This window comes from Armatimonadota bacterium (genome assembly GCA_013314775.1).
In the GTDB taxonomy this organism is placed as follows: Bacteria; Armatimonadota; Zipacnadia; order Zipacnadales; family JABUFB01; genus JABUFB01.
In genome coordinates this window covers 403,699-519,041 of record JABUFB010000008.1, presented here as the reverse complement: position 1 = coordinate 519,041, position 115,343 = coordinate 403,699, and the positions used below count along the sequence as shown (strand labels likewise).

69 protein-coding genes (1 of these 69 running past the window's edge) are annotated in these 115,343 nt (G+C 63.1%); 39 read left to right on the top strand and 30 right to left on the bottom strand.

Annotated elements, in window-relative coordinates; genetic code table 11:
• Both HPY44_09375 and HPY44_09370 read left to right on the top strand, forming a co-directional pair.
• A protein-coding gene (locus HPY44_09375) for a beta-galactosidase (protein NSW56214.1) crosses the window boundary here: on the top strand, positions 1-1,374 show its 3' end. The gene continues 2,292 nt to the left of window position 1, outside the view; only the last 1,374 of its 3,666 coding nucleotides appear in the window; its start codon lies off the left edge, out of view; it ends in the stop codon at positions 1,372-1,374.
• Positions 1,375-1,399: 25 nt separating this feature from the next.
• On the top strand, positions 1,400-2,491 hold the full coding sequence (locus tag HPY44_09370) for a hypothetical protein (protein NSW56213.1): 1,092 nt from the start codon (positions 1,400-1,402) through the stop codon (positions 2,489-2,491).
• A gap of 19 nt (positions 2,492-2,510) precedes the next feature.
• Here HPY44_09370 and HPY44_09365 read toward each other — a convergent pair whose 3' ends face one another.
• The gene (locus HPY44_09365) at positions 2,511-3,704 is read right to left on the bottom strand and encodes an exo-alpha-sialidase (GenBank protein ID NSW56212.1); all 1,194 of its coding nucleotides are present in this window, start codon (positions 3,702-3,704) and stop codon (positions 2,511-2,513) included.
• A 385-nt stretch (positions 3,705-4,089) separates the two neighbouring features.
• Here HPY44_09365 and HPY44_09360 point away from each other — a divergent pair, with 385 nt between their 5' ends.
• Positions 4,090-5,325 (top strand): hypothetical protein, encoded by a 1,236-nt coding sequence (locus tag HPY44_09360; protein ID NSW56211.1) that lies wholly within the window; start codon positions 4,090-4,092, stop codon positions 5,323-5,325.
• A 72-nt stretch (positions 5,326-5,397) separates the two neighbouring features.
• Here the strand turns inward: HPY44_09360 and HPY44_09355 are convergent, their stop codons facing one another.
• Positions 5,398-6,444, bottom strand: a complete 1,047-nt coding sequence (locus tag HPY44_09355) for a lactonase family protein (protein ID NSW56210.1) — start codon at positions 6,442-6,444, stop codon at positions 5,398-5,400.
• Between the two features lie 133 nt (positions 6,445-6,577).
• Between HPY44_09355 and HPY44_09350 the strand changes: the two genes are divergently transcribed.
• Positions 6,578-8,821 (top strand): hypothetical protein, encoded by a 2,244-nt coding sequence (locus HPY44_09350; protein ID NSW56209.1) that lies wholly within the window; start codon positions 6,578-6,580, stop codon positions 8,819-8,821.
• A 14-nt stretch (positions 8,822-8,835) separates the two neighbouring features.
• Here HPY44_09350 and HPY44_09345 read toward each other — a convergent pair whose 3' ends face one another.
• Genes HPY44_09345 through HPY44_09335 form a run of 3 tightly spaced genes read right to left on the bottom strand, consistent with a single transcriptional unit; the run spans position 8,836 to position 15,043 of the window.
• A complete protein-coding gene (locus HPY44_09345; GenBank protein ID NSW56208.1) occupies positions 8,836-11,598 on the bottom strand; it encodes a hypothetical protein in 2,763 nt (920 codons plus the stop codon).
• Positions 11,599-11,624: 26 nt separating this feature from the next.
• The gene (locus HPY44_09340) at positions 11,625-12,743 is read right to left on the bottom strand and encodes a hypothetical protein (protein NSW56207.1); all 1,119 of its coding nucleotides are present in this window, start codon (positions 12,741-12,743) and stop codon (positions 11,625-11,627) included.
• Complete coding sequence (locus tag HPY44_09335) at positions 12,740-15,043, bottom strand: hypothetical protein (protein NSW56206.1); 2,304 nt, start codon at positions 15,041-15,043, stop codon at positions 12,740-12,742. The genes HPY44_09340 and HPY44_09335 overlap by 4 nt, the downstream gene beginning before the upstream one ends.
• A gap of 186 nt (positions 15,044-15,229) precedes the next feature.
• Between HPY44_09335 and HPY44_09330 the strand changes: the two genes are divergently transcribed.
• Positions 15,230-16,189 carry an SUMF1/EgtB/PvdO family nonheme iron enzyme gene (locus HPY44_09330; protein ID NSW56205.1) on the top strand — a complete coding sequence of 320 codons (960 nt, stop codon included), beginning with the start codon at positions 15,230-15,232 and terminating at the stop codon, positions 16,187-16,189.
• A gap of 7 nt (positions 16,190-16,196) precedes the next feature.
• Here HPY44_09330 and HPY44_09325 read toward each other — a convergent pair whose 3' ends face one another.
• Positions 16,197-17,360 carry a hypothetical protein gene (locus HPY44_09325; protein NSW56204.1) on the bottom strand — a complete coding sequence of 388 codons (1,164 nt, stop codon included), beginning with the start codon at positions 17,358-17,360 and terminating at the stop codon, positions 16,197-16,199.
• Positions 17,361-17,465: 105 nt separating this feature from the next.
• Positions 17,466-20,558: a heparinase II/III family protein gene (locus tag HPY44_09320; GenBank protein NSW56203.1), complete on the bottom strand. Its 3,093-nt coding sequence runs from the start codon at positions 20,556-20,558 to the stop codon at positions 17,466-17,468.
• Between the two features lie 173 nt (positions 20,559-20,731).
• On the opposite strand from HPY44_09320, the gene HPY44_09315 reads away from it, so the two are divergent.
• Entirely contained in the window at positions 20,732-22,636 is a 1,905-nt protein-coding gene (locus HPY44_09315; protein NSW56202.1) for a hypothetical protein, read from the top strand.
• Between the two features lie 97 nt (positions 22,637-22,733).
• Here HPY44_09315 and HPY44_09310 read toward each other — a convergent pair whose 3' ends face one another.
• From HPY44_09310 to HPY44_09300, 3 genes are all read right to left on the bottom strand, one after another.
• Positions 22,734-23,828: an META domain-containing protein gene (locus HPY44_09310; GenBank protein NSW56201.1), complete on the bottom strand. Its 1,095-nt coding sequence runs from the start codon at positions 23,826-23,828 to the stop codon at positions 22,734-22,736.
• 119 nt (positions 23,829-23,947) lie between these two features.
• Complete coding sequence (locus HPY44_09305; GenBank protein ID NSW56200.1) at positions 23,948-26,635, bottom strand: right-handed parallel beta-helix repeat-containing protein; 2,688 nt, start codon at positions 26,633-26,635, stop codon at positions 23,948-23,950.
• A 58-nt stretch (positions 26,636-26,693) separates the two neighbouring features.
• Positions 26,694-29,219 (bottom strand): right-handed parallel beta-helix repeat-containing protein, encoded by a 2,526-nt coding sequence (locus HPY44_09300; GenBank protein NSW56199.1) that lies wholly within the window; start codon positions 29,217-29,219, stop codon positions 26,694-26,696.
• A 135-nt stretch (positions 29,220-29,354) separates the two neighbouring features.
• Between HPY44_09300 and HPY44_09295 the strand changes: the two genes are divergently transcribed.
• Positions 29,355-29,684 (top strand): hypothetical protein, encoded by a 330-nt coding sequence (locus HPY44_09295; protein NSW56198.1) that lies wholly within the window; start codon positions 29,355-29,357, stop codon positions 29,682-29,684.
• A gap of 8 nt (positions 29,685-29,692) precedes the next feature.
• Here HPY44_09295 and HPY44_09290 read toward each other — a convergent pair whose 3' ends face one another.
• On the bottom strand, positions 29,693-30,562 hold the full coding sequence (locus HPY44_09290) for a creatininase family protein (protein NSW56197.1): 870 nt from the start codon (positions 30,560-30,562) through the stop codon (positions 29,693-29,695).
• Between HPY44_09290 and HPY44_09285 the strand changes: the two genes are divergently transcribed.
• The gene (locus HPY44_09285) at positions 30,561-34,940 is read left to right on the top strand and encodes a HEAT repeat domain-containing protein (protein ID NSW56196.1); all 4,380 of its coding nucleotides are present in this window, start codon (positions 30,561-30,563) and stop codon (positions 34,938-34,940) included. The two genes, HPY44_09290 and HPY44_09285, sit on opposite strands and share 2 nt — an antisense overlap.
• 24 nt (positions 34,941-34,964) lie before the next feature.
• Here the strand turns inward: HPY44_09285 and HPY44_09280 are convergent, their stop codons facing one another.
• Positions 34,965-36,722 carry a right-handed parallel beta-helix repeat-containing protein gene (locus tag HPY44_09280; protein NSW56195.1) on the bottom strand — a complete coding sequence of 586 codons (1,758 nt, stop codon included), beginning with the start codon at positions 36,720-36,722 and terminating at the stop codon, positions 34,965-34,967.
• A gap of 166 nt (positions 36,723-36,888) precedes the next feature.
• On the opposite strand from HPY44_09280, the gene HPY44_09275 reads away from it, so the two are divergent.
• From HPY44_09275 to sulP, 7 genes are all read left to right on the top strand, one after another.
• Positions 36,889-38,205 (top strand): hypothetical protein, encoded by a 1,317-nt coding sequence (locus tag HPY44_09275; protein NSW56194.1) that lies wholly within the window; start codon positions 36,889-36,891, stop codon positions 38,203-38,205.
• Between the two features lie 29 nt (positions 38,206-38,234).
• Positions 38,235-41,249: a LamG domain-containing protein gene (locus HPY44_09270; GenBank protein NSW56193.1), complete on the top strand. Its 3,015-nt coding sequence runs from the start codon at positions 38,235-38,237 to the stop codon at positions 41,247-41,249.
• Between the two features lie 44 nt (positions 41,250-41,293).
• Positions 41,294-44,305 (top strand): right-handed parallel beta-helix repeat-containing protein, encoded by a 3,012-nt coding sequence (locus HPY44_09265; protein NSW56192.1) that lies wholly within the window; start codon positions 41,294-41,296, stop codon positions 44,303-44,305.
• A 138-nt stretch (positions 44,306-44,443) separates the two neighbouring features.
• Positions 44,444-45,871, top strand: coding sequence for an MBL fold metallo-hydrolase (locus HPY44_09260; GenBank protein NSW56191.1), 1,428 nt, complete (start codon positions 44,444-44,446; stop codon positions 45,869-45,871).
• 93 nt (positions 45,872-45,964) lie between these two features.
• Complete coding sequence (locus HPY44_09255) at positions 45,965-46,471, top strand: YeeE/YedE family protein (GenBank protein NSW56190.1); 507 nt, start codon at positions 45,965-45,967, stop codon at positions 46,469-46,471.
• Between the two features lie 12 nt (positions 46,472-46,483).
• Positions 46,484-47,041 (top strand): YeeE/YedE family protein, encoded by a 558-nt coding sequence (locus HPY44_09250; GenBank protein ID NSW56189.1) that lies wholly within the window; start codon positions 46,484-46,486, stop codon positions 47,039-47,041.
• A 53-nt stretch (positions 47,042-47,094) separates the two neighbouring features.
• The gene (sulP, locus tag HPY44_09245; protein NSW56188.1) at positions 47,095-48,777 is read left to right on the top strand and encodes a sulfate permease; all 1,683 of its coding nucleotides are present in this window, start codon (positions 47,095-47,097) and stop codon (positions 48,775-48,777) included.
• A gap of 26 nt (positions 48,778-48,803) precedes the next feature.
• Here sulP and HPY44_09240 read toward each other — a convergent pair whose 3' ends face one another.
• Complete coding sequence (locus HPY44_09240) at positions 48,804-49,925, bottom strand: hypothetical protein (GenBank protein NSW56187.1); 1,122 nt, start codon at positions 49,923-49,925, stop codon at positions 48,804-48,806.
• A gap of 166 nt (positions 49,926-50,091) precedes the next feature.
• On the opposite strand from HPY44_09240, the gene HPY44_09235 reads away from it, so the two are divergent.
• On the top strand, positions 50,092-51,480 hold the full coding sequence (locus HPY44_09235) for a hypothetical protein (protein ID NSW56186.1): 1,389 nt from the start codon (positions 50,092-50,094) through the stop codon (positions 51,478-51,480).
• A 56-nt stretch (positions 51,481-51,536) separates the two neighbouring features.
• Positions 51,537-53,564 carry an alpha-galactosidase gene (locus HPY44_09230; GenBank protein NSW56185.1) on the top strand — a complete coding sequence of 676 codons (2,028 nt, stop codon included), beginning with the start codon at positions 51,537-51,539 and terminating at the stop codon, positions 53,562-53,564.
• A 90-nt stretch (positions 53,565-53,654) separates the two neighbouring features.
• On the opposite strand, the gene HPY44_09225 is transcribed toward HPY44_09230, so the two are convergent.
• Positions 53,655-56,573 carry a DUF4838 domain-containing protein gene (locus HPY44_09225; protein ID NSW56184.1) on the bottom strand — a complete coding sequence of 973 codons (2,919 nt, stop codon included), beginning with the start codon at positions 56,571-56,573 and terminating at the stop codon, positions 53,655-53,657.
• Positions 56,574-56,780: 207 nt separating this feature from the next.
• Here HPY44_09225 and HPY44_09220 point away from each other — a divergent pair, with 207 nt between their 5' ends.
• Both HPY44_09220 and HPY44_09215 read left to right on the top strand, forming a co-directional pair.
• Positions 56,781-59,324, top strand: coding sequence for a DUF4091 domain-containing protein (locus tag HPY44_09220; protein ID NSW56183.1), 2,544 nt, complete (start codon positions 56,781-56,783; stop codon positions 59,322-59,324).
• 51 nt (positions 59,325-59,375) lie between these two features.
• Positions 59,376-60,836, top strand: coding sequence for a hypothetical protein (locus tag HPY44_09215; GenBank protein ID NSW56182.1), 1,461 nt, complete (start codon positions 59,376-59,378; stop codon positions 60,834-60,836).
• 12 nt (positions 60,837-60,848) lie between these two features.
• Here the strand turns inward: HPY44_09215 and HPY44_09210 are convergent, their stop codons facing one another.
• The 3 genes from HPY44_09210 to HPY44_09200 are packed head-to-tail and all read right to left on the bottom strand — an operon-like array spanning position 60,849 to position 61,739.
• Positions 60,849-61,085, bottom strand: a complete 237-nt coding sequence (locus tag HPY44_09210) for a hypothetical protein (GenBank protein NSW56181.1) — start codon at positions 61,083-61,085, stop codon at positions 60,849-60,851.
• 30 nt (positions 61,086-61,115) lie between these two features.
• Positions 61,116-61,343 carry a hypothetical protein gene (locus HPY44_09205; GenBank protein NSW56180.1) on the bottom strand — a complete coding sequence of 76 codons (228 nt, stop codon included), beginning with the start codon at positions 61,341-61,343 and terminating at the stop codon, positions 61,116-61,118.
• Between the two features lie 27 nt (positions 61,344-61,370).
• Complete coding sequence (locus HPY44_09200) at positions 61,371-61,739, bottom strand: hypothetical protein (GenBank protein NSW56179.1); 369 nt, start codon at positions 61,737-61,739, stop codon at positions 61,371-61,373.
• 94 nt (positions 61,740-61,833) lie between these two features.
• Here HPY44_09200 and HPY44_09195 point away from each other — a divergent pair, with 94 nt between their 5' ends.
• Complete coding sequence (locus HPY44_09195) at positions 61,834-62,976, top strand: hypothetical protein (GenBank protein NSW56178.1); 1,143 nt, start codon at positions 61,834-61,836, stop codon at positions 62,974-62,976.
• An 83-nt stretch (positions 62,977-63,059) separates the two neighbouring features.
• On the opposite strand, the gene HPY44_09190 is transcribed toward HPY44_09195, so the two are convergent.
• Together HPY44_09190 and HPY44_09185 are read right to left on the bottom strand one after the other, a co-directional pair.
• Positions 63,060-64,037, bottom strand: a complete 978-nt coding sequence (locus HPY44_09190) for an exo-alpha-sialidase (protein ID NSW56177.1) — start codon at positions 64,035-64,037, stop codon at positions 63,060-63,062.
• Positions 64,038-64,161: 124 nt separating this feature from the next.
• Positions 64,162-64,365 (bottom strand): hypothetical protein, encoded by a 204-nt coding sequence (locus HPY44_09185; protein NSW56176.1) that lies wholly within the window; start codon positions 64,363-64,365, stop codon positions 64,162-64,164.
• Between the two features lie 298 nt (positions 64,366-64,663).
• Between HPY44_09185 and HPY44_09180 the strand changes: the two genes are divergently transcribed.
• Both HPY44_09180 and HPY44_09175 read left to right on the top strand, forming a co-directional pair.
• The gene (locus HPY44_09180; GenBank protein NSW56175.1) at positions 64,664-68,014 is read left to right on the top strand and encodes a hypothetical protein; all 3,351 of its coding nucleotides are present in this window, start codon (positions 64,664-64,666) and stop codon (positions 68,012-68,014) included.
• A complete protein-coding gene (locus HPY44_09175) occupies positions 68,011-69,267 on the top strand; it encodes a carbohydrate-binding protein (GenBank protein ID NSW56174.1) in 1,257 nt (418 codons plus the stop codon). The genes HPY44_09180 and HPY44_09175 overlap by 4 nt, the downstream gene beginning before the upstream one ends.
• Positions 69,268-69,273: 6 nt before the next feature.
• On the opposite strand, the gene HPY44_09170 is transcribed toward HPY44_09175, so the two are convergent.
• From HPY44_09170 to HPY44_09160, 3 genes are read right to left on the bottom strand one after another with little or no spacing between them, the layout of a single operon-like run.
• Positions 69,274-71,061, bottom strand: coding sequence for a right-handed parallel beta-helix repeat-containing protein (locus HPY44_09170; GenBank protein NSW56173.1), 1,788 nt, complete (start codon positions 71,059-71,061; stop codon positions 69,274-69,276).
• A 25-nt stretch (positions 71,062-71,086) separates the two neighbouring features.
• Complete coding sequence (locus HPY44_09165; GenBank protein ID NSW56172.1) at positions 71,087-71,305, bottom strand: hypothetical protein; 219 nt, start codon at positions 71,303-71,305, stop codon at positions 71,087-71,089.
• Positions 71,302-72,093, bottom strand: a complete 792-nt coding sequence (locus HPY44_09160; protein ID NSW56171.1) for a hypothetical protein — start codon at positions 72,091-72,093, stop codon at positions 71,302-71,304. Before HPY44_09160 ends, HPY44_09165 begins: the two co-directional genes overlap by 4 nt.
• A 351-nt stretch (positions 72,094-72,444) precedes the next feature.
• Between HPY44_09160 and HPY44_09155 the strand changes: the two genes are divergently transcribed.
• Positions 72,445-73,311 carry a bifunctional methionine sulfoxide reductase B/A protein gene (locus HPY44_09155; protein NSW56170.1) on the top strand — a complete coding sequence of 289 codons (867 nt, stop codon included), beginning with the start codon at positions 72,445-72,447 and terminating at the stop codon, positions 73,309-73,311.
• A 94-nt stretch (positions 73,312-73,405) separates the two neighbouring features.
• Here the strand turns inward: HPY44_09155 and HPY44_09150 are convergent, their stop codons facing one another.
• On the bottom strand, positions 73,406-74,779 hold the full coding sequence (locus HPY44_09150) for an aminotransferase class V-fold PLP-dependent enzyme (GenBank protein ID NSW56169.1): 1,374 nt from the start codon (positions 74,777-74,779) through the stop codon (positions 73,406-73,408).
• Positions 74,780-74,960: 181 nt separating this feature from the next.
• Between HPY44_09150 and HPY44_09145 the strand changes: the two genes are divergently transcribed.
• The 7 genes from HPY44_09145 to HPY44_09115 all read left to right on the top strand — a co-directional run bounded on the left by HPY44_09145 (position 74,961) and on the right by HPY44_09115 (position 88,939).
• Positions 74,961-79,310, top strand: a complete 4,350-nt coding sequence (locus HPY44_09145; GenBank protein ID NSW56168.1) for a hypothetical protein — start codon at positions 74,961-74,963, stop codon at positions 79,308-79,310.
• Positions 79,311-79,476: 166 nt separating this feature from the next.
• A complete protein-coding gene (locus tag HPY44_09140; GenBank protein ID NSW56167.1) occupies positions 79,477-80,955 on the top strand; it encodes a sulfatase in 1,479 nt (492 codons plus the stop codon).
• An 84-nt stretch (positions 80,956-81,039) separates the two neighbouring features.
• Complete coding sequence (locus tag HPY44_09135; protein NSW56166.1) at positions 81,040-82,551, top strand: DUF1961 family protein; 1,512 nt, start codon at positions 81,040-81,042, stop codon at positions 82,549-82,551.
• 32 nt (positions 82,552-82,583) lie between these two features.
• Entirely contained in the window at positions 82,584-83,804 is a 1,221-nt protein-coding gene (locus tag HPY44_09130; GenBank protein ID NSW56165.1) for a hypothetical protein, read from the top strand.
• A 60-nt stretch (positions 83,805-83,864) separates the two neighbouring features.
• Positions 83,865-84,623, top strand: a complete 759-nt coding sequence (locus HPY44_09125; GenBank protein NSW56164.1) for a polysaccharide deacetylase family protein — start codon at positions 83,865-83,867, stop codon at positions 84,621-84,623.
• Positions 84,624-85,013: 390 nt separating this feature from the next.
• The gene (locus HPY44_09120) at positions 85,014-88,541 is read left to right on the top strand and encodes a PD40 domain-containing protein (GenBank protein NSW56163.1); all 3,528 of its coding nucleotides are present in this window, start codon (positions 85,014-85,016) and stop codon (positions 88,539-88,541) included.
• A 35-nt stretch (positions 88,542-88,576) separates the two neighbouring features.
• On the top strand, positions 88,577-88,939 hold the full coding sequence (locus tag HPY44_09115) for a carboxypeptidase regulatory-like domain-containing protein (protein NSW56162.1): 363 nt from the start codon (positions 88,577-88,579) through the stop codon (positions 88,937-88,939).
• Between the two features lie 91 nt (positions 88,940-89,030).
• On the opposite strand, the gene HPY44_09110 is transcribed toward HPY44_09115, so the two are convergent.
• The 7 genes from HPY44_09110 to trpE all read right to left on the bottom strand — a co-directional run bounded on the left by HPY44_09110 (position 89,031) and on the right by trpE (position 98,168).
• Positions 89,031-90,353: a DegT/DnrJ/EryC1/StrS family aminotransferase gene (locus tag HPY44_09110; protein NSW56161.1), complete on the bottom strand. Its 1,323-nt coding sequence runs from the start codon at positions 90,351-90,353 to the stop codon at positions 89,031-89,033.
• Between the two features lie 128 nt (positions 90,354-90,481).
• On the bottom strand, positions 90,482-92,521 hold the full coding sequence (locus HPY44_09105; protein NSW56160.1) for a PAS domain S-box protein: 2,040 nt from the start codon (positions 92,519-92,521) through the stop codon (positions 90,482-90,484).
• A 328-nt stretch (positions 92,522-92,849) separates the two neighbouring features.
• Positions 92,850-93,668, bottom strand: a complete 819-nt coding sequence (locus HPY44_09100; protein ID NSW56159.1) for a tryptophan synthase subunit alpha — start codon at positions 93,666-93,668, stop codon at positions 92,850-92,852.
• Positions 93,668-94,861, bottom strand: a complete 1,194-nt coding sequence (trpB, locus tag HPY44_09095; protein NSW56158.1) for a tryptophan synthase subunit beta — start codon at positions 94,859-94,861, stop codon at positions 93,668-93,670. Before trpB ends, HPY44_09100 begins: the two co-directional genes overlap by 1 nt.
• A 53-nt stretch (positions 94,862-94,914) precedes the next feature.
• On the bottom strand, positions 94,915-95,940 hold the full coding sequence (trpD, locus tag HPY44_09090; protein NSW56157.1) for an anthranilate phosphoribosyltransferase: 1,026 nt from the start codon (positions 95,938-95,940) through the stop codon (positions 94,915-94,917).
• A 108-nt stretch (positions 95,941-96,048) separates the two neighbouring features.
• Entirely contained in the window at positions 96,049-96,627 is a 579-nt protein-coding gene (locus HPY44_09085) for an aminodeoxychorismate/anthranilate synthase component II (GenBank protein ID NSW56156.1), read from the bottom strand.
• 41 nt (positions 96,628-96,668) lie between these two features.
• The gene (gene trpE / locus HPY44_09080) at positions 96,669-98,168 is read right to left on the bottom strand and encodes an anthranilate synthase component I (protein NSW56155.1); all 1,500 of its coding nucleotides are present in this window, start codon (positions 98,166-98,168) and stop codon (positions 96,669-96,671) included.
• A 353-nt stretch (positions 98,169-98,521) separates the two neighbouring features.
• On the opposite strand from trpE, the gene HPY44_09075 reads away from it, so the two are divergent.
• From HPY44_09075 to HPY44_09035, 9 genes are all read left to right on the top strand, one after another.
• Positions 98,522-99,178: a phosphoribosylanthranilate isomerase gene (locus tag HPY44_09075; protein NSW56154.1), complete on the top strand. Its 657-nt coding sequence runs from the start codon at positions 98,522-98,524 to the stop codon at positions 99,176-99,178.
• Between the two features lie 79 nt (positions 99,179-99,257).
• The gene (locus HPY44_09070; protein NSW56153.1) at positions 99,258-100,256 is read left to right on the top strand and encodes a Gfo/Idh/MocA family oxidoreductase; all 999 of its coding nucleotides are present in this window, start codon (positions 99,258-99,260) and stop codon (positions 100,254-100,256) included.
• 65 nt (positions 100,257-100,321) lie between these two features.
• Positions 100,322-100,972 carry a hypothetical protein gene (locus HPY44_09065; protein ID NSW56152.1) on the top strand — a complete coding sequence of 217 codons (651 nt, stop codon included), beginning with the start codon at positions 100,322-100,324 and terminating at the stop codon, positions 100,970-100,972.
• Positions 100,973-101,181: 209 nt separating this feature from the next.
• Positions 101,182-104,595, top strand: a complete 3,414-nt coding sequence (locus HPY44_09060) for a PAS domain-containing protein (GenBank protein NSW56151.1) — start codon at positions 101,182-101,184, stop codon at positions 104,593-104,595.
• Between the two features lie 431 nt (positions 104,596-105,026).
• On the top strand, positions 105,027-106,307 hold the full coding sequence (locus tag HPY44_09055; protein ID NSW56150.1) for an adenylosuccinate synthase: 1,281 nt from the start codon (positions 105,027-105,029) through the stop codon (positions 106,305-106,307).
• A 147-nt stretch (positions 106,308-106,454) separates the two neighbouring features.
• Positions 106,455-109,958: a DUF4091 domain-containing protein gene (locus HPY44_09050; GenBank protein ID NSW56149.1), complete on the top strand. Its 3,504-nt coding sequence runs from the start codon at positions 106,455-106,457 to the stop codon at positions 109,956-109,958.
• Between the two features lie 131 nt (positions 109,959-110,089).
• Positions 110,090-112,849, top strand: a complete 2,760-nt coding sequence (locus HPY44_09045) for a tetratricopeptide repeat protein (protein ID NSW56148.1) — start codon at positions 110,090-110,092, stop codon at positions 112,847-112,849.
• A 145-nt stretch (positions 112,850-112,994) separates the two neighbouring features.
• The gene (amrS, locus tag HPY44_09040) at positions 112,995-114,158 is read left to right on the top strand and encodes an AmmeMemoRadiSam system radical SAM enzyme (protein ID NSW56147.1); all 1,164 of its coding nucleotides are present in this window, start codon (positions 112,995-112,997) and stop codon (positions 114,156-114,158) included.
• A 42-nt stretch (positions 114,159-114,200) separates the two neighbouring features.
• The gene (locus HPY44_09035; GenBank protein NSW56146.1) at positions 114,201-115,217 is read left to right on the top strand and encodes a DUF362 domain-containing protein; all 1,017 of its coding nucleotides are present in this window, start codon (positions 114,201-114,203) and stop codon (positions 115,215-115,217) included.
• Positions 115,218-115,343: the final 126 nt, after the last annotated feature.

Here is a 115,343-nt window from a genome sequence, read left to right as displayed (position 1 = left end):
ACCAACTGGCAACAAGACCCCTTCCGTCGGTATGCGTTCACGGAGTATCTGCGCGTGAAGTTCGGGTCCATCGGCGCCCTGAACGAAGCGTGGGGAAGCCACTGCGAGAGCTTCGATGCAGTGCCAGTTCTCGAGACGGGGAGCCTGCCTCGCGAGGAAGAGATGACGCCTCTGCGTTACGAGATGGCACGCTTCAACATGCGCCAGTTCTCTGAATACCACCGGTTCATGGCCGACGTTGTCCACGCGACCCGCCCCGGAACCTGGGCACATGCCAAGGTCATGTGTGTGCCAGTGGACCGCCAGCATCTCACATGGGGGTGCGACCCCGAGCAGTTCGCCTGGATGGGCGACCTGAATGGGAACGACTGCTCCTGTATGTTCGCCGGTTTCGGCGACCAATACGCCGGCCACTGGCTCGGCCAGAACGTGTATTACGACTTACAGCGGTCGATGCGGCAGGTTCCGGTGATCAATACAGAGGACCACATCATCCTGGATCGCGAGCAGCGGCTCATCCCCCCTGTGCATACAGATTTCGCGCTCTGGCAGGGGGCGATCCACGGACGCGGCGCCAGCATGATCTGGGTCTGGGAGCGTACATACGACCGGACCAGCGACTTCGAGGGGAGCATCCTGCATCGCCCGGAGAACGTGATGGCGGTGGGCAAGGTGGGACTGGACCTGCAGCGGCTTGCGCCCGAAGTGGTCAGGCTGCAGCGGGCAAAGGCGCCCATCGCAATCCTGTACAGCATGACCTCCCTGCTGTGGTCTGATGAGTCCCACGGCGCAATGCTGCGGGCGTATGAGGCCCTCAACGCGTGCGGTGTTCCGGTGCGGTTCGTGTCCGAAGGACAAGCCGTTCAGGGAAGACTCAAGAGCTTCCGGGCGGTGATTGCGCCGTCCGTGAAATACGCGCCGGATTCCGTCGCGCAAGCCGTGGCGGATTATTGCGCTTCCGGCGGTAAGCTGTGGGTGATTGGCGATGCGCCCGTCTGTGGACGGGGAGAGTACGGCCGCCCGCGCTCGTTGAGCTTGCCCGAGAGCGCACTGCAGCGCTTCCCCGGTGAGGCAAGCGCGCGAGACCTTTGGGCGATGTTCCTGGCCGAGATGGAGTCCGAGTGCATCAGCCGTCCGGTCACAGTCACGGGCTGCGACGGCCAGGCGCCGTGGGCCGTGGAATACCGGTCGGCGCGGGACAACGAAGGGGTGTTGGTCTCGATTGTGAACCTGTGGGGCAAGCCCAAAGCGGTGCGGCTCTCGGTGGGCAGCCGGGCAGTGAAAGAGATTCATGATCTGCGGAACGATAGAGTGCTTGAGGGTGATACCCTGGTTCTCGAGCCGCTGGATGCCATGCTATTGCGGGTGAAATGAACTCAGTACCCACCAGAGGTGACCGATGGCAGACACGATGAGCAGCCGCGAGCGCTGGCTCGGCGCGTTGGACTTCCAGCCCCTGGACCGCCTGCCTTTCTGGGCGAAACTCGAGGCCTCCTACGCCCGGTCGCAGCGTGCGGAACACTCCGGCAAGTCCCTGGCTCAACTGCATTCACTCGCGGGAAGTGAACCTCACGGCGGCGTGGGCCCGTGTATTCGGCGGGTGCGCACGACGACCAGCCGCGAGGTGGACGAGCAACCCGGGGAGCGCACCACCCGGTTCGTCGGCCCATCGGGGACGCTGACCATGGTGGAGCGGTTCGACGACCTGAGCCAGTCCTGGCACCCGGTGGAGTTCCCACTGCACACGCGGCAGGACGTGGAGATGCTCACCGAGTGGCATCTTGATGAGCGCATCGAACTGGATGAAACGGCGCTGGAGCAGGCACGCCGGCAAGCGCGCAATGCAGACACAGCCGTGGCAACCAGCATAGGCACATCACCGGTGATGGATTTCCTGCAACACCTGGCGGGGATCGACCATGGGCACTACCTGTGGGCTGACTACCCGCGCGAGGTAGAAGCCTTATTCGACGCGATGCACCGAAACCTTCTGCGAGCGGCGGAGATTATCTGCGAGACGACCCCGGCGGATATCATCTACATGGTGGAGAACACGTCTACCACGCTACACTCGCCCGACCAGTTCCGCGCGGATGTCTTGCCCCGGCTGCGCGAGTATGCGACCTGTGCTGTCGCCAATGGCAAGCGCATGGTGCTGCACATGTGCGGGTATCTGAAGGCGCTGCTTCCGGACCTGGACACCCTGCCGGTGGCAGCCTTCGAGGCCTTCACATCCCCGCCGGTGGGCAATACCACACTCCTGGATGGTCGCTCCGCGTGCCCGAACAAGTGCCTCATCGGGGGCACAAACGCCGCCCTGTGGCTGCGCCCGGCCAGGGAAATCATCGCCACGCTGGAGCGCGACTTGGACGCCTTGCCGCACCATCGCGGCCTGGTGGTGAGTTCTTCCGGGGTCATGCCGCCTGCGACCAGTCCGGACACGATTCGCACTGTGGTGGACTGGCTGCGGACATATCCGGCCAGGTGGTAGGCGCAGGCTTCCTGCTAGATCACCGAGCGTCCAGCACTGATAGCGGGATCACCGCGAGTTCGGCGCTGTTATTGTTCCAGTTAGCGCGGTCCTTCCCGCCACGTCCGCCGCTGTTAGAGTATCCCACATAGAGCTTCCCTTCGTACTCGACCGCGTACGGATAAGCGAGACCTGCACCGGGATGAGATTCGCCAGGGCCACCGGGGTGTACTGCGTCCCGGATGGTGAAGACCCGCGCAAAGGGCTGCTCCCCGGGGCGGCTGACTGCGATGGTCAGGGGTGCGCGCCGGCTGCCTGTATCCGCAGCCATTGTGCAAATCAGGTAACGCTGGCCTGTGGTCAAGGTCCCAGAATAGGGCTTCGATGGGGTCATGGGCATGTTCCCGGGGCGCGACTGGGTCCAGCTGCGCCCGCAGTCTTCGCTCACGGCCACCAGGGGCACGGCCTGAGCGCCGTAACGGGCGATGTTGACCACGCGCTTACCCTCCAGGATGACTGACGACTCGCCCCACATGCTCCCGGTGCCCGGCGCCGCCTGGATGGCCACCAGGTCCCAGCGGGTGAAGTCGTGACCGTGGCTGATTGCTACTGCTGCGGGGTTTCTGCCGCCCACAGAGATGCCGGACATTATCCAGTTCCCGTCAGGCATCTTCTGCGGCTCCTGCATGGGCCAGAAGCCGCCCTCGACCACGGTTCCTCTCGGCTGCCAGGTCCCGGTGGGCTCGTCCAGTAGATAAGCGCGGGTATGCACGCGTTCCATGGTGTTGTAATACGCGCCGTGGAAGGCCCAGAGCTCGCCGCCTGTCGAGAGGAACACGCCATGACTCACCGCGAGGTCACCCTCCCCGGGGTCGATGGTGAAGACCTCGCCCCAGGTCTTCCCACTGTCGTCGCTGATTCGCCCCCGCGCCTCCTCGGTGGCGGTGTTCTCGCCGACCCGATTGTGCCCGAATGACGCGTAGAGACGCCCCTTGTGCCAGACAAGGGCAACTCCATGCAGAAAGCGGTATCCGTCGGTCTCGAATTCCCACGGCTTGATGACCGAGAACTCCACACCGTCCAGCGTCGGGATTTCAGCTTTCGGAGGGAACGGGCCGCCTGCCCAGAGCGGGTACGCCTCCTCGGCATGAACCGACATGCACAGAAGAATCAACAGGAGCGCGATCACTGATATCGCCATTGGAGAGCTTCTCCCGGCCAGCGAAGCCGGCATTCGAGTGGTGAAGAATAATGCACATTCACCGGTGCGACGGTAAGTTCCTTCAGTCTGGCGAACAGGGCCAGAAGACGCATTCGTTACGACCTTGAGATGGGCGCGCCGGCGCGTGAATACTGTGAAGCGCGAGCAGAATAGGAAACGGTAAATGCCGCGGGCCCATGTCGCATTCACCCGGGGTGATCACGATCATGGTGGCGGGATGACGCTGCCGAGGCTCTTCGCAGAACTGGGTACGGCAGAATGGGCGTGCAGGACACGCCAAAGATTGAAGGTCGAGGACGTGCGTACAGAGAATAGCCGTGGATAATGCGGACTTCTCTAGTGCCTTCCCTTTTCGCCGTGAGTGACCCGTCACGAACCTTCTTGTGGGAGATCGCCAATGCCCAGTCCACATGACCTGACCATCTTGCGCGACCTTGCATGCCGGACTGCCGAGATCGCTGCGCTTCCTGTGCAAGAGGAAAAACGCAAACTCTGGCGCGCTCTCAATGCCCTGCGGCCTCAGCGGCCCATGGTGATGATCGACCAAGTCTGTTGGAATGAAATGAACATCGACGACGAGCTCACCCTGCGGTGCGAGGACCCCGAGTGCCGCGGCTACGAAAACTTCCTGCGGCGCACGCTCTTCCAGTGGAAGTACTTTCCCGTGGACATGGTCGTGGAACCGTTCATCCGCGTGCCAAAGGCGGTGCACAACACGGGGTTCGGCGTGGGAGTCGAGGAAGAGCGGGCAATCACCGACCCCACGAACTCGGTGGTTGGACACCGGTTCGTGAACCAGTTCAAGACGGAAGAGGACCTTGAGCAGATCAAAACGCCCCGAGTGAGCCATGACGCCGCCGAGACCGAGCGGCGGATGAGCGTGGCCCACGAGATCTTTGACGGCATCATGGAATTGCGAGCCGAGGGCGTCGACCCGTACCTGTCGCTCTGGGACCCGATCAGTACCTGGATGAGCGTCGAAGGGGCGCTCTGGGCGCTGGTCGATCAGCCGGAACTCATGCACAAGCTTGCGGGACGGGTGACCGAAGGCTACCTGACCATGCTGGACCAGCTCGAGGAGCAGGGCCTCCTGTGCGGGCCGCAGAGCCTGATCCACTGCACGGGGGCGTGGGTGGATGAGTTGCCCGCCCCCGGCTACAACCCGGATAAGCCGCGCACCAAAGACCTGTGGATGTTCGGACTGGCCCAGATGTTCTCAACCGTCTCTCCCGCGATGTTCCGGGAGTTCGAGGTGGATTACACGAGCCGCATCTGCGAGCGGTTCGGACTGGTCTATTACGGTTGCTGCGACCCGCTGGACCGTAAGATGGCCGAAGTGCGCATGATCCCCCATGTTCGCAAAGTCTCCATGAGCGCCTGGGTGGATCAGGAACGCGGGGCCAGCGAGATTGCGGGCGAGTACGTCTATTCGCGCAAGCCGAGTCCCGCGCTGCTTGCTACGGATACCTTCGACGCCGAAGCCGTGCGGGAAGACCTAGTGGCAACGCGAGAGGTCTGCAAGCGTTACGGCTGCCCGCTGGAGATTATTCTGAAGGACATCAGCACCGTGCGTTACGACCCCATGCGCCTGAAGAAGTGGGGCGAAGTGGCGATGGAAGTCGCGGAGGGTTGACCGTACCTGAATAGTAGCAAGTGGGAACGCCGCGCAGTGCAATGATCGCGGCGTTCTCTGCTTTGCGGCGGGTCATTTGCCAAACACCAGGCACACCGGCGCGGGGATTCCGAGATGCTCCCCAACCGGCTCCAGCGCCGCGCCATCTTCGCTTACCCGGAAGACCACGATGTTGTCCGTATCCTGGTTAGCCGCGAGCAGCCACTTTCCGTCCGCGGTGATCGTGAAGTTCCTCGGATTTCGGCCCCCAGTACTCACATGCCCCGTGGCTTCGAGCAGCCCGGTTCGCGTGTCAATCGCGAACACCGCGAGGCTGTCGTGGCCGCGGTTGGTCCCGTAGAGGAACCGCCCGTTCGGATGAACGTGAATGTCTGCGCAGTAGCTGGTTTCCGTGAAGTCCGGGGGCAGTGTGGAGAGCGTCTGCAGAGCGCTCAGTTCCCCCGCCATCGCATCCCACGCGCAGGCGACCACAGTGTTGTCCAGTTCATTGATGATGTATGCGTATTCGCCCGTCGGGTGGAAGGCGAAGTGCCGGGGGCCCGCTCCCGGCTTCACACCCAGCCCGGCCGGGTGGTGCGGCACGAGCTTGCCGAGCTCACGATCCAGGAGGTAGACAAGCATCCGGTCTATTCCGAGGTCGGCGGCGATGATGAACGTGCCGGACGGGTCGAAGGTGACGGAGTGTGCATGGGGCCCCTCCTGCCTGCCCGGGTTCGGACCCGAACCGGTGTGCTGCGCAACATCGGCGGCGGGAGCGAGTGTCCCGTCGGCCTGGATCGCATGCAGACACACGCTGCCGCTGACGTAGTTCGCACTGGCCACCCAATGTCCGGTGGGGTCCACCGCCACGTGGCAGGGGCCGACGCCGCGGGTGCTCTCGTGGTTGAGCAAAGTGCCTGGGCCCGGCTCCACGGGCAGCGCAATCGCAGCCACTGCGCCCTGCCCCTCGGCCTCGCTTACCGCATAGAGCCAGGGCTCCCGCGGGTGAAGGGCGAGAAAGGATGGGTTGCGTAAGTCCGCGATGTGCCTCTGGTTCGAGAGGGCCCCCGTCTCCGCGTCGAAATCCAGAGCATAGATGCCCTTGCTTCCCCGCACCGAATAGGTTCCCACGGTGAGCATTGTCACGCCTCCGTTACTCCGCGTTCAGATCTCGGGGAGGGTTTTCCGGACCCGGCCCGAATGCACCTTCCTGATGCACCCACGGAGATGGGTACCGTCCTAACCGTCCGCAAGGCAGCGATGGAGGACAACGATGGCTTCAAAACCGCCGCAACTTGTCGGATTCACCGGAGGAACCTCAGCCCGACTGCGAGTCGCGAATAGAGAGCAAGATGCCAGTGTGGGCGAGTGCGTCTCGGGCTGGGTATTGCGCGCGCTGTGGCAGTGCGGGGACACCGGCATGGCAGCCCTGGAAACCCCGGATGCCATCTGCATCGTGAGAGAGCATGGCATCGCGCCGGAAGCCCTGATCAGCCGGCCATTCGCCGACGCCGAGGGAGCGGCGATCTCGCACTTTGAGCCGGAATACTATCAGCGTCTCCTGGACAGTAAAGCAGACGAGCTTGCCCTGCAGGTCCAGGCCCAGGGGGAGGTGAGCTTTGCGGCGGTTGCGGACCTGCTTCCGCCGGTTCTGGATGACACGTTCCTCGGTGACGACCGAGCCTTCGAGAGACCCATCGTTCGCCCGGACGGGGCCATCGAGGGCCACTTTGAAGCGGCGTTTCCATTCGATCCCGCCAATCCGTCTTTCCACTACAGGCACGGGCTCCTCGGCGGGAGTATGAATGCAGTGTGCTACGCCTTTGCCGACGATCAGACCGGCCGGCGCGTGGAGATGATCGCCTTTGGGCTTGCCGATGATGCGTCGGGGAAGCTCGCGGTCTACCGCCGGGTGATTGAGAGCCTCGATGTTGGCGAGTGTCAGGTCTGTCACCGATCGTGCGACGGGTGCCAGGAGATCGGGGCGGACTTCTACGCTGCTCTCCTGACAGCGTGGCGGCGACACCAGGATTACCTCTGCCGTGGGGCGCAGTTCCGCGTTCCGGAAGCCGCGGTGGAGGAAGGTGTGCATGCGTCCCTTCGTCTGGCCGACCTGACTTTCCGGGGCATCCTGCCGCGTTACGGAGTGGGGCAGTACGACCAGCCGATGCACGACAGCTTCCCGCCTGCAACTATCTTTCTGGCCTGGGTGAACCTGGAGTGGGGCCGGCTCGAGCGTGCCCGCGACGTGCTCGCGCACTACCTGAGCCGCCGGGTGAATGATGATGGCAGCTTCGACTACTACGGACCGGCCGTGGCGGAGTACGGTCAGGTTCTCGCGCTGGCTGCCAGATACGCTCGACTGTCGCATGACCGCGTATGGTTTGAGGCCCATCTGCCCATTCTCCGGCGGATCATCAGCCGGCTTCGTGGCCTGCGTGAGGAATCCATGCGCCGCAACGCAAACGACCCCTTGCGCTGCGGGATGATCCCCGGCCTGCCCGAGGCGGACTACCACAACGTGGAGGGTGAGTGGAGCAAGGTCTACTACGCGGGGGATGTCTGGGTCTGCCGGGGCATCCGCGAGATGGGGTGCGCGATGGGCGACCTCGAGCCCAGCGGAAATCCCGAGGCGGATGCGCTGCTCGCGGAGGCCACCTGCTACGAGAGGGACATCCGTCGGGCCGTCGCAGCCGCCATGAAGCAGACGCCGGGCTTTGTCCCGCCGGGCGCCGACGTGGTGCGGGCCTTCGATCGCCTCACCGAGAGCAACCACGCATCCTACTGCAACTACCGCTATCTGCTGGAGATGGTCTCGGGAGGCATTCTGGAGAAAAGGGCCGTCCGCACTGTGGTGGAGTACCGTCGCAGCCATGGTGGCGAACTCCTGGGGACCACGCGGTTCGGGGAGAGCCTCGACGATTGGCCCGCCTGGCATTACTGTCGAGGCCTGCTGGACCTGGACGACGTCGATGGCTACCTGATGTCCTTCTATGGGCACTTGGCGCACCACCATTCTCGGGGCAACTGGGCCTCGTACGAGGGTATCCAGATCGACCCGAACCGCACGGTGCCTGCGGGCGCGGAACCTGGCGGCCGGGTGCACCGCGCTCATGCCCGGGGCCAGGAGCAGGTCGTCCCATGCCAGGCGATGGCGCCACTCATGCTAAAGTGCATGCTGGTGGACGAGGAATGGGATCGCGATGTACTGCACATTCTGCGTGCGTGCCCGGAGGCATGGCTGGCTGACAGGGAGGGTGTCGTGGCGCGCAATGTGCCCACGCGCTGGTGCCCGGTGAGCCTCAAGGCTCGGACGGACGCGAGCGGGTCGTTCACCGTCAGCATCAGCCTTGGGAGGACGGGCCGAGTGCCGGGACAGATGCGCGTGCGCCTGCCGCGTTCCCTGGGCAAAGGCCCGCAGATCACGGTGAACCATGACTGTTGGAAGCTCGAGGCCTCCGGCGTGATCGTGCTCCGGCATCCAGGGACGGAAAAGCACGTGATCGTGGCACGGTGACGTGGGTCAGGCAACTACAGGCCCGAGCTTGCCTCCCGTACCAGAGCGACGGACCGGTCGCTCAGTTCCGCTGGCCGGATGGCGCGCGGATCTCCGGCGGCGCGCGCGAAACATTGCAGGAGGTATCGAGCCTCGGGCCACTGAGGCTGGAGGTCGAAGGCAGAGATGATCAATCGGCCAGAACCGACCGACCGTTCCACGAGATAGCCCAGCGGGTGCAGCACCGGGTAACGGTGGATCACCCGGACGATCGGATCTTCGTCGTTCAGCCCGAAGGGTTCCAGCGCCAGCGGCGGAGCTCCATCGATCATGCGGAAGAAGGGCAGGTCGGCGAACCCCTCGTGGGGGAAATCGCCCAGCAATGGGTGATCGCGAATCACCGTGCCATTCTGCCCGTCCTCATAGGGACCGTAGTTGGCCGGCGGAGTCAGGAAATAGCGCACGTAGCCGAAGTTGGGCTGGTGAGGGCGCACGAGACCCTCGGCCGCAGCGAGCAGCACCGTTCCGCCTGACCGCGCGTAGTTGACGATAGCATCATCGAGCACTTCCGTAAGCACAAGGCCACCCGCCGGAAGGCCCTCCGCGCCGGTCACAGGCAAGTCTTCCCACGCTGCGACCCACGTGTTCCTGGGCTCTCCATAGCGCACCGTGGCCGTCAGTCGCACCGGTTCCGGGAAGACCCACAGGTCCCACGCGTTCGTCACGATACGCGGGCCGTCTGACAGTTCCGTGTGCAACCGGATGCGAAGGGGACGATCCACAAATGGCAGCGCGCAGCCGATCTCACCCGCCGGGCAGGTGGCGAAAGGCATGTGTTTCCACTTGAGGCGACCAGAAGCACCCTCGCCTCCGGTTTCGGCAAGGGACCACGTGAGGAGCGGATCGACAAATGGCGGGTGCGAGTAGTCCGACACGGCCAGCGAGCAGTGGAACTCCGCGCCACTGACAAGCACGCGATCATCCAGGCCGAGGTCGCTCAGGATCACCGTGTCCCCGTTGGTCTGCAGCCAGGTCTCCGCGTCGACCAGCTTGCGCTCATAGAACTCGTCGATGATCCCCTGGGGTGAGGGATTTGTGTCCATGGCGTTGAAGTGCGAGATTCCCGCGAGGAAAGCCCGGTCGCGCCGGCACTGCTCCATTCGGGCCTTCGCCTCGATGAACTGCAGGCGCTGGCTGTTGTGGGCGTAGGTCTCCAGCAGGTGCTGCTGGCCACGGTTTCGGGCGGCCTCGCCAGCGATGTCTCCGGCATAGTGGCGCACCGCGCCGGAGTACTTGCGGCTCACGCGCGGATCGGGGAAGGAACTCCACCACCGGAATTCGTGCTCGATGATCGGCTTGTCTGGCGGTTCCTGACTGTCCGGCCAGTTGGTGTTGATGAAGTCACCAGGCAGGTCGGGGTTGTACCCCCCGTCGGTCCAGATCACCATGGCGTGGGGTTTGATGGCCTTCGTTTCGTTGTAACAGCGCCAGGCAATGCGCGGATAGAGTGTGCTCGCGCCAAGCTCGTTGCTCATGCAGTAGGTCGCGGCGGAGGGGTGGTTCGCATCGCGACGGACCACCAGGTTCCACTGGCGTCTGAGTATCGGGCAGTGGTCCGGATGCGGCGCGGGCCACGCGTACAGGTGCCACTGGTTGTGCCCTCCCCAACCGCCCAGCGCGCCCATCTCGCTCTGGATCAGCAGTCCCACTTCATCCGCCGCGTCGAAGTACTCCGGCGCGTACACGTACGACTGGCAGCGCACCTGGTTGTAGCCATAGTCGCGCAATGTCTGGAGCTTCCGGCGCCAGCGATCCCGATCTGTATCAGGGCACCCGGTCTCAGGGCAACTGATGAAATCCCCGGTGCCACGGATGAAGTACGGCTCATCATTGATCAGAAACCGCCTGCCCTCGGTGGAAAGCTTCACGAAACCGGTACGCTCCGAGCGCGCGTCGAGGGTGGCCTCCCCGTCCACCAGTTCCATGTCCACACGGTACAATGACGGGTCATCCGGGCTCCACAACACCGGCCCGGGTACGCGCAGCTCACCCTGAATGTGCCCGCCCTGGACGGGCAACTCCGCACTGTGCGCCTGCCCGGAACCGTCGGCGCGATGGGCAGCGATGCGCAGAACGGAACCATCGGGGACACCGGGAGCCCAGGCGCGGACGCGGATCCTTTCGGCGTCTGCGTTGGGCAGCAGATGGACTTCCTGCAAATGCGCTCTCCCGGTCGCGGTGAGTTCCACATCGCGGTAAAGGCCCGACCAGTTGCCCTGCCAGTTGTAGGCCAGTCCGTAGATGCGGTTGTGCTCGTGGATGCGAACAACGAGGTCATTGTCCCTGTCCGCGCGCAGCAGTCCTGTCACCTCGAAAGCGAATGGTACGAAGGGCATGTCATTCCCGCCGACCTTCTCCCCGTTCAGCCACACGTCCGCGCTGGGATGAGCGCCGCCGAAATTCAGCCAGACCCGGACGCCCTGCCAGTCAGCAGGCATCCGGAACTGTCGGGCATACCAGCCGGTTCCCTGGTAGGTTGCCCGGAATACACGAGCGCGCAGGCGGAAATCCCACAGCTCATCATCTCCGTCATGCCCGAACCCCTGGCCCTGCCAGGAGCCGGGAACGTTGATCGGCTCTCCGATGCAGTGCGGGTTCAAGTACCACTCCCGCGCCAGGCCAACGTTCTCCGGGTCCAGACGGAACCTCCACTGCCCGCTGAGACTCACGCGCCGTTCCCGCGGATGCAGCAGCACCGGGTTTACGCGGGCGGGGAAGCGGCAAGTCTGGTCATCCATGTCGGTGTCAGCTCCGATCTGCAGTGTCAGCAGCCCAGGATCCTGCGCTTGGCTTCCAGGTAGTACAAGAAGTCCGCGTACGAGACATCCGGGTGAACGGCGTGGTCGATGGTGGGCACAAAGCCGCCGCTCTCGATTACCGGGACCAGTCGCGCCAGTTCGGCGTCGATCGCCGCCGGACCCTTGGCGATCTCGCGCTTGTCCACCCCGCCGATCATGCAGACGGACTTTCCGAATTCGCGGCGCATCTGCACAGGGTCCATGCCCGCTGCGCGCTCCATGGGGTTGAATCCGTCCACGCCGGCTTCCAGGAACACGGGCGTCAGCACATTGTGGTCGCCATCAGTATCCACGAGCACCAGGCGAATCCCGTTCGACTTGAGGAACTCGATGTACCGCTTGTAGTGAGGTAGCAGGAACTGCGCGAAGTGGTTCGGGCCTATGAGAGGGCCGCCCTTGCCCGCCATGTCTTCGTGGATGATGACGAAGTCGAAGGACAGCTCCCGCACCGCGGGTTCCAGGATGCGCAGGATGAAGTCCGTCAGGAACTCCAGGCACTCGTGGATCAGCGCGGGGTCGTCGTACCACAGAAATGACAGTTTCTCGGTGCCGATCCAGTTGCGCAGCATGGAGTAGTAGCCGAAAGTCCCCCCGAGCGGGTTCATCAGCGTCAGCGGCAGGTCGGTGCTCCTCAGCGGGCTGTCGGGCGCGTCCCAGCCTTCCGGGTAGCGCTCCTCAGCGGGGCCCTCGTACCTTTGGCGATACTCGCGGAAGGACTTCGCGTCTTTCACCGGAAAGTCCATGTAGGTGTCCATGCTCATGCGGGTGCCGCCCACGGTGCCGCTCTTGCGCGCGCGGCGCTTGCGACCGAAGCCGTCCACGAACACGACATGCTCTTGCGTGTTCTCCAGCACTACCTGCTCCACCGGCGGCACTGGTCCGGTGGCGTCGATGGCCAGCGTTTCATATCCTTCCAGGCCCAGCGCAGGCTCGCCGCGATGCATGAAAGAAGTGTTGTACTCTTCGGGCATGCCCTCGTTGATCCACCGTTCCCGGGTCTGCGCCCAGACCGCGATCTCCATGTTCGGAGCATGGTCCACCGGCTCGAATGTCATACAACCCATGAAACGCTCTCGAGCGGTCATGCCTGTACCTCCCGGACGATGATCAGCGTGATGGAGAAAGGCTCCATGCCGAGGTTCACGTTCCGCGGCAAGGAGACCCCATCGAGCCAATGTTCCGATTGGCTGTTGGTGATGCGCTCGATGCTCACGCTTCCAGGCAGGCCGTAATCCGGCAGTTGGCATGAGAACTCTACCGGCTGGTCGGTGACATTCACAAACAGCAGGCAGACGCTGCCATCCCGGCCCCGGAAAGCCGCGTTCTGAATTGCGCGGTCGGTCACCTCGTGCCGATCATTGGGGTCCATCTGATGGACCATTCTGTGACCGTCATACATGAACTTCAGGTACTGCGCGGTGAAGGACGGCACATCGATGTCAGGCGGCCGGAGCATCTCGCCAAACATGAGATAGGGGTACAGTTCGCGGCCGGTGGCGCGGACGACTCGCTCGTAGAAAGCGAGAGTGACCGGGTTGTGGTCAGGCGGGTCAGGAAAGTAGCGTCCCGCTGAAGGCAACACGCCCTGGCATATGGCTTTGCCGATGCCCCGCGTCCAGTACAGGACCTCGGGGCGGTTGCATTCGGGCATGGCGGCGTAGTATGAGCCGATGTACTCATTGTAGACGTAATTGAACAGGGGAACCGTCTCGCCGCCCATGGGCATGCCGCGCGAGTAGTGGCCGAAGTACTCCATGTTCCCGGCCCGTTGGTCATACAGGTCCAGCCAGGGGATGAAATTCTCGCTGACACCTTCAGTGGAGAATGCGCAGTCCGGGTACGCTGCCTTGGCGCGACGCCGGGTCTCGTCCAGTATCCGCGCGCAGGCCAGTGACCACCACGGGCCGTGCCCCATGGGATGCCCGTGCTCCGGCTCATAGCACGCCTCACTGCCGCCACAGGGGAAGTTGTCGATCTGCACCACCGTGCAGCCCAATTCCAGGCATTTGAGCGCCACATCCACGTGCAGCGGCAAGGCGTCGTCAGGCACAGGGCACAGGCGCACCACTTCCCAGTTGTCGAACCAGCTCATCACCGTGTACTCGCCATCTGGCCTGCGAAGGGCGATGTGTTCGCCCTCTGCCCGGAAGCGCGGCCAACTGTCCCAGGGCGGGTCGTACCCGTTCTTCACGTACCAGTTGTTCCCGGTGATGTAGACGAACCCGTAGTTGCCGGCCTCTCGCAGCTTCGCCATCGCTGCCCGGAACTGCTCCTCACCCTCGCGCGGAGGGAAAAACCCTGCGGGGCCGGTCCATGCACCGCCGCCTTCCCAGTTGAAGGTCAAGCTGAGCAGTGGCACTCCGGCACGGCGCGAAATCTCATTCACCGTGTCGGCGATCTGTCTCATCGAGTGGTTCATGACCAGACGGGGCATGTGGTAGTTGGACATCTGGAAGACCCCGCCCACCCCCTCGCGCAACCATCCCGCAATGTCCCGGTCCCACAGTTTCTTCTTGCACCACCACTGGCTCGTCGCCCACTGCTTGTAGATGTCGGCGGCAGCATACCAGTCGCCATGGAACACACCGACGATGGTATCGTAGTCAGTACCCGCCTCCTGGCCCGGGAACTCGCTGAGGTAGTGGGTGACCTGGAGCACCGGGGTTTGCCCCAGGTCGGGAAACGGTCCCATCCTCAGGTCCTTCGGGTGCTGGCCCGCGTCATGGGTCGCGAAGTACAAGCCCGCCGCGTCGTTGTACAGGGCGGCCATCTGCAGGCCGATGGCCCCCGGATACCGTCCGCCGACAGTCCCCACACCCACATCCGCCGTCTCCGGTCCCGCTCCGGCTTTCAGCGGCAGGCTGTCGCGTACCGGGAAGGGATTCCGATACAGGTAAGCTTCGCTCTGCACCGGGAAGAGAAGAGCCTCACCCGGCGCCGGGTCGCCGAGTTTCACCAGCCCGCAAAGGACCGGGCAGGTCAGCTCGCAGACCGCCAGATCATCCCCCGGGCCATCTACCTCGATGCGCCAAGCGCTGAGCGCGGACTCGTGCGGCAGCGTCACCCGCACGCGCACGGTCATGCCGGGCTCTGGGAGCCCGGACGAAATCAGTTCGAGGGTCTCCCCTTCACTCGTCTCGACGCTCTCCCATGCCACCGACGCCGCCTGGTCACTGTTGAGCCACTCCAAGTTCGGTGCGGCGCTGCGCCGCAGGCCAATACGCCACAGCAGTCGAGGCGCGTTCTGGTCGCGCACAAGCTCGGTGCCGGTGGCGAGGTCCACGATTGAGACCAGTGCACCACCATGTCCGAGACTGAACACAAAGCGGACAAGGTCGTTGGCGAGGTTGATCTGTCCGTCTGCCGAGGCCAGCGTCGTGGGCATTACTTTTCTCCCGAGTGTGGGTATAGCCGGCGGCACGCGGTACTGTGCGCCGCGACGTCGGACAGTTCGCGCGGGTACTCCCCTTTCCCTCCGCGCGGTCATTGCAGGAATCAGGGGCCTTCGGAGGAAGGTGTCAACGTTTCAGGTGATCACGCCTGACTCTAGTAGTTTCTGGAGGCTTTCGGTATGCGAGCTGTCATCGTGCTGACGATCTTCGCAGGCCTGTCCTTGTCCGCGGTGGATTGCGCGGAAATCCAGTCGATCATGAAGCGGACGGGACCGGCTTTCGAAGCGGGAATGACCCCTGCGACGCTGAAATGGGGTGCGGACAACGTTGCCTATCCCGACCGGTTTGTTGTCAATCCCAAGGACGGTGCTGAGATGGTGTGGGTGCCGGCGGGGGACTTCGAGATGGGCAGCAGCGCCGAGGAGATCGAGTGGGCATTCGGGCAGGCTCAGGAGGCTCTCGGGAGTCGTGCGCTGCGTGAATGGTTCGATGACGAGGGGCCCCGGCACGGCGTACGGCTAACCAAAGGGTTCTGGATGTACCGTTACGAAGTGACCAACAACCAGTTCCGCAAGTTCAAACGCAGCCACAGAAGCGGCGTGCGCGAGGGACATTCGCTGGAGGGACCCATGCAACCCGCAGTCCGCATGCAGTGGCGGGACGCTGCTGCCTACTGCGACTGGGCCGGGGTCTGTCTCCCGAGCGAGGCCCAGTGGGAGTACGCCTGTCGCGCAGGCACGAAAACGCGTTATTTCTGGGGAGAAGACGCTTCTGCGGCGGCAGAGTTTGCGAACGTGCCCGACATCACCGGCAAGAAGACTTGGCGTGACTGGAAGGTCCTCGATGTGAATGATGGGTATGCCGTGACCGCGCCAGTAGGCTCCTTCAAACCCAATGCCTTCGGCCTGTACGATATAATCGGGAATGCCAACGAGTGGTGCCAGGACCGGTACGCGGCGGACTATTATCTCAGCTCGCCCGAAGAGGACCCGACTGGTGCGCTCACCGGCGATTCCCGGGTGATGCGCGGCGGCTCGTGGTCTGTGCAGTGGTACGATTGTCGCTGCGGGAACCGCAACTACCGCATGTTCGACGGCGAGTATGAATACCTTGGTTTCCGTGCAATCGTCCAGCCGTGATCGCCGCTCACGTGTCGCCGGCCCAGATGGCCTTGATCGTCTCCTCCTGGCCAAACCCGTTGGGAGTGGCAGGGCTCGGGGTGTTGGCCAGATACCAGCTGATCTCGCCCACCGGGCTGGCCAGGCAGCGGCTTGCCGGCATCTGGAGAAAGCCGTTAGGGTCAGTGGCGCAAATCCAGTCTTGCGCGTACCGCAGCCACGAGTTGCGGTACTCCGCCGGCTGGTGGGCGAACCAGCAGATCTCGTCCCAGCCCCACGTCCACCAGTCGCCCACATGGGTGCCCGGCTTGTCACTGACGCCCCAGTTGTCGAACTCCACGATGTACGGCAGGCTTTCGCAGCGCCAGCCGCTTGGTGTCATGCCGCCCAGGCTCTTGCCAAAGATGCTGTCGATATAGCCGACCTCCAGCTTGCCTTCCTGCGGCCTGTCGGGGATGTCCTTGATGCGCAGCGGGAAGGCATGCAGGTCAAAGAGCAGGTTGTCGCCTTCGGCATGCAGACCGTGGGTGTGGGCGTCGCACAGGACGAAATGCCGGCGTGCGTGGGTTTTCGCGTAGCGACGCACCCGGCTGAGCATGTCCCACCAGTTGCGCATGCCCTCGTCCGTCGCGCCGATGAGATGGACCTGGCCGAAGTGGATCGCCTCGCACCCGATGTCGATGTACCGCGCGGCTGCGTAGAAGAACCAAAGCCGGGTTTCAAGCCGGCACATGTCCGGAACTGAGGCGCCCTTCGCCCAGTGATCGCGGAACCGGCCATCGGGGAAGAGCATGGCGTCATAACTGAAGTTACGCTGCTCTATCGGCAGGCCGAATTCGGCGAGGACCCAGTCCGGAACCGGCAGGCTCTCAACCCCGCGGGTCACGATCTCGAACACCCCGGCCTGCAGAATCATCTCCGGATCGTCGGCGTGAACGCGTTTTGCGATCTCCTCGGCGCGGGACAGGAGGCCGGGCAGGTGGTCTTCCGAGCCCCACCGGTACACCGTGCGACCTGCGAACTTCGCGCCAATGTTCTGCAGCATGCGCAGGTTGTCATCCACGTTCCCCACTCCACTGAGCAGGTCCATGAAGGTGACCGCGCGGGACAGGTAGTTTTCCAGCACCGGCCGGGAGATGGAGCCGTCGAACCGGTAGTCACGCGGTTCTCCGGCGCAGTTACAGCAGGTCAGCAGCGCTCCCGCCGCGAGACACACCGGGGTCAGGGCGGACAGCAACGCGTCACTGACAGACGGGTTCATTCTCGATCCACCCACTCTGATGTCCGGAGATCGCTCTCAGTGCTCGGCCAGGCCGGCACGGCAGTCGAAATGCACTTCGTCGCCGACTCCATACTCGTAAATGATCCAGCGCCCGTTCTCTCCGATGCTCTCGTGTAACTGTGCAGCGGGCACCTGCTCTCGAAGATAGACGTGGTTGGTCCCGGCGATATGCAGATTTCCCCAGGCCTGGTACGGGAAGCCCATGACGCCCTGGACCTTGTAGGCCACGCCCGGTTTGCCCGTCTCAAGGTGCCCACCATTGTAGAAGCAGTCACTATAGTCGAACCGATCGCCTATCTTCACCAGGCCGGCGAAGGGCATGTTGACCTCGGGTCCGTTCTGGATGAACCCGTCCGCGAAATCGACGGCGATCCCCTCGCCGATGTTGCCGGATGAGTCCAGGGTGATGAGCAGGCGGTCTTCGCCCGCCGGTTCCGCACGGGTCACCGTGTAACTGGATATCCGTTCGCCGTGGTTGTCGATGGCGATGCGCTTGCCGATAAGCGTCTCCGGGGCCGGAAGCCTGCCCTGGACTGTGATGGCTTTGCCGGCCCGGTCAACGGCCACGATCCGGCCGCTTCCGGGCAGTTCCTGGGTCACGCGCAGATCACCCGCCGAGAGACTCGTCCCCGCGATAAGCTGCAGATCGGTGATCTTCCCGCCACGCTCTCGGATGAGTCCGAATCTGCCGGTGAGGGCGAACTCCCCGCAGACCAGGGATCCGTCTTGCGAGCCGTTAGCCAGGATGATATCTCGGCCACCGGGTACGGCGACTTCCACCGCTATGGGGGCATATTCGCTCGCTGAGACTGCTTCAGCGGGGAGCCGCCGGATCGGGCCGAGAAACCGTTCACTCGTATACGCTTCGAGCACGGTGACGAACTGGGACTTGAGCGTGTTGTCGTCCGAGTCCGCGGCAACCGTGCGATGCGGGATAGCCCACTGCAGGACTTGCTTGTCCGGGGCGATGGGCGCGCCTCCGCGTGCGGTGATGAGCTCGGTCTCATCCATCGGCACGAAGTTCAGACGCACGTGGAGGTCATCCACGGTGTCATAGGCGAAGTCCACGCTGGTCTCGGGGGCCATCGGTCCTCGAGCGACGTCGTGCAGGTAACAGTAAGGGTCCCAGCGGTCGGCGCCGTCAGGACCCTTGTAGTGCGCCCCATACTCCACGTCTTCGCCGGCAAGGGTTCCCTTTTCCTGGCGCGTGAGCTCCACCCCCGCGACCAAGATCGGGTTGGGCGTGTATCCGCCATGCCAGCTCTGCATGTGATCGCGGCCGCCGGTGACGCGGAAGATGTCCACGGCGTACCACCGCTCTGCGTCGATATCCACCAGGGCGACCATGCGCCTGTAATCGGTAACATCCGGCCCCTTTTCGCCGCGGGGCTCATGGATGCGGTACGGGCGCTTGGCGGCTTCCATCACTTGCACTCCCGGAGTGTTTGAATCGCTGTCGCCGGGGGCCCAGACCGTAATCGACCCGATCACCGTGGAGCAGGGGTGCTCATTGCGGTCGACTGCCACCGTGTTGTGGGTGAACAGGCTCCATTCCCAGGCGCGAGCGAAATTCCACGACTGCGGGTAGCCTACATTGGGCAGGAGATCGCGACCGAACCCATACAGGTTCAGCATCAGCGGGTCGTAGTGAGCATGTCCGCGCACCCCGCCATAGAAAAGCATGGCGTCGCGCTGGTGCTCGCCCTTGCCTGCGCGCAGGAGCGCGAGGCCATAGCCGTCCAGGAACTCGGACAGACGCTCCCTGTGGCCAACCCGCGGCTCTCGGCTCACCGTGGGGCTGCCGATGTCGCCAACGCAGAGGGTGTACTGGCCTCCCAGCGCATAGATCGCCTGCTTGTAGACGTTAGTGTACGCCAGCAGCTTCTCGTTCTGGCTGATGTCCGGGTACCTGCTCCAGTCGAGGGCGTGGGGTGAGAGTTCGCGCAGGCGCTTGAGCGTTTCGGCGCAACGCACGAACCCCGCGCGGGCATCGTTGTAGCCGGTGGACTCGTAGCTCGATCCGTCCTTGTAGAACTGGTTACCCACCGTGATGAGCCGGCCGCCGCCATAGTAGAGCCACTCCAGGCAATCGATGGTGTTCGGACGTTTGTCGCCGAAATCATTCAGCATAAGCGCAAGCGTGGCCATGGCTTCCTCGGCCCAGCCGGTGTTGGGCAGGATGCGGCCGTCGAGAAGCGCCTGCAACCCAGCGCGGAACAGCCGGTCCTCGATGTACACCTTCACATCGTCAACGGTCTCGATCTCGGGGATGTACTTCCGGGCGAAAGCAACCAGTTCGGTGTCGCCGTCCAGGGCCTCGCAGATCTCGTCATAACACGTCGCGCTGGCGATGAGCGCGCCGCCAGACCAGACCACATCCGTGATCATCCCCGAACCGTGACCGTATCCCGGGATATAGGTGCGGTCGGCGCGGTCGGTGGAGTTGGGGTACTCGAAGGCCTCCTTGAGCAGGCAGACAGCGGCCTTGTGGGCATAGCGCCTGTCCCCGGTGGCCAGGTACGCATGCCCGAAGGATTTGATGGCCGGCTGGAGCATGGTGTTGTAGGCGTAATGAGCATACAGGCCGATGAAATGGTAGAGGCAGCCGTGGTCGTTGTAGCCGCTGCCATCGTCGGGGTATTGACCGCTGGTCATGTCGCCCGCGGCGAAGTCGTTGCTGGGGTAGGTCTCGCCGCCGATGGGGCACTTGAGCTTGTACGGCATGGTCTCCACATCCACGATCCACGGGTAGTACGCATCAATCTCGTAGATCTTCGGGCCATGCACCGGGCAGCCGGCCTTGGGTGTGCGGAAGTTGTCATTGCCCACGGTGGTGCAGCGCATGATCTTCGTGGAGGGCATGGTCTGCCAGAACCAGTCATCCGGCTTGTCCACCCAGGTCTCCGCGGGTGCGTTCCCCACCGCCGCGCAGAAGGGCATCTTGTCGCCCTTCAGGGCAAGATTCTTGAACCACGCCGACCCCTGAAGCTCGGCGGCTTTATCCGGCGTGATGAGGGTGCGCCGGGTCTTCACAGGGGAATCGGCTGAGACGGACGTTGCCAGGCACAATGAGAGCGCGACGATGATCGTGGTGGCGATGCAGGACACGTTGGCCTCCGTATCTGAGTGTCGGCGGGCGCTGGACTGGTAATCATTCCTCACGGCGGCACGGTTTCCCTTGGGCAGGCAGGGAGACCCGGCGAGATGGTCGAATAGGGGACAGGCCGGCGGGGCCATGCTCGCCCCGTTCTCGTTCGCACCGAAATGCTGGAGGCACCACAATGATGACCCTGAGCGTCCTGTGCGCCAGTCTGGCCAATCCCCCCGCGGAGTATGCGCCGATCCCCTTCTGGTTCCTGAACGGAGACATGAACCGCACCGAACTCGAGCGTCAGTTGCGGCTCATGCATTCCGTTGGTATCGGCACAGTTGTCCTGCATGCGCGGCAGGGGCATACGGTGAAGTATCTCTCCGACGAGTGGTTCGAGGGCATCCGGTTCTGTGTGGAAACCTGCGCGGAACTGGGCATGACCGCCTGGCTGTATGACGAGGATAACTGGCCGTCGGGCTATGCAGGCGGAGCCACCCTCGCGGCTTATCCGGATGGGCAGGCGAAGCACCTGGCGATGGTTCAACAGGCGGAAGAGGGGGACGAGGTTGTCGTCAAAGTGGGAGACCGCGCGTTCGTCATGCGTCCGACGCCCTGGCACCCCGCTTACAATCCCGGCTGGTACACGGACCTGCTGGACCTCAAAGCGACCGAGGCTTTCATCCGAAGTACCCACGAACGGTATGCACAGACGCTGGGCGAGCACATGGGCACGACTGTCACCGCCGTCTTCACCGACGAGCCCGGCTTCTACAACCATTTCCACGACTGCGCACCGGGGACCGTCATCTGGACCCGCGACATCCCCGAGCAGTTTGAGCAGCGCTGCGGCTACAGCCTGCTGCCCCACCTGCGCGTGCTGTTCGAAGACGGCCCGGATGCGGCCAAGGTGAGGCAGGACTTCTACCGTGTGGTATCCGAGCTGATCGTGGAACGGTTCTACCTGCCGCTCAAGCACTGGTGCAACGCGCATGGCACGAAGCTCGTGGGACACGTGAATAACGAGGAGTACCTGGTGGACCACGTGAGGTACAACGCCGACTTCTTCAGCGCCATGGACGGGCTGGATATGCCGGGGATGGACGTCATCGGACCCGCGGGAGACTGGCACCGACAGCCCGACAGCTTCGTTGCGAAGCTCACCAGTTCAGCCGCCCACACCCGGGGGAATGTTCGGTCCATGAGCGAGACATACGGAGCAGCCGGCTGGGGCCTCACGCCCGAGGAGATTCGGCGCATTGCCGACTGGCTGAGTGTCCGCGGGGTCACGCGCATCGTACCCCATGCGTTTTATTACTCCATCGCCGGCGACCGCTACCACGAATGTCCCCCCTCCCTGTTCTTTCAGAGCCCCCACTGGCCGGCCATCACCGGGCTCCTGCGCTATATGAACCGCTGGAGTTGGCTGCTTGAGAATACCCAGCCGGCTGCTCAAGTGGCGGTGTACTACCCAATTGACGCGGTGCGCGCGGTAACCAGCCCACAGGTTCCGCGTTCCCTGGGTGGGGGCCTTGATGAACGCAACGCAGGGGAAGCGGGACGCCTTGGGCTGGCTTTCCGCCGTCTGACGGACGGACTGTTCCGGGCCCAGATCGACTACGATATCCTGGACGATGTCGCGCTCAATGCAGCCGAATTGAGGCACGGTGCGCTCTGCCTGTATGGGCGGGAATATCGCGCGCTTTTGGTTCCGGAAGGCGGGGTCTCAGAATCGGCGCGGGCGACGGTTGAGGAAGCCCGGAATGCCGGGGTTGCGGTAATCAGCGCCGACGATGGGAATGCTGTGGTTCTCGCCCGGCAGTGGCGAACCGTCACGCTCGATCCCCCCAGCGACCAGATCACCGTGACCCGCCGGTCCGCCGTGGATGGCGACCTGCTGTTTGTGGTGAACGAGGGCAGTGCGCCCTACGCGGGCGTAGTCTCTATCCCCGGCAAATACGCCGTGACCGCCTGGGATCTTGGCTGCGGGCAGGTGGATGGAGTTGCGTGTGAGGTGGAGAATGGGCAGACGCGGATCGCAGTGCATTTGCTCGAAGGAAGCGCACAGTGCTTCGGACTTGCTCCGCGGAGCCGGTAACGACAAAACGGGGACTGGCGAGAGTTCCAGACTCTTCCCGGATCGCCAGTCCCCGTTCGGATCAGCTCAGTTCACCATGGACGCCGGCGGCAGGCAACTACTCGGTGTCCGGAGCCGCGCGCACGAAAGACAGGATGGCCTCGCCGTCCGCATCCTGAATGATTAGCTCATCCCCCGCCACTGTGTAGCTCTTCGCCGCCGAGAGGGCTTTGAAGTATTCCTGCTCCTGGGCCATGGTAGCCGGATCGCCAGCCATCATGGTGGAGACCACCGCGCCGATGGACAGCCTGGAGCCATCAACCTTACAGTCGCCGCCGTAGGTGTTGATACCCCCGTTTCCGCCGATGCCTTTGTGGGTGAAGCGGGCGGTGACAGTGGTGCCCTCGAGCACCGGCTTGCCATTCAGGGTTCTCAGCTCCCACAGCCCCTGGCGCAGAGCCACCGGTGCGGGGGCAGTACGCCCGAAAACAAGGATGACCTTCCCATCTGCGTTGAAGACGGCCAGCTCAGCACCGGTGACCTGGTGGGTCCTGGCCGACTCGAGCGTCCAGAAGTACTCCTGTTCCTGCATCATGAGGGGGGCCGGCCCGGCCATTTTCGTTGAGCCGATGTCGCTGATTGTCAGGTCTCGTCCCGCTACCTTGTAATTGCCGAAGTACTGGTTGATCCCGCCGTGACCGCCGAGGCGGCCGTCGGTGAACTTCGCGGTTATCCGGCTGCCGTCCACGAGACGCTTGGCGTTCAGGAGTTTCAGATTCCAGACGCCTTCCTCGATGCTACCCCAGCCAGGCGCATCTCGGCGCGATGCTGTGCCGGCTTTACAGTTCACGACCGCCTCAGGTCCGCGTTGGCCGCCCGGGCCCACCACGAAGCACCGGACACGGTAGAGGATGTCGGCCTCACGCTTGCCCACGGGAACCCGCGGGCTCGCGCAGCGGAAACTGAACGTCCCGTCGGCATTGGTGAAGTGGCGGATCCCGGGGACCGTTCCGACAAGACGCCCGGTATCGGAAAGGACAACGTCGGTCAGCACAACCACCAGCGCGGGTTGCCCCACTGTGCCGCTGATGTCGTAACTCGGTCCGAGCACGTCTCCCTCATTGGGCTGATACAGCGTCGGTTGCGGAAGAGCGTACGTGGATGTGGCAAGCACCAGCGCTAATAGCGTGGATACTCCCATCGCGATTCTCATCCCAGATACCCCTTTCCCTGCTTTCGGTGGTTTCACACGTATGTGAGGCCTGGCTGACGAAGGTCACTTAGTTCTACACGTCAGCATGCGCCGGTAACCTTTTCCGGCCACACGCTCCACTACTCCTGCACCGGCTCGAGACGGATGTTGTCCAGGTAGTACAACCCATCCGCGTCGGCATTCGCGGTGAACCCGAACCAGTTCAGCACGTTGAATCCGGGGTTGCATGGTAGACCCTTGAACTCGCGTGCCTCGCTCTCGCCTTGGACGTGTATACCCACATCCCATGTTCCCGTGAGATCAGGTCCCAACGCGCAGACGATCTCGACGTGCATCCATTTGCCGTAGGGCACGCGCATCAATTCGCGGCCGGAACCCATGAGCCGCCCATCTGGCATGGCGTGGAGAGCTGGCCCCACCTTGAACGCCCCGGTGGAATAGTCGCGCCATTCGTGGTACATGTAGGTCCCTTGTTCGACGCGCAGATCGAAACTCCCCTTGAGCGTGCCTGAAAGGAAATTGGGGCTGTAGAAGAAGTGGGGGTTGTACTCTCCCTTCTGCCCCGGCATGTCTACGATCTTCAGGCACTGGCGCCCCGAGGTGGCGGTCTCATCGGTCACCCGGATGGTCGCGGTATCGTTCTCTTCGTATATCTGGGCCTCCAGGGGCTTGTCGCCGACCTTCAGGTTCTCGAAATCCGCGTAGATCGGCAGCGGCGGCGGAATCATCGGCGCCGGGAATGCCCGTGGCTCCGCGATAGGGGTCTGCGCGCCCGGGGCGCCAATCCGGCCGATCTCGGACGTATCAATCGGCTTGAAGCCGATCTTCGCGGCCGGAGAGCCATCTTTCAGCGTGAAGTCCCCGTTCTTGGGGTCTACGAACAGCGGGTCCGCGACGATGGAGTCCGTATCCTGCCCCGTCGCCTGCCACTCCTCGAAAGTCTTGCCGGCGAAAGTCAGCAGGTTGGGGTTCGGGCACCAGTACAGATTGTGGTTCAGGCGGAAGTTGTCGCGGGTCCCGTTCCAGTTCTCGCCGAGGGCCTGGCCCTGGGTCCAGTAGATGATGTTGCGCTCGATGGTGAAATGAAGGTGGTTCTCGCTGCGTCCCCGGCCCAGGGGTGCTTCCTGGGATAGCGCGAAGATGTTGTTCGTGGCGATGTTGTCTCGGCCGTAGTGGATGCGGTAGCCGGGACTCTGGGTGTTGTAGGTGATGTTATTCTCCGCCAGAATCCCGCTTGACCCCTCGTCGAGGTAAATGCCCCAGCCACCGTAGCCATAGGCATCGATATCGTGGAATCGGTTGTTACGGATGACAGTTCCCGGAGACACGCCCAGGGTGTAGATGCCGCCCATGTCGCTGAGCACACCCTGTCCGATATCGTGGACCTCGTTGAACTCGATCAGGTTGTCATGGGCATGGCTGGGCCCATATCCCCACGACCAGCCCACCGAGAAGCCCGAGTAGTAGAAGTCGCAGATCTCATTGTGCGAGATGCGATTGAAGGGCGAGTGGCCGATCCAGACGCCGATCCCCGCCGGGTGCATGCGTCCCCCATGGGCGATGAGACAGTTTTCGACAACGTTGTGGCTCGCGACGGCTTCCGGCTCTCTCGCATACGCGCCGTGGCCGATGCGTACCCCGCCTGCTCCCAGGTCGGTGATCTCGCATCCGGTCACCGTATTGTTCGTGCAGCCGATACCGAGTTCCAATCCGTACGCCCCGGTGTGGGTGATCCTGCAGTTCTGCCAGACGCAGTTGCGGGCGCCGGTCGCCGATACCGCCGCATTGAGCCCGACTTCGGCCTGTGGGTGGCGGTTGCCGTTGGGTGTCATGACCCAGTTCGTGTGGGCGAAGGTCAGGCCCTCAAAGCGCAGGTTCTCCACGCCGAGGCCGAGCGCCAGTTCGCCCTGGAGTTTGAGCAGCATATCGATGCGCGGTGCGATGACCTCGGTGTTCTGCGGGGTCTCACCCGGCAGGGGGATGTACGTGAGCACGCCCGTCGGTCGGTCGAGATACCACTGGCCGGGCTTGCCCAGCGCGTCCTTCACATTGTCGCACAGGAAACGCCCACCTTTGGGGAGGCTGAAAAACCAGACCTGGGAAAGAGTCGGGGCGCTGCGCTGCGCGATGAGGGCTTCGCGGTCCACGGACTTGATCAGTGTGCGGTCCATGGTCCAGGTGTGGAAAGTGCACAGTTCCACGTCGCTGAAATTGGCCCAGTCAGGGTCGATGTCGCCCTCGCGGAACCGAAAGCGATCGTGGCCTTTGTCACCGACTTCGGGTGACGACGGTTCCTCGGACGTGATGAAGCTGAACCCTTCCTCCGGCCAGCGCGGCCGGTACCTGCGCTCACCGTTGACGAAGAGCTGGGTAAATGACCATCGGCCCCGGGCAACTTCGGGGAGCGTCACTTCCCACCAGCCCCGGGAATTCACCTGCCAGCCATCGATCCTGCGCCCGCCGCTGATCACCGGCCGCTCCCCGGGATAGGCGGCGTAGACGGTGGGCGACTTCTCGGTGCCGGAATCCAGCGCGCTAAAGCGGAGCGTCTCTTCCAGTTCGTACAGGCCGCCGCGCACCATTACGATCACTGGAGTGTCGCGCTCGGGCTCTTCCTGACGCAAGGTGCGAACGGCGTCTCGGGCACGCTCGAGGGTTGCGAAAGGCCCATCCGTGGCGGGGTGATTGGCCCCTTCAAGCCGCCCCGACCAGGCGTCATTGCCCGCGGTCGAGACGTAGAAGTCTGCGGTTTGGGCGAAGGCAGATAGCGAGGAAAGGAGCGATAGTGTGACGATCAGAACCAACATGCCTCATATCACCTCAGGAAGTTGCCGTGTCTGGTATTCGTGACGCCACGCAGCCAGGTCAGCGCTCTCGCGGGCCCACGGTGCTGAGGTCGATGGGCTCGATCCCGAGCGCGAAGGCCGGAGATTCCGGGAGCAGTCTGAAATCATTGCTCGCCGGGTCCACGAAGAGCGGGTCGGCAATTATGCTTTTCCTGTCGAATCCCAGGTCCCGCCAGGCCTGCAATGGCCGGAACCACTTTGCGTACGGCTCATCTCCCGGCAGGTAGACCCTCAGTTCATCGCCGGTGGTGAGCCAGTACAGGTTCTCGTCCCACCGCGCGAAAGATTCCGGCGCCTTCCGGCCGCAGTAGATCAGCGTCGATTTCGGGTCATCAAAGGCCACGATGTTGTGGTGGAACTCTGTGCCGCTGGAATTCCCCTGGAAATGTGCGATGAGTATCTGGCGGCGCGGGCCGTTGTTCACGAACACGTTATTGAAGACCTTGTTGTCCTTGCCGCCCTGGATCATGAGGCCGCCGTCGGCGGTGTTGTAGACCACATTCCCGCAAACGGTGAACCCGCCCGCGAAAGAGTCCAGGTAGATCCCCCAGGAGTTCCACATGTCTTCGCCCATCATGGACGAGTATCCGCCGGTATCGTGGATGAGATTGTATCGGAAGATGCTCCCCGTGCGGTGGTCCCGGGAGTGCTGAGTGACTTCGAGGCCGCCGGTGTCGTAGGTCTCGTTATTCACGTGGTGGATATGGTTGTACTCAACGACATTGTTGGTGCTGGTGGTGTGGCCGACGCTGATCCCCCAACGCGGCATCTCATGCACGAGATTGTGAGCGATAAGCGCCCCGTGGACCTGGTCGCGGGTGGAGATTCCGGCCACGTGCTTGTACACCCATCCCATGTGGTGGATGTGATTGTCGCTGATGACCGTTCCTCCGGGAGCGTTCATGAGATAGATGCCGCCTTCTGCGCCGAAAGCGATCTCGTTGCCAACGAACTGGTTTGCCCCGTCGCCGTCGCTGTGGATCGCTGCCTTGCCGATATTGCGGATAACGCAGTCTGAGACAGTGATATGCGCCGTGTGGCGCAGGGTGATAACGCCGTCTCTGCAGGCCCCGTACATGACGAAGCCATCATCAGGCGTGTAGTCGGTCTCCTGCAGGGTGAGGCCTGAGATTTTCACATTCTCGACGGGCCGCTCTTTGGTACCAAGGAGTTCGATGAGCCGCGTCAGTCGCGGGGCGATCACTCGCGAATCATCGGTAAGCGGTGACTTGGGCCACAAGTAGAGCTTGCGTGCCGAACGGTCGAGGTACCACTCGCCCGGGCTGTCCAGTTCCTCGAGAATGTTCTCTACGAAGTACCGATCACCGCTGCAGACCTCCGTGGCGGCTTCCTTGCCGCTGATAGTAATCGTGCCCGCAATCTCATCTATTGCATCCAGCTTCGCGATTTCATTGAATGCGCGGCAGGAGGTGGGGGAGGATGGCCAGACATGCACTTCGGCATCCGGCTCCCTGGCCCAGGACGGTTTGGCGGTTCCGGCGAGGAACGGGAAGGTGGTCTTGCTTGAGGCGCTGAGGCCGCCGCACTTCACGATCTGCAGGCCCTCGCAGGCCCGGTAGTCTTCGCCCTGGATCGTCACGATGTGCCTACCCTCGGCTACCGGAGGTCTCGTCCAGCCAAGGGGAGCCCAGTTCGGGTCATCGGTCAGTGTGATGGCGTCGATGTTATACCCGCCGCCCTTGTCATTGCGCCAGCGGAGGGTGCGCTTGCCCGACCTGAGGTCAAGCGTGGCCGAATTCGCCCACTTGTAATCCCGCCACCCACCGGTGTCGGGCAGGTTCATGAGCGGGACGGGAGCGCCGCCGTCGACCGCGATACTCGTCTGCCCGCCCATGTCCTCCCGACCAAGCTGCTTCATACCGTGGGCGTACAGCAGCCAGACCGAATACTGGCCGTCCGCCGGCACTGCCGCATCCCATTCGAGCCAGTCGCCCTGATTGTGCATGGCGCCCACCGCTTCGCCAAAGCAGTCCGGGCGTACGTAGAGGAAGCCCTTGCGGTAAGGGTCTTCGGCGACGTAGTTTGGGTAGCGAGCGCGGACCATGCGCTCGCCGTTTACGAAAAGGGAGCGGAAGTAAGCGTCTGTCGGGAGCTCATCGGGCAGATCGGCAACGAGGATTTCCCCGCGCCACGGCTCGAATCCGGTGATTTCGACTCCTCCGCTGATGATCGGGTTCTCGTCGGGGCAGGCAGTGTATGAGACGGGGCACTCCTCAGTGCCAGAGTCCTGTGGCTCGAGGGTCAGCACGCCATCGGGACGGTACAAACCTCCGCGCAACCGCACTTCCACCGGAGCGGTCAGGGGCCCGTCGGCTTTCAGCTTCCTGATGGCGTCGCGCGCCGCCGAGAGCGTGGCGAGTGGCCCGTCGGTGCCCGCACCATTGGGGACGTCGAGGCTGCCCGACCAGGCATCATTCCCGGCCGGGGATACGTAGAGGACAATCGGCTGGGACGCGGAGGAGGTCAGAGCGGCCCCGAAAAGAATGGCGCCGGCTAGGAGTAACTGGCGGAAAGGGCTGGCCATGGCAAGCCTCCGGGCAGTGCTGCGTCGGTGATGCGACGCCGTGCACAAGAGAGATTCCTGTCGCCCCCGCCCTGAACCTTCAGCTCACCGCGGGGCGGAGCAACGAACACTGATTACGGATTGTGGAGGCCGTTCATGTATCTTGTCTGGCTCTTCTGTTTCTGGGCGATGCAGGCGGCGGCACAGGTGATCTTCGGCTATGGCAGCACCGCGCCGCAGCGTTTCGTGCCCTGCTTCATGCTGGGCAACGTGTTCGGTGCCTCCAGCATCTGGCTGTTGATGCTGCTGTACAAGTCCATGAACCCCAACCTGGCGTTAGGCCTGGGAACAGGCGGCGGGTTCCTGTGCGCCCAGGGAGCTCTTGCGCTCCTGTTCCACCACGGCCTCACGCCGCTCCAGTACCTGGCCGCGGTGCTGGTCGCGGTGGGGATGGGCCTGTTCGTAGCGGTTGCCAGGCCCGCGTGACGCAGAACTCAGGCGCCTGTCTCCTCCAGCAGCTTGAGGGCTCCCAGGCCAAGCTGGTCGGCGATATAGTCCACCATCTTCGCGCCGAGTTCCGGACTGGCCTCGTGTGCGGCCGGACTGGTGAACTCGTAGCCGCCGGTCTCCGGGTCGGGCAGACGGGTCATGTCCGTAAGTTCGGGGTACATGGCCCAGAAGAGTGAGGTCTCCCATTTTCCCGCGTGGTCCCGACCGACCTCGACCTCCCCGGACACCTCGTATTCAGCCAGGGCCCAGACCCGCACCTTGCTCGTGACCATAAACTGCTCGGCGGCGAACTTGAGCGCGGTCACCTGAACTTCCGGGTAGTGGCCCGTGAGGGCGACGATCACCTTGAAGCCGCAGTATTCGACTTCCCGGAACATCTCCAGTGCGAGGGCCATGAGCACGCCCTCAGTGATGTAGACGCTCCCCGTGGGCTGGGTGACGTTCCCCCAGCCTGTGCCGCGCTTGAAGTCCTCCTGGAACACGTTGCCGTGTGTTCCCCAGTGCAAGGGCGGAGCAACCACACCGCCATGTTTGCGCGCCGCGGCTACGCACAACCCGTGGGCTTTCATGGCGTCCTGCCCGTAGGGCAAATGCGCGCCGTGACGTTCGAGGGTGCCGAAGGGAAGATAGCAAATAGGGCAGCGCTCCAGTGCGCCCTCGAACTCATACCGGAACATTTCTTCCCACTGGACCTTATCCACGGGTATCCTCACTTGTCGTCTTGCCGCTGCAGGCGGCGAAGGCCTGATGTGTTTGCGGATGAATTGCAGTTCGCCACCCGCGTTGGGACGGCCTTCCTGGAAGAAGGCCCGGCACCGCAGGACGTCGAAGAAACGCGCTGGAGGTGAGCGCATGGGCTCCGGTCGCGTTCACGTGTCGATACTCGCTCTCTCTTCCACCGTCGTGTTGCTGCTTGGCTTACCACCGTGTGGCGCTGCCCCGGCGCCTGATCTGGACGGGGCAGCGTGGATCTGGACTTCCGATGCCGCCGGACTCAATGCCGATCAGTGCACTCGGTACTTCCGCGGCGAGTTCACCCTGCCGGCGGGAGCAGAGGGCGGGGTCGCGCAGATCACCGCCACCGCCGACAACTACCTGACAGTCTTCCTCAACGGCACGCAGATTCTGAGCCGCATGAGAGACCCGGACGGGTGGAATAAGCCGCTCACCACCGAGAGCTCCGGCCTGCTGCTTCCGGGCACGAACTGCATTGCGGTGGAGGGTGTGAACACCCTTGCCGGACCGGCGGGGATCATCGTCAAGCTGAGCCTTGTGGACGGATCGGGGACACCAATTGTCTTTGTCACGGATGCCCTCTGGCGCGGGAGTGACAGGGCGGCGCCCGGCTGGCAGAGGCCTGGCTTCGATGACTCTGGCTGGGATCCGGTTACGGTCCATGGCGAGTTCGGTATGCCCCCCTGGGGAGATATGGGCCTGCCCAGGAGCACAGTGCCTGCCCTTGATTTCGAAGGCGCGAAGTGGATCTGGACCCAGGAGGCCGCTCGGGGGATGAATCTCCCCGCGGGACCGCGGTACTTCCGCACCGTCATTGATGTGCCCGAAATGGCCGCTGGAGCCCGCGCCCAGGCGCTCATCACTGCGGACAATGCATTCGCGCTGTACGTGAACGGGACCCGCATCGGCCGCGGTTCGGAGTGGTCCCAGCCTGCGCGATTCGATCTCACAAAAGTCCTGGCGCCGGGTATGAACACCATTGCAGTGCGTGCCTTGAATACCCTCGAGGGTGCGGCGGCACTCATCGCGAAGATCGCCGTCGCCCAGCCCGGGGCTCAGCCGTTGGTATGGTCCACCGGGGAAGACTGGGTGTGCTCACAGGATGCACCCAAGGGCTGGCAGCGGCCGGGATTCGCCCATACGAGCTGGGAACCGGCGAGAGTCCTGGGTGATAGCAAAATGGGACCGTGGGGAAGGGCGCTGCACATCCCACCTGCAGCGCAGGGAGTGCTCTCTCTGCCTGTCCCGCGCATCACGGACTATGCCGACCCCGTGCATCAGGGCGCGGTCGTGTTCGTCCAGGGACTGTTCATGACAGGTTCCCGGGGCGAGAACTTCATCCAGAACATCAGCGGCACCCGGGCGTACACGGAGTTCGACACAGCCAGTCCGGCGGCCCTCGGAAAGAGGCTCTGTTCCTACGGACCAATGCGGCCTGGTGGTGTCCTGCGGGTCTTGTGTGACGCGAAAGGGGGCCTGCTCGGGGCCCCCGCAGTCTCCTTCGACGGGCGGACTGTGTACTTCGCCATGGCGCCCGAAGGCGACCCGTATTTCCACTTGTTTGAGGTGGGCATCGACGGCGCTGGCCTGCGTCAGATTACCTCAGGCGCCTTCCACGACTTCGACCCCGAGCCCCTCCCCGACGGGCGCATCGCCTTTAGCTCGACACGCACCGGTAGCGCCGAAGAGTACCACGGTGTCCCTGCGTTCTCACTGTTTTCCTGCAATCCACAGGGTGCGGATATCCGACGGATCACCAGCCACATCGTGGCGGACCGTGAGCCCCGCGTCTGCAGCGACGGGTCCCTTGCCTTCATTCGCTGCGATAACTTCCTGGAACGCGCCAAGGTCGAGACGCACATCCATCAGGTGCGCCCGGACGGTACCGGTGGCCGCATCATCATCGGGCCGGACCGCCTCCCAATGACCTGGGACCGTTTCACCGCCGGGGAGTCGAACTCAGCCTGGCTTCGGGTGTTCGGGGCAGGCGTTCCCGCGCCGCTCCCTGGAGGAATCGTTGCGGCCATCTCCGAGCAGGGCGTTGTGCTTTCAGTCAACCAGCGCGGCAGGAAAGCCGGATCATACCTGCCCTACGACTTCTCTCCGCTGCCTGACGGTCGGTTGGTCTGCACAGACCGCGATAATTGGCGCATCTGTCTTCTGGACCCCAAAGTGGGCCTTGCTACGGAGATATTGGACGGGGAGGATCTGGGGCTGGCCGATGAGTTGGGTGCTGACCCGGGGATGGTCTCCGACGCGATCCATTCCGTGGTCTATGCGGGGCCGAAACCCGTGCCGCCGGCTATCCCGGATATGGTCTCGACCCCCGAAGGGAGCGGGCCGGAACGGATACCCACGGGGTTCTTGTACTGCCAGAATGCCCGGAACACCCGGCACACGTCGGCTGACGTCTCGCGCATCAGGGCGGTTCGCATCTACGAGGGAAAGCCCTTCACACTGGCCCCGACCCGCAGCATCTACATGCACATTGGCACTGAGGGCCGGGAACTGGGGACGGTGCCGCTGGACGAGGACGGGTCTTTCTACGTGGAGGTTCCGGCGGATCGCGCTCTGTCCATGCAGGCTGTCGATGGGGAAGGCCGGGCAGTGATCAGCGAACTGAGCTGGGTTTACGTGAGACCCGGCGAACGGCGGTCTTGCGTGGGTTGCCATGCGCAGACCGGCTTCGCGCCTCCTGCGGTGCGCCCCAGAGCCACCGCGGAGCGTCCACTGCGGATGGTGGATGACGCCGAGCCCCACCGTTTTCGCGCAAATAACGGGGCAAACGGCGGCGTGCTCAACCTGCAACTGGACCGATTCCGCGAAGTCGGGAGCATCAACCTCTACCGGCAGGGCGCCTTGACTGACGACGCACCGGAGCGTCTCCCGTCGGGCAGGCGACTCGAGCAGGCCGTTCTGCTTGCTCGAGTTCACCACCCAGACCCCGCGGAGCGCATCGCCGCGGCCAATCGCCTGGCTGTCCTGCGCGACGAAAGCGCGGTTCCTGACCTGGTGGGACTGCTCCAGGATGAAATGCCGGAGGTGCGCGTAGCTGCGGCGGTTGCATTGTCGGCGTGCGGCAATAGGCGGGCGCTTCTGCCCCTCGCGGATTCCGTGGCCGATGCGCATTCCATCGTCGCCTGTGCGGCCCGATCGGCGCTGGAGCACCTCACGGCACATTCTCTGCCAGACGGGGAAAAGACCGCTGGCTGGCGCGCATGGCTGCGCAACCTGGACTGGGATGCGTATGAGACCGAATTGTGCGCCCGGCTGCGATCCCGGGAGCGGCTTGAGGTTTGGAGGAGCATCGAAGCCCTGGGGCATGTGGGCGGGAAGGTGGCTGGCGATGCGCTGGCAGCGTGGATAGCCGCAAATCCGGATGCTGAACTGCGCGTTCTGATGGCGGCTCTTCGGGCGCTGGGGAACTGCGGCGATACGGGGCATATTGCGGCGCTTTCCGGGATTCTGCAGGCGAATCTCGCGCCGGTTGACCTCCCCGGCGACCGCGAAGCGGGCTTCAACCAGCGCCCGGTGTACCTCGCCGCGACCGCGGCCGAAGCGCTGGGACGGATCGGCGGTCCGGAGGCCGAAGCGGCGCTGGTAGATGGTTTCAGCAAGCTCGCGATCTTCGAGGAGTACACCCTTCGTTGCGGGGATCATCCTTGGCTGATGGGCTGCCATTCATCGCCCGTTCATTACCGGATACTGGAAGCGCTTGACGGGATGGGCTCCACCGAGACAGGACGGATCGTGCCGGCCGTGCTGCGCTCGGTACCCATGGACAAGGACCGCGCATTGCTGTTCGAGTTCGACAGCTACGAGGCGCTTACTGCCCGGGTGATCCAGCGCAGTGGTCGGGCAGCCGAGGTGATGGAGACCTGCCTGGCATGGCTGGGCGACCCCGACGCCGTGCGCGTGGACGATCTGGACATCCCCGTTAGCCAGAGCCCCTTTGCCGAGAGCCACATCCGTCCTCACACTCACGCTGCCCGGGCGGCGCAGATCCTTTCCGTGGTCTGCCTCGACCCGGATTACGCGCCGAGAATGAGAGCGGTTGTGGCAGATTACCTGCGCAGGCCGGTGTCCGAGGAGCGTTCGTGGGTCTGCTTCATGCTCCTGCGTTCACTGGCGCGACTCGGGGGCCCGGACGCTGTGGAATGCGCCTTGCAGGTCTTGCGCGAAGAGCCCACTGAAGCCGAGTACGGGTTCAACCCGCCGCCGAATCACTGGGTATTCAAGGCGATGAACCCGTTCTTCAGATCCGCTGCGGTGTACGCCCTGGGCGAGTTGCGGGAGCGTTCCGCCGCGCCGCTGCTGCGTAGTCTGTTGGCAGACTTTGACAATGCCCCGACGGTGCGGCACGAGGCGGCGGTTGCCCTGGGCAAGGTCACGCCACGGGAGAACCTCCCGGAACTCGCGGACATCGCGGCGGACTATCCGGACTTCGCCACGCGCCGCGCGTTACTGGAAGCCTGTGCGCAGGTGAGGAGGAAGTAACCGAGACCGGGTGTCATTGGGCCATCAAAACCCGGTGTTACCCTCGACCCTCACGGTACCGGTCTCTACATCCGGACCCAGTGAGAGCGCTGCGGTGCAACCTGCTCCTTGCTTCTCGGGCAATGCGGTATTGCCCTCAACGGCAATGTCTCGGCTGCTCAAGATGGAGATCGCGGCCTTCGTCTGCTCCCGGGTGGGATTGCTGCAAGCGCCCTCGATGATGTTGTTGCGGAGGGTGATCCCATCCACGCCTGCCACGAAGATCCCCGCGTTGTCGGCCCCACGGATCGTGTTACCCTCAAAGAGTATGTTCCGGTGTACCCCAGGTTCGGGCGGGAACCGGAAGTCTTTGAGCCACGCGAACGCGCTCAGGACACCGTCGCCCAGGGCGGCGCCATAGTTGCAGTTGTCAAAGGTGCAGTTGCGGACAGTGATGTCCCGTGTGCCGATGGACTCGAAGAAGTGCACCACTTCGGTCATCACCCAGATGCCTCCGCCGGTAACGTCCTTGAAGCGGCAGTTCTCGATGACCGCATCCCGCGACTGGATCAGGAACCCACGGGCGCGGTTGCGGCGGATTTCGCAGTTGCTGATGCGGATCGCCGGGGCCCGGCTCGCATTCCCCAGAACGTCGTCTTCGCGCAGCCCGTCCGGGAGCGGGTCGCGCAGGACCACCCGGTGCATGTTTTCACCACCCGGCAGGATTTCCACGGACTCCACTGTGGCGGTTGCGTAAGGGACGAGATTGTCTACGTGGCAGATCTCCATGGTATCGCCCGGATCCGGCGCATCCACCATCTTCAGGTTGTGCTGGCCAAGGATCGTGCGCTCGTTTTCGATCTTGCGCACGCTCAGGTATAGTCCGGACTTGATGTTCACCGCGTCGTCGCCCATGCCCTCAAACACGCAGTCCTGGATGCGCACCGTGCCCTTGCAGCCGCCGAAATGGGTGGCATCCGCGCTGGCCGAGACCAGCCGGCCAGTGCCGGGCTTGAGCAGCACGTTGAAGCGCTCCAGGGTGATGTCCCGGCTAACAGAGCCGATGGCGCCCATGCCCGGCACGTGGTAGAGGGTGATGTCCTGCAAGCGCATGTCTGAGCAGCGGCTCATCACGAACCCGCTGGGGCCGTAGACTTTGTGGCGCAGGGCCATCAGCACCCCCACGGGCACATTGCAGGGGTTTTTCGTGTGAACGCGCAGGACTTGCGGTGCGATGAGTTCCGTGGAATCCACACCGTAGTACACGTCCACCCCGCGTTTGCGTGGCAGGCGGGTCTCGGGGTCGAAGTCCATGAATGCCTCCACGGGCTCGCCCCCAACAACCGGGAACTCCGGCAGCACCTCCACGTCGAAGTGTTTGCCCTCCGATGCGATCACGGTGCCCACCGACTGCGCGGGCCGGGGATAATCGACGGTAAAGCCCTGCACGGTGATCTTGCTGCAGTTTACGAACAGGAAGCAGCCGGTGATGCCGTGGAAGTTGAGCAGCGATCCCTGGCCGTCAATGGTCAGGTCGTGCATGTCCTGCAGTATGAAGGCGATGGTGGCGTTGGCGGGGTTTCGCCCGGCATGCAAGTTGTAGGTTCCCGGCGCGAACACCAGCTTCCTCGCGTTCTCGGCCCGGCATTTCTCCAGGGCTGCGAGGACTGTGGCAGTGTCATCTTCTGCGCCGGACGGTGAGACGGTGATGGTACCGGGTTCCTGCATGGTCGCCTCCTGGGCCAATACTCCGATGCTGGACACAAGCAAGGCCGCGACAAGAGTGATCAGGCGGATGGTCATGGTGTGAGGTCTCCCGCGCGAACAGAATGCGTGATGAACACTGTTCGCCGCGCCCGTGACCGTACCTGCCCCCAGCAATGGCCGTCCAAGGGAGGGATTCCGTGTTCCGACCGGGAATCTTCAAATGATTGCAGCCGCAGACAACACGCATTGCGAGGAGCCCTTCATGCCCAGCCTGCAAGCCGGCGCTGCACAGGTGGACATCACCCCCGGTCTCGGTGCCCACCTGCTGGGGTACTTCAATGACCGTCAGGCCACCGACATACTCGACCCACTCCACGCGAAAGCGATCGCGATCTCCAACGGTGAGACGACCCTCGGGTTCGTGATCTGCGACCTCATCATGGTCCCCATGGAAGTGGTGGAAGAAGCCAAGGCGATCATCAGGGAGCGGTCCGGGATCCCGCCGGAAAACGTACTCATTGCCGGCACGCACACACACACCGGCCCTGCCACGCGCGGCGCCCTGGGCACCCCGGAGGAAGAGGGCTACTGCGACTGGATCATCCCCCGTATCGCCGACGCTTTCCTGCTGTCTGTCGAGCACCTGCAGCCCGCGCAGTTCGCCCACGGGGCGGGCGCATGCCCCGGGGAAGTGCACAACCGCCGCTGGCGCATGAAGGATGGCACGGTGCGGATGAACCCCGGCCATCTGAACCCGGATGCTATCGAGCCGGCCGGGCCGACCGATCCGGAACTGGGGCTCATCGTCCTGCGGACACCGGAAGGTCGGCCTATCGCTGCTATGGGCAACCTCGGCCTGCATTACGTTGGCATCAGCGGATCGAAACACGATGTGGTCTGCGCGGACTACTTCGCGGCCTTCGGCAGGTCGCTCAACCGCTGCGCAGGGGCGCAGTTTGTATGCCCGATGGCCAACGGCACTTTCGGCGATATCAACAACCTGGATTTCACCAAACCCGGGCGCACCAGCCCGCATGACACCTTCCAGATCGAACGTGTAGGGAATGTTGTCGCGGCGGAAGCGTGGCGGGTGTGGAACAGCCTGCGCGAGGAGGATTTCAGCGACGACATCGCCCTGGGAGCATCTATTGAGCAAGTGGACTTCAAGGCGCGGTGCCCCAGTGAAGAGGAGCTTGCAGCTGCACGGAAGCTGTATGAGAGCGGGGAAAACTGGGGAGATGTCGAGTGGGCGTATGCGCGGGAACTGGTGCTGATGCAGGATCTGCCAAGTGAGTGGACCGTGCCTATCCACGCTATGCGAATCGGCGACCTGGGCATTGCCGGGTTACCCGGCGAAGTCTTCACCGAGATCGGGCTGGACATCAAGGCCCGCTCGCCATTCCCGCAGACGATGAACATCGGGTTGGCGAACGGCAGCGTCGGTTACGTGGCAACGGACAAGGCGCTGGATGAGGGAAGCTACGAGACTCGGCTGTGCCGTCACGTACGGGCCCCAAAGGGCACGGGCAAGCTGTGGGCGGACAGCGCTGTCCGTCAGCTTCAGGCCTTGCACGGGTGAGGTATGAGCGGGAACGGGAGGCAAGCGCAATGGATCGGGCACTTGTTGGTCTGGCGCTGGTGGCCCTCATCTGCTCGGCGTGTCACGCGGCTGAGTCGGGGCTTATCGCTCACTGGAACTTTGACCAGGGCAGCGGCGAGGTCGCCCGTGACGTCACCGGCAATGGGCACGATGCCGCGCTGAAGAACGTGGAATGGGTGCCATCGCCGCGGGGATACGCTCTGCGATTCGACAGCAGGGACGACCTGGCGAGGTACGGGCAGGTCGAGACGATGAACCTCAGCGGTGATATGACGCTGGCGGTCTGGGTGAAGACCGATTCGTCTGTAGAGCCGAAGACCAACCGCATCCTTTTCGGGGATGGAGGCGCCGGCGTCGAGCGCAACATGAATCTGCGCATGGACGGCTACGGTTACCTGCGCTTCGAGTGGGCCGACGGGACCAACAATGCGTCGCTGCTGGCACCCAGTTCGCTGCTAAACGGCTCTTGGAAGCACGTGGTGGTGAGCGCCGACAGCGGCGCCAGGCTGGCCACAATGTATGTTGACGGCAAACAGGTGGCACAGATGCAGATGCCCCTGCCCATCAGTAAGGCCCCTGTGCGCGAGCGCCTGACCGGGTGGTTCTACAACGGTTACTTCCAGGGCGAACTGGACGATATTCGGCTGTACTCCCGGGCTCTTCCGGCGACCGAGATCACGGCGCTGTATCAGTCTCAGGCCGATGTGGAAGTGGGGACTGCGAAGGTGCTGTACGACGGTTCCGTCTCGCCGCCGGTTGGTCGCTCTGCGCTCACCTTGCGCAACTGGAGCAGAGACCCCAGACGGGTCAGGCTCGGCAGGGAGGACGAACAGAGAGATGTCACCCTTGCGCCTGGCGAACAGACGGAACTGGAGGTCGGGCAGGTCGCGCTGACGCCCGCTTGGACAGGCCGCACGGACCTGTTCATCTGTGGCGAGGGTGGGCAGTCAGGAAAGCTGGCGGTGAGCACGATCCGTGGCGATTTCGCAGATGTGCAGGAAGTCCCTATCACCGGCCAACTGTATTTGGAACCGCTGCAGGTGCACGTCCACGATCCGTGGCGGGCGCAAATGCCGCCGGGCAAGACCCAGACCGTACGTGTGGATTTGCATCTCGATGTCCCCCGGACGCAGCTGGCTGAGAGCACGCTGTCGGTCCGCCTGGTATCACGGGAGACGGGGAAGGTCGCGCTCGTGCAGGCGGTCGAAGCGCCTGATGCCTCGCTGGAGCTTGCGCTGGATACCCGCGAACTGCCCTGGGGTGCGTATGACGCGACCTTCGCGCTGCGAGACAAGTCCGGCAGCGAACTGGCCTCGACCAAACGGCTCGTGACCGTGCTCCCCGGGGGGGCGCAGCAGATCCGGGTGCTGAACAATCTTGTGAGCGAGTTGGTGGACGCGCAATCGCGGGATCTCCTGGGGAACCGGCAGGTACAATTCATGAACCCCCGGGACGGCTGGGTGTGGTTCAGCGCAACGGGCCAGTGTTCACTGAGTCTGGGCGACCAGTGGCTGCTGTCCGCCCAACCCGAAGCCGGGTCCGCGGAGGCCATGCGCCTCCTGCCGGCGGGGAAGCACACACTGACGGTCACCGGCGTGCAGACGGGCCTAATCGTCCGGGCGATTCCGGCGCTCCTGTACAACGTGTTCCCCTCCGGTCCGCAGATTGCGCCTTTCGGGAGCAACACCTGGGAGCGTCTCGCCAGGTATACCTTGCCCAACACAAACATGATCGAGGGGCAGGTCATCGATACCCCGGAGTACCGCGAGTGGGTCGCCCAGGGGAAGATGTGGATCGCCAACCTCCAGGCCCCCGGGCTCATTGACAAGGAAGAGTGGACCGCCGAGAAGCTGCTGAATGTGTGGCTGAACCCTCGGGGCTGGGACCTTGCGAAGATCGGCGGCATCCAGGTGGACGAGTATTACCCGGGTAACCCGTCAACGGAGAACGTTGCCGCCACCACATTGTCCATCGCCCGGCTGTCCGAGGCCCCGGCTTTCGCAGGAAAACTGTGGATCCCCTTTGTCGTCAACATGCACGGGAACCCCGCCTCGGAGCTGTTCATGAAAACAACACTGGGCTGCGGCTGGCCTTTCTCGATCGAGGTGTACGCAGGCGAGGAGCCCACCGAGGAGCGCAACCTCCAAGCCCTGCGCAACCGGTTTCTCGGGGTGGCGAATGACTGGGAACGGGCCTATCCTGGCTGCATGCGCCGGGCGATTTTCACCCCGATGTACGCCTACCTGCCCTATTGCACCACGAATCGCTACCCCCAGGCGGATTTCCGGGTGCACCTCGACATGCAGATGGAGATACTCGCCAATGACCCTGCGCTCTTCGGACTGTGGGGCATCCAGCCGTACCGCTCTAACTATGTGGACGAAGAGATCCTCAACTGCATGGGCCGAATGCTGCGGCACTACTGCATCGAGGGGCAGACCCGCCGCATGCTGGACGATCCGTACGAATTACGCCACGTGACCGACCCGGACTTCGAAGAAGGCACCGAGCACTGGCAGGTCTCCGCGGCAGAGGAAGGTTCGATTACGGGGGGCAAGTTCCCCGGGTACGGCATGCTCCAGGGCAGATATCCGCCGGGGGCATTTGGAGATACTTTCGCAGTGATGATCCGCAGCGCAAGGGCTCCGAACACCCTGAGTCAGCAGATGAAAAAACTGGAACGGGGGCGCCTGTATTCAGTCAAGGTGATCACGGGCGATTACGCCGATCTGACCGGCGGCAAGAGCCGGAAGGATACCCAGGTCCTGTCCATAGCCGTCGACGGCGCACAAGTGTTGGAGGGCGGCTTCAGTTACCCCTTCCGCAGCGCCCGCGGACCGCAGCCCTTCACTCCGGAGCAGCCCTTCTGGATGACCTACCACTGGCTGCAGTTCCGAGCACAAGGCGAAAACGCGACCCTCCGCATCAGCGACTGGGCCGGCCCCGATTTGCCGGGGGGACCGGTGGGGCAGCAGATGATGGTCAGCTTCATTGAAGTGCAGCCGGTGCTGGAAAGTCCGTAGCCGCAACAGCCGAAAACCGACATTCGCAAAGGGGTAGCATGAGAATGGCTCGTCTGGTCATGCTCGGTATGTGGACAGTGATCCTGGGGGTGCTCTCTATGTGTGCAAGCGCCCAGACACCAACCTGGAACGTGTCGCCGGAAGGGAATGATGCGTGGTCCGGTCAGTTGGCCGCGCCCAACGCCGAAGGTACCGACGGGCCGCTGGCAAGTCTTGCGGCCGCCCTTGAAGCATCCCGGAAGCGGGCCGGGCAGCCCCGCCGCATTGTCCTGTCCGCGGGCAGGCATTACGTCGAAAAGCCCCTGGTTCTCGATTCCCGCGATACCGACCTGACCATCGAGGGCGCGGGAGCGGGGAACACCATTCTCTACGGCGGCAGGAAGATCGCTGGCTGGCGCAGGGATGGGGACAGGTTCTGGGTGGCGGACATCCCCGGCGTCAGAGAAGGGCAGTGGGACTTCCGGGCGCTTGTTGTCAATGATCGCCTCTGCCCACGCGCTCGGTACCCCGAGACCGGTCGCCTCACACACGAGAGCAACTTCCCGGTGCGTTGGATGAGCACGGCTGGTGGCGGCTGGGAGCGGAAGCCGACCCAGAAAGAACTGACCACGCTGCAGTATAAAGCCGGGGACATCGGCCCGTGGCTCAGCGTGAAGAACGCCGAGGTCACGGTCTATCACATGTGGGACGAGTCCATGATCGGTCTTGCGGCCCATGACCCGGAGACCCGTACCCTCACCTTCGCGAATCCCTCCGGACATCCTCCCGGCGCCTTCGGCGTGAAGACCTACGTGGTCTGGAATGTGAAAGAGGGTATGACAAAGCCCGGCCAGTGGTATCTCGACCGAGATGAGGGCCGGGTCGTCTACTGGCCGCTTGAGGGCGAGGACATGGAGACCGCGCTCGTGGTCGCTCCCACCGTGGAGACCATACTCGAACTGCAGGGCAAGCAAGGCAGCCCGGTTCGGAACGTAAGCCTTCAGGCCTTTACGCTCTCGACCACCACAACGCCCTGCAAGGCCGGTGGGTTCGGGGCCAGCAATTACCGGGGCGCCCTGCAGATCGGCAGTTGCGAGGGCATCAGGGTGACAGACATTGAAATCACAAACACCGCCGGCCACGGAATCCGGGAGTGGGGCACGAAGGATTTCGAGGTACGCAACTGCCGCCTGCACCATCTCGGCGCGGGTGGCCTCCGTACAGGTGGCGGCAATGCCACCATCGAAGGCAACCAGATTCATCATGTCGGCCTGGTATATCCCAGCGCGGTCGCCCTCATGGCCGGCGGAGGACCAGGACAGTACATCATCCGCCGCAATGAGATCCATGACACTCCTTATTCGGGCATGGCTAATGGTGGCACCAACACGCTGGTCGAGGAGAACCTGCTGTACCGCTGCATGCAGGAACTCCATGATGGCGCCGCCATTTACATGGGCGGGGGGCGAGGGCATATTCTGCGGCGCAATGTGGTGCGCGATATCGTGCAGGTGGGGGAGGGGTACGGGGTCTCCGCCTATTACCTTGACGAGAAATGTCGGGACTGCGTGGTGGAGCGCAACGTCTCTATTGGCGTGCGTCGTCCCAGCCACAACCACATGACCGTGAACTGCACCGTGCGTGATAATGTGTTCATCACCGATGGGGACATGGACCTGTCCTTCGCGCGGAGCTCAGGGTTCAAGGTCATCGGGAACACGCTGTATCTCAACGGTAAGGTGAATGTAGGCGACCCCGACGCTATCGCCGAGTGGTCCGACAATCTGATCGTGCAAAGTGGCGACGTGACGCCGGCCATCAGCGACGCCATGCCTGCGGTCACCCGCCCACAGCGAGACGCGCCCCTGTATGCCAACGTCATCCCCCTGACGAACCCGCCGACGGTGGACGGCAAGCTGGACGGCGAGGAGTGGCCCGCCGGCGGCATTGGTCTCGGGCAGTTGCCGGACCAGCGCGCCGCCCGGGGCGCTCCTGTGACTGCCAAGCTCTGCGCCACCGAGACCGACCTGTACGTGGCCGTGAATGTGGTAAGCATGTACCCCGAGGAGCGCAAGACCGGTACTCAGTGGGGGGTGGACGAAGGTATCGAAATTGCGGTGCAGGGTAAGCGAGAAGACGGCTCGGCAGTGGACTACGTGCTCCGAGGCTTTACTGACGGCAGCGTGAGCAGTCTGTCTCTCGCGGGAGCGACCGAGGCCGAGGCCAACGCTTTCGGGCAGGCTATCGAATACGGCGCATCCGTGGACAAGACCATCTGGCGCTGCGAATTGCGGGTCCCCTTTGCCGCTCTGCGTTTTATCCCGGCGGACAAGGCCCAGTTGCCCCTGAACATCACCGTCTACCGCAGCGAGGACAACCAGTATCTGCAGTGGGCCGGGACCCTCGGAGAGACGTATGACCTCAAACGCGGGGGCCGGGTGATTTTCCGGGGGCCGCAGACATCTGCTGCACCGAAGCCGAAACCCGTGGCCATCGCCGCTTTCATGGAAACGCCCACGACCATGGACGCCGCGGCAGCCCGGGCTGAATGGCCCGGGACCGCACTGACGCTCCAGGAAGACCCCAATGGAGCACCCTTGGGCGGCAAACCCTGTTCGGCGCAGGTTGTGAACGACGGGAAAAGCCTGTTCGTGCGCCTGACAGTACCCGTCGCCTCGAAAGACGCGATCTCCCTGGGGTCGGAATGGCGCGTCAACGACGGCGCCGAGGTCTGCATCCGTGGCAAGACATCGCAAGGCGCGGCGGTCACGTGGGTCCTGCACGGCTTCGCCGACGGAACGCTCGAGGGCAGCACCGAAGCCGGGGCTCCCGAGGCAGCGGCGAAGGCACTGGCGCAAGCCTGCAAGTTCCAGACGGCAGTTGGGGAGGCAGACTGGCAGGCTTTCTGGCAGCTTCCGCTCGAAGCACTCGGAGTGTCCCCTGGGCAGAAAGACATCCCCTTCAACCTGGGGGTGTTTCGCAGCAGGCCGGGAGAATGGATCAACTGGGTGGGCACCCAGGGTCCCACATGGAAGCTCGAGAATGGGGGCCTGCTGGCCGTGGAAAAGGCCGGATAGCATCACTACATGGGCGCGCAGGCGAACTTCGCCCAGCAGGGGGAAAGGGGCTATGCAACATTAGAATATCAATTTATACTAATATAAGCAAGCCTGACAGCCTGTGTCTACCACGTGTGAGCTCAAGGAGGGGAAGCGATGTTCGTTCAGCAGTTTTTCGTGAAAGGCCTTGCGCATAGTTCTTATCTCCTGTCGTGCGGCGACCAATGCGCCATCGTTGACCCACAGCGTGACATCGACGTCTACCTCGAGACGGCCGAGAGTATGGGGCTCAATATCACCCACATTCTCGAGACCCACCTCCACGCGGATTTCATCTCCGGACACATGGACCTTGCGGCTGCTACCGGTGCAGATATCTACGCGCCGAAGTCGGCGGGCTGCGGGTTCGAACACGTTCCTTTATCTGAGGGTGACACGATCCAGATCGGCAACATAACCCTGACGGTCCTGGAGACCCCGGGACACACCCCCGAGCATATCTCTTATGTGGTTGTCGACAATGTGCGTGGGCCCGAACCGGCCGCGGTTTTCTGTGGCGACACCCTCTTCGTCGGGGATGTCGGCCGTCCAGACCTTTTTCCCGGCCAGGCAGAGGAGCTTGCCAACAAGCTTTACTCCAGCCTTCACGACAAGCTCCTGAAGCTGCCCGATTTCTGCGAAGTCTACCCAGCCCACGGCGCCGGGTCTTTGTGTGGCCGGGCGATGGGCGCAAAGCGGACCAGCACCATCGGCTACGAGCGCCTCTACAACGCGGCCTTGCAGATCAAAGACAGGGCGGAGTTCGTTGAGTCGCTGACGACCAATATGCCCGCGGCGCCCGATCACTTCAGTCGCTGCAGCGCCATCAACGGCGCCGGTCCCGCGAAGATTGCGGATCTGCCGAAGCTGTCATGCCTCAAGCCCGCGGAGTTCAGGGAGCGTGCAGAACGCGACGGAGTGATCGTCGTGGACATCCGCAGCTTCGAGAGCTTCGGCGGGATGCATATCCCTGGGGCGTACCATCTGGACTTCGGCGGCAACTTCTCTACTTTCGCGGGATGGATACTCCCCCCTGATGCCGAGATATTGCTGGTAGGTGACTGCGAAAAGCAGGCGGCGGAGGCGGCTGTCCTTCTGCGCCGTGTAGGCCTGGATAATGTTACGGCCGCACTGCACGGCGGGATGTTCGCTTGGGCAAAGGCCGGGTTCCCGCTTGCATACGTGGAGCAGATGTCGGCCCACGATGTGAACCGGACCATCACCGGCGGCGACGGCATCGTGCTCCTGGATGTGCGCGCGGCAACAGAGTACGAACAGCATCACATCGAGGGCGCTATCAACATTCCTGCTCCTGCGCTCCGGACGCGGTACACGGAGTTGGACCCGAACGCCCGCATTGTGGTGATCTGCAGCACCGGCCACCGCTCCAGTATGGCCGCCAGTCTTCTCAAGCAGCGGGGCTTCAGCAATGTCGTGAACGCTTCCGGCGGCATGACCGGCTACACCGCCGCCGGCTTCGCGCCGGAGTGCCCGGTCTGCGTTGTGCCTCACGGGCCAAGGTTTATGGGTCAGAAAATGCCCTGACAGCTATGAACCGGGTTCCTGCCCGCGTTCGGAGAGCGAGCGCGGGCAGGTCATCCATGCCTCGGGAGGTGAACTCGGATGGACTGGCTGATGATGCGAAGCTGGTCACCGTACCTCGTCGGCGCGGGTATCGGTGTCCTGAGCTGGCTCGCCTTTCTTCTGTCGAACAAGCCCATCGGGTGCTCCGCTGCTTTCGCACGGACCAGCGGGATGATCGAGAAGCTTTTCCGCGCCGAGAAGGTGCGGGAGAACGCCTACTACAAGGCATTCGTGCCGGAGATCGATTGGGAATGGATGCTGGTGGTGGGGGTGATCATTGGCGCCTTCATCTCGGCACAGCTTGCCGGGACCTTTGATCTGCGCTGGGTTCCGGACCGTTTCGCGCAGGCCTTCGGTGATGACCCGCTTGCCCGTCTGGCCGTGGCCCTGATCGGTGGCATCTTCATGGGTTTCGGTGCGCGCTGGGCCAACGGCTGCACAAGCGGCCACGGGATCAGCGGCACGCTCCAGTTGGCCGTAAGCGGCTGGATCGCCGCAGCCTGCTTTTTCATCGCCGGGATCGCGACAGCGATGTTCATCTACCGCGTTTTCGGAACGTAAGGAGGTCGGACAATGCTCAAGGGTCTGCACGGCGACAAGAGTAAGCAGATGTATGTCGGGCTACTGCTGGGCATCTGTTTTGGCTTCCTGCTGCAACGGGGCGGCGCAACCAGCTACGATGTGATCATCGGCCAATTGCTCTGGCACGACTTCACCGTGGTCAAGATCATGCTGTCTGCGGTCCTGGTTGGTATGATTGGCGTTCACGCCCTTCGAAGTCTCGGGCTTGCCGAACTGCACCCGAAGGCTGGCTCAGTAGGCATGACAGTGATCGGCTCCTTGATCTTTGGCGTCGGATTCGGCGTACTGGGGTATTGTCCCGGAACAGTGGCCGGCGCGGTTGGGCAGGGCTCGCTGGATGCCGTCTTCGGGGGTGTTGTGGGAATCCTCATCGGCGCGGGACTGTTCGCGTCGGTCTACCCTGAGCTGCAAAAGGGGATTCTCAATAAGTGGCATTTCGGCGAACTGACCTTCCCGCAGCTGTTCAACGTGAACCCCTGGGTGGTGGTTGTTCCGGTCTCAGGACTCATCGTCGGGCTACTCCTGTGGATCGAGAGCGCGGGCCTGTGATTTGCCGGTCCTGAGGGGAGGGAGCCCAGACGATGCCTCATGCTCTGCCAGACCTGATTGCGCGCGCCGTTCCAGCAGTGGACTGGATGCGCCGCTACCGGCGGGGTGACCTGTCCGGGGACATCGTCGCCGGCCTCACAACCGGGGTCATGCTGGTGCCGCAGGCCATGGCATACGCCATGCTTGCGGGACTGCCGCCGTCTGTAGGTCTGTACGCTTCCACTGTCCCGCTGATCGTGTACACCCTGTTTGGGTCCTCCCGCCAGCTTGCGGTGGGTCCGGTGGCGATCGTCTCGCTCCTCGTGGCTTCAGGCGTGTCCGAGCTTGCCGAAGCCGGGACCCCCGAATACCTGGGCTATGCCGCGCTGCTTGCCTTGATGGTGGGAGTCCTCCAGTTCACATTCGGCCTGTTGAGACTGGGGATGGTCGCGAACTTCATCTCCCACGCGGTGGTCACCGGGTTCACGTCGGCGGCAGCGCTGGTCATCCTGCTGAGCCAGGTGAAGCACCTCCTGGGGGTGAAGCTGGAGCAGACCGAGTCAACGCTGCACTTGATTAGCGAACTGGTGACCTCTGTTCCACAGACGAACCTCTTGACATTCACGGTGGGAGCCGGAGCGATTGCGGGACTGGCGGTGCTCCGGGCCAGGTCGCCGCGCTTCCCGGCTTCCATGTTGGTGGTGATCCTCGGCACACTTGCTACGTGGGCTCTTGGGCTGTCTGGACGTGGCGTTGCGATCGTAGGCCATGTCCCTGCGGGCCTGCCCTCGGCGGGCCTCCCGCCAATGGACGTAGAGGCGGCGGCGAAGCTGCTCCCCGTGGCCCTCACTATTCTCTTCGTCGGCTTCATGGAATCCATCGCGGTAGCTGAGATGATAGCCGCCCGCGAGCGGTACAAGGTGGACGCGAACCGTGAACTGGTGGCCCTGGGCCTCGGAAATGTGGCGTCCGGGCTGATCTCAGGGTACCCAGTTACCGGCGGCTTCTCCCGTACTGCCGTCAATTACCAGTCAGGGGCGAAGACGGGGCTCGCATCAGTCGTCACGGCGGCGGTCGTGGTTCTAACTGTCCTGTTCCTGACACCGCTTTTCCACTACCTTCCGCACGCGGTGCTCGCATCCGTGGTTGTGGTGGCCGTGGTCGGCCTCATCGATGTGCGTGGCATGCGCCAGCTGTTCCGGGTGAAAGTGGGCGACGGCATCGTAGCTATCGTTACATTCCTGGTCACTCTGAGCGTGAATGTGGAAGTCGGCATCGTATCCGGCGTGGTGCTCTCGCTGCTGCAGTTCATCTGGCGCAGTTCGCACCCGCACATTGCAGAGCTGGGCTACGTTGAGAGCGAGGACGCGTACCTGAACGTAAGCCGCTTTCCCGATGCCATCCGTTTCCCGGAAGCCATCTTGCTCCGGGTGGATGCGGCGCTGTACTTCGCAAACATGGCTTTCGTGGAAAACCGGCTGCGCCGGCGCCTGGCGGACCGGACGGATGCTCGCTGGGTGGTCCTCGACCTCTCCGGGGTCAATGACATCGACGCTTCGGCGGTATACGCGCTTCAGGACATCATGGAGAGCCATCGGGACCTGGGCATAACCTTTGTGTTCGCGGGTATGAAAGGACCGGTGCGGGATGTGGTCGCGCGCGCCGGCTGGGACGACCGGTTCGGGCGCTGGAAGACCTGTCACGCCCTGCCCGATGCGCTGGCGGAGATCGGGCTGTCACCAGGCAAGAGTGGTTGAGATTACTCCGCGCGGCGGAGTTCGCGCTACTCCGCGTTCGGGATGAGACCCAGCACGTCGCGCGCGATATTCAGCACCGTATGTGGCCGGTCTTCGGGCCCGGTTACGTCCGGATAGGGTTGCCACGTCTGCAAGATGATGTGCTCCGACTTGCCGCCAGCCGCGAGATACCCGCGGGTGAAGGCCAGCGTGTTTTCGTAAGCCTCGCGGCTGGCCGTCGCAGGGTCCGGTTCTTGCACGCTCCGGTCGTGGAAGGCATTGATGATAACCCCTGCCTTGATCCCCCGGGCGTGGACCGCCTGCTCCACACCGAGTATGCGCCCAAAGTCGAGTTCCCCCCGGTTGCGGCCGTCGAAACGAACGCCCTCGTACCCGAAATCAATGTGGAAATGGTCGAGAGTGAGGTCCTTGTCCTTCATCGCAGCCAGCAGCTCGTCCATGAACGCGTCGAACTTCCAGACCGGGAGCAGCGGGTCGGTGCGGGGATACTCTCTCCCGTCAGGCCCGATAATGTGGAAAAATCCCAGGGACTCGATCACGCCGAACTTCACGCCGGGGATCGCCTGTCGCATCGTTTCGAAGTAGATCACCAGTTCGCGGATCAGCTCGCTCATGCTCATGTTTCCGGGGCGTTCGGGGCTCACTCCCGGTCCGGTGAACCCGGCTCCGCGCATGTTCATCATGATTGCATGGTCGGTGGTGAGGTAGTCCACGCTTCCCCCGCAGTCGATCCACCGCCGCAGGTGGGTCAGCTCGGTCTGCGCGTATTTCTCTCCCGCAAGCGGGCCGAAGAGACGGTCCGTGATGCGCAGACCGCCTACCTCGAAGGCGATCTTGATGCCCCGCTGTCGCATGAAAGCCGCCAGTCCTCGAAGCTCCTCATCTGACGACTGCGGCTGGTCCTCACCGGGAAGCGGGTCGCGCGGGGGCACCATGATGTACGACTTGAATACATCCGTGCGCGCGAGCACCGTGGGCCAGGCCGCCGGATTGGTGAGTGTCGAGAAGTAGTCGCGCCGGATTTCGCGCCCCGTGATGAAGGGCATCGGGCCAACCCAGATCCGGTCCGCTTCGGGCGCGGGGACATCCTGGCAGAAAGCGGACGCTGAGGCGAGGAGGATCGCAATCACGGACCAGGACGAGGGCATGGTTGGCCTCCAGGGGAGCGGACCGCAGTAGTTCGCACATGCGCAGGTGGAAACTGCACACCGCGCGAATAAGTCTGACCCAACATGCCGATTCGCCGGAGCGGCACCTGTGACCTGCCCGGCAAGGTTCCGGACCACTCAGACCGTTCCCAGGGAGATGTCCAGCATGACCACGCGGTACAACATCAGCGGCGTACTGCCCCATCTCGCGGTGAAGGCGGATCATCTTCCAAGGCGCACCGAGACCGGCATCGGGGCGCTCATGCCCTGGGCCAACCGCCTGTGGTTTGTTACCTACGTGGCGCACAAGGCCGGGACCGGCGGCGGTACCGGGCTTTTCTCGGTTGACGATGACCTGAACATCACGAAGCACCCCGAGAGCGTTGTGGGCACCTATGCCAACCGCATGGTGCACTCGCCCTCGACGCAGATCATCATCGGCCCGCACGTCATCGATGTGGACGGTAATGTGCGGACCTTCGAGAGCCTCATTGACATCCGCATAACCGCAACGGCGGAACACCTTTTCGACCCGGAGAACAAGGTCTACATGCTGGGCATGGAGGGGGAGCTATTCGAGGCGGATGTACACACCCTCGAGACGCGGATGCTCTGCGACCTCACATACGCCCTGGGGATGACCCAGCCGGGCGAACCGTACCACGCCCAGCCCCATTTCAAGGGCGCGTGCAGCGGACACGGCCGCCTGGTGGTTGCGAACAACACCTACGAGGACGCAGACCACCTCGGTCTCGCCGCCCGGGGACGACTCGCTGAGTGGGACGGGGAGAACTGGACGATCATCGACACTGCCCAGTACAACGAGGTGATGGGGCGACAGAACATCGGCAGCGCGCTCTTCGCGACGGGTCAGGACCGGGCCTCGGCGATCCTCAAGGTCTTGGTCCACGGCCGGTGGGACACGTACCGCCTGCCCAAGGGCACCCACACCCAGGATCACACGGTGACCACCGAGTGGCCGCGGATCCGAGAGGTCGAATCGGAGCGCTGGCTCATGAATGTCTGCGGAATGTTCTACGAACTGCCTGCGATGCAGTATGGCGGAAAGGTTTGGGGAGTGCGCCCGGTCTGCACTCACCTGCGGATCATCGGCGACTTCTGCGCCTGGAACGGCATGCTGGTGCTCGCCGGTGACCAGACCACCCCGATCAACGACTCCAACCCGTACGTGGGCCAGCCACAGGCGAACCTCTGGCTGGGCAAGTCGGACGATCTCTGGTCCTGGGGCAAGCCGAAGGGCTGGGGTGGCCCGTGGTACCGCACTCCGGTGAAAGCCGGCGAACACTCCGACCCCTTCCTGATGACCGGCTTCGAACACAAGTGCCTGCACCTGAGTCACACCAGCGACAACGCCGTGACCTTCGAAATACTGGTCGACTTCCACGGTGACGGCGTCTGGAACCTTCTCCGGGAGATTACCGTGCCGGCGCAGGGGTACGTCGCCCACTGCTTCGAGCCGGGCTTCTGCGCTCATTGGGTGCGTCTCGTGGCCGACAGAGACTGTGAGGCCTCGGCGCAGTTCTTCTACACCTAGACATGAATCCGATCCGAAGTCAGAGCCGACCAAACTGCCACATGGAGGCGTCCTCAATGGACCCGCGTTGCGATGAGATGAATGTCGTGCAGTCGTGGGCGGCGGCGTTGTGCGGAAGAACGGCGGAAGAAACCCAGGTACGCGCGATAGACCCCAGCCCCCCTGTCTTCTTCAAGTGCGGGGATGAGACTTCCGCGGAGATCCTGGCGCGGGCCGCGTTTTCCTGCGAGTCCAAGGACGCGGGTGACCTCACGGTCCACAACCTGCGCTGGCTGGACGAGCAGACCGGTCTTGAGTTTGCTCTCGAACTCATCGAGTTCCGGGACTTCCCTGCGCTGGAGTGGGTCCTGCACATCACGAACACCGGCTCAGGAGACAGCCCCCTCCTGGAGGACGTGCAGGCGCTGGACCTCCACTGGGCCTGTCAGGGGATGCCGTTGCTGTGGCGGTCGCGCGGGACGTCGCTGCGCCTGGATGATTTCCAGATCACTGCGGAGGAAGTTGGGAACATTCACGTGCCACACTTCCACACCCGCATGGTCTCAGGGCAGGAGGGGCGCTCTTCGGTGGAGTGGTTGCCCTTTATGAACCTGGACACCGGCGCGGACGGGCTGATGATCGCTATCGGCTGGACCGGGCAGTGGGCTGCGGAGATCACCCGCCACTCACCAGAGAGCGTGCACCTGCGCGCGGGTATGGAGATCACGCGCCTGCGCCTGAAGCCTGGGGAACGTATCCGCACTCCGCGCATCGCCCTTCTCTACTGGCGCGACCGACCCGACCGCGGCCATAATCTGCTGCGGGGGTTCATGCTCGCCCACCACTGCCCGCGCTGCGAGGGCGAGTTGATCCAGGCGCCTGCCTGCCACGGGAGTTGGGGCGGTTCCCCAACCGACGAGCACATCAAGCTGATCCAGTTCATCGAGGACCAGGGGCTGGAGTACGACTATTACTGGGTGGATGCGGGTTGGTACGGAATGGGCACTGACCCGTGCCCGAACGTATTCGAAGGCGACTGGGGTTCGGCCGCCGGAGACTGGCGTGTGAACCCCTATCGGCATCCCCACGGGCTGCGACCCATCAGTGATGCTGCCCACGCAGCCGGCATGAAATTCCTCCTGTGGGTGGAGATCGAGCGCGCCTTGCACGGTGCGCCGATCACCCTTGAGCACCCGGAATGGTTCCTGTCGCTGCCCGGCAAGGAGCGCGAGAAGGGCGAGAACGTGCTTCTCGATCTAGGCAACCCGGATGCGCGCAGGTGGGCGGTGGAAACAGTGAGCAGCCTGATCGAGACCGCCGGCATCGACTGCTATCGGCAGGATTTCAACATGAGCGCATTGCCGTACTGGCGCGGAAACGATGAGCCCGACCGGCAGGGCATTCACGAGATCCGGCATATCGAGGGGCTTTACGCTTTCTGGGATGAACTGCGAGAGCGACACCCACACCTGCTCATCGACAATTGCGCCAGCGGCGGCAGGCGCATCGACCTGGAAACGCTGGGTCGAAGCATCCCCCTGTGGCGCAATGATTACAACTGCTTTCCCAACGCCAACTCCGAGACGGTGCAGGTGCACGGCACGGGCCTGAGCTGCTGGGTGCCCCTGCACGCCACCAGCCCACCCAACTCCCGCCCCGGGGACACTTACCACTTCCGCGGCGCCTTGGCTCCCGGTCTCGTGTTCACGCTGGGAGAGTTCGGTCTACAGACCGTGGGTGACGACTATCCGTGGGAATGGCACCGGAAGATGCTGGCCGATTACCACCGCCTGAGGCCGTTCTGGTATGGCGAGTACTATCTGCTGACTTCGTGCTCGACAATGCCCGATGCATGGATTGTGTACCAGTTGCACCGGCCGGACCTGGACGAGGGGGCGGTGGTGGCCTTCAGGCGCGAAGGCAGCCCGTTGGCCTGCGGGGATTTCGCGCTGCAGGGACTCAACCCCGACAAGCGGTATACGCTGGAGGACCTGGATTCCGGCGAGAACTGGGCGCTCGATGGCAGGGAGCTTGGAGAGAAGGGGCTGCGTTTGCGGTTGGAACGGCGCTCGAGCCGGCTAATCGTGTACAAGGGACAGACTTGAGGGACGGCGAGTCTTGTCGTTCGCACACCGGGAACTGCATGGTGGCCGTAGACGGTTGCCATGCAGTTCCCCACTGGTTCAGCGTTTGTCTCACTCGGCTCGCTGCTCTGTCAGTTCCACATCATCGAACCAAACAGTTCCCACCGCATCGTACAGGTTGAGATATATCCCCAGCCCGTCCGCGGCGGCCACTGCGTTCTCGATGGTTACGAGCCGCCATAGTCCACCAGTATTGAGCATTTTCCCCTCCACCGTCCCCTTCGGGGTGCCGGTCACCCAGATCCACACGGTGCCCGCGAAGTCCGGCGTCGTTTTCACCCATGCCCGCAACCGGTACGCCTTCCCTGCTTCGACTTTCGCGGGCATGTGCCAGCGTGCCCAGGCCCGGGTGCGGTAGGTGTCAAAGGCCTCGGGCGGCGCAAGTTCAGAGCAGGTGATCCGGGCGGAAGCGCTGCCGGTGCGGGCGACGGTCTTGTCTACCGCCAGCTCGAACTTACCGCACTGCACGTGGGTCCTCCAGGGCCCCGGGCCGTTCTCGAAGGTCCCGTCGCCCAGCAGGTTGTCGGCACTGCCGGTCGCGCCTTCGGACACCACCAGCCAGACAGGCTTCCAGATGCCGCCAGCGCCCTGATTGTCCTCGACCCGCACTGCAAGCACATTCGACCCAGGTCGCACCGCCGCGGTGATGTCAACCTCGAAGGCCTCCAGCCATGAGTTCGTATTGCCCTGGTACGGGTAGGGGCGCTCCAGGACCTTGACCCCGTTGACCCAGACGGTGCACGCCTCATCCACCGCGCCGAAGACCAGGCTGATGCGCCTTGGCTGCTCGCTCGCCCCAATGTCGAACCGGTTGCGATACCAGGCAAGCCCGTTATAATCGGTGCCGGTCTCCTCGCGGTAGCGCTTCCCGGCCTCCTGCTGCTCCCATGGGCCGTTGGTTGGCATTGTCTCCCATGCGCTGTCATCGAAGTCGATGCCGGCCCATCCCAGTTCCTCGCCGCGCCTGGCCGGGTCGAACGCGAACTTCCAGCTGTCCGGCAATCGTTCTCCGGGCTGGGCCATGAGCCGCACCAGTTCCCGGTCCCACGTGTAGCCCTCGGACCAGTGCAGGAAGCCCATGTTCAGGCACAGGTCACTCTCAATGCTCGCGCGGTATTCATCCAAAGCGCCGAGCGCGTCTGCATAGCCCTGAAGTTGCCCGGTTTCCTTGTAAGCACGGTACGCCCGTTGGGTGGCCAGGACCATCTCCGCGTTCGTCAGGCCCTTGTCCAGGAACGCCACGCGAGCTTCGGCGTCCGTGTCGCCTCGAGCCGCCAGTGTCGCCGCGTCCAGCAGCCGCCGGCCTTCTGCCATGACATCGGGCGTAAACAGGCGGTCCGCCTCCCGGTAGAAATAAGACCAGTGGGTCACGTCGTCATCGGTCGCTGCGTCGGATACACGTTCCCAGTGGGCGAAGTACTCGCGCACCGCCGCCTCGGCGTTCCCGAAAGCGGAGTAGTACTCGTCCATCACCTCTTGCGGCGCGAGGGTTGGGTCATCGGTCAGCCGCGCTAACATGTACAGGTTCGGACCCTGAATCGCATACTGGCCCGTGAGTGAGTCGAAATCCGTCCCCACGAGACCCCGGGCAGCCGCGAAAGTGAAGTCTTCGCCCAGCTTGTTCGCGAAGAAGATTGGCAGGCCGTGGCCGTCCAGAGTGTAGTTGGGCCGCAGGAACATCTGGCAGCCGGTGGCGCGCCAGCCCTCCCATTGCTCGCGGAACCCTGCGCGCTTCTCCGCGGTCCAGGGGTACATGAGCGCGGGGACAATGCCGATGATGATGCGCTCGTTGAGCCTGGTGTTGACCGGCGGTCTAACATAGTTGGCGTATGAGTAACCCATCACCACGACCTCGGGATCAACCTTCTCGGCTTCCTTCTGTACCGCGAGGTAGAACCGGGCGTAGCGGTCGGATAGCGAACCCAACGCCTCCGCCCAGTTGGGGTCCTTTGCCTCGAAACGCTCTTTCGCAATCGCCGCGCGCCGGTCGAAGGGCACCGGACTGTCGGGGTGGGGCTCGTCCATGGCCATACACAGATCGCAGGTGCATTTGCCGGGCGTGTCGTTTTCGCTGGCATCGATGTACGGATTCTGTGGCGTGCGTCTCGCGGCCCAGTCGGCCACTTTCTGTCGGACAACGCCGGGCTCTGAGACACACATCGAAATCAACTCCGGCGCGCCCCCGTGGTCATTGGGGTCCACACGCCGGGTGCCGTCTGGCAGGAGGTTGAAATACTCGGGGTGGTCTTCGCCAAAGCGTGCCCACCAATTGGTGAAGGAATGGGCCATGTCCATATTGATGCCCATGGCAAAACGATGGCGGCGCAGCCATTTCGCCTGCTCCTGTATGAAACGCGCGCGGTTTGATGGGTCGCCCCAACCCTTTGGACCGGCGACCGTATTCCCTCCGTCACGCCAGCGGGTGTGGATGAAAGCGGGCTGGCCGGTCTCATCGCAGGCATCGATGGTGATCGTCGCCCTGCGCGGAACCACGGTCCCGAGGTCTCCCGGCCAGAGCCAGCGCACGCCCAGGCGCGTCTCCAGCAGTTCGTATACAGCGAACAGTGTGCCAACGCGGTTGCGGTTGTTATGCTGGACCCAGAAGGGTTCGCCATCCGTGTCGTCGCCGAAGAGAAAGAGATTACTTTCTTTCAGGCGCATCACAAACCCGTTGGCAGGGAGCGTAGCCTTGTCCAATCCAAGCGCTTGGGTTGCCTTGCACGCGCCGATGTACACCAGTCCGGCGCCCTCGCGGGCCTCAGACTCTTTCGCTATCGGCACTTGCGCACCGGAGGCTTTCTGGACGTGGTACTGGAGCTCGGCAGCGGCGGCAGTCTCCACTGGAAGCGCGTCATCGGGCACCACGATCGTGGTGACAGGCCGGCCGTCGCGAACAAGGTCCAAGGCGTTAGCAGGCTGGTTGACCAGGAGGATCGCAGCGAGAATGAGTAGTGAAAGGGCGACGCGCAAGGGGAATGCTCCTTCCGTGTGTGTGGTCCTCTCGTTGCTGGACGGTTCTTCGCCTCGCGAACCCATTTGTCCTTGCGCGACGGGCGCAGGTTGGCAGGGCATCGACGGCGAACATGCTGGGGTGATGATTTGGCACCATGCGGAGTGTGCCCGGGGCCGCCTGGTTCCGACAGCAGTCTGTGTACGACCACGGGGAGTGGGAGGACCATGGGACAACTGATCCTGCTGATGTGCACTCTTGCCCTCATCTGCCTGCAGGCCGGAGCCGTAACGGTGTTGTTCGACTTTGAGACCGATGACGAGATCGGCATCTGGCACAATGAGCACGCCACGGTGCTCGGATCGGACAAGACGCTGACACGGTCGGAGAGCTTCGCCGCGTCGGGCCGTTACTCCATGCGCTTCACCACGCCGGCATGGCGGCCTGCCGAACACGGCGGTGCTCAGAGATGGCCGGCTTTCGAGGGCAAGCCACCCATCACCGACTGGTCGAAGTACGACCGGCTAGTCATGGAGATGGTGAATGTCACCGACGCGACGCAGAAAATGATGCTGTTCATCTCTGACTCGAAGAAGGCAACCCGTGACGGCCTCTTGCACCGCGAAATCATGCCGCCACACACGTACGCGCGGGCAATCGTGGACCTGAGGAAGGGGTTCGGTGACCGCGGCCTGGATGCGGCGGACGTTCATGTCATGCATTTCTTCACTGAGGATCCCCCGGAGGACCTGGTGGTGTATCTGGACCGCTTCCTGCTGCTCGAGCCGGGCGAGCCGATCCCGCCGGTGCCGGGCGCTTTCCTGCGCGATGTTGCGGCCCTGCACGCCGGTGCCATCAATGAGATGACGGCGGTCTTCGAACGGTCTGCTCAACGCCTGCGTGAGACTCCGAACATGCCCGCGCATATCGCCGCCTGGGTCGAATCAGAGATCAGCCGCATGCAGGACCGGCTGGCCCAGGTGCGCGCGAGGCTGCAGGCCGAGGACGAGACGGTGCTCGACCTGCCCAAGCAGGTTCAGTCCGTGCAAGTGGATCTGGACCGGATGGCCGCATTACTCGACCTGCGGTTGGAGTTCGACCAGATCAGGCCCCGCATCGAGGCTTCGCCCGGTGCAGCCGACGGGATTGCCGCGGGCTTTGCGACGTCCATGGAGAAGGTTCTGCCGCGCGCTGCGGTGCCCTCGCTGGACGTGCGCCCGGCGGCGCGCGTGTCGGCCGCCAGAAACGAGCGCGAGAGCTTTCAGGTGGTTGTCTATCCCCTGGAGCGGGACCTGAAGCAGGTGCAGGTGCGTGCCGTGGGCATGAAGTCCGGCGACGGGACACCATTCCCGGAGGCCTGCATTACTGCGCCGCCCGTTGGCTACGTGGAGACCAAGCGCATACCTCCCTACGGCTCCTCCCATGTAGGCTGGTGGCCCGACCCGATCCTCACTTTCATGGACAGTGCAGACATCGCGACGGGTGACGCACAGTCCTTCTGGGTGAACGTCGATGTGCCGAAGGACCAGCCGGCAGGCCTGTACCGGGGTAAGCTGGAGATTGTGTCCGATGGCAAGGCTCTGCTCGCCTATGACCTCTCGGTGAGGGTGTACGACTTTGCGATGCCGGACGCACCGCCGCTACCCATGGCGATCACATTCTGGCCCCACGACTACCCCGATGGTGGCGGCAATGCGGCGGAGCAGGAGACGTGGCGGTCCCAACCCGACTATCCGATCCGAGCCTGGAGAAAGCACAAGTCCGAGTGGGCGGACTTCCTGGCCGACTACTACATCACCATGGACAGCCTTTACGCCTACGCTGACTGGGAGCCCCAGTTCGACGAACTCAAGCGCCTGAACGACGCCGGGAAACTGGGCACCTTCAACCTCGGCTACTATTCGAAATACCCCGCCAGTGAGGATGGGGTGCCGGCCTGGCGCGCGGCGACCATCGACAAGCTGCGGCCGCGCTATGAGAAAGCGAAGGCCCTGGGCATCCTGGACAAAGCCTACATATACGGCTGCGACGAGCACCCGAAAGAGGAGTTCCCGTGGGTTGAGAAGGCAGCCGCCGCGATCAAGGCGGAGTTCCCGGACGTGATGGTCATGACGACCACATACGACCACAGCTACGGGATGGACAGCGAGATCAAGTCCATGGACGCCTGGTGCCCGCTGACGCCGCGTTACAACAAGGAAGCGGCGGATGAAGTGCGAGCCCAGGGCAAGCAGGTCTGGTGGTATATCTGCTGCGGGCCGCATCATCCCTTCCCCAACATGTTCATCGAGTACCCGGCCATAGATGGCCGGATCCTCATGGGCGCGATGACCGCGAAGTTCCGGCCTGATGGATTCCTGTACTACCAGATCAGTATCTGGAACTCGCGCAAGCCCATCGACAGCGGGCCTTTTACAGACTGGGACCCGCGCAGCTGGACCACCTACCATGGGGATGGTTCGTGGACATGCGTCGGCCCGGATGGAACTCCCCTGCCCACTGTACGTTTGGAGAACTTCCGCGACGGTCTGGAGGACTACGCCTACTTCCGGGTGCTCGAAGCGACTGTTGCGAAGGTGAAGGCATCGGCGGAACTCAGTGCGACCCGCGCGGACTGGCTGAAGCAGGCCGAGAATGCCCTGGTGGTCCCAGAGACCCTCGTTGAGAGCGGCATGCGGTATTCCATGCAGCCGGGGGACGTGTACCGCTGGCGCACTGCACTCGCGGAACTAATCGAGGCGGCGGAGACGGACCCCGCGTATCCGTGGTAGTTGGCGCGTGCAAATGTGTCCGGAGCATGACGTGCGGAGGGCAACGTACAGATGAGTACTTTGAACCTGGGCTCCCGTCGGGAGTTGTTCGTCGATCGGCTGCTCATCGACCGGCTGGAAGGTGCTCGCCTCCAACTGCACGAGCCGGTCCCGGGAGGAACCGCCATCAGCCTCGACAGGCCCTGGGAAGGCCCGGCGAACGGCCCCCACGCGGTTTTCATGCACAAGGGCCGCTACCTGATGTACTACCGGGCGATGACCCTCGCGCCGGACGACCACAGCGGCGTGCTGTGCGTGGCTGTCAGCGATGACGGAATCAACTGGACCAAGCCCGAACTGGGCCTGGTTGAGCGTGCCGGGCGGCGCGACACCAATATCGTTGCCGACGAATCAGGCCGGGGGTTCATGCCCGCTCCATGGCTCGACACCCGCCCGGGCGTGCCTGAAAGCGAGCGCATCAAGGCGATCGCAAGCGAGCCCTTGAGCGGAGAGCAGCACACTGCTTTCGCAGATCCGGCCGGCCCGAAGCGCCTGGTCTTCTGGGGTTCCGCGGACGGGATGCGCTTCCACAGACTAGACCCACAGCCCAACATGGTCAGCCACCTGCGCAACTGCTTCGACGGCGGCAACACCCTCTTCTGGAGCGATGCCGAGCAGCAGTATGTGCTGTACTACCGCTGGTATGACGATGAGTGGGGGAAAGGGTACCGGACGGTGGCGAGGGCTACGTCGAAGGACCTGATGGAGTGGACGGAATCGGTGCCGATGACATATTCCGACACCCCGCGCGAACAGTTCTACACGAACAACACGACGCCTTACTTTCGCGCGCCACACATCTATATTGCCCCCGCGGCCCGATTCATGGAAGGCCGGCGCGTAGTGACCCAGGAGCAGGAGCGCGAGATTGGCCTGCACACCGCGCATGGCTACTCATACGCCAATGACTGCTCCGACGCCGTCCTGCTGACAACGCGTGCAGGCACGACCAGTTATGACCGCACCTTCATGGAGACCTTCGTGCGGCCCGGGCCGGGCGCGTCGAACTGGGTCTCGCGCACCAACTACCCGCTGACCGGAATCCTGCCCTGCGGGCCGGCGCAGATGATGATGTTCGTGGCCCGGCACTACATGCAGGATAGTTGGCACGTCGAGCGCCTGGTCCTGCGCACTGATGGCTTCGCGTCGGTCAGCGCCCCGTGGGCCGGTGGGGAGATGGTCACCAAGCCACTCACCTTCGACGGTGGCCAGCTCGAGATCAGCTACCGAACCAGCGCCGCCGGGTCCGTGCGGGTTGAGATCCAGGATGCGTCGGGTGCGCCGATTCCGCGGTATGCTCTGGCCGATTGCCCGGAAATCATTGGTGACGAGACCGACCGGGTCGTCCGCTGGACCCACGGGACCGACGTCTATGCGCTCGCAGGACGCCCGGTGCGGCTGCGCTTTGTGATGAAGGACGCGGACCTGTTCGCCCTCAGGTTCGCGCGTCAGACCACGCCGCAGAGTGCCTGATGCCCTGCCAACTCAGTTCCGGTGATGCTCCCACGGGCCATCCGGGCCATAGTTGTCGCGCACCAGCGTTGCCGGGCTGCTGCTGATCTCTGGCGCGCTGCCGGGGAAGATGCGGTTCCCGGCAATGCGGTTGATCTCTTCGCCGCGCACCAGCAGCGAGCAGCCGATCAGGCCGTCCGTGATGCTCACGCCTGTCGCGTTCTCCACCAGGATCCAGCCGTAGAAGAAGCAGCAGCCGCTGATCACCATCCCGCTCTTTACCTCCCGGGCGAGGAGTGCTTAGCGCTGATTGTGGTTCGGCAGGCAGTTGCCGATGATCCCGTGAGAGCCGTTGTCGCCATCCTTGAGCACTAGCCCGTCCACGTTGTTGATGATGTTCGAGTCCGTGATCTTCGCATTGCCGGCGTTCACAATGCCGCCTGTCACGTTGCTCTCGCAGCACAGACCGGTGGCATTGATATACTCGGCACCTTGATCCGTGCGCTCGAGCCAGTTGCCTGGTGCCACGCCGTCGATCGTCAGGTCGCGGATCCTTCAGTCGCGCACACCCTCCTGGCGAAAGACGATACCCTTCGCGGCCGGGCGAATGACCGTGCCGGGCCCGGTGCCAGCGAGGGTGACGCCTGCGGGAACAGTGATCTCGCTGAAGCGGAACGTCCTCGCGCCGACCATCACCATGCCGGGGCCTTCGGCCGGCGCTTTGCGCAATGCGGAGCTATCGTCGGACCCGTCATGCATGCCGTCCGGGCGCGAGCCGTCGTCATTGGTGAATTCGGCCGGCGAACGGACGCCAGTCGCCTGGGCTCCGGCTTGAGAGAGAGACAGCCAAAGAAGACACATGAGCACGAGAGCTTGCATGGTCGAACCTTCGGCTTGACCGGTGATCATCGGGATATCGGTCATGGTTCGCCACTGCGCCCCAATGCTCTTGGCGGGTATGGAGGATGATGTGACCGGCGCCGGGAACCGTCATGAAAACGCCCGGAGGTGACTCCCGATGCGCAAGACGTCCCTCGCTCTCCTTCTCGCCCTCGGCACGGCGGCTGCGATCGCAGCGCCGCTGGACCTCAACTCGGACGACTTCCCCATCGGCATGTATTCGGTGGACAGCGAAGCCGCGATGGAGCAGGTCAAGGCGATGGGCGTCAATTACGTACACACCTACGGGATGGGTGGTGCGTCGGACGCCGAATCCATCGAGAAGTACCTGGCGTACATGGACCTTGCGGAAAAGCACGGGCTCAAGGTCATGGCGTATCTCAATGGCCGCAAGTGGGCGTCGGAACACGGGCTGCTGGAGATGCACAAAATCGCGATGGCGCTGAAGGATCACCCGGCCCTAGGCTTCTGGCTCATGTATGACGAACCCAGCGGAAAGCACACAACCGGCGATCTCATGCCCTTCTACTGGCTGCTCAAATACGAAGCGCCGCTGGTGCCCGTGTGCATCGTGGAAGCCTGGACAACGGACTGGTGGGATTACACCGAGGCCTGCGACATCCTGCAACTTGACCACTATCCGGTGGCTGATCAGCCTTTCCCGAATGCCCCGCTGCACAATGTGACGACTTTCATCGGGCGTGGGGTCGGCCTGGAGTCGAAGCCGATTATGCCCGTCCTGCAGTGCATGAACTGGAAGGTCTTCGGGGCAGCGGGAGCAAGCCGCGCCCAGGACCCTGCGAACCTGCGCTACCCCAACGCCACCGAGCTCTTCTACTGGTCCTACTCGAGCCTGGCTCAGGGAGTGCGCGGACTCTTCTGGTGGAGCTACTACCGATCGGTTCAGGGCGGCTACGGTTGGATCAACTCGGAGTTCAAGAACACGATGCTCGAGGTGCGAGCGTTCACAGACCTCGTGAAGCCGGCGCACAAGCCCCAGCGGTTCCAGTATGCGGCGGACGAGGCGGTGTATATGGCGCTCTGGAAGCGCCCTGCTGGGGATTACCTTGTGCTCGCCAATGGTCAGCCCATCGCGCGGAGGATCAGTCGCGGCGGCGAAGGCCTGTTGCCGGACAATGGGAAACTGGAGCCTTGGGGACACACGCGCACCACAGAAGCCACCCTTGAGGACGGCCGGGTCACCGTCACCGCCGAACCGTGGGAGACCTTCGTGTGGAAAGTGACCGAAGCAGGGAATTAGCCCGGCTCCGCATCTTTCCAACACGAGTACTTCTGCAGCGGGAGCAGAGCGCCTCCCGATGGGTGCAGAATCTCAGGTGCCGGTCAATTGGCTTCCGGCAGCCTCCAGACAACCGCGCCCATGTGGTAGCCGTCATAGCCGGGCCCACTGCGAGCGTAGTAGGCGGTGAGCACTCTCCCGTCGGCCAGTTCGAGGCTCGCGGGGTAGCCAAGGTCCACCATGGGCAGTTCCTGGATGCGCAGCGGTTCCGTCCAGGTGAATCCACCATCGGAGCTGAACTTCGCTTCTACACCGGGGCGCTCCTCGCGACGGTTCCCGTAAGTCATCAGCACGCGACCATCCTTGAGCTTCAGCAGGTGCGCGGGGTGCTGAGATGCTTCTGTAACGGGGCCGCGATCTGTCCAGGTTGCTCCGTCGTCCTCGGAGGTGTACAGGCGACAGTCGGCGGGAGAGACGGTGCGGATCACCGCGATCCACTTGCCCTCGCCGAGATGCAGCGGCGCGCCTTCGTTGATCCCCTCGCCGATCTTCACTGGCTCGGACCACGACCGCCCCTCATCGCGGCTAGTGAGCATGTATGTGGCCCAGGTCTTCCACGCGGTATAGCACAGCACCCGCATGCTCCCGTCATTTGCAGTGATGATGTCGCCGAAGGGAATGAGGTGCGCGCCGTCGGGCGCCATGGGCAGGTCCGAGGTGACGATCCAGCTGCGGGCGCCATCCCAAGACCGGTAGACTTTCGCCACCAGCACGCGCTCGTGGAAGGGCTTGTCGGTGCCAATCTCCCCGTACCCGCTGGCGATCACAACCATGTCGCCGTCGGTGGCCATGCCTGCGGCAACATTCATCCGGTTCGAGGTGGCATTGTCGCACAGCGCGGCGGTGCCCCGCAGTTGCCAGGTCTTTCCACCATCGGTAGTCGCCCAGCAGTCAACATCCCCGGGGAGCGAACCGTGGCCGGGCTGATTGAAAATGGACGCGACGATACTCTCGTCGGGCAGTTCTGTGAGATTCGGCCAGGCGCAGACGTCTTTCACAGCGACGGTCTGGAACTCAATCACGGGTCTCTCTACCTCCCCGAGGCAGGTTGTGAGGCAGGCGGGCACAGTAAGTGCACAGATGAGCGTGCGCACGCGAATCCCCTCTTCCGCGCCAATATGCAGGCCTCTTCGCCCTGCTTCCGCGTCAGTCCTTCTCCGCCGGACAGATGACCTCGCGCAGCCAGTCGCGGGCATCCTCCGCCAGCTTCGGGTCGCCCGGAACTGCCACCACCTGTTTGACGAGATCGTCCAGGTGCGCCATCCCGGCCTGGTCATTGCGTTGCCTGTCGCCGAGAAGTCCAGCACTGACGTGGTGTACAGGGGCTCGCCCGGCTCGACAACCCGCCACGTCAGCCTGCCGACAAAGCGTTCTCCGGGCTGCAGCGATTCGGGCAGGTTGTGCTCGACGAGAGCGAACACTCCCGTGGTTTCCTGCGCGGACGCAGTGACGGCGAATACCGCCAGCGTGCAGGCCGTGATACACCGAAGACAATACTGGATGCAGCGCGACATGGACGGTACCACCAGTGGGCATGGTCGTTGCTGACCGCAAGTGCTTCGCCGTGCGGGATTGCCCTCCCTCCCGGAGGGGCGGCATCCCCCGGCGGCGAACTAACCCCGACCATCATCCGCCCGGAGGTCCGGAGATGCCCCTTGCCCCTGCCCTCATCTGTCTTCTGTGGTTCAGCCAGTTGGCCGCCGCTCAGAACCCCGTCGCGCACGACGCGGTGAACTGGGATTTTGAAGACAAGAGTCTCGACGGTTGGCGCTGCAAGTCGAACGCGGTCATTTCCTTGGGCGAGGATACAGATCGCGGTGGGATTCTCGAGGGAAAGATCACCTACGGAGAGTTTGATTTCGGCTGGTTTAGCCGCTTCATCCCCGACACGGACTTCTCGCGATCCTGGGCCGTGGAGCTGGACGTGCGCGGCGATGGGAAAGGGGGGAGGCTGGACATGCAACTGGGCCGCAAGGCCCCCGAACGCCCGATCTACTATCGCAACCTGCGCGACGCGGTTGAGTTGGACTTCACAGGCTGGAAGCGCATCAGCTTCCGGCTGACCAACTTCGCCGGACCGGCCGGACGCTTGCGCACTGACGACCTCTCGCAGGTCTTCTTCGTCGAGCTGTTCGTTACCGGGGGCAGGCGCACCGGAACCACCGAGATCGCCTTCGATAACATCCGCGTGGTGCCGCCCACGCCGGAGCAGTCTGCGATTCTCGACCAGTATGCGGCGGAAGCTGGCAAACTCGGCGGTCCGCCCGCCCTGGATGGCTCAAACCTCCTGCCGAACCCGGGCTTCGAACTGGACCTCACCGGACAGGGCAAGCCCGATTTCTGGTCCGCCGGCGACTGGGGCCTGGGCAGCGTCATGACCTGGGAGACCGACAATCCCTTCGCGGGTGAACGCTCCGTGTCGGTGGAATGTGCCGACAAGGAGCAGCGCGGCTCCTGGGATCTCCGTGTGCCCCTTGCTCCCGGTCTGTGGGTATTCCAGGGCTGGTATCGTACTCGCCACCCTCAAGCTGCCCCCCGCAAGGGAGTGGATGCCCGGATAACGCTGGTGGATCCAGAGGGACGTACGATCCGGGAGTTCCATGCATACGGCGAACCGTCCGAGACGTGGAAGCAGACCACTGTGCGTTTCGAAGCCCCCGCTCAGACGGCCGCTGCGCACGTGTACCTGTTCAACTTCTTCGCCGCAGGGAAAGTCTGGTGGGATGACGTGCATCTGGGAGCCGACACCCAGAGAATCGCAGAGATCGAGGAGGAACGCCGATTGAACGCAGCAGCGCTGGAGCAGGCAAGGGCGATCTTCGAGCCCACCACCGATGGCGTAATCCAATTGGCCCAGCGGGCAAGTGACAGTGATGACTGGAAGCTCCTCCTGGCGACCCTCGAATGGGCGCTGGATGACGCAAAGTTGGCCATCGACGCAGGCCTTGGAACGCAGGCACTGGCGACCCTCGAGGACGTCGAGGACTACTGCCGCCGCGCAGACGAGATCCTGGCTCAGGCCGCCGCGGTACCACACGCGGTCAGCCAACCGCCTGACGCCGATGGCAATCCGTATATCGCGAATCTCAACCAGAACGCTGCGGGCATCGCGAAGGACACCACCGTCTACAAGAAGGGCGAAGAGGGCTATAACCAGATAGCCAACGCGTGGACATTCCGGACCCTCGGGGAGCAGTGCGCAGTGATGGCCTGGGGGCTGTTGGACCCGCGAAGCGCCCTGCGACACAGCCCGGCTTTGCTCAAGCGCCTTCTGGTTCACTACCAGGCGATTACGCAGAACCACGACGGTGGAGACTTCAACCCGCGCCGCGAAGCGATCTATGGCCGCGATGAGAACATCAACCGCTTCTGCATCGCGCCGATGATGGACTCTCTGCTGATGCTGGAGGCGGAATATCCGTGGGTGATCCTGCCCTCGAAACGCGAGGAGTGGCAGCGGGAACTGCGGACCCTTGTCGATTACCAGTACCGCACCTACGGGCCGCGCGAGCCGCTTGATCCCGACAGACCCCGATACTACCCCAACATGGATGTGCACTACCTGCTCATCATGGAATGGGCCTGGCGAATGTTCGGGGATGAAAAATACCGGGACGACCGTGACACCATGCTCCAGTGGCTGTCTGATGCGCTCTACCCCAATGGCGCATGGACCTACATCTGGCCGCAGAATGAGTGCTACGTCTACCACCAGCTCAATGTGACCTTCATCGCGCGATACTACCAGGTCACGGGTGATGAACGGGCACGAGATATCCTGCGCCGATCGGCCGGATACTACCCCCTTGTGCATGACTCTGAGGGCATGACGGAGTCCTACACCGACTGCTCCTGGAAACACTACTGGAGCGCGGCGGCACCAGCCGGGGCCGACGTGATCGCAGGAATGTTCGACGATGGTGCGAACAAGCTGGCGGCCCTGGACGCCGCGCAGAACGGGTATGACCGGGGGCTTGCCGCAGTCTACGCGGCCCCATGGTGGAAAGACATAGAGCCCTCGCCACGCCGGGACAACTGGCTGCTGTATGACGAGGATATCCAGGGCCCTCGGGGCCGGTACGGCAAGTTCGGTTTCGCGGGTACCGCTCGCGTGACACCGGTGGGTGAAATCGGCAAAGACACCTTCGTCGGATGCATGGTGAGCGACCGGAACAGTAAGCCGCTGCCACTTGATGCCGCACTGCAAGTGGCCACGGTAGAGGCCCGACTGAAGCCGGACGGCGATCATTGGCACAATGCCCGGTACTGCTCGGGCCGCGAGGAGCCGTCGGTCGTTGTTGCGCCCGACTTTTCCACCCTCTGCGTCAAGTATCGCATAGCGCACCCTGCCTGGGGCCACGGCAGCAGCGATGAACCGTGGGAAGGGCTTCAGCAATGGTTCCTGAGCAAGGACCGGCTCATCGGCATGCTGACAATTCGCGCGGTTGAGGACACAACGTGCGCCGGGGTCTGGGGACGCTTGCGCTTCGGGATGAACCGCGAATTTGAGGTCGGCCAGGAAGGCATGTTCCGCTATGGCAGCCTGATCACCCGCATCCACGACAGCAGTTTCGCCAGTGTCGAGACCGCGCCCAGCGAGACCTTCTTCCTGGATAAGCCCGAGAAGTACCGAAGTCGCGAGATTATCCTGAAGGACGCCGCTGCCGCATCGGGCGATGCGCCACCCTTCAGCTATACCGCAGGCCGGCAGTTCCATTTTCTCGCCGAAGTGCTGCCGTACCAGAGTGATCTGGCCGAAAACGTACAGACCATCCGCGAAGGCCCGATCTTCGGCTTCTCTTTCACCGAAGGCGCCCGAAGGGTGACCGTGCTGCACAATGAATCCGACGCAAGTGTGGAGCGGGATCTGCAGGTAGGAGAGGGCCAGGCCCGGGTGTTTGCGCCACAGCACGACGCCACTATCCTCGACGTGGCGGGCGGGAAGGCCACGGTCACGATCCCTGCAAAGTCCCACGTGACGGTGGTGGTCGAGGGATGAGACCATGGGTGTCGATACTTGCTGCCGGGCTGGTTCTCTGTGCCGTCTGGAGCTGGAGCGCGGGGGATCTGCTGCGGGTGGAGGCCGAGAAATGGGCCGCCCAGGGTGGTGGGACGGTGCAGGTGATCGAGCGCAAAGAGGCATCGGGCGGGAAGACTGTCAGTTACTGGGAAGACCCCGGTCCGTGGCTCGAGCTGGCCTTCGATGTACCCGCCGAGGGGGAGTACGTCATTAGTCTACGCTACAGCCTGGGCTGGCCTGACACCCGGCGCGAGCTGTCCCTCGATGGCAAGTCGCTCGGGTCGGTGACGCTGGCTGGAACCGGCGCTTGGGACGCCTTTGAGGTCGCCACGCTCGATCTCCCGCCGCTCAGGTTGGCAGCGGGAAGACATGTGCTCCGCATCACAAACGCTGACTCGCGAGGTCTATCGCTGGACTGGGTGGCGCTTCATACCCGGGAGGTCTTGCTCGCGGATAGGAAGCTGTCGCCCGATGAACTCGCGGAATTGGAGGCGGCGGCGCGGCGGAATGTGGCACCCCGGCAAGATGCCGCGCTAAAGCACGGGACGGTGGAGTTCGGCTTCAGCGAGACAGGGCAGGGAGTGTTTGCGAAGATCGGAGACTGCCTGTTTGCGACAGCTTCCGAGCCGGAAACTCCCGGCGCACAGTGGACCTTGCACGCCGTCGGTCAGCATCGGCTTGGGGTGGTGCGCGGCCCTGACCAAGGGCAGCTTGCGTTCTGGATCAGCGATGGGAGCAATCTCTTCGTGGTGGTGAAGTCGCGAACTAAAAGGGACGTCGCATTGCCCGCTCCTGTAGTCTCCTCGGATGGCATGCGTACTGTGGAAGCGACCACCGGCGATGGCGAACGCCTGCTCTTGAGCGAAGCGGGGATCAGGTGGGAATCGAACTACCTGTCAATGGGCGGGGTGCACATAACAGCGTCGCCCGGGCTCACGATCTCGTCCCTGTCAGACGGTGCGCCACAGGTACCCGGCCTGCGTCTGCGTCTGGACCAGTGGCAGGGCATGTTCATCGGCGCTGCACGGTTATCGACCCGATGGGGTACGGATCGCCCGAGTATCGGTGTGGGGTCCCGGAAAGATTCTTTCGTGGTGAGGGAGACGGCGTCGCGTTACCCCACCCTGGCACGTTTCTACGGCGAAGGCCTGTTCGATCTGGTATTCGAACCGGACGGGTCGGCCAGGTTCACCGACCTGGCAACAGGAGAGACGCTCGAGATCGGGCGGTGACGCCCGCTATTCCAGCGTCCCCAGCACGACCCCCGGCACCTCACCGTGGGGGTAGCAATCCATCTTCAGCGCCGGGCTGTCCGCGGGTACCCGGAAGTCCCGCGTCAGGTAATCTGCGAATTGGAACGGCGCCTGCACGCTGCCCTGTTCCAGGCCAAGCTCCACCCGCACCTTCTCCAGGTCCGAGTACCGCACATTGTGCCGCCACGCGCAGCCCCAGTTGAACAGTTCCTGTCCCGCCGCCACGTCATAGAGATTGCTGCTGAACTTGAAGTTGAGCTGGTCCAGGACAAGATTGACCGGGCGCCCGGTCTCGTCAATCTGCATCTCGCCCATCATTCCCACCGGCTCTCCCTGCTTCAGATCCGCCGGCTTGCGCTGCATGTGCTGGGGGAAGTGTCGCTCATCCAGCACATCAAACCAGCCCCAGGTCTGGGCGTCGCGGTTGTAAGCGATGATATTGTTGCGCACCGTCTGATCGTGGTTCCAGACGGGCTCCTCCGGTCCACTCTTGCCGATGCGGGGCGTAGTGCGGCCCTGTTCGCGGAAATTGAACCCCTCGCGATTGCCCACCATGATGTTGCGCTCGATCACGCAGCCTGGGGAGCTTGACAGGGAGATGGCCGCCTGCGCTCCCCACGCGCCGGGGGTGTCCGTGAGTCCGTTGCCGACGATCACGTTGTCATGGGCACGCAGGCCATAGGAGATCTCGTAGAAAATGCCGCAGTCCTCATTGTCGGCGATCAGGCAGTTGCGCACCACACAGTCTTCATTGCCGATGTCGAACCAGATGCCGTTGCCGCGGTTTTCTAGGAACCTGCTGTTTTCCAGCACCACTCCCCGGCACAGAACGAGCTTGTTGCCCCCGGCTTCCCAGCCCCGCGCCCAGTCCTTGGTATTGTTGTTGCGTACCAGGCAGCCGGTGAAAAGAAGATTGTGGGCCGAGCCGGCGGAAAAGCCCATCTGCCCATTGTCCTGAAAGGTGCAGCGCCGTACCGTCATGTTCGGCCCGGTGAAGGTGGCCCCGATGGAGTTCATGCGCTCTACCACGCAGTCTTCCAGCACATCCCCGGTCTTTCGCAGGACAACCGCGCCTGACTGGGCTCTGTTCGCGGCATAACGGAAGCGGATGCCCCGGGTTCTCACATGCTCGCCCTGCACATCCCACACCACGTCACGCACAGATGCCTCCACCAGGACCTTGGTCAGGTCTTCGCCATGCTTCCCGCGAACGAAAAGCCGCTTATTGCTCTGGTCCACGTAGAAGGACCCGCGGCTGAGGTGCGCGCGTTCGAGGACCTGGTGCAAGGGGTACCCCCTGACGAACACCTGTTCTGCGCGTCCGACCATGGCGTGGTGCGCATCATCCGGATGCGCCCGGTTCGGGCTCCAGCCGATGAACACGTAGGGCCAGGGTGCGCTGAAGACTCCCGGCTCCTCTTCGTGGCGCAACTCGGTAATGGCATCCGCGCCGGTGACGATGACATTCGCGGCGGGCGATGCCTCGAAGCGGATCGGCGCATCGGCGGTGCCGTTCTTCTCGATCAGCACCCTCTCGCGGTAGATGCCCGAGCGGATGTAGACCGTGGCGCCGGGCTCCGCCAGCGCCGCGGCTGCCGAAATGGTCTTCAGGGGTGCCGCAGGCGTGCCTGGGTTGGTGTCGTCGGCCTGGGGATGGCGCTGGTCGACGAAGATCGTTCCGGCGGAGGGGGCCTGGGCATGGCACAGTGCGCACAGAAACAGGAGCGTGAGCATCCAGAACAAGCTCGGGCAAGGGTCGGTGCACATGGTCATCGAGGCCTCCAGACGGTGGGCGTAGCTATCCAGCCTGCTCCGGCGGCGCTCCCATCTTCTTGAATCTCGTCAGGTCGGCTGAGAGCTGCCACTGGTCCGGGTTCTCCAGCTCGTGTTCGGCCATGAGATATGTGACGAAGTCGTTGAGCTGGCGCTGCGCCTGCTCAAAGCCGGCATACAGACGCTGCAGGTGGGCTTGTTGGGCAGGGGTCAGAACGCGCTCGCTCTCATTCCGGGGCGTCATAGTGCGTGGTCCTCTCCATTCACAGGAATGTGGGCGATTCGCTCCTGGCCCCTGAAGAACTCGATGTTCCCTTCGTGGTAGCGCATCCGCACCTGTCCATCCTGATCAAGCTCGATCCATGCGCCCTCATCCATCCGTAGGGAGTTCCCGTGCAGGTTGATGCCTACTCCGCACTCACCGGGCATGTCGATGCCGGTCTCTGCGCGCCCTCGCAGGCGGACCATGTTCTCGAAAGATCCCGCACCCTCGATCTGCAGCCCGGCCAGGGCAGGCTGCGGGCCAAGGGACTGCACCTCAATGCCGATCACGCCGTTGAAACCCTCTGTGCCCTCGTACTGGTTGCCCACCTCGATGTTCATGCCAATGCCTACGCCCCAGTTGCGGGCGAAGACCTCTGAATGGAACCCGCAACTCCAGCCGGGCCCCTCCTTATGCAGTCGCGAGTAGAAGACCACCGCGTCGCCACCGGTGTGATGTGTGCGCAATTGTGCATAGACCGTCCATGGGAAGGCATTGCTGCCCTTTTCGTCCTGGATGAGCGAGAGGACCTCGTGGGTCTGCCCCGTCTCGTGACTGCCTTCCCGCGCGAACAGGATCGGCGTGTCCAGCGGGGGAATGTCCGGCTTGCCAACGATGAACCGCCGGGGAAGGGTGTCGGGAAGCGTTTCCTGCGCCTGCGACTCCTTCACCGCCGCCGTCGCAGCAACGGCCGCAAGCGCCGGCACCAGTGCGGCTTTGAAGAAGGTGCGGCGGGTGGATTCCGGTTCGCTGTGTTCGCCAACGGGCATTGCGAGGTCACCTCGGATGAAGTGGATAGACGCTGTCACTTTTCAGTTCCGCGGCCTGCGTCCAATACCTTTGCAGGAGAGCCGCCAGTATCCGGAAAACTAGGTCCCCGAGGGGTGAACCACAGGGGCTGTCCATGCGTTGATATGTATACTGATTATATAATCATCTGAACGGGTGATGACTGTATGTGCAGCCACTGCTCGACACGCCCGGCCGGCACGCTGCTTGTCGGGTTGGTCTTTGCGGCGATGATCCTGTCAGGCGCATTCGTGGCAACAAGCCGTCCGGTCGCGCAGCCGGCCGAGAGTGCAGGAGGGACGGATACCACAGCCGTTACGGAGGCAAACATCATGACCAGCGAACCCAAGCCCGGCGAATACCGGAAACTCACCCCCGAAGAGGCGGCTGTCATTCTCCACAAGGGCACTGAGCGACCCTTCACCGGGGAATATACCGATCACTTCGCCGAGGGTATCTACACCTGCCGCCAGTGTGGGGCAATGCTGTACCGGTCCGAAGACAAGTTCAAGGCACACTGTGGCTGGCCGGCGTTCGATGACGAGATTCCGGGCGCTGTGAAGCGTGTGCCCGATGCCGACGGCCGCCGCACAGAGATCATCTGCGCCAACTGCGGAGGCCATCTGGGTCACGTGTTTACCGGGGAAGGCTATACGGACAAGAACACCCGGCATTGCGTGAACTCGATCTCGATGCTGTTCCGGCCCGCTGAGGAGGTGAAGTTCGGCCGGGCGATCTTCGCCGCCGGCTGCTTCTGGGGTGTGGAATACCAGTTCCAACAGCAGCCGGGTGTCCTGAGCACTACGGTGGGGTATATTGGCGGCAGCACTGAGAAGCCCACCTACGAACAGGTCTGCAGCCACACTACCGGCCACGCAGAGGCGGTGGAGGTCCTTTACGACCCAGTGCGCATTTCCTTCGAGGATCTCGCAAAGCTCTTCTTCGAGATCCACGATCCGACCCAGGTTGACCGCCAGGGACCGGATATCGGTGACCAGTACCGTTCGGCGATATTCACCACCAATGATGACCAGAAGGCCATCGCCGAGAAACTCATTGCTGATCTCAAGGGGCGGGGGATGAAGATAGCGACCCAGGTAACGCCCGCGGGGAAGTTCTGGCCGGCAGAGGAGTATCACCAGGACTGGTTCACGAAAAAGGGCGGATACTCATGCCACCGCCGCCAGAAGCTGTGGTAGTGCAGGTTGATGAAACGAGAGGCGGGGCTTCGACCGATGAGAAGGTTCGAAGCCCCGCTCGTTTTCCGTGCATCCGGCGTGGGGTGTGCCCCTGCTAGACTTTGATGTCATGCCACGCCGCACCCTCAATCGGCGTGTGGAATGCCCCCAGCACCTTGTTCACCGCACCGGCAAGCTGCGCGCAGTCCTCTTCGGTGTACCACTCGCTCAAGCCCAAGGTCACGCAGCGGGACAGCAGGTCCAGAGTGCGCGGGCACATGTCTTCGGCGTAAGGCGGCAGCGGCGCGTTGTAGTAGGGGCAGGTGAAGGGGCAGCCTTCAGGCGTCGCCGACTTCTGCTTCAGGATGTGCTCCCAGTAGCTGTAGATGTGCCAGTCGCGCGCGCCACCTGCGGTCATTACGCTGGCGCCCACGCCTTCGGCCTGCAGGGCATCCGTGAGTGTCCGGGCCTGGGCTGCGTCGGGAGCGAAGAAGGCGAACCGGTAACCTACCTGGCCCTCAACATCGCGCACCTGCTGCGGGATGATGTCGGTGTGGGGGACAAGACGATCCGTGAACCGCTTGTAGACCGTCCGGTTCCGTTCCAAACGCGCCGGGGCCTTCCGGAATTGCACCAGGTTCACCGCGCCCTCAAGCTCAGACAGGCGGTAGTTAGTGCCACAGAAGAGCTCGCCTTCGAATCGCTCCTCCGCATACCGGTCGGGCCTCCAGCAAGCGCCGGTGTCGTGGTGATTCTGGGCGCGGATGAACAGGCGCTCATCGTCAGTAACCACAAGGCCCGCTTCACCCGCGCCGATGTATTTGTAGCTACTGATGCTGAAGCAGCCCAGGTCGCCGATGGTGCCGCAGCGCTTGCCCTTGTACTCGGCCCCCGCAGCCTGGGCGGTGTCTTCGATCACCAGGCAGTCATTATCCTTCGCGAGCTTCATGATGGGGTCCATGTCGCAGACGGTGCCGATCATATGCACGGGGACGATGGCTTTGGTCCGCGGGGTGATCTTCTTCGCCACGTCCGTCGGGTCGATGGTTAGCGACTCGTCAATCTCGGCGATGACCGGTATGCCTTTGGCGCTCACCACGGCCGCCGCGGTGGCGAAGAATGTGTATGCGGGGACGATGACCTCTGTTCCAGGACCAATGCCCCCCGCCACGTAGGCGGTCTCCAGTGCCGAAGTGCCCGAGTGCAGTGCCAGGACGTACCTGCAGCGCAGGAACTTGCGGACTTCCTCTTCCATCGCCACCACTTTCGACGGGCGCGGGTTATAGTAACGCGTCAGGTGCGGCCCGCTGCCCAGGGGCTCGTCCTTGAGCGCTGCTCGGACGCGCTCCACGGCTTCCGCGCTGTACCCCCACGTGTCCGCGAGTTCCAGGAACTCCTCCAGCCCGACTTTGGGCTCTGCCGGGCATTCAATCTTCTCCACGGCCTTCGGGCCACCATTGATTGCGAGTTCGGCCTTCTTGTCTGACATTGTGGTCTCTCCTGTCCTCTTGTTGGCGCTCATCCTGGTCTCGTGCGAGGGCCGTGTTTCCCCGTCCATTCGGAATTACCTGCATGCCTGGGCGAGCCTGTGGGATGTTCGGGTAGGTATCCGGCACCCGTTCCGCGAAATGTGCCCTCCGGGAACCAGACTTGACCTGCCGGAGGCACTTATGTCAACCCGATTCCCTTTCTTCCTCATCGCTACCATGGCCCTCTGTCTGTCCGCTGTCGCCTGGGCCTGGAAGCCTGCTAAGGACACCGTCGGCCCTCTCACCGTAAGCATCATGGAGTTCGGCGATGTGGGCGAACTGGGCAAGCCGATCCCAGTTACCGTTGTGTTGGAGAACTCTGGCGACCAGCGCGTCTCGGGCCGCCTGCGCATGGGTGTCATCGACGACTGGTCCGTGGATCCGGCCGAACCTCGCGCGGTCGAGATCCCCGCGAAGGGCCGCCTGGAAGTCGAAGCAGTAGTCACTCCCGGCCAGGCCTCGTACTCGGCGCACTACCCGGTTCACGCGTATGTTGAGTTCCAGCACGCAGGGCATTCACTGGAGGCGCATGCAGTCTACGTAACCTTCGTTTCGCCTTCTGCTGTCGGCAACAAGCCCGCCGCGAAGGCCGGCCTGAGGCGTCTCGAAGCCTTGCGCACCGAGGCGCCGGTCAAGGTGGACGGCGATCTGTCTGAGTGGGGGAAAGCCATTGCCGTGCCGCTGGGCCAGGAACTCGTCAGCTTCGGTTCGGTCTCGCCAGGTGACTTCGCCCCGATCCTCCACCTGCTGCATGACGGGGATACGCTCTACATCGGACTACGCGTCACGGATGACGACATCAGCGCGGCGGATGTGGAATCGCGTGACTACGTAAACAGTGACTACACCCGCGTATATTTGTCGGCGCGGGGGGAGTCCGGTGCCAATGCTGGAAGCATCGGCCGCGACGACCTGGTGTTGAGTATCAATCCTCTGGCGGAACTGGGGCCGCGGGTGAAAGTGCCTGACTACGGTGTCCGCACTCGGACACCCGCGGATATGTCGGCGATCAAAGTGGGCGCGCGCAAGACGGTAGCCGGGTATGATGAGGAGATTGCCGTGCCGCTAAGTCTCGTGGGCGATGGTCTGTCCACCGGCGCCGAACTGGGCTTCAACCTCATGCTGGGGGACTCGGACAACGGTGTCAGGCAGGCTGAGGTAACCATCGGCAGCCAGTCGGGGGAGTACTGGACCAATGCGGGATGCTATGCGAGCTTGCGGCTGTCGGCCCTCACCGAAGACGATGGAAGCTCCGCGTTGCCGATCACCACGCTCAACGGCACGGGACCGGTTGCCCTGGACCGCCTGGGGCTGTTTCGGGTTACCAGCGCCCAGGGCGATGCGCCCTTCCACGTCCTGCCTGTTGGCTGGGTGGGTACGGATCCCCAGACCGGGACCACCTTCGCGCCTGTTCGCGCCCGCCGGCCCGACGAGAAGCCTTCCATTGGCATTCACCCGCCATACCGCGGCGGAGCGGGTCGCATGTGGGCCGAGACCCGATTCCGCCTGCCCGACATCACGCCAGTCAGTCTCACTTTCTCTACCGCCATACGGGACCACAACCCGGAGACCGAACCGCCCAGCGACGGGGTGGAATGGCGGGTGCAGGTGGCTCCCGAAGGCGGGGCATTCCAGGAAGTCTTCAAACGCTTCTCGGCATCGAAGGTCTGGGAACCTGCCGAAGTTGACCTATCCGCCTTCGCCGGGCAGACCATTACTCTGCGGCTGTGGAACGGCCCCGGTCCAAAGAACAACACCACCTGCGACTCAGGGTACTGGGGCGAACCCACGCTGATGGTGGGCGAGATTCCTGAACCCGAGGACCCCGCGGCTCTGCAGGAGCGTCGTGACAGGGCCATACGCCGGGCGCGGGCAGCGCTTGCAGGCAGGCCGGATGATTTCGGCTGGCTGGTGGAGAACCCCGCCGGGCGTTTCGGGGTGGGCTGGGCCGCGGGTGCCAACGGTTTCGCGGATGGCGCCCTGGCCTTCGTCACCGAGGAAGAAGCGGTGGTCTTTGATGAATTCATTGTCGAAATCAATGGCCAGAACCTGCGCGATCCGCGTTCTGAGATGCGCGTGATCGGCGGGAAGACCGAACGTGATCCCACGCGCCGCAGCATCGCAATCCGGGATTTCGTCGCCGACCCGCAGTACAACACCATCACCGCCTGGACCGAGATGTGGGCCGAAGATGGGGCATTCAAGATTCATTTCAGTATGCCCACGGAGGAACGCAATTCCCGTGGCGAGCCCCGTTTCACATGCCTGGGGCCCGGTCCGGCAACGATCAGGGCAAGGCGGGTGTACGCGGGATTCGGGAACGTGATTCAGGACCCGGGTAAGTTCACCCTCGGGCAGGGCGGGTTCACCCTCAGCACCCGGCACGTGGGGATGGACTTTGAGAATGGCATCAGCCTCGTTCAGGCCGCCGATGTTTTTCCGTATCGTTTCGAAGTCGATCCGGACCGCAAGCTCTATTCTCTTCAGACCGGGCACGACGCTACTTTGTTGTTCGTCCCCTCGGAGCGCGGGGCATTTGCCGCGGCCCGGGTGTACCGCGACCTGTCCGGCTTCGAGCCCGCCGGCGGCGTGGAGAAACTCAAGGGGAGAATGTGCATCGACTGGTGGGGAGGGCATGACATCGCCGCCGACATACGCCGCGCGGGGGCGTACGGCCTCAATGACTCGGTCTTCGTGAAACACGCCTGGCAGCGACACGGGTACGACTATCGCTTGCCAGATATCTATCCGCCGAGCTGCGACCCCGCAGTCTGGGACGCCTGGGTGAAGGCCTGCAAGGACGCCGGGATGCTCTGCGCAGTTCATGACAATTACATCGACTTCTACCCGGATGCGTCAGGGTTCAGCTACCGGCACATCCTGTTCAACCGCGACGGCACGCCGCAGCGCGCCTGGTTCCACTCGGGCCTCAAGGCCCAGAGCTACCGGTGGCTGCCCGGCGCGTACGGCCCCTGGCTGGAGCGGAACATCAAGCTCATCAAGGAGGGCTTTGCGCCCACCGCATACTTCATCGACGTATTCTCAGCTATTCCCCTCCTGGACTATTACGACCAGGAAGGCCGCTTCCACACCAAGCTGGAGTGCGCCGAGCACTGGGGCCGGACCTTCGATTATGTGCGCGAGCAGCTGGGTGACAATGCCCCGCAGATCTCGGAAGCCGGCCATGACGGGTTGATCGGACATCTCGACGGCGCACAGGCTGACCACAACTCCGCGAAGGCCTGGGGCTGGCAATGCGGCGACGCCGAACGCACGCCCTGGCATGACATGGCGAGCCATGGGAGCTTTGTCCTGCTGGCCGGCGGCCTTGGGCCACGCTATGCCGGAGATGAGCCCTTTTCCGGCTGGGGCAGCGATGACTACCTGTCGAATACTGTTATGGGTGGCCGAAACCCCATGTGCACTGGCCCGTGCACCCGGGACACGGTGATGACCTACTGGTTGCAGCACGACATCTGCGCTCGCCTCGCCCGGGAATCCTTTGAGGCCCACGAGTTCGTCGGCGATGACATCCACCGTCAGCACACCACTTTTGGTGGCGGCGGACAGGTCTGGGTGAACCGTGGCGACACCCCGTGGGTGGTGAATGGCCGCACGCTGCCCAGGTTCGGATACCTCGCCGTCTCGGGAGACGTAATCAGCGAGATCGCCCTGCGCGACGGGCTTTCCACGGGATTTGCGCAGAGCCCCACGGCAACCTTCGTGGATGCACGCCCACAGTCTTTGGATGTGAGCAGCCGGGCGCCCATCAGGACGCGAGTGGTGGCGGCACGGCACCTGGGTGGTGGAAAAATCGAGGCGGACATCGAGTGGGAGGTGCTGAGCCCACTCCCTGACGGGTACCAGACCTTCGTGCATGTCTGTCACCCGAAGGCAACCGACCAGGGCGAACGCATCGCAATCCACTCCAACGTGGACCTGCCGCTCGCGAAGCTCCAGGAGGTCGGAGTGCACCTTTCAAAGACTTCCTTCACGATCCCGGCGGACCTGTATGATGGAGAGTACCAGCTGCGATATGGTCTCTACTCGCCCTCACGGGGCGGTGGACGCCTCCTGCCTATTGCCTACATGGATGACACGCGGGTGCGTGGCGGCATCTTCACAGTGACTCGAGAAGACGGCAAGATCAAGTCTGTTGAGTACCGGCCCGAGTTGCCGCCGGCGGATGCGCCTAGGCTCAACGTGGAGGGCCGCATGGTCGACTTCGGCCCGATCGTCACCAATGGCGCTTTCCGGCTGGTCCACGAAAGCCCGTCAGAATGGCGGCTGTTGCCCCTGCAGGGCAGCCTTCCATTCCGGGCAATACTAAAGCTGGATGACCTGCCCGGGAGGCCCGGAAAGGTGTCCGGCGTTGACGGCCTGAATCAGAAAGGCGAGAAGCAGGAAGACGTGGCCTTCTCTCAAAATGGCCGGAATCTGGAGCTGAACCTGGACGCAAGAGCTTTCAGCTATCGGATTCGATTTGAGTAGAGGGGCTCTGCCCTGTTGGTGCAGAGCGGTCGCATTCGCGGCGCCCCGCGCTGAAGCATGGGGTGGAGGGCCTGCGGCCAGGCGTCCTGACGGACGCATAGGCGAATGGGCCTCAAGTTGCCCGGTTCCGTCGTCCGCCGCACCCAAACACAGGAGGATCCCCATCATGTCCATCTCTCGCAGGAGATTCGTCCAGGCAGGCCTTCTGGCATCCGGGGGTCTCGCGTCACTCCTGGCGGGTCGTGATTCCCATGCAGACACTCCCGCGAACCGCCCGTTGAACGTGTTGTTCATCGCCGTGGACGACCTGCGCCCCCAACTCAACTGCTTCGGCCATGAACGCATGATCTCGCCGAACCTCGACCGTCTCGCGGCCAGGGGCACGGCATTTCAGCGCACTTACTGTCAGCAGGCGGTCTGCGCACCATCGAGAGCCAGCCTTCTCACGGGGATGCGCCCTGATTCCACTCGGGTTTGGGACCTGAACACCCCACTGCCTACGACGCGTCCGGACGTGGTCACTCTGCCCGGACATTTTCGCGCCAACGGCTATGAGGCGGTGAGCATGGGCAAGATCTACCACCACGGCAAGCGGGATGACCCCAATAGCTGGAGTCTGGACCCGTGGTACCCGAAGACTTCCAGCCACGCCGACCCCAAGACTCGCGAAGAGGGAAGGCTGGCGCGTGAGGAAGCACGCAAGATGGGAAAAGAACCTGCGTGGCGTGGACCGGCCACGGAGTGTCTCGATGTGCCGGATGAGACCTACCCGGACGGGCTCACGGCTGCCCATGCCATCGAGGAGATGCGTCGCCTCAAGGATCGCCCGTTTTTCCTGGCCGCCGGGTTCCTCCGGCCGCACCTGCCCTTCGCATGCCCGAAGCGCTACTGGGACATGTACCCCGAGGATACCATCAGTCTGGCCGACAACCCTTTCCGGCCCGCGGACTGCCCCGATATCGCGCTGCACACGTGGGGCGAGTTGCGGGCGTACTACGAGATCCCGCAGACGGGCCCGCTCAGCGATGAGAAGGCGCGCGAACTGATACGCGGCTACTACGCGTGCACCACCTTCACCGACACCCAGATCGGCAAGCTGCTGGACGAACTGGATAACCTCGGTCTGCGCGACCACACGGTGGTCGTGGTGTGGGGGGACCACGGCTGGAACCTGGGCGAGCACGGGCTGTGGTGCAAGCACTGCAACTTCGAGACATCCGTGCACTCACCGCTCATCATCAGCGCCCCGAATCAGGGCGCACCGGGCAGGCCCACCACCGCCCTGTGCGAGTTTGTGGACATCTACCCGACGCTTTGTGAACTGTGCGGTCTACCCCTGCCAGCGCATCTCGAGGGCACAAGCCTGAAGCCGCTCATGTACGACCCTGGACGCCCGTGGAAACTTGCGGCCTTCAGCCAGTACCCCCGGGGAAAGATTATGGGCTACACAATGCGCACCGACCGGTACCGCTACACGGAATGGCAGCAGAAAGACAAGAGTGTCGTGGCGCGGGAACTGTACGACCACGAGACTGATCCGGGGGAGAACGTGAACATCGCCAACCGACCGGAAGCGGCAGGAACGGTGGCGGAGCTGGGGAAGATGCTCGCCGAGGGCTGGCAGGCCGCGAAGCCCCCGGCCTGATTCTTACAGGGCGTATGTCGTCGGTATCACCAGGGACCCTTCGCGGCCCAGTCTTCCGCCGTCCCGATTGGAGCGTGATCAACCATGCAATACGCATTCACGTGCACGCTGGCGCAGGGAGCCCTGGCAATCCTGCTGGTCCTGCTCGCGTGCACTCGCGCCCCGGCCCAGATCGCGCAGTTCCGTCTGGACGGCACCCTGGAGGGTACAATTAGCGGTGAACCCGCCGCCGCCACGCTGCTCTCCGGTGCTGTTTTCGTGGAGTCCGTCGAGGGGCAGGGCGTCGAGCCCGGAGCCGCAGGTCCGGCGCTGTCAATCCCGGTCACCCCAGACACCTGGGGGGACCGCGGGACCCTCGCCTTCCGGTTCAGAGCTTCCCGCACCATCCGTGCCGCGAAGCTTGCCGGTTCCGATGCAAGACCCATCCAGGCCACTCTGTTGACCTGCCCCGTCGGGAAGTTCATCCTCATTGAAGGCCCGGCTCATCCCATCCTCCGGGTAATCGTTGCCCAGCCGGACGTGAGCAAGCCGCTGCAAGGCAATATCTACCTGAGCCACCTGAAAGCCGATCGCTGGTATCATCTAGCGGTCGCCTGGGACCTTCCTTCCGGCACGGTGGACACGTACCTCAACGGCGTCCTACAGGAGGATACGTTCCTGCAGGACGTGGGCCCACTGATGCTCGACCTCGATGCGCCCCTGGAATTGGGTGGCTCCATGGGCGAAGGCGACCGACGGGCCACTCTTGCGATAGACGAAGTCCAGCTGTTTGACGACTACATGACGGAAGAGCAGCTTGGACCGACTCTCGCTGGCCGCCGGATCAACGCCCTCGAGGGAGAAGGCAGGACCGTCTACAGCGAGCCGCTGGACCTGAGCCCCTATCGTCTGAAACTTGCATACGAGGCGGACTTCAACGCCCCGCTCAACTGGGTGCACGAGGCGTCCCTTTTCGACGGTGAAAAGCGCGTTCGCAGGCCGGATGGCGCAGAGTGGGTCCTCGAGGGACCAGGCAAGGCGTGGACAGAAGGCGGCCGCCTGTGGATGGAGACCCACGGTGGCGATGACGGTCACCTCGTCCTGTGGAACACCCGGCAGTTTCCAGGGGATTTCCTGCTAGAGTATGGCTTCTCGCCAAATGACTCCAGCCGCGGCCTGCATATCGTGTTCTTCGGCGCGAAGTCCCTTTCGGGAGGGTCGATATTCGATCTTGATCTGCCCCTGCGGGAGGGTATCTTCCGCAACTACCACAGTGGCGAGATGAACTGCTACCATATCTCCGGCTTCGCCACATCCGAGACCGGGCGGCCGCGACGCACCACAAACGTGCGCAAGAACCAGGGCTTCTTCCTTGTCACCTGCGGCGACGATCGCATCACCGGTCAGGGGCCCGGCCCCCACTTGTTCCGGCTGCTCAAAGTCGGCGGGAAGATCGCGCTGGAGACCCGGGGACTGATCGCCACGCGCTTCGACGACGACGGGCAGACATACGGTCCCGTCTGGCAGGAAGGCCTCATAGGCCTGCGCATCATGGGCTACACTGCAAAAGCATCCTTCAGCCACTTCCGCGTCTGGGAAGTGCACCCAGCCGAATGACGGTACGACAACCAGTCCGAAAGGTGCCTACAATGTCCATCGCAGTCGCCGCACTCACGGTCTCCCTCACGATTATCGCCCTGTCGGGAGTGCGCGCCGAATCCCTGACGCCTGCGACCGACGCCGCGCTGTCCGGAGGCGATCCATCTGCAACCATCGTCTGCTTTGGCGATAGCATCACGGGTGTCTACTACCACACCGGCGGCATTCGCGCCTATCCTGAGATGCTCCAGCTTGCCCTGTCGCGTCAATACCCCAGCGCAAAGGTGAAAGTCATCAATGCCGGGATCAGCGGCAATACCACGGTTCAGGCGCTGGCGCGGATTGAGCGCGATGTTCTGGCGCACAAGCCTCAACTGGTGACTGTCATGTTCGGGATGAATGATGTCACCGGCGTTCCTCCCGAGACTTATCGGCAGAACCTCCTGGAAATCGCCGCGCGCTGCCGGGGCATCGGCGCCGAGGTAATGCTGTGCACGCCCAACAGCATCTACGATGAGGACCCACGCCGCCCGATGGCAAAGCTGGCGGAGTACTCCGGTATTGTGCGTGCGGTTGCCGCGGAGCAGGGACTGCCGGTGGTGGACTTTTTCGCCGAATACGAACGCATCAGGAAGACCGACATGCGCCGCTGGATGCTCCTCATGAGCGAGACTATTCACCCGAGCATGCACGGCCACAAGCTCTTTGCAGAAATGCTCGCGAAGGCCATTTCCGGACGCGAGATCTCGCTGGCTGACGTTAGCTCCGTGCCGCCCTTCATTCCGCGAACGGCAGCTCTCATCAAGGCCGGCAGTCCCGTCAAGGTGGTGGCGATGCCCCCCGCGGCTTCGCTCATTGCCCCGGCGCTTGCATCACTGGATGCACGGGCGCAGGTGAATGTGATCGAATGGCCGCTGGGGGACGGCTCGCTTGCGTCCATGGAGAACTGGGGCAGGGGCGTTCGCGGCCTCAACCCGGACCTTGTGCTCATCGCTGTCCCTGCCTCTGCGACAAGCAGCAGCGAGGAGCAGTTCATCCGCTCCTACAGCTGGATCGTCAACTGGTCGCTGAGTTTCGGCAAGAGGGAGTGGGACTGCGTGGCGGTACTGCCCTCCGTCTTCAAGCCGGAGCTGACTGAGGCCGAAGGCGCGGCGGAAGCCTTTGCCTTGGACGTAATCCGGGGCAATGATATTCCCTGGATATCCCGCGCTGAGGGGGATCAGCGTGACGGGTTCGAGATTCTCAAGAGTTGGCTGCAGGCGAACTACTGATGCAGCCGCAGATATGGCGGGCCAGAGTTTTACCAACTATGTGGTGCCGAGGTTCATCCGATGATCATTGACTGCCGTGATGTGTGGCCGGGCGCACAGGTCGCTGCTGTGTCCCTGACCTTCGACGACGGGCACCCCAGTCAATTGCAGCACGCCGTTCCGCTCATGGAGGACCGCGGTCTTCGCGGGACCTTCTACATCAGCGCGCGTGAGGATAACTACGTAGAGACTCTTCTTCCCTGGAAGGATCTGGCTGACAGGGGACATGAGATCGGCAACCACAGCTTCAGCCACACCTGCTCCCGCAACTTTTCCAATGACACGGAGGCGAAGGGGCTGGAGCGTTCGACGCTGGACGAGATCGAAGCGGACATCCTGCGGACAGAGCAGCGTCTCCAGGAGATCATCCCGGCCGTCGAGCGCTCTTTCGCGTACCCCTGCTACCAGACGGATGTGGGGGAGGGGCTGACGAGACAGAGCTACGTGCCGGTGATCGCCCGGCATTTCGCGGCAGCCCGGGGCATCGGGGAATACGGTTTTGCGAACTCGCCGGTGAACAGCGACCTCCACTGTCTGTGGTCCCACAACGCGGAACACTGCCGGGGAACAGAACTAATCGGGCTTGTTCGCAAGGCCATGAAGCGCGGCCACTGGATCATTTTCGCCTTCCACTCCATCGAGGGCGGGCGGTTGGGGATTGCAGAGTACGAATTCAGCGAGTTGCTGGACTTCCTGGCCGACGAACGGGAGAGCGTGTGGACCGCCCCCGTGGTGGATGTTGCGCGGTTCTGCCGTGAAGCGCGAGCCCAATACCGTTGACTGGTTGCTGCTGTCGGCAAGTTGCCTCTCGACAGGGGGTCGCCTATCTGCTACAGTAATTTCGTTATCTTGAGCCAGATTTGAGTTTTGTTCGCGCGGAAGGCAAGCATTCCCTTGACAATTCTGCCTGGGCGCGGCTAACATGCCTCAGTCAATCGGCCGACCGTAGACGCATTGTTCGCAGCCAACGACACAGCACACCGTGCGATTGCTCCCCCGCGCAACGACTGGGCAATCGCAGCAGTGAGGCCTTGACGTGATCCATCTTCGCATTTGCCACAGCCGAGAGGACCGGCCCCGTGCGCGGCGTTCACGTACGCCTGCAGCGGGGCTTTTGCATTTTCGGCTCGCCTGGGTCGTGGCATAGTCTGCGGCCACAGGCGAGGGAAGATGGACGCGCCCAAGGCAGTTCCGAACCGCACTCTCGCTGAGGAGCCGGAACTGGACGCAGCCAGGGAGGTCGACACGATGCCCCACACACGCCACAGCCACCTGTCGGCGCGCTATCTGTTGCTGGCGGGCGTGATGCTCTTTGCACTCGCCAGCGTGCTCCCCGCCTGGGGACAGATCTCCCGGGTCAGCCTGCGGGACGGCACTTCGGAAGCGGATCATCCCAACCAGGAAGCTGACGATCACTCGACAACGAGCCTGTACGGCCTGTCCAGCAGCGCTGACGGCACAATCGTCGCATTCTCCACCTTCGCGGAGAACCTGGTCCCGAATGACGGGAACGGGTTCTCGGACGTGTATGTGAGGAACACGCTGACAAACGAGACCGAGTTGGTCTCCGTGGCTCAAGATGGTGGCCCCGGCAATAACATTAGCTACCAGCCGGCCATCAGCAAGGGAGGACGGTGGGTAGCCTTCGCCTCCCTGGCGAGCAACCTCGTCCCGGACGACACCAACGGTGTGGTTGACGTCTTCCTGCGCGACCTGCAGACCGGCAGAACCATCAGGATCAGCACGGCCCCGGACGGCACCCAGGCAACGACCTTCAGTTCTTTTCCGTCCATCGCCAGCAATGCTGACGAGACCATCGTTTATCTCAGCTTCACCTCCAGCGCCACGAACCTCGTGCCCGGTGGAAGCAACGGCCTGCCCAATATCTTCCACTGCACCTACTTCTCTGACACGGATGAGAAAGTCACGCGCCAGGTCAGCATTGGCCCGACGCCCAATGGCCTGGCAGAGGGCGACGAGGCCAGCGTATTGTCCGCCATCAGCGCGGACGGCCGGTATGTGGTTTACACCACCTACATCTGGAACATCATCCCGCCGTCCAAGGTGAAGCCGGATGTGCCGGTGCTTCAATTCCTGTTCTATGACGCCGCAGTGGGCTACAGCAACTTCCGGCTCATTACCACGCCGGATGCCGGCACCTTTCCCGCAATAAGCGGCGACGGCAGGTTCTTCGCCTTTGTGCAGGACGGGAACGTGATGCTCTACGACGTCTTGCGGAAAGCCACGGAAACTGTAAGCGTCGGGCCTCTCGGGGAGGCCGGGAACGGAACCAGCTACGAACCGAGCATCAGTTCAGATGGACGCTTCGTAGCCTTCACTTCGTCGTCCACGAATCTCGTCACGGGTGATACGAACGGCGCCGAGGATGTCTTTATCCGCGACCGCGCCATCCGCAAGTGTATTCGGGTGAGCCTCACAGAAGATGGGAAAGAGGCGAACCTCGACAGCCGGGCGCCCAGCATCAGCGCTGACGGCAAGCGCGTGGTCTTCAGTAGTTCGGCCACGAACATCATCCCCACGGACACCAACAATCGGGAGGACGTCTACGTTTCGCTCTGGCGAAATCCCTTCCAGGCCCCCGGCTCGCAGCCGAATATGATGATCCGCAATGCGGACGAGACCTGGTACTACGGGGTAGCAGAACTGAACGTCACCGCGGAGGGACAGACGGCCACGCAGATCGCCGACCGCTCTGGACCGGTCGTGTACCAGCTCAAGGTACGCAATGAAGGCACCGCTCCGGATACCTTCCTCATCGCCGGGTCCGGCCCGACTTCGGGTTGGACGGTCCGGTACTTCGACGCCCTCGCGGGTGGCAATGACATCACTTCGCAAGTCATCGGTCCCGGGTTCACCGTCGGTCCCCTGGCCCCCGGCGCCTACGGGGAATTGCGGCTGGAAGTCGGGCTCGAACCGGGCGTCGACCCGACCGCACCCCACACGGCCCTGATTAGCGGGACCTCAAGCGCCGACGCGACGAATATCGACGTTATCAAAGCTGTCACCACCGAGACTACCCTGGCATCGCAGCCAGATCTGTTGGTGAAGAACGAGAAAGATGCCTGGTATACGGGCGACGGGGTAATCAACAGTACGGCGGCCAACCAGTCGGTGAGCCAGACGGCGGACTGGACCCGCCCGGCGGTATACCACCTCAAGGTGCAGAATGACGGAACCATCAGCGACAGCTTCACCATCGCCGGAGATGCCGGCGGCAGTGGTTGGACCGTGCGCTATTTCGACGCCGTGACAGGCGGCAACGACATCACTGCGGCGGTCATCGGCTACGGCTATTCCACTGCCCAACTCGTTCCCGGCGCGTCCACTGAGATGCGCGTGGAAGTCGCGGTTGACCCAGGTGTGCGTCCATCGGCCTCCTGGGAGCTGTTCGTGACAGTGCGATCCGCCACCGATGCCACGATAACGGACACTACGAAAACGATCACCAGCGCGCCGCAGCCTCGGACAGCCACCCATCAGTTCGCTGCGGGAACTTGGCTGATAGGCGTCCCCCTGTCTCCCGTGGATCCCCAGGCGGACCTTGTCTTCGGCACTGCCCGCGTCGCCCGGTGGAACGCGGACTCACAGAGCTACGCCTACTTCACCGCCGGCCCGTTCGATGTCAGTCCCGGAGCAGGTTACTGGGTGCGCTACGATGCCCCGCATACCATGACTCTGCAGGGGTTTGCACCCGCGTCGCCAATGACGCTCGATGTGATGAGCGACTGGAACCTGCTCGCGAACCCGGGCACGGCATCTCTGCCGTGGGACCAGGTCGCATCGACAGGCCGTTTCCAGCCCTTCGGTTGGGTGCAGAAAGGTGATGGCAGCGGCTACGAACTGGTGACAACCCTGAACCTGAGCAATGCTCGGCGCGAGATCGCTGCCTGGCAGGGCTTCTGGTTCCGCGCGCTGGAGGAGGGCACCGTCACGCTTGGCGGCGTGGCTCCTGCGGGTACGGTGGCTGATGTTCCTGCCGTGGACTGGGCAATACAGCTTGCGGCCTCCGCCGGCGCGGCGGCGGATACTGCGAACTATATCGGGGTGAGCCAGGGCGCTGCAGTTGTGGGGGCCAATCCTCCGGCTTCCGGCGCCGGCTATGTTGACCTGTACTGTGTGGACGCATCTGGAGCGCGGAATGCCGTGGCACTCCAGGCAGCTGGGCGCACTCTCGTCTGGAACCTGGTCGCCGAGACGGACATTGCCGATGTTCCAGTGCGGATCAGCTTCGACGACTTGTCCCTGGTTCCCGGCGATGTGGCGCTCACGCTTACGGACATAGACACTGGCAGGCGGCTGAACATGCGGACCACACGCGGTTATGTGTTCCAGTCTGGGGCATCGGGAGCGTCACGTCGCCTGCGGATTGAAGCTTGCCCGCGGTCAGGACAAGCGCTGATAACCGCGGCGGCCGTCGCAGGGACCGGCACGGGTCTGCAGATCGCGTATACCCTCTCTGCACCCGGGAACGTCCGCGCTGAAATCCTGAACATAGCGGGGCGCACCGTTGCGGCCATTGACCTGGGGAGGCGGGAAGCAGGCGCGCAGACCGCTTCGTGGAACGGCGTCGGCAGCGGCGGCACTCGCGTACCTGCCGGTCAGTATCTCGTGACCATCACCTGCATGGGTGAGGACGGGACAACAGCAAGCCGGGTTGTCCCGGCGTCGCTGCACTAGACAAGTCCCTCATTCACCCGAAAGGAGAGCCAAAGATGCGCAGAGCGTGGACCATCCTGTTGGTCGCGATACTCGCTGGAATCATCGGCCTGACGGGCTGTGGGAGCGAGTTCGATCATGGGTCCGTGAAGGGCCGCATCGTTAGCGCCGTTGATGGCACACCCATCGCCGGTGCGGCGGTGTTCATTGGCTCGGAGAATGACGTCACCGATGCATCGGGCCTGTACGCGATCGAGGGCATCAACACCGGGCGCAAGGACATGGTCATCCGCAAGCAGGGGTATATCCTGCCCGGAGACATCGTCAGCGTGAATGTAATCAAAGGTGTCGTGGAGTTGGGAGACATCGGCCTGGTCCCGGTGTCGGATCAGCCTCCGGGCTCCCCCGTGGGCTTGTAGCGCCCGTCATATTGGCCGGAAATCAGGCAGGCCGCCCTGGAGTTGCTCCGGACGGCCTGCTTCCGTTCCTGTCTGCGGTTCCTTGACGCCGCTATGATCCGCGCTTCATCTCCTCCACTACCTCGATAACCCGGTCCGCCATCATCTCAGTCTGCTCATCGGTCAGTGGGTAGAGCGGCAGATGAGTGAAACGGTGGTTGAACACTTCTTCGGTCACCGGGCAAGTCGCAGCAATTTCGTCGGCGTCATACCCCAACTGCCGGCAGACATCGAACTTGTACATCGGCCCAAAATGGGGAATGTTCGTGATGCCCTTCTCGGTCAGTTTGGCCTTGAAGGTCTGGACGTCGCTTCCCGTGATGGCCGGATCCACCTGCAGTAGATACAGGTGCCAGGTGGGTTTGATTTGGTCCGTATCTCCCGGCGGCGTGATGAGGCCTTCCACCTCCGAGAACCGCGCGGTCAGGTATTCCGCCCGCTCCCGGCGCTTGGCAATGATGCTGTCCAGTCGGGCGATCTGGCTCAGCAGACAGACCGCCTGGATCTCGGTAGAGCTGTAGTTCCCTGTCGCGAAGGGCCCTCGCTTGCCAGGCAACGCGATCACGTCGTATAGCCAGTTGTCGATTTTGCGGCTCAGGTCCAGCCCAAGGAAACGGGCTTTCTTGAAGTTCTCGCCCCAGTCACTGTTCGTAGCAAGAATCCCGCCTTCCCCGAAGGACGTGATATTCTTCACCTCGTGGAAACTGAAAGATCCGAAGTCTCCGATGGTTCCGAGCATCCGCCCTTTGTAAGACCCGCCGAAAGCATGCGCAGCGTCTTCGATCACCACGATGTCGCGCTCTCGCGCGATCTCCATGATCGGATCCATGTCCACCGGGTAGCCGCCGATGTGTACCGGGATGATCACGCGAGTCCTGTCAGTGACCTTGCGCGCCACGTCCGCCGGGTCCATGTTTATTGATGCCGGGTCCAGATCGGCGAACACCACTTTCGCGCCAACCCCGAGGGGATAGGCGATGGTGGCGATGAAACTGATGGACGGAGCGATCACTTCGTCGCCCGGCCCGAGATTGGCGTATTTGAACCCGATTTCGAAGCCGTGGGTGGCGTTGGTGAGAAACACGGTGTGCTTGCAGTTGAGCAACTCCGCGGCGACGCGTTCCAACTTCTCCACCATGGCACCGAGACTCAGCTTGGTCGCGGGCCCAGCCACTTCGAAAAGCTCGCTGATGGCCCTGTCCGCCTGCTCCAGGCGGCGCTTGTACTCGTCTTCCTGACCGGGACGCGGTCGGGCCAGAAAGCGCAGCAGGTCCTGGGCCTCACAGGCACCAAGGTGCTCACCTACCGCCGCCCACGGTACGTCGGCGTCGCCGGTCGAATAGCGGAAATCCCCGGGGCTCTGCTGATCAGGCATTACGGATCACTCCTGCGAGAAAGCACGATAGGTATTATCCAACGCAGCCGAACACTCTCCAATTCCTCGCCGGGCCTGTGAAAACCTTCGGGGACCAATATCGGCTTGAATTGGCTCAGCCCCGTGCGTTACCGGGCGAGGGGCAGCAGTACGTGGAAGTTGGCGCCATTTCCTATTGACGAGTCGACCCAGATTTTGCCGCCGTGGTTGCTCACGATCCGCTGGCAGATGGACAGGCCAACGCCGGTACCGGGGTACTCAGTGGTGTGTGAGCCGCGCTCGAACACGCGGAAGATCCTGTCCCACTGATCCTCGGGTATTCCGATGCCATTGTCGCTGACCGTCAGGTGACACAGGTGGCCCTCACACCTGGCACGAACATGGACGCGTGGGGGCCGGTCGCTGCGAAACTTGAGCGAGTTTGTCACGAGATTGTGGAACAACTGGTGCATCTGCCCAGGGTCGACCATGCAGACGGGCAGGTCATCATGGTCCACAGTTCCGCCGCATTCGTCGATGCGCCGCCGCAACTGAAGCGTCACGCCCTCGATGATCTGGTTCATGTCGGTGGGTTGAGGCACGGTGGGCCTGCTCCCCACACGGGCGTAGTCCAGCAAATCGTCCATCAGAGACACCATGCGCTCCACCGACTGCAGTACCATCCCAATGTATTGGCGGCTCACTTCGTCGTCCTGGTGCCGGCGGTCGATCAACTGCACGAAGCTGGCAATGGTACTCAGAGGCGTCTTCAAGTCGTGGGAGGCGACTGCTGCGAAGCGTTCCAGTTCCGCGTTGGACCTCTCAAGCTCGCGTGCATGCTGTTCAAGTTGCTGCTGGGTTCGCGCACGTTCGACGGTAGCGATGCAAAGCGCCACCATGTCCGCGATGGATGCTGCGAAGCTCTGCTCATCGCTCTGCCATTCCCGAATTTCCCCTGTATGTTCATGGCAGACAATGCCGACCAATTCCCCGCCCAGTCGAATGGGAGCGTCAAGCATGGAGACGATTCCACGGGGCTCCAGGTAGCCGGCAGCAAGCTCGTGCGTGCGAGGGTCATGCAGGGCGTCCACCGCGGCCACCGTCCGTGCTTCGGACAACGCTTCGAAATACGCGGGGAAGTCGTTCCGGGAAAGCCTTTCGCCGGACGTGTGTTGCTGGTTTTCGGGCATAAACAGATCTGCGCAGTACAGATCGCTGCCGTCAGGGCCGTAGAGCCACACGCTCGCACGCTCTACGCAGAGCGTTTGTGCCGCGGTCTCCGTGATGACGAGCAGGTGCTCCCGGATGTCCACTGATTGGACGCTCATGCCTCGAGCCAGGGCAACGAGGGCATCGGACTGTGTCTTCAATCGCCGTTGTCTCGCAACAAGTGCCTCCTCGTGGCGACGCCGTTCGGTGATGTCGTGGATAAGACCCCGAAAGCCTGTGACCACCCCGTTGGCGTCCGTAATTGGGGCCGAGTTGATCTCACAGGTGATGGTCCGGCCGTCCTTGGTGTGCAGTTCGTACGTGCCCCGGGTTGGTTTTCTGGTCTGTCCTGCTCGCGCCAGACGCCTTGCCACTAGCTTCGCATCGCGAGGCGCAAGAAAGTCACCCACGCAGATACCCTCCTCGAGAGCCTCGATGCGTTGTCCGAGGATCTCGAAGGCAGCGCGGTTCGCGTAGGTTATGCGCAGGTTTGTGTCACACTCGAACACCATCTCGGGCAGGAGGTCGGCCAGCTGCCGAAAACGCCGCTCGCTCTCGCGGATCGCGTCGTCGGTGTTTTTCTGCGCTGTGATGTCTCTGACCATCAGGCGTATCGCTCCCCGCCCATCGAACAGGACCCGTCGCGCGGAGAAGCTCACCCAGATGGGCTTTCCGTCGCGGCGGTGTGTGCAGAACTCATGGTGTGTTTCGGTGTCGGCGCTCTGCAGGATCGTCGCTACAGCACCAGCGGGATCGTCAGACGTCTGGTCGAAGAGCACCGCAAGGTGCTGCCCGAGTAGCTCTTGCGATGTACGGGCGAAGAGGTCGCAGTAGGCACCGTCCACCCAGTAATGATACCCGTTGACCAGAACAGCGGTGCAGACACCCTCGGGCGTTACCATTCGTGAATTGATCCCCAGGAAGACATCATCCCCGCTGTTCAGATCGGGCAATCTCGCCTGACCTGTTCGCCAGTCCATGGTTTTGGCCTCCCACCGTGACGGTCGGAAGCGATCCAACCTTTCTGGAAGACCTTTCGGATTTGGGCGTCGCCGGTGTCATACGGAGACTGGTTGCGCGACGCCAGGTAAGGGTGTGTCAGTACCAGTATAGCCGTGAAAGACGTGTCCAAGGTCAAGCATGAGTCATGTTTTCCTGAGAAATTGCACTTGTTTTGAACGTCTGACCGGACGCGACCGTGAATCCTGAAGACACACGGAATTGAGAAGGAATCAGCCCAGGGTCAATCCCGGCTTACGGGGCTGACCTCGGCGGGACACCCTCACTGACTCCGTGGGCGCCAGGAGCTCACCGATCGGCGGTCGTGCCTGGGGTTCTTGCCGTAGCGGCGGCGAGCTGTTCAACAAGCCGGCTGATGGCGGGAAGCAGACCGGGGCCTTTGCCGTGTCGGCCGATCACATCCACGACCGCACTGCCCACTATGGCCCCGTCTGCCATTTCAGCGACGGCTCGCACATGAGCCGGGGTGCTGATGCCAAAGCCTACGGCAATCGGGGACGTCGCGATCTGTCTGAGTTCGGCCAGCAAGGCAGGCAGCCCCTCGGGCAGATCCTGCCGCACCCCCGTGGTGCCCGGGCGGGATATGACGTACACAAATCCTGTGCTCGACCGGCAGATCAGCCGGCGCCGCTCTGGTTCCGTGGTGGGAGCAGCCAGGTAGACGGTGTCCAGGCCTGCAGACCGGGCGATCTTATTCCAGTCGCCGGATTCGTCGACGGGCAGGTCCGAAAGAAGGACGCCCTGTACACCGCACTCAACGGCGGCCCGTGCAAAGCGCTCGAGTCCGTACTGTACCACCGGGTTGAAGCAGGTCATGATGACGAAGGGAATGTCGGTAGCCGCCCGAACTCGGCGAGCACAATCCAACACGCCCTGAACCGTGGTGCCTGCTGCGAGAGCGCGCTGCCCGGCTTCCTGAATTGTGGGCCCGTCGGCGATGGGGTCGGAATAGGGGATACCCAACTCCACGATATCTGCGCCGGATTGCGCGAGGGTCTTTACGATCGCTTCGGTGTGCTCCAGGTCCGGGTCTCCCGCGGCGACGTACACAATCAGGGCTGCGCGGTTCTCGTCCGCTGCTTTCTGGAAAGCCTGTGCTAGGGTCATCAGTTTTCCCCCATTCCTTCGCTGAGCAGGCGCCGGACCTCGTAACAGTCCTTATCCCCGCGCCCTGACAGGTTGATGACAACGATCTCCTCCGGCTCGAATTGCCCGGCCATCTTCAGCACTTGCGCCACGGCGTGCGAGCTTTCCAGCGCCGGGATGATCCCCTCGAGACGAGTGAGCTCCTGGAAGGCAGCCAATGCTTCCGTGTCCGTGACCGCATGATAGACGGCACGGCCGATGTCGCGCAGATAGCAGTGCTCCGGGCCGACCCCCGGGTAGTCAAGTCCCGCGGCCACGGAATGCGCCGGGGCAACCTGGCCGTCCGCGTCCTGCATCATGTACTGCGCGGCGCCGTGCAGCACTCCGAAACTTCCGTCATTGAGCGGGGCTGCATGGTGGCCCGTCGAGATGCCCCGGCCCGCGGCCTCGACACCATGCATCTGAACCGTCTCGTCTTCGATGAAAGGGTAGAACAGCCCCATTGCATTGGATCCTCCGCCCACGCAGGCGAAGAGGTGGTCCGGCAAACGACCCTCCTGGTCAAAACACTGCGCCCGGGTCTCGCGGCCCACAATAGACTGGAAATCCCGGACCATAGTGGGGTAGGGGTGCGGACCGGCGACGGTGCCGAACAAGTAGAAAGTGTCGGCCACATTGGTCATCCAGTCGCGGATGGCCTCGTTGATTGCGTCTTTCAGGGTGCGGGTACCGGAAGTCACCGGGGACACGGTGGCTCCCAGGAGTTCCATCTTGAAACAGTTCAGCTCCTGCCTGCGGATGTCTTCCTCCCCCATATAGACCACACACTCCATACCAAACAGCGCGGCGACAGTGGCCGTGGCCACGCCGTGTTGCCCGGCTCCGGTCTCCGCGATAAGCCTGCGCTTGCCCATGCGCTTTGCCAGAAGCCCCTGTCCGATTGTGTTGTTGATCTTGTGTGCCCCGGTGTGGTTGAGGTCTTCGCGCTTCAGATAGACCTTGCAGCCTACTCTTTCGCTCAGCCGGTCGGCGCGATACAGGGGAGAGGGCCGCCCCACGTACTGGCGGAGAATAGTCTCGAACTCCGCGTGGAACTCAGGATCGTCCTTGACCTTGTCGTAGGCGTCCTCAAGCTCCCGCAGGACGCCCATGAGGGTCTCGGGCACATACTGGCCGCCAAAGCGTCCGAAGCGCCCTTTCGTGGTGTTTGGCATCGTGTCACATCCTCGCATTTGGTCTGCATGCTTGTCCGTCTTGCCCGAGTGCGTCATTGGTCCGGGCTCATCCCGGCGGTCATCGTCACCAGTCCTTCCAGTTTCGCCATCGCCTTGCCCTGGTCGATGGAATCAGCGGCCAGCACCAGGCCCTCCTGCAGGTCGGCGGCTTTCCCGCCCACGTAAATCGCCGCTGCGGCGTTGAGGAGGGTAATGTCGCGCGCCGGCCCTCGGTCTCCGGAAAGTACCCTGCGCAGAATGCCCGCAGATTCCTCCGGACCCCCGCCGGCCAGATCTCCGCCGCAGGCCCGGGCGATTCCGAGTTCGTCCGGCGTGAGCAGTCTTTCGCTTACCTGTCCGCTGCGTACTTCCAGCACATGAGTGGCCCCTACCGTAGAGATCTCGTCCAGCCCGTCCTCCCCGTGCACCACAAGCGCAAGCTCGGTGCCCATAGCGCTCAATGCCCCCGCGACAAGACGCGCCGCTGGGAGCGAGAAGACCCCAAGTACCTGCCGGGTGGCGCCGGCGGGATTGGTAAGCGGGCCCAGGATATTGAAGACGGTGCGCATGCCGAGCTCCTTGCGTGGCCCGACTGCGTAGCGCATGGCGGGGTGCAGCTTCGGGGCGAAAAGAAAGCCCACTCCGATCTCATCAATGCAAGCCCCTACTTGTTCGGGGGTGATGTCCAGGTTTACCCCGAGCGCCTGGAGAACGTCAGCGCTCCCGCAACGGCTGGAAACCGCCCGGTTGCCATGCTTTGCGATGGGCACGCCTGCTCCCGCCGCCACGAACGCGGCGCAGGTGGAGATGTTGAAGGTGTCCAGCGCATCGCCGCCTGTACCGCAGGTATCCACCACGCCCTCCTGCCGAGTGGGGACCTTCACCGCGTGGTCGCGCATTGCCTGGGCGAAGCCCGCCACCTCGTCGGGGCTCTCGCCTTTCATTCGCAGGGCAACCAAAAATCCAGCGATCTGAACATCCGTCGCTTGGCCTTCCATGATGGCGCTCAGCGCTTCGTAGGCTTCGCTCCGGGTGAGGGATTGCCCGTCTACCGTCTTATGCAGGTAACGGCTCAACATGGCTCGCCAACCCTCCTTGATTGGGTGCCGTTGCTCGCGAAGCCCGGGTGATCTCCATCACACGCGCCGCCCTCCGGAAGGCGCGCGGGCTTGCACGACGGCCACGGGCTATTTCGCGCCGGCGGCCATTCGCACGAAATTGGCCAGCAGATCCTTGCCACACTGGGTCATGATCGATTCCGGGTGAAACTGCACGCCTTCCACGAGGTACTCCTTGTGCCGCAGTCCCATGATCTCCCCCCCGAAGGTCTCTGCCGAAACCTCCAGGCAGTCCGGCAGGGTCTCGCGTTTGACGATGAGCGAGTGATACCGCACCGCCTCGAATGGGTTGGGGAGACCGGTGAACACGCCGCGACCGTCGTGCTGGATCTGCGAAGTCTTGCCGTGCATGGGCCGCATTGCGCGCACCACGTCGCCACCGAAGACCTGCCCGATGGACTGATGGCCCAGGCAGACTCCCAAGAGCGGGATCTTCCCCGCTGCGGCCTGGATGAGTTCGCAGGAGATGCCGGCTTCCAGGGGGGTGCAGGGACCGGGCGAGATGACAATGCTGTCGGGGGCCATCTCCATGCACTGGTCCACCGTGATCTTGTCATTGCGGTAGACAGCACACTCCTGCCCTAACTCGCCGAGGTATTGCACCAGGTTGTAGGTGAATGAGTCGTAATTGTCGATGACCAGGATCATCTCGGTGCCGCCTTTCGTTTTCCTTCTGCCGTCAGTCTGCTTTACAACTCCCCGCGCTGTGCCAGTCGCAGAGCGTCCAGCAATGCCCCCGCCTTGATCAGCGTCTCCTGATACTCCGCATCTGGCTCAGAATCGGCCACGATGCCCCCGCCGGCCTGGAAGTAGCAGGTACTGCCCTTCATCACGATTGTGCGTAGGGTGATACAGGTGTCCATGGCCCCGGAGAAGCTAAAGTAACCGATCGCGCCGCCGTACGGTCCGCGTTTCACGGGCTCCAGTTCCTCGATGATCTCCATCGCCCGTATCTTTGGCGCGCCCGATAGTGTGCCCGCCGGAAAGGTTGCGCGGAGTACGTCGAACTGGTCACGGTCGGGCATGAGCTTGCCGCGGACATTGCTCACGATATGCATCACATGGCTGTAGCGCTCGACGACCATGAGGTCATCCACCACAACGCTTCCGGGCTCGCAGACCCGGCCGAGGTCATTGCGATGCAGGTCCACCAGCATGATATGCTCCGCTCGTTCTTTCTGGTCGGCGAGAAGCTCCTCCTCGAGCCGCGCGTCTTCCTCGGGGGTGCTCCCGCGACGGCGCGTTCCGGCAATGGGCCGAGTGACGACCTGCCCTTTCTCCTCAGTCACCAGAATCTCGGGCGACGCACCAATGAGCTTCAGGTCGCCGAAGGACAGGTAGAACATGTATGGGGATGGATTGATGGCCCGCAGAGCCCGGTAGAGCTGGAAGGGGGGGAGGTCCACCTTCGCGCTCATGCGGTGCGACAGGACCACCTGGATGATATCGCCCGCGACGATGTACTCCTTGGCCCTCGCGACTGCCTCACGGTGGGCGGACCTGGTCATCGTGGACGGCAGCGCCGATGGATCGTCGGGGATCGGATGCCTTGCAGGTGGCACGTCAGGGCGCTCCAGGGGCTGCATAAGCTGGTCCACCACGCTGTCGATCCGCTCTCTGGCCTCCCAGTAAGCCTCCTGCGGATCACCCTTGATCTTCGCATTCGCAAGGACCCGTATGCGGTGCATCACGTGATCGAAGATCACCAGCGTGTCGGTGAACATGAACTGACAATCGGGCAGGTCGAGGTCGTCGGGGTTCTGATCCGGCAGATCCTCAAAGAACCGCACCAGGTCGTAGCCCATGTAGCCGACGGCGCCGCCGTCGAAGCGCGACCAGCCGGGGATGGGGACGAAGGTGCTCTCAGACAGCAGCTCGCGCAGAATGTGAAGGGGATCCTGGCCTTCGGGGATCGCGCGCTCTTCGGCCACGCCGTCACGGATGATGGTGGCGGTGCGACCTTTGCTGATAAACACCTGGGCGGGGGAGACGGCCAGGTAAGAGAACCGGGCGACGCTCTCACCTCCGGCCACACTCTCCAGCAGGAACGCGTAGCCATTGCCGGACTGCTGGAGCTTCAGGAAGGCCGAGACGGGGGTCTCCAGATCGGCGATGATCTCCCGGTAGACCGGTACCAGGTCGCCTTGCCTGGCGCGTTCGAGGAACTCGGGAAGCTCGGGCGTGACCATGAGTTGTGTCCACCTTTCGGGACGGTTCGGCCGCCGTTCCCTCCGGTGGTTCTCATGGTTTCCGCGCGCAGATGCGAAAAAACCGTGAGCTCCCCCGGGGGATGCTCACGGCCTTTGTGTGTGATTCGAATGCTCTGAATGCAGACACAGGCGCGGGGCCCCAGGGTCAGGGGTTCCAGCGCCACCACCAGTAGCCAAGTCCTGTTCGCAATTCTCGCGTCTGCATGATAGGCGGACGATAGCACAGAGGGCGATCAGGAGTCAACAGCGAAATGTAAAACCGTGAGTGTGTGTGCCGTCCGGGTATCTACCGGATTAGGCGGGTGCGTCAGACGACATCCCCTGGAGGACTCATGCAGCATCCTTTCGTCAAGATCTGCGGCATGACCCGCCCCCAAGACATCCGGCTGGCTCTCTCGCTGGGCGCGCGGTACGTCGGCTGCGTGGTGGATGTCCCGCGCTCGCCGCGCACGGTCACGATTTCGCGGGCTGCCGAGCTCTCCAAAGCTGCCCCGGGAGCCCTCGTCTGCGTGGTAGTGGACATGCCTCGCGACGACCTGCGCCGGCTAGTCGAGACCGCAGCCCCGGCCGCGGTGCAGCTACACGGGTCCGAGACCGCATGCGCAATGCGGAATCTGAAGCGTCAGTTTCCCAACCTGGCGATATGGCGGGTGGTTGGGGTGGAGGCCTCGCATGCCCTCGAGCAGACAATTGCCACCGCGTCCATGGCTGCCCACTCAGGCGCCGACGCTGTCCTCCTGGATGCCTCCGTGGGCGGCCTGTCCGGAGGCACCGGGTTGACCTGCGACTGGGATGTCGCTGCGAGAGTGGTCTCGGCTCTGGATGTCCCTGTCATTCTTGCCGGGGGCCTTTGTCCTGAAAATGCTGTCCACGCGGCACAGAGCGTGCGTCCGGCCGGCATTGACCTGTCCAGCGGAGTGGAGGAGAGACCGGGGATCAAGTCACCCGAACGCATGCGCGCTTTGTTTCGCGCACTGGAGGCCCTCTGATGCCCGGCGGAGAAACGTGCATTGGCTACAAGAAGCCGCATCGCTGCATTCCAGCTCCTACGCTGAAGGAGGAGAGCCCGTGAACAAGGTCAAACACGGTGTTATCGGTCTGGGCTGGTTTGGTGAAAAGCACTGCGAGGCCATCGAGTCCATCCCCAACGCAGAGCTGTACGCCTTGTGTACACGCACCAAGTCCCGCCTGAAGGAAGTCGGCGCGCGATTCGGTGTGAAGAAGCTGTTCACCGACTACCACGAAATGCTGGCGGACCCGGAGCTCGAGTCTGTGAGCATCGTGACCATGTGGGACCAGCATGTGGAGCCCGCGCTGGCTGCCCTCAAGGCCGGGAAGCACGTCTTCTGTGAGAAGCCCATGGCCTCCACCGTCAAAGACTGCCGGCGCCTGGTGGATGCGGCGAAGAAGGCACGCGGGTACTTCATGGTAGGTCATATCTGCCGATTCAACCCCCGCTATGCCATGGCCAAGCGCCAAATCGAGGAGGGCGCCATCGGCGATATCCTCTACATTTACGCGCGGCGCAACATTCCATGCTGGGTGACCACCGGAGTCCTCCCCAAGATCGGTCCGATCGTGGGCGATGGGGTGCACGACACCGACCTCATGCTCTGGTATACTGGCGCGAAGATCGTGAGCGCTTACGCCCAGACCAACCAGTTCCGGGACTTTCCCAACCCCGACCTTGGCGTCACCATGTACAAGTTCGATACCGGCGCGTCGGCGGTGCTCGAGGATATCTGGTGCCTTCCTGACCAGACAGCGTTTCAGATCGACGAGCGCATGGAAATTATCGGCACCAAGGGGCAGATCAGCATTCAGGAGGTCAGCCCCAATCTCGCGGTGGCGGGACCGAAGGGGTGGACCTGCCCCGACACCACCTATTGGCCCACCATCCACGGGAAGCTCATGGGGGCTCTGCCCGCAGAACTGCAATACTTCGCCGGCTGCATCCAGGATGGCACGCCACCCAGCGTCATCACACCCGAGGAGTCGCTGGCTGCGGTGGAAGCTTGCCTTGCGGCGGAGAAGTCGGCAGCAACGGGCAAGATCGTGAAACTCTGATCGCGCCGGGCGGTCTGCGAGACGGACCCGGCCCATGATCCAGGTACCCTTCGGAGGCCACTGCGATGACCGCTTCCTCATGCGGTCCTGTGGTTTTGATGCTAAGTCTTGCCCTGTGCATTGGCGGCTGCGCGCGTACTCCACCGCCCACAGAGCCGCCTCCTGTGCCTCCACAAACCCGGCTGCCATCTGAGCCCGGGAACGCAGCGGGACCGGCCGAGAGCACCGATGAAGACCCTGAAAAAAGCGAGGAGCTTGCCCTCGGATACGCTGCGCGGGCACGGGAATCCCTGCTTGCGAGCAAGTATGACGAGGCCATCGCGCTTGCAGACAAGGCGATTGAGCTGCGCTCCGACCTGGCGGAAGCCTACCTGGTCCGCGGCGAGGCCTTGGGCTACCGCGCAGGCGAGAAGTCCTTCGAGGATTCCTCAGACCCGGACGCCGGTCCTGAAAAGAAGCGCGCACTGGCGGATATAGAGACTGCCATAGAGCTCGCCCCGGACCTTGCCCCGGCGTTCGTCGCGCGTGGTCTGTGGCGGCTGGATGCGGGACAGGTGCAGGAAGCGATCTCCGATTTCACCCGCGCGATTGAGATTGACCCAAAGTACGGGGAAGCCTACTACCATCGCGCGATTGCATCCGAAGACGTCGACCCGGAGCAGAGCCGGCTCGACTCGCGGAAGGCCGAGGAGCTCGGGTACAACCCCGGTCCGTAGACCGCCCAGCGGCCACCTGCAAGGCGCTGGTTCTACAGACAGTGCCCCTGGGTCCCGATGTTCCCAGGGGCGCAGCCATTTGCCCCCGCCCTTGTCGTGACAATCTCTTGGCAAACACCGGTCTATTTCGTAGTATAAACGCATTAACCATTTCTATTCAGGCCTTTGCGTCGCCTCGCGCTGGAGAGGCCGCATTGACGAGTTGATCCATGCAGAGCCACGCCATCTGGTATGCGTTGCCCTTGCTCTGGGGAGCAGGGCTCGAATTGCTGCTCGCCATCTACGCCTGGCGCCGACGCGCGAGGGTGACCGGCGCGGCTGCGTTCGCGCTGCTCCTAGTGGCCATTGCCGTCTGGGTAGCCGGTTATGGTATGGAACTCCTGAGCCGGAGTATTGAGGCGGGCCTGCTGTGGGCGAAGGTTCAGTGGGTCGGCATTGCGACGGTTCCGGTGGCCTGGTTCGTGTTCGCCTTCCACTACTCCGGCAGGACGCAGTTCCCCAATCCGCGCCAGATAGCCCTGCTTTCCATTCCCGGTCTTCTCGCGATTGTCTTCGCCTGGACCAATGAATACCACGGGCTCATGTACGCGCAGATTGGCACCGAAGTCTCGGTCCCCTTCACCGTCCCCGTATTACAGCACGGAATCTGGTGGCGCCTATCCGTCGCGTACGCTTACGCGCTCCTTCTCGCCGGCACCGTTATCCTTCTCCAGTCCATGCTACAAACCCCTCGGCTCTTCCGCGGCCAGGCGGCTATCGTACTCGCTGGGGTCGCCCCGCCGTGGGTCGCAAACATCGCCTTCATCGCAGGGGCCTTCCGGGGTCTGAATCTGGACCTCACTCCCTACGCCTTTCTGGCCACCGGCGCCTTCATTTTCTGGGGTCTCTTCAAGCACGGCTTTCTGGAGACCGTCCCTATTGCCTGTGAGGCAATCGTGTCGGCAATGCGTGACGGCGTGATCGTACTCAACGGTCAAGGCCGCATCATCGATATGAACCCGGCCGGAGAGGAAATCACCGGTTTGGCGGCGGCGGACTGCCTTGGGACACATGTCGCCGAAGCCCTCGGGGACTGGCCCGAGCTTCTATCGCTTCTGGTCGAACCCGCGAACAGCACTGACCAGACAGCGACTGTCGAGCGCGCTGGGAGGCTGTATGATGTGCGGGTCTCGACGCTTGACAGGAGCGGGAGCGGCCCGGCGCCACGCACCTGTGTTTTCCGCGACATTACCCAGCGTGCTCGCGCCGCGGAGCAGCTGGCCCAGAGCGAGCAGCGCTGGCGCCTGCTCTTCGAGCGATCGCCGGTGGGGATCTTTCATTGTGACACTGACCTGATCCTGACCGAATGCAATGACCGGTTCATTGAGATTCTCCAGACAACGCGCGAGCGGCTTGCAGGCCTGGACCTGAAGACCCTGAAAGACACCAGGGTCTTGTCCTGTATCCGGGCCGCGCTGGATGGGCATCCAGGGCACTATGAGGGGCCCTACCAGGCGACGACCAGCGCTGCGACCGTCTGGGTGTCCCTTGATTCTGCACCGGTCACCGACGCCCATGGAAATGTGACCGGCGCGGTGACCATCGTAACGGACCTAACGGATCGCAAGGCGAGCGAGGTGAGGATCGAAAGGCTGGCTCAGGGCCTGCGCCAGGTGGTCTCGATCGCTGACGAACTCATCGCATGCGACGACCTGGACGAGATGCTCCGCAAGGCCGTTGAACTGCCCCGGGAGAGGCTGGGTGTCGAGCGGTGTTCGGTTTATCTGGCCTATGGCGATACGGTGCAGGGAACCTTCGGCACTGACCTCCAGGGCCGGACGACAGATGAGCGGGACATCTGCCAGGACGCATGGCCTACCCTGACGGATTTGCAAGACGAGGCCTGTAGCCAACATTGGAATGCCCCGGTTATCACCCAGCGTGAAATGCGCGAGGGCGCAATGGTGGATGTAGGTACCGGGTGGGTTGCTCATACGCCGATCCGGTCTGCAACCAAGTCTCTGGGCTTCTTCCTGAATGACTGTGCCATAAGTGGCGGCCCCGTTGACCCAAACCTCCAGGACATCATCGCCATTTACTGCTCTCTCCTGGGCAATATTCTGGAACGCAAGCGCACTGAGCAGGCTCTGCGGGCAAGTGAACGCGCCGGCTGGGTCATGCTCAATGCGACTCACGACATGGCTATGCTGGTCAGCCGCGACTGGCGCATCGAAGCCATCAACGACGCCATGGCTGCCGAGTTGAGGAGACCCACCGAACGGCTCGTGGGAGCTCGTGTCGCTGCGGTCATCCCTGCCCAACTAGTCAGAGCCGCCGAACCTCACGCCGAGCAAGCTCTTCGCACCGGACAGCCCGCTCGCTTCGACGGCTCAGATGATGGGCGCCACTATTCCATCACTCTATACCCGATTGTGGACGAAGCAGGGGACGTCCAGCGAGTTGCCGTGTTCGTTTCCGATCTCACGGAGCAGCGACAAGCCGAGGAGTCCCAACGCCTTGCCGCCGTAGGACAACTGGCCGCCGGGGTTGCCCATGAGTTCAATAACATCCTGGCGGTCATGAGCGGACGCGCCCAGCTCGCCGAGGCCTACCGTCGTCCGGAGGACTTCGACGAACTGATCGATGCCGTGCACCGAGGCACGGCGCGGGGGTCCGAGATCTGCCGCAATCTGACGAGTTTCGCTCGGCCCGTGGAGCCACGCCGGGCACCGGTGAACATCGAAGAGGCAATCGAGGCTGCTCTTCGCATGAACTCGCGGGAGCTTGCAAACGCATCCGTTGAGGTGGAGCGGCGCTACGGTGCCGGCAACTGCACCATTTGGGCTGACGCCGGACAGCTCGAACAGGTCTTCCTCAATCTCTTCATCAATGCCTGCCACGCAATGGCCGGCGGCGGAACTCTGACAATTGAGACACGCATCGACACAGGCGCCGACGGGCAGAGGCAGGTGGTAGTTACAGTGGCCGATACGGGCATCGGTATCCCGCCCGAGTACCGGTCCCGAGTCTTCGAACCGTTCTTCACCACCAAGGGACGCCTGGGCGAAAGCGACATCCCCGGCTCCGGCCTGGGCCTGTCGGTTTCGCGCAGCATCGTGGAAGCCCATGGGGGGACCATTTCCCTCACGAGTGAGGTGGGTGAAGGCACGGTCTTTGAGCTCCGGTTCGCTGAGGGAAAAGGCGAGCAGCCGCCTGAACCGGAAACGAAATCGATGCCCTGCCGCCTCGACGACCGCACCCGCCGCCGCCTGCTGGTGGCTGAAGACGAGCCCGACCTGCGGAGCCTTCTCGACGCATTCCTTCAGCAGCGAGGTTTTGAAGTGGTCGTGGCGGCTGACGCTCCGTCGGCACTGAACCTGTTGAAGAGCTGCGTCGTAGATCTGGTGGTAACCGACTACTTGATGCCCGGTGGTGGAGGGGGCGATGTTCTGCGCTGCGCTCGTGAGATCGGCGTGCCGGCTATCGTTGTTTCCGGTCGCAGTGATACAGACGCCCTCGCGAGCGATCTGCGTGCCCAGGGTGCTGCGCGCCTTCTCGCTAAGCCTTTCGCGCTGGATGACCTGATAAACGCCGTGCTGCAGACCCTGGCGGAAGCTTCGGAGCAAGCCCCTGTCCCGGATTGATGCTTGCAGTCGCATGCTATTGGAGCCCAAAGGCGTTCTGGCTCTTGGTGCGGACGTCTGCGGTTCTCGCGAGCGGTGGTTTGGCTTACAGGCCGCGATGCGGGCAACCGCTTATAGCAGGGCTGTGGCGGAGAAACGCGGAGGGGCCCTCCTGGATTTAACCGCAGGTAGGCACCTTGTCCACTGGCAGGCTCCAATGCCACAACAGCGACCCGAGGCTTTTCAGCCCGGAGCCGGGGATGCAAGAGGCCTTGGGCTGGCCCACCCCGTCTGCTCGTCGCTTGGTGGGCCGTCTGCGGGCCTTGACACAAACACCCCGCGGGGCTAAACTCACCGTACGGGACCCCGATCCCGCGGTTTTGTGTGCTTAGACCCAGGGGACTCCACCTGGGTCTTTTTCGTGCTTCGACGAGTCGAAGGAGTTGAGTTGCATGGCGGTCAAGGTCGTGGTGGGCGCCCAGTGGGGCGATGAAGGCAAAGGCAAGATCACCGACATCCTCGCGGAGAACGCGGATGCAGTGGTCCGTTATCAGGGTGGAAGCAATGCCGGTCACACGGTGGTCGTCGGTGGTGAGAAGTTCAAGCTGCACCTGATTCCGTCCGGCATTCTCCACGAGGGCTGCCTGTCCATCATGGGCGACGGAACCGTGATCGACGTGACCTCCCTGGTGGAAGAGATTCACGGACTGAAGGAGCGCGGCATCACCTGCAAGGGGCTGCGCATCAGCGGCTGCGCCCACGTGATCATGCCATACCACCGCCTCTTGGACGGCCTCCAGGAGGATTCTCGAGGAGCAGGAAGTATCGGCACTACACGGCGTGGAATAGGGCCGGCCTACACGGACAAAACGGCCCGCATGCCCCGTCCGGTTCGCATGTTCGACCTGCTGTCCGCGGATGATCTCAAGGCGCGCATTGATGAGCAGCTTGCAGTGAAGAACGTGATTTTCCGTGAACTGTACGGGCATGAGGGCCTAAAGGCGGACGAGGTCTTCGACGAGGTGTGGGCCGTGGCCGGCGAGGTGCGCGAGTACATCGGCGACACCCGCGCGCTGCTCATGAAGGTGGTGGACAATGGCGGCAATGTGGTCATGGAAGGCGCACAGGGCACATTCCTTGACCTCGACTGCGGCACCTTCCCATTCGTGACTTCTTCGCATCCCATCGCCGGTGGGGCATGTCTTGGAACGGGGATTGGTCCCACGGTCATCGATGATGTCTATATCGTTGCCAAGGCCTACACCACGCGCGTCGGGGCCGGGCCTTTCCCGACCGAAGACAAGGGCCCGGACGGCGACCTCATCCGCGAACGCGGCTATGAGTACGGAACCACTACGGGTCGCCCACGCCGCTGTGGGTGGCCGGATCTTGTGGTGGTGCGCACGTCCGCGCGACTCAACGGCGCAACCAGCATCGCGCTCACGCTTCTTGATGTTCTCGATGTGTTTGAGAAGTTGCCCGTCTGCGTGGCATACGATATAGCTGGCCGGCGCCACGAGATGGTCCCTAGCAACGTAGACTTGATGAGCGAAGCGAAGCCGATCTACGAAATGCTGGATGGCTGGAAGACGGACATCTCGGGGTGCCGCAGATACGAGGACCTGCCCGAGAACGCTCGGAGGTACGTGGAGTTCATCGAAGAGATCACGGGGATCCCCGTGGGCATGGTTTCGGTGGGGCCGGCGCGGGACCAGACGATCATACGGGCCTGACGAAACCGAACCGACCTTCGGAGAGTAGTGCGCGGCGGCGGGTCTACCCTGCCGCCATTGCTTTTGGTGCGGCAGGAATGGGCGCTGCATGCGGAGAACGAGGACGGTGAAGCTTCCCGACGAGACGCGATCCGCGAGGTCTTGGCGATGCCCCGAACGATACAATCTCTCCATCTCTTGACGATCCTCCTCCTTGCCCCCCAATGCCTGGGTGACAACGGGGCTACTCCCGACCTGGTGCGCAATGGCGGGTTCGAGCAGGGCGTGCCTCCAGCCGCCGCAGACTGGGGCATCTGGCCTCCGCGCAACGCACACGATGGTGTCTCGAGCGAAATGGATGCGGAGGAGCACCATTCCGGCCTGTTCAGCGGCCGCCTGCGCATCACTGACCCGACCTTCGACGGCATCTGCACCTGGCACCATCCCGCCACACCCGTGGAGCCGGGGCAGGAGATCGTGGTGGAGTTCTGGATCAAGGCCGAAGGGGTCGAAGGCTCTTGCGGGATGGACGTGCAGTTGCGAGAGGGCGTCCAAGAGATTGTGGGCGGTCGAGCAACAGCCAATTGGACGGGCACCTTCGACTGGCGCAAGGAGACCCACCGATTCACCGTCCCCGAGGGTGTCGACCACATTTGCCTTGTACCACTTCTCCGGGGCACGGGCACGGTCTGGTTCGATGATATTGCGGCATACGGGACACCGACGGTGACCTGCTCAACTGTGGAAGCCCCGCCCGAAATCGACGGCTTGCTCTCCGAAGCCTGCTGGGACGCGGGCAGGGCGCTGTCCGGTTTCCGCGTGAACGACGGCTCCGTTCCAGACCTGGATACCCGCGCGTGGGTGGCAGGAGATAGCGAAAGCCTCTATGTCGCCTTCCACTGCCCCCGCAAGCCCGGCGTGCCCCTGGTCAAGACGGTCACAGAGCGGGACGGCCCGGTCTGGATGGACGATGATGTGGAAGTCTTCATATCAACCGGCCCCGCGCGCGGAGATTACTGCCAGTTCGTGGTCAACTCCCTGGGTACACGGTATGACTCGCAGCGCACGGACGCATCCTGGAATGCGGGTTGGACTGCCGCAGCGCAGGAGACCTCGGATGCCTGGACCGTCGAGATGGCCATCCCGGTCCGCGAATTGCCCCTTGAGCTTGGCGCCGGGAACCGCTGGTTCATCAATCTGGGCCGTGCGGATAAGGCATCCGGACAGGCGAGTTCGTGGTCCTGCACTTTTGGCAGCTTCCACAATCCCGCGCGCCTCGGGGCGCTTGAAGATGTCCCGGCGAACCTCACCCCGCGGCTGGCGCGGATCGCGAACGACCGGCTGGCACCCCTTGCAGAGCGGCTCCGGTCTCTGGCCGGGGCGCTGAGCCTGGACGGTGTGCCCACGGCCCTCGCCGGCGCAGTTCCCGCTCTCCTGCCGGAAGCCAAAGCAGAGCTGGAGGCGCTGGAGCGCCTGCTGGCAGCGCCCGAGACGGTCGCCGCGAATACCTGGCCGCAACTCACGGGACGCATCGCGGCGCTGAATGCGAAAGTCTCCGAGCTTGCGGCGGCAACTCTCAGGCTCCGAGTGTGGACGGAGTGGTCCAAAGGAGGCAGGCAGCCTTCCTTCGGGCTGGCGGTGGCGTCTCCTCTCGAGAAAGTGTTCCGCGACGGTCAGGGGTTCCAGGGGGAAGTGTCCCGGTCGCTGGAAGTCTCCGCGGCCGGAAACGAGTACGAGAGCGCACAGATAGTTGCGGTGTCTCTTTCAGAAAAGGATATTGAGGGGTGCCGCGTGGCTGTGAGCGACCTGGCGGATGGCGAGGGGAACACGATCTCCCGCGACAATATCAAGGTCAGCCGCGTGGGTTATATCGAAACAGGGGAGCCGGGCTATGCCACCCTCCGCGTGGGCGCCTGGCCTGACCCGCTCCTGCCGGACGCGCCCTTTACCTTGCGCGCCGGCGAGCTTCAGCCCATCTGGTTGCGCCTCTACATTCCCCCGGGCACGCCGAAGGGCGAGTACACAGGTACCGTCAGCGTGTCGGCGGGGGAGGAACGCTGCGAAATGTCCCTGAGACTGCGGGTCTTCGGATTCGACCTGCCCCGCAGGCAGCATCTCGCCACGCCCTTCGGTTGCTCAGCTGCCGAAATATCCCGCTGGTACACGGGCAGCAGCGACTACAAAGCAAATCTGCCGCCTGATGTATTCACTCGCTGGAATCAGTTCCTCCTGGATTACCGGGTCACACCGACTGCGGTAGGCCAGTCGTATGTCGGCGAGGTGGTCCGCGGAGATGGTACCCTCGCCCCGGACTACACGGTCAGCGACGCGTGTATGGAGGCTATTGTCGACCGCCTGCCACCTCTGGGGGTGAGCATGGCAAGCGTGGGCCACTTCGGCTGGCACGCTGCGAACGCGCAAGGGATGGAGTACGTGCGAGACGTGGTGCATTCCGGGGAACGCGCGGGGTTGATGAAGTGGCCGAAGATTGACTCCTGGGCCTCACTGAGCCGCCCCATGGAAGGGCGCGAGTTGAGCAGAGCCGGCTGCAAGGCATTCCGCTTCTGGGTGAAGCCCGAGACCGCGGACATGGTCGGCGAGCGCATCGTCGCCTTCGTGAACAGATTTCCGGACCGGTGGATCACAACGTTCACGATCGCCGAAGAGGGCTGGCATGAAGTCCGCATCCCTGTCTCGCAGTACCGCCACAATCAGACTGGGGTTGCCCTTGATCTGGACACTTTGGCGGCCTGCGATAACTTCCAGTTCGTGATCGACAACAAAGACCGCCCCCTGCGCATTTACATTGATGATCTCGTAGCCGAGTGCGAGGGTAAGGACGTTGTGATTGACGACTTCGAACTGAGAACCGAGGTCGTGGAGATCCAGAAGCGGGTCGGGCAACAGATTGACCACTGGCGAGAGAAGGGCTGGCTGCCCTACGGGCATGTGTACGGATGGGACGAGGCGCGTCCCGATGAGTACGAGGCGGTGAGCGCTGCCTACCGCAGGGTGCTGGAACTCGAGCCCGACGCGCCCATCATGCAGACCTACTACACCAACCGGACGCCCGCTGAGCTCAACGAAACGGTGCGCATCTGGTGCGCATTGACGGCCAACCAGGACGACGCATTCTTCGAAGCTCGCCGCGCCGAAGGCGATGTCACGTGGCTCTATGTCTGCTGCGGGCCGAAGCCTCCGTTCGCCAATTTCTTCATCGATCAGCCCGCAATCGACCATCGGGTGCTCTTCTGGCAAACCTGGCAAAAGGATTGCACGGGCTTCCTGTACTGGCGCGTCAACTACTGGTTTGGATTGCTGCCAGACAAAGCCGAGGGACAGCGCTGGCCGGATGAGGCCGACTGGGACTGCCGGGACCTTGCGACCTACAAGGAGTTCAAGGTGAACGGCGATGGTTGGCTGCTCTATCCCGGCCGGAACTTCGAGCCCCTGTCGTCCATCCGCCTGGAGACCGTTCGCGACGGCATCGAAGACTATGAATACCTCTGGATTCTCCGGGAACTCAGCCCGGGGCACACTCTCTTGCGGGTCGGGGAGGAAATATCCCGGGACTACACCCATTTCAGCAGGGATCCAGACGCGATGCTGCGGCACCGGGAGGCCGTGGCAAAGGAGATCGAGGGTTTGACGAGACGCGCGATGGGGCGATAGGGTGCAAATTCCAGTTTCCGTCTTGTATCGGCTCTGGCCGATGGTTAAGATATATCCGGGCAAAATGGATAGATTGAGCCAGTCCATGTCCGATGGCGCCCATACTGCTGCTCTCCAGGAGGGGCAACGGCATGCGTAAAGGCCTCATTCTGATCGGAGTGCTCGCGATTGCGTCGGTAGCACAGGCGCAGGACTTTGACATCGGCGCGACCCTCACATCATCCTTTCGAGACCTCGCTCTTCTCCCCACTCGCCTGACTTACTACAACCAGCACGAAGACGCAGCCACGGCCAGCTACACCTGCTGCAAGGTGCGCCAGGAGAAGGAAATCCAGGCGGCCATCGTTGCCAATGCTGCATTCCTGAACCGCTTCGCGGGCACCCCGTACGCCGATGACACGTATATGCACTATGCGTATGTGTCATCCTTCAGGCCCGAGTCTTTCCGCAATGAGGAATGGGGCTACCGCTGCCTGGTGCAGATGTTCCCCGACAGCGACCTCGCGGACGACGGGGCGTGGATGCTGGGGAATCTCTACCGCAAGGACTATGACCACGAGCGTGCCATCAAGGTCTACGAACATATCGTGCAGCAGTGGCCCCAGAGTACGTGGGCGGACGATGCGCTCATGGCGCTTGTGGAGGAGTACACTCACATCGAAGCGACGCGCGAGGCCCTCGACGCTCTGAACCAGTTGGCGTACAACTATCCGAAGAGTGAGTTTTGCCCCCGCGCTCTGACGATCCTGTCCCAGAAGTACATGGAGATACAGGATTATCCATCGGCGATTAACGCATGCAGCGACCTGATTCGGGACTTCCGCTACTGCGATTGCGCTGATGATGCACAGATGCGGATCGCGGAATGCTACCGGCTGATGAACAAACTCCCGGAGGCGTTGGAGGCCTATGAGAGGCTGATCAAGGACTGGTACGGCAGCGACCTCACAAACCAGGCCATGCGCGAGGCCAACAACATTGTCCAGCGCCTGAATCCTGGGCGTGCTCCCGAGGAATTGGACCTTTACGACCCGCTGGCGTGGAACCCCGCGAAGGACGCCAAGGAGCTGTGGAACGGCGAGGCCAAGCACTACCAGAACAACGGGATGCATGAGATGGCTGTCGCGAAGTTCCGCGAGTTTATTGAGAGGTTCCCCGGCAATGATCTTTGGGACGACGCCTGGTACGAGATCGGTCAGACTTACCTGCGCCAGGAATTCCTGTTCAATGAGATCAATAAGGCAACGGGCCCGGAGGACCTTGATCGGCTGAAGGAGGACTACCAGGCGTCCACCGGCGATGCCGGCCCCATACCGACGGACGGCTCGCTGAGCGCGCTCGACAAAGCGACCGAGGCTTTCGCGTACATCGCAAATAACCTCAGGGGGAGTTCTTTGCAGTGCAATGCCCTCGGCATGGTGGCCCGCTGCTACACGCCCTACGGGGACATCGACACCGGCCCGGTCACCGGTGATGCTGCGTACACCCACCAGGAAATCGTGATCCACTTCCCCTTCAACTCGACGCGGCTGCCTTTCTTCACAGATGGTGCGGTGCCGGTTTTCTCATTCTGCAAGCTGATCAGTTTCTACGCGGATGAGAAGAACTGGGAGACGGCGCGGGAGATATATCCGGAGCTTTCGGCCGAGTACCCGGGCGTTTTCCCGGTCGGCCTTGAGCAGGATAAGGACGCGTTCTACGAGTTGATGAAGCTGTACAATCTCAAAGTCAGCTTCGCCTACTCCGAGATCAACCACCACATCAAATATGCCATCGGCGTCTCCGACCTGATTCCGGAGGCCCACTACTTCCAGGCCGCGATGCTCATGGGCCAAGGCGAATATGCCCGGGCGGCGGAATTGCTTGCTCCCATCACGGAGATGCAGGGCCATGATCTTGCGGCTCCCGCTCTGTACCTTTACGCTCAGGCCAAGATACGCCTGGGCCTGTGGGATGAGGCCCAGGCGGCTTTCGAGTCGCTGGCTATCGACTTCAAAGATTGTGGTCTCGCAGACGATGCCCGTATCTGCTGGGAGCAGTTCCAGGACGCCGCCACCAATCCCGACAAGTATGACATGACCGAGATCACCAGGAAGGTGTACGAGCAGTTCGAGATAGTCCCGGCCAATATGGACGTGTTCATCGGCGATGGCTGCGTAGTGCTGGCGCCGTTCACGCGAGCGCCGCTCATGCGCATGTACAACATGCCGAATATCTGGGATGAGGCGCAGCGGGTGCTCAAGGATTGGACCGGGGCGGACAAAGCTGAACGCGTGGTCATCGTTGTGGACCGCGGATGTGCGAGCACCCAGGGCAATCCGTTCAAGGTGCCGGGTTGCCAGATCAAGGACCCGCCGCAATGGGGTATGGGGCTGGTGAACATCGCGTCGAATGTGCTCGGTGAGGCCGTCCCGTTCCTGCGCGAGAACCCGGACCTTCTTGGGGGAGTAGCGGAGTTCGCGGCCGCATCCCTCCAGTACGATCTCGTGACGGAGACCCGAGATGCTATCGGCAGTGCGGCCGCAGTCAAGCTACCGCAGGAGGAAGTCGTTCGAGCTCGCGAGCGCGCGCTGAAGTCACTGGATGAGTACGTCATCCAGGGCGAGGACGCTTCGCTGGACCGCAATGTCGTCGCAGGGATGCTGTATGCACTCCTGGACAGCAACGGGTTCAGCAAATCGCGAATGATCGACCGCGAGCCTTACCGTTCGTTCTTCGCGGCCCTGCGCGACGTCCCCGCAAAGGGCTCGAGCCGCGAGGCTTTCGCCAAAGCGGTCAAGGCCACGTTTGGCGACGGTTGCGATCAGCAGCTCAAGGACTGGCGTCTGCCGGTGACCACTGTGGAGGCCAGTTCCCAGGGGAGCGAAGTCAAGATCGGGATGGTCAGGTAGGCCGACCTGTCGCATGGACTGGTGGAGGGCGAGGAGAGCAGGCCTCGCCCTCCTTGTAGTTTGGGGCTGGAGCGATGCAAACTGTGAAGCTCCAGCCGGGCCGATTTCAGGGGGAAACTGCGGTCGGCAATGGAGGACAGCAAGAGTGAGGAGCGACAATCTGAATCGCCGGGACTTCGTGGAGACACTGGCCCGCGGGGGCGCATGCATGGGGCTGGCTACCCTCGGGGGAACCGATCTCCTGGCACGTCTGAGCGCCGGGGCCAACGTCACGGCGTTGGGCAATGTCTCGCAACAGAAAGCCATGTACTGGCACGTGAAGGAAGGTAAGGAGACGGTCTGCGACCTGTGTCCGAGCCGCTGCGAGATCCAGCCGGGCGAGCGCGGCACCTGTGGCGTCCGCGAGAATATCAACGGCTACTACACCTCGATGATTTATGCTCGTCCCTGCGAGATCCGCGCGGACGCCATGGAAAAGGGGCCTTTCCTCCACGTCCTTCCGGGTACCCAGACCCTCGCGCTGGGCTTCGCGGGCTGCAATCTGGACTGCAAGTACTGCCAAAGCGCGTCCTTCGCTAAGGCTCGTCCCGAGGCGACGGACAACAAGACCCTCTCGGCGAAAGGGCTCGTCGAGCAGATGGTCAAGTACAAGTACCGCTCTCTTACATTCACCTACAGCGAGCCCATGCAGGCCATCGAGTATGTCCTCGAGGCCGCGCAGCTCGCCCGGGCGAAGGGCATAAAAGTCGCGGTCCACACAGCCGCACACTTCCTGCCAAAGCCTTTCGAAGACATGTGCAGCGTGATCGACTGCATCAACATCGATCTCAAGGGCTTCACTGAGGACTTCTACAAGCGCGTCACCGGCGGTTCTCTGGCACCCGTTCTCGACAATATCAGGCGGGTGCGCAAGTTCAGCCACCTGTGGCTGGAGCTGACAAATCTTGTTGTGCCCGGCTACAACGATGGCGAGGCAGACTTCAGGCGAATGTGTCAGTGGATCATCGCCAACTGCGGCGCAGATACGCCTCTGCACGTGAGCAAGTTCTTCCCGCAGTACAAGTTCCGCAATTTGCCGCCGACGCCGAATGACACCATCAAGAACCTGCGCAAGGTCGCGTATGGCCTGGGCATGCGCTACGTGTATGTCGGGAACATGCCGGGAGACCCCGGGGAGAGTACCTACTGCCCCAAGTGCGGTGTGAAGATCATCAGCCGGGTCGGCTATGATGTGTCCTTCAACGAGTTCAACCCCAAGACCGGCATCTGCATGAGGTGCGGGCTGCAGATCCCGGGCGTGTGGGCATAAGCGCTGCACGGGCGAAGCCAAAGTTCGGCCAGGAGACGACGCATGGATCGCAGACACTTCCTGCGCGCTACGGCATCGGCGACACTCATCGCCGGGGCCAGCTCCCTTCCGCTTCGCGTCTGGGGGCAGACCGGAAACTCCCGCGTTGTGGTGGTCCGGAACGTGGACATGGCCACCACAACCGAGGACCCGGCCATCAAACGAATGTTGGCCGAGATGGTCCATGAGGGCGTCCGGGCCCTGGTTGGCGGTGACGTGACCCGTGAGGAAGCCTGGCGGAAGTTCCTCAAGCCCGGCGACGTTGTGGGCGTGAAGATCAATGGGATCGCCCCACCTATGACCACGCACCCCGCTTTCGCAGACGCCATCGCTGAAGGCGCTTCATTCTGCGGCATCACCGCCGGCAACGTGATCGTATTCGACAAGGAAGATCGCGACCTGGCGATGAGTGGCTTTACGATCAACCGTGGAGGCAATGACATCCAGTGCTACGGAACTGTGGGGCCCCCGGGGAGCGGCTTCATCGGCTACGAGGACCGACAGACTTTCCGCCGCGATACGGCCTATCACCTCAGCCGGATCGTTTCCCGGCAGTGCACGGCGCTGATCAATGTGCCCGTCATCAAGGATCATTCCTACGCCGGATTGACCTGCGCGCTCAAGAACCACTTTGGGTGCATTGACAACCCAAATCAGTTCCACAAGATCAGCAGTTGCAGCCCCGCTATTGTGGACGTGAATCGTGATCCAAACATCCTCAACAAGCAGCGCCTCATCATCTGCGACGCACGCGCCGTTCAGTACAATGGTGGGCCTTCGTTCAAACCCCAGTTCCTCCAGCCCTACTACGCACTGCTTGTTTCGACCGACCCCGTGGCCTTGGACACCATCGCTATGGAGATCATCGAGATGTGCAGGCGGAAGAACGGCATGGAATCGCTGATGATGCAGAAGAACCCGCCGCGCCACATCGCTGAGGCCGCACAGAACGATCTGGGGACCAACGACCGTGCGCGCATCGACCTCGTGGTGCGCGAACTGGGCAGCGGCAAGATCTGATCGCCCCGTGAGACCGAGACAGGACCGCGTCCCGACAGTTTCCCCACGCCTCCCTGCAACGCGGGGGAGGGCATCCCGGAGCGCGGCTGGAATACTCCCCCGGGCAGGTTCCCGACACCCTTTTGC

What these genes read in the sequence shown, in the direction of transcription:
- HPY44_09150 (NSW56169.1), bottom strand. Translation starts at nt 74,779, where the DNA reads ATGTCAGACAAGAAGGCCGAACTCGCAATCAATGGTGGCCCGAAGGCC.
- HPY44_09050 (NSW56149.1), top strand. Translation starts at nt 106,455, where the DNA reads ATGCCCCGAACGATACAATCTCTCCATCTCTTGACGATCCTCCTCCTT.
- HPY44_09295 (NSW56198.1), top strand. Translation starts at nt 29,355, where the DNA reads ATGTATCTTGTCTGGCTCTTCTGTTTCTGGGCGATGCAGGCGGCGGCA.
- HPY44_09340 (NSW56207.1), bottom strand. Translation starts at nt 12,743, where the DNA reads ATGACCGCTCGAGAGCGTTTCATGGGTTGTATGACATTCGAGCCGGTG.
- HPY44_09335 (NSW56206.1), bottom strand. Translation starts at nt 15,043, where the DNA reads ATGCCCACGACGCTGGCCTCGGCAGACGGACAGATCAACCTCGCCAAC.
- HPY44_09060 (NSW56151.1), top strand. Translation starts at nt 101,182, where the DNA reads ATGCAGAGCCACGCCATCTGGTATGCGTTGCCCTTGCTCTGGGGAGCA.
- HPY44_09200 (NSW56179.1), bottom strand. Translation starts at nt 61,739, where the DNA reads ATGACCGATATCCCGATGATCACCGGTCAAGCCGAAGGTTCGACCATG.
- HPY44_09310 (NSW56201.1), bottom strand. Translation starts at nt 23,828, where the DNA reads ATGAGAATCGCGATGGGAGTATCCACGCTATTAGCGCTGGTGCTTGCC.
- HPY44_09125 (NSW56164.1), top strand. Translation starts at nt 83,865, where the DNA reads ATGATCATTGACTGCCGTGATGTGTGGCCGGGCGCACAGGTCGCTGCT.
- HPY44_09285 (NSW56196.1), top strand. Translation starts at nt 30,561, where the DNA reads ATGGGCTCCGGTCGCGTTCACGTGTCGATACTCGCTCTCTCTTCCACC.
- HPY44_09215 (NSW56182.1), top strand. Translation starts at nt 59,376, where the DNA reads ATGAGTACTTTGAACCTGGGCTCCCGTCGGGAGTTGTTCGTCGATCGG.
- trpE (NSW56155.1), bottom strand. Translation starts at nt 98,168, where the DNA reads ATGGTCACGCCCGAGCTTCCCGAGTTCCTCGAACGCGCCAGGCAAGGC.
- HPY44_09085 (NSW56156.1), bottom strand. Translation starts at nt 96,627, where the DNA reads ATGATCCTGGTCATCGACAATTACGACTCATTCACCTACAACCTGGTG.
- HPY44_09240 (NSW56187.1), bottom strand. Translation starts at nt 49,925, where the DNA reads ATGCCCTCGTCCTGGTCCGTGATTGCGATCCTCCTCGCCTCAGCGTCC.
- HPY44_09105 (NSW56160.1), bottom strand. Translation starts at nt 92,521, where the DNA reads ATGGACTGGCGAACAGGTCAGGCGAGATTGCCCGATCTGAACAGCGGG.
- HPY44_09280 (NSW56195.1), bottom strand. Translation starts at nt 36,722, where the DNA reads ATGACCATCCGCCTGATCACTCTTGTCGCGGCCTTGCTTGTGTCCAGC.
- HPY44_09290 (NSW56197.1), bottom strand. Translation starts at nt 30,562, where the DNA reads ATGCGCTCACCTCCAGCGCGTTTCTTCGACGTCCTGCGGTGCCGGGCC.
- HPY44_09170 (NSW56173.1), bottom strand. Translation starts at nt 71,061, where the DNA reads ATGACCATGTGCACCGACCCTTGCCCGAGCTTGTTCTGGATGCTCACG.
- HPY44_09055 (NSW56150.1), top strand. Translation starts at nt 105,027, where the DNA reads ATGGCGGTCAAGGTCGTGGTGGGCGCCCAGTGGGGCGATGAAGGCAAA.
- HPY44_09330 (NSW56205.1), top strand. Translation starts at nt 15,230, where the DNA reads ATGCGAGCTGTCATCGTGCTGACGATCTTCGCAGGCCTGTCCTTGTCC.
- HPY44_09110 (NSW56161.1), bottom strand. Translation starts at nt 90,353, where the DNA reads ATGCCTGATCAGCAGAGCCCCGGGGATTTCCGCTATTCGACCGGCGAC.
- HPY44_09160 (NSW56171.1), bottom strand. Translation starts at nt 72,093, where the DNA reads ATGCCCGTTGGCGAACACAGCGAACCGGAATCCACCCGCCGCACCTTC.
- HPY44_09365 (NSW56212.1), bottom strand. Translation starts at nt 3,704, where the DNA reads ATGCCGGCTTCGCTGGCCGGGAGAAGCTCTCCAATGGCGATATCAGTG.
- HPY44_09155 (NSW56170.1), top strand. Translation starts at nt 72,445, where the DNA reads ATGACCAGCGAACCCAAGCCCGGCGAATACCGGAAACTCACCCCCGAA.
- HPY44_09260 (NSW56191.1), top strand. Translation starts at nt 44,444, where the DNA reads ATGTTCGTTCAGCAGTTTTTCGTGAAAGGCCTTGCGCATAGTTCTTAT.
- HPY44_09045 (NSW56148.1), top strand. Translation starts at nt 110,090, where the DNA reads ATGCGTAAAGGCCTCATTCTGATCGGAGTGCTCGCGATTGCGTCGGTA.
- HPY44_09275 (NSW56194.1), top strand. Translation starts at nt 36,889, where the DNA reads ATGCCCAGCCTGCAAGCCGGCGCTGCACAGGTGGACATCACCCCCGGT.
- trpB (NSW56158.1), bottom strand. Translation starts at nt 94,861, where the DNA reads ATGCCAAACACCACGAAAGGGCGCTTCGGACGCTTTGGCGGCCAGTAT.
- HPY44_09100 (NSW56159.1), bottom strand. Translation starts at nt 93,668, where the DNA reads ATGACCCTAGCACAGGCTTTCCAGAAAGCAGCGGACGAGAACCGCGCA.
- HPY44_09265 (NSW56192.1), top strand. Translation starts at nt 41,294, where the DNA reads ATGGCTCGTCTGGTCATGCTCGGTATGTGGACAGTGATCCTGGGGGTG.
- HPY44_09255 (NSW56190.1), top strand. Translation starts at nt 45,965, where the DNA reads ATGCGAAGCTGGTCACCGTACCTCGTCGGCGCGGGTATCGGTGTCCTG.
- HPY44_09075 (NSW56154.1), top strand. Translation starts at nt 98,522, where the DNA reads ATGCAGCATCCTTTCGTCAAGATCTGCGGCATGACCCGCCCCCAAGAC.
- HPY44_09065 (NSW56152.1), top strand. Translation starts at nt 100,322, where the DNA reads ATGACCGCTTCCTCATGCGGTCCTGTGGTTTTGATGCTAAGTCTTGCC.
- HPY44_09165 (NSW56172.1), bottom strand. Translation starts at nt 71,305, where the DNA reads ATGACGCCCCGGAATGAGAGCGAGCGCGTTCTGACCCCTGCCCAACAA.
- HPY44_09135 (NSW56166.1), top strand. Translation starts at nt 81,040, where the DNA reads ATGCAATACGCATTCACGTGCACGCTGGCGCAGGGAGCCCTGGCAATC.
- HPY44_09355 (NSW56210.1), bottom strand. Translation starts at nt 6,444, where the DNA reads ATGCTCACCGTGGGAACCTATTCGGTGCGGGGAAGCAAGGGCATCTAT.
- HPY44_09140 (NSW56167.1), top strand. Translation starts at nt 79,477, where the DNA reads ATGTCCATCTCTCGCAGGAGATTCGTCCAGGCAGGCCTTCTGGCATCC.
- HPY44_09235 (NSW56186.1), top strand. Translation starts at nt 50,092, where the DNA reads ATGACCACGCGGTACAACATCAGCGGCGTACTGCCCCATCTCGCGGTG.
- HPY44_09250 (NSW56189.1), top strand. Translation starts at nt 46,484, where the DNA reads ATGCTCAAGGGTCTGCACGGCGACAAGAGTAAGCAGATGTATGTCGGG.
- HPY44_09210 (NSW56181.1), bottom strand. Translation starts at nt 61,085, where the DNA reads ATGGTGATCAGCGGCTGCTGCTTCTTCTACGGCTGGATCCTGGTGGAG.
- HPY44_09175 (NSW56174.1), top strand. Translation starts at nt 68,011, where the DNA reads ATGAGACCATGGGTGTCGATACTTGCTGCCGGGCTGGTTCTCTGTGCC.
- HPY44_09360 (NSW56211.1), top strand. Translation starts at nt 4,090, where the DNA reads ATGCCCAGTCCACATGACCTGACCATCTTGCGCGACCTTGCATGCCGG.
- HPY44_09220 (NSW56183.1), top strand. Translation starts at nt 56,781, where the DNA reads ATGGGACAACTGATCCTGCTGATGTGCACTCTTGCCCTCATCTGCCTG.
- HPY44_09350 (NSW56209.1), top strand. Translation starts at nt 6,578, where the DNA reads ATGGCTTCAAAACCGCCGCAACTTGTCGGATTCACCGGAGGAACCTCA.
- HPY44_09180 (NSW56175.1), top strand. Translation starts at nt 64,664, where the DNA reads ATGCCCCTTGCCCCTGCCCTCATCTGTCTTCTGTGGTTCAGCCAGTTG.
- HPY44_09230 (NSW56185.1), top strand. Translation starts at nt 51,537, where the DNA reads ATGGACCCGCGTTGCGATGAGATGAATGTCGTGCAGTCGTGGGCGGCG.
- HPY44_09035 (NSW56146.1), top strand. Translation starts at nt 114,201, where the DNA reads ATGGATCGCAGACACTTCCTGCGCGCTACGGCATCGGCGACACTCATC.
- HPY44_09305 (NSW56200.1), bottom strand. Translation starts at nt 26,635, where the DNA reads ATGTTGGTTCTGATCGTCACACTATCGCTCCTTTCCTCGCTATCTGCC.
- HPY44_09195 (NSW56178.1), top strand. Translation starts at nt 61,834, where the DNA reads ATGCGCAAGACGTCCCTCGCTCTCCTTCTCGCCCTCGGCACGGCGGCT.
- HPY44_09345 (NSW56208.1), bottom strand. Translation starts at nt 11,598, where the DNA reads ATGGATGACCAGACTTGCCGCTTCCCCGCCCGCGTAAACCCGGTGCTG.
- HPY44_09300 (NSW56199.1), bottom strand. Translation starts at nt 29,219, where the DNA reads ATGGCCAGCCCTTTCCGCCAGTTACTCCTAGCCGGCGCCATTCTTTTC.
- HPY44_09120 (NSW56163.1), top strand. Translation starts at nt 85,014, where the DNA reads ATGGACGCGCCCAAGGCAGTTCCGAACCGCACTCTCGCTGAGGAGCCG.
- HPY44_09145 (NSW56168.1), top strand. Translation starts at nt 74,961, where the DNA reads ATGTCAACCCGATTCCCTTTCTTCCTCATCGCTACCATGGCCCTCTGT.
- HPY44_09315 (NSW56202.1), top strand. Translation starts at nt 20,732, where the DNA reads ATGATGACCCTGAGCGTCCTGTGCGCCAGTCTGGCCAATCCCCCCGCG.
- HPY44_09370 (NSW56213.1), top strand. Translation starts at nt 1,400, where the DNA reads ATGGCAGACACGATGAGCAGCCGCGAGCGCTGGCTCGGCGCGTTGGAC.
- trpD (NSW56157.1), bottom strand. Translation starts at nt 95,940, where the DNA reads ATGTTGAGCCGTTACCTGCATAAGACGGTAGACGGGCAATCCCTCACC.
- HPY44_09115 (NSW56162.1), top strand. Translation starts at nt 88,577, where the DNA reads ATGCGCAGAGCGTGGACCATCCTGTTGGTCGCGATACTCGCTGGAATC.
- HPY44_09270 (NSW56193.1), top strand. Translation starts at nt 38,235, where the DNA reads ATGGATCGGGCACTTGTTGGTCTGGCGCTGGTGGCCCTCATCTGCTCG.
- HPY44_09130 (NSW56165.1), top strand. Translation starts at nt 82,584, where the DNA reads ATGTCCATCGCAGTCGCCGCACTCACGGTCTCCCTCACGATTATCGCC.